This window comes from Cryobacterium zongtaii, from assembly GCF_002909375.1.
Taxonomy (GTDB): domain Bacteria; phylum Actinomycetota; class Actinomycetes; order Actinomycetales; family Microbacteriaceae; genus Cryobacterium; species Cryobacterium zongtaii.
The window spans coordinates 55841-170426 of record NZ_PPXD01000020.1 but is presented as its reverse complement, the minus strand read 5'-3'; the positions used below and the strand labels follow the sequence as shown (position 1 = coordinate 170426).

The 114586-nt window shown below is 67.1% G+C and carries 107 protein-coding genes and 2 pseudogenes (2 of these 109 cut by a window edge); 69 read left to right on the top strand and 40 right to left on the bottom strand.

What is annotated here, in order from left to right:
* The 4 genes in view from C3B61_RS13155 to C3B61_RS13140 are tightly spaced (at most 60 nt apart) and all read right to left on the bottom strand, a layout consistent with a single transcriptional unit that may run on beyond the window.
* Positions 1 to 321, bottom strand: partial view of a glycoside hydrolase family 2 protein gene (locus C3B61_RS13155; RefSeq protein WP_103461101.1) — the 5' portion only. It extends 1824 nt beyond the left edge of the window; the window shows 321 of its 2145 coding nt (coding positions 1-321); it begins with the start codon at positions 319 to 321; its stop codon lies beyond the left edge, outside the window.
* 5 nt (positions 322 to 326) lie between these two features.
* Positions 327 to 1241, bottom strand: coding sequence for a carbohydrate ABC transporter permease (locus C3B61_RS13150; RefSeq protein WP_103461100.1), 915 nt, complete (start codon positions 1239 to 1241; stop codon positions 327 to 329).
* A 4-nt stretch (positions 1242 to 1245) separates the two neighbouring features.
* Entirely contained in the window at positions 1246 to 2124 is an 879-nt protein-coding gene (locus C3B61_RS13145) for a carbohydrate ABC transporter permease (protein WP_103461099.1), read from the bottom strand.
* A 60-nt stretch (positions 2125 to 2184) separates the two neighbouring features.
* Positions 2185 to 3558, bottom strand: a complete 1374-nt coding sequence (locus C3B61_RS13140; RefSeq protein ID WP_241990274.1) for an ABC transporter substrate-binding protein — start codon at positions 3556 to 3558, stop codon at positions 2185 to 2187.
* Between the two features lie 146 nt (positions 3559 to 3704).
* On the opposite strand from C3B61_RS13140, the gene C3B61_RS13135 reads away from it, so the two are divergent.
* Entirely contained in the window at positions 3705 to 4724 is a 1020-nt protein-coding gene (locus C3B61_RS13135) for a LacI family DNA-binding transcriptional regulator (RefSeq protein WP_103461097.1), read from the top strand.
* Positions 4725 to 4809: 85 nt separating this feature from the next.
* Positions 4810 to 6483: a sialidase family protein gene (locus C3B61_RS20075; RefSeq protein WP_103461096.1), complete on the top strand. Its 1674-nt coding sequence runs from the start codon at positions 4810 to 4812 to the stop codon at positions 6481 to 6483.
* A 449-nt stretch (positions 6484 to 6932) separates the two neighbouring features.
* Here C3B61_RS20075 and C3B61_RS13125 read toward each other — a convergent pair whose 3' ends face one another.
* The 3 genes from C3B61_RS13125 to C3B61_RS13115 all read right to left on the bottom strand — a co-directional run bounded on the left by C3B61_RS13125 (position 6933) and on the right by C3B61_RS13115 (position 8885).
* On the bottom strand, positions 6933 to 7295 hold the full coding sequence (locus C3B61_RS13125) for a hypothetical protein (protein WP_103461095.1): 363 nt from the start codon (positions 7293 to 7295) through the stop codon (positions 6933 to 6935).
* Positions 7296 to 7479: 184 nt separating this feature from the next.
* The gene (locus C3B61_RS13120; RefSeq protein WP_208858818.1) at positions 7480 to 7971 is read right to left on the bottom strand and encodes a P-loop nucleotide/nucleoside kinase family protein; all 492 of its coding nucleotides are present in this window, start codon (positions 7969 to 7971) and stop codon (positions 7480 to 7482) included.
* A 56-nt stretch (positions 7972 to 8027) separates the two neighbouring features.
* Entirely contained in the window at positions 8028 to 8885 is an 858-nt protein-coding gene (locus C3B61_RS13115) for a pentapeptide repeat-containing protein (RefSeq protein ID WP_103461094.1), read from the bottom strand.
* 256 nt (positions 8886 to 9141) lie between these two features.
* On the opposite strand from C3B61_RS13115, the gene C3B61_RS13110 reads away from it, so the two are divergent.
* From C3B61_RS13110 to C3B61_RS13090, 5 genes are all read left to right on the top strand, one after another.
* Positions 9142 to 9387, top strand: a complete 246-nt coding sequence (locus C3B61_RS13110) for a helix-turn-helix transcriptional regulator (RefSeq protein WP_425266422.1) — start codon at positions 9142 to 9144, stop codon at positions 9385 to 9387.
* 4 nt (positions 9388 to 9391) lie between these two features.
* Positions 9392 to 9772 (top strand): hypothetical protein, encoded by a 381-nt coding sequence (locus tag C3B61_RS13105; protein ID WP_103461093.1) that lies wholly within the window; start codon positions 9392 to 9394, stop codon positions 9770 to 9772.
* Positions 9773 to 9901: 129 nt separating this feature from the next.
* Positions 9902 to 10423, top strand: a complete 522-nt coding sequence (locus C3B61_RS13100) for a ClbS/DfsB family four-helix bundle protein (protein ID WP_103461092.1) — start codon at positions 9902 to 9904, stop codon at positions 10421 to 10423.
* Between the two features lie 95 nt (positions 10424 to 10518).
* A complete protein-coding gene (locus tag C3B61_RS13095) occupies positions 10519 to 11175 on the top strand; it encodes a histidine phosphatase family protein (protein WP_103461091.1) in 657 nt (218 codons plus the stop codon).
* Between the two features lie 74 nt (positions 11176 to 11249).
* Positions 11250 to 12740 carry an alanine/glycine:cation symporter family protein gene (locus tag C3B61_RS13090; RefSeq protein ID WP_425266421.1) on the top strand — a complete coding sequence of 497 codons (1491 nt, stop codon included), beginning with the start codon at positions 11250 to 11252 and terminating at the stop codon, positions 12738 to 12740.
* A gap of 19 nt (positions 12741 to 12759) precedes the next feature.
* Here the strand turns inward: C3B61_RS13090 and pdxY are convergent, their stop codons facing one another.
* Positions 12760 to 13611, bottom strand: a complete 852-nt coding sequence (gene pdxY / locus C3B61_RS13085) for a pyridoxal kinase PdxY (protein ID WP_103461089.1) — start codon at positions 13609 to 13611, stop codon at positions 12760 to 12762.
* 85 nt (positions 13612 to 13696) lie between these two features.
* Between pdxY and C3B61_RS13080 the strand changes: the two genes are divergently transcribed.
* Positions 13697 to 14350 carry a DUF1801 domain-containing protein gene (locus tag C3B61_RS13080; RefSeq protein ID WP_165791169.1) on the top strand — a complete coding sequence of 218 codons (654 nt, stop codon included), beginning with the start codon at positions 13697 to 13699 and terminating at the stop codon, positions 14348 to 14350.
* A gap of 52 nt (positions 14351 to 14402) precedes the next feature.
* Here the strand turns inward: C3B61_RS13080 and C3B61_RS13075 are convergent, their stop codons facing one another.
* The 6 genes and pseudogenes from C3B61_RS13075 to C3B61_RS13050 all read right to left on the bottom strand — a co-directional run bounded on the left by C3B61_RS13075 (position 14403) and on the right by C3B61_RS13050 (position 21371).
* Positions 14403 to 15626 (bottom strand): DNA polymerase domain-containing protein, encoded by a 1224-nt coding sequence (locus C3B61_RS13075; protein ID WP_103461087.1) that lies wholly within the window; start codon positions 15624 to 15626, stop codon positions 14403 to 14405.
* A gap of 302 nt (positions 15627 to 15928) precedes the next feature.
* Complete coding sequence (locus C3B61_RS13070; protein WP_103461086.1) at positions 15929 to 16870, bottom strand: DMT family transporter; 942 nt, start codon at positions 16868 to 16870, stop codon at positions 15929 to 15931.
* A 62-nt stretch (positions 16871 to 16932) separates the two neighbouring features.
* The gene (locus C3B61_RS13065; protein WP_103461085.1) at positions 16933 to 17898 is read right to left on the bottom strand and encodes an N-acetylglucosamine kinase; all 966 of its coding nucleotides are present in this window, start codon (positions 17896 to 17898) and stop codon (positions 16933 to 16935) included.
* A 5-nt stretch (positions 17899 to 17903) separates the two neighbouring features.
* The gene (locus tag C3B61_RS13060) at positions 17904 to 19082 is read right to left on the bottom strand and encodes an SIS domain-containing protein (protein ID WP_165791168.1); all 1179 of its coding nucleotides are present in this window, start codon (positions 19080 to 19082) and stop codon (positions 17904 to 17906) included.
* A pseudogene (locus C3B61_RS13055) lies at positions 19075 to 20410 on the bottom strand (D-tagatose-bisphosphate aldolase, class II, non-catalytic subunit). Before C3B61_RS13055 ends, C3B61_RS13060 begins: the two are co-directional and overlap by 8 nt.
* A gap of 94 nt (positions 20411 to 20504) precedes the next feature.
* Positions 20505 to 21371, bottom strand: a complete 867-nt coding sequence (locus C3B61_RS13050) for a class II fructose-bisphosphate aldolase (RefSeq protein WP_103461084.1) — start codon at positions 21369 to 21371, stop codon at positions 20505 to 20507.
* A gap of 248 nt (positions 21372 to 21619) precedes the next feature.
* Here C3B61_RS13050 and C3B61_RS13045 point away from each other — a divergent pair, with 248 nt between their 5' ends.
* Positions 21620 to 22408, top strand: a complete 789-nt coding sequence (locus C3B61_RS13045) for a DeoR/GlpR family DNA-binding transcription regulator (RefSeq protein WP_244285932.1) — start codon at positions 21620 to 21622, stop codon at positions 22406 to 22408.
* A 96-nt stretch (positions 22409 to 22504) separates the two neighbouring features.
* On the opposite strand, the gene C3B61_RS13040 is transcribed toward C3B61_RS13045, so the two are convergent.
* Entirely contained in the window at positions 22505 to 23983 is a 1479-nt protein-coding gene (locus C3B61_RS13040; RefSeq protein WP_103461149.1) for a CitMHS family transporter, read from the bottom strand.
* Between the two features lie 216 nt (positions 23984 to 24199).
* On the opposite strand from C3B61_RS13040, the gene C3B61_RS13035 reads away from it, so the two are divergent.
* The 4 genes from C3B61_RS13035 (at position 24200) to C3B61_RS13020 (ending at position 28014) form a co-directional block, all read left to right on the top strand.
* Positions 24200 to 25870: a sensor histidine kinase gene (locus tag C3B61_RS13035; RefSeq protein WP_341866774.1), complete on the top strand. Its 1671-nt coding sequence runs from the start codon at positions 24200 to 24202 to the stop codon at positions 25868 to 25870.
* Complete coding sequence (locus tag C3B61_RS13030; RefSeq protein ID WP_103461082.1) at positions 25870 to 26526, top strand: response regulator; 657 nt, start codon at positions 25870 to 25872, stop codon at positions 26524 to 26526. The genes C3B61_RS13035 and C3B61_RS13030 overlap by 1 nt, the downstream gene beginning before the upstream one ends.
* A gap of 139 nt (positions 26527 to 26665) precedes the next feature.
* Complete coding sequence (locus C3B61_RS13025; protein WP_103461081.1) at positions 26666 to 27019, top strand: ArsR/SmtB family transcription factor; 354 nt, start codon at positions 26666 to 26668, stop codon at positions 27017 to 27019.
* Between the two features lie 14 nt (positions 27020 to 27033).
* On the top strand, positions 27034 to 28014 hold the full coding sequence (locus C3B61_RS13020; protein WP_103461080.1) for an SRPBCC family protein: 981 nt from the start codon (positions 27034 to 27036) through the stop codon (positions 28012 to 28014).
* 4 nt (positions 28015 to 28018) lie between these two features.
* On the opposite strand, the gene C3B61_RS13015 is transcribed toward C3B61_RS13020, so the two are convergent.
* Together C3B61_RS13015 and C3B61_RS13010 are read right to left on the bottom strand one after the other, a co-directional pair.
* Positions 28019 to 28786: an alpha/beta fold hydrolase gene (locus tag C3B61_RS13015; RefSeq protein ID WP_103461079.1), complete on the bottom strand. Its 768-nt coding sequence runs from the start codon at positions 28784 to 28786 to the stop codon at positions 28019 to 28021.
* Positions 28787 to 28926: 140 nt separating this feature from the next.
* A complete protein-coding gene (locus C3B61_RS13010) occupies positions 28927 to 30342 on the bottom strand; it encodes an MFS transporter (RefSeq protein ID WP_103461078.1) in 1416 nt (471 codons plus the stop codon).
* A 212-nt stretch (positions 30343 to 30554) separates the two neighbouring features.
* Between C3B61_RS13010 and C3B61_RS13005 the strand changes: the two genes are divergently transcribed.
* The 7 genes from C3B61_RS13005 to C3B61_RS12975 all read left to right on the top strand — a co-directional run bounded on the left by C3B61_RS13005 (position 30555) and on the right by C3B61_RS12975 (position 36107).
* Entirely contained in the window at positions 30555 to 31379 is an 825-nt protein-coding gene (locus tag C3B61_RS13005; protein ID WP_103461077.1) for an MBL fold metallo-hydrolase, read from the top strand.
* Positions 31380 to 31545: 166 nt separating this feature from the next.
* Positions 31546 to 31716, top strand: a complete 171-nt coding sequence (locus tag C3B61_RS20070; protein WP_244285931.1) for a hypothetical protein — start codon at positions 31546 to 31548, stop codon at positions 31714 to 31716.
* A gap of 159 nt (positions 31717 to 31875) precedes the next feature.
* On the top strand, positions 31876 to 32568 hold the full coding sequence (locus C3B61_RS12995; RefSeq protein ID WP_103461076.1) for an N-acetylmannosamine-6-phosphate 2-epimerase: 693 nt from the start codon (positions 31876 to 31878) through the stop codon (positions 32566 to 32568).
* A gap of 68 nt (positions 32569 to 32636) precedes the next feature.
* Positions 32637 to 34178: a PTS transporter subunit EIIC gene (locus C3B61_RS12990; protein WP_103461075.1), complete on the top strand. Its 1542-nt coding sequence runs from the start codon at positions 32637 to 32639 to the stop codon at positions 34176 to 34178.
* Between the two features lie 12 nt (positions 34179 to 34190).
* The gene (locus C3B61_RS12985; protein ID WP_103461074.1) at positions 34191 to 34661 is read left to right on the top strand and encodes a PTS sugar transporter subunit IIA; all 471 of its coding nucleotides are present in this window, start codon (positions 34191 to 34193) and stop codon (positions 34659 to 34661) included.
* 10 nt (positions 34662 to 34671) lie between these two features.
* A complete protein-coding gene (locus tag C3B61_RS12980) occupies positions 34672 to 35580 on the top strand; it encodes a PRD domain-containing protein (protein ID WP_103461073.1) in 909 nt (302 codons plus the stop codon).
* 95 nt (positions 35581 to 35675) lie between these two features.
* On the top strand, positions 35676 to 36107 hold the full coding sequence (locus C3B61_RS12975; RefSeq protein ID WP_103461072.1) for an SRPBCC family protein: 432 nt from the start codon (positions 35676 to 35678) through the stop codon (positions 36105 to 36107).
* A 10-nt stretch (positions 36108 to 36117) separates the two neighbouring features.
* Here the strand turns inward: C3B61_RS12975 and C3B61_RS12970 are convergent, their stop codons facing one another.
* Positions 36118 to 37011 (bottom strand): DUF808 domain-containing protein, encoded by an 894-nt coding sequence (locus C3B61_RS12970; RefSeq protein WP_088455829.1) that lies wholly within the window; start codon positions 37009 to 37011, stop codon positions 36118 to 36120.
* Positions 37012 to 37125: 114 nt separating this feature from the next.
* Here C3B61_RS12970 and C3B61_RS12965 point away from each other — a divergent pair, with 114 nt between their 5' ends.
* Entirely contained in the window at positions 37126 to 37479 is a 354-nt protein-coding gene (locus C3B61_RS12965; RefSeq protein WP_103461071.1) for a VOC family protein, read from the top strand.
* Between the two features lies 1 nt (position 37480).
* Here the strand turns inward: C3B61_RS12965 and C3B61_RS12960 are convergent, their stop codons facing one another.
* Together C3B61_RS12960 and C3B61_RS12955 are read right to left on the bottom strand one after the other, a co-directional pair.
* A complete protein-coding gene (locus tag C3B61_RS12960; protein ID WP_103461070.1) occupies positions 37481 to 38389 on the bottom strand; it encodes a methyltransferase family protein in 909 nt (302 codons plus the stop codon).
* 49 nt (positions 38390 to 38438) lie between these two features.
* The gene (locus C3B61_RS12955; protein ID WP_088455832.1) at positions 38439 to 39062 is read right to left on the bottom strand and encodes a LysE family transporter; all 624 of its coding nucleotides are present in this window, start codon (positions 39060 to 39062) and stop codon (positions 38439 to 38441) included.
* 131 nt (positions 39063 to 39193) lie between these two features.
* Between C3B61_RS12955 and C3B61_RS12950 the strand changes: the two genes are divergently transcribed.
* The 5 genes and pseudogenes from C3B61_RS12950 to C3B61_RS12930 all read left to right on the top strand — a co-directional run bounded on the left by C3B61_RS12950 (position 39194) and on the right by C3B61_RS12930 (position 44488).
* Positions 39194 to 39739: a PadR family transcriptional regulator gene (locus C3B61_RS12950; protein WP_088455833.1), complete on the top strand. Its 546-nt coding sequence runs from the start codon at positions 39194 to 39196 to the stop codon at positions 39737 to 39739.
* Positions 39740 to 39766: 27 nt separating this feature from the next.
* Positions 39767 to 41449, top strand: a complete 1683-nt coding sequence (locus C3B61_RS12945) for an ABC1 kinase family protein (RefSeq protein WP_103461069.1) — start codon at positions 39767 to 39769, stop codon at positions 41447 to 41449.
* Between the two features lie 49 nt (positions 41450 to 41498).
* Positions 41499 to 41603: pseudogene (locus C3B61_RS20065) on the top strand (VOC family protein); the annotation flags it as partial.
* A gap of 112 nt (positions 41604 to 41715) precedes the next feature.
* Entirely contained in the window at positions 41716 to 43098 is a 1383-nt protein-coding gene (locus C3B61_RS12935) for an alpha/beta fold hydrolase (RefSeq protein ID WP_208858816.1), read from the top strand.
* Positions 43099 to 43240: 142 nt separating this feature from the next.
* Positions 43241 to 44488, top strand: coding sequence for an amidohydrolase (locus C3B61_RS12930; protein WP_244285930.1), 1248 nt, complete (start codon positions 43241 to 43243; stop codon positions 44486 to 44488).
* 24 nt (positions 44489 to 44512) lie between these two features.
* On the opposite strand, the gene C3B61_RS12925 is transcribed toward C3B61_RS12930, so the two are convergent.
* A complete protein-coding gene (locus C3B61_RS12925) occupies positions 44513 to 45199 on the bottom strand; it encodes a DNA alkylation repair protein (RefSeq protein WP_103461067.1) in 687 nt (228 codons plus the stop codon).
* Between the two features lie 31 nt (positions 45200 to 45230).
* Positions 45231 to 46148: an RNA polymerase sigma-70 factor gene (locus C3B61_RS12920; RefSeq protein ID WP_103461066.1), complete on the bottom strand. Its 918-nt coding sequence runs from the start codon at positions 46146 to 46148 to the stop codon at positions 45231 to 45233.
* 170 nt (positions 46149 to 46318) lie between these two features.
* Between C3B61_RS12920 and C3B61_RS12915 the strand changes: the two genes are divergently transcribed.
* Positions 46319 to 47524 (top strand): NAD(P)/FAD-dependent oxidoreductase, encoded by a 1206-nt coding sequence (locus C3B61_RS12915; RefSeq protein WP_103461065.1) that lies wholly within the window; start codon positions 46319 to 46321, stop codon positions 47522 to 47524.
* Positions 47525 to 47833: 309 nt separating this feature from the next.
* Here C3B61_RS12915 and C3B61_RS12910 read toward each other — a convergent pair whose 3' ends face one another.
* A complete protein-coding gene (locus tag C3B61_RS12910; protein ID WP_103461064.1) occupies positions 47834 to 48703 on the bottom strand; it encodes an MmyB family transcriptional regulator in 870 nt (289 codons plus the stop codon).
* 101 nt (positions 48704 to 48804) lie between these two features.
* Here C3B61_RS12910 and C3B61_RS12905 point away from each other — a divergent pair, with 101 nt between their 5' ends.
* The gene (locus C3B61_RS12905; RefSeq protein ID WP_103461063.1) at positions 48805 to 49551 is read left to right on the top strand and encodes an SDR family oxidoreductase; all 747 of its coding nucleotides are present in this window, start codon (positions 48805 to 48807) and stop codon (positions 49549 to 49551) included.
* Between the two features lie 182 nt (positions 49552 to 49733).
* Here C3B61_RS12905 and C3B61_RS12900 read toward each other — a convergent pair whose 3' ends face one another.
* The gene (locus tag C3B61_RS12900) at positions 49734 to 50111 is read right to left on the bottom strand and encodes a hypothetical protein (protein ID WP_103461062.1); all 378 of its coding nucleotides are present in this window, start codon (positions 50109 to 50111) and stop codon (positions 49734 to 49736) included.
* Positions 50112 to 50245: 134 nt separating this feature from the next.
* On the opposite strand from C3B61_RS12900, the gene C3B61_RS12895 reads away from it, so the two are divergent.
* Complete coding sequence (locus C3B61_RS12895) at positions 50246 to 51037, top strand: hypothetical protein (RefSeq protein WP_103461061.1); 792 nt, start codon at positions 50246 to 50248, stop codon at positions 51035 to 51037.
* 107 nt (positions 51038 to 51144) lie between these two features.
* Here C3B61_RS12895 and C3B61_RS12890 read toward each other — a convergent pair whose 3' ends face one another.
* Positions 51145 to 52422 (bottom strand): cation:proton antiporter, encoded by a 1278-nt coding sequence (locus tag C3B61_RS12890; RefSeq protein WP_103461060.1) that lies wholly within the window; start codon positions 52420 to 52422, stop codon positions 51145 to 51147.
* Between the two features lie 269 nt (positions 52423 to 52691).
* Here C3B61_RS12890 and C3B61_RS12885 point away from each other — a divergent pair, with 269 nt between their 5' ends.
* From C3B61_RS12885 to arfB, 6 genes are all read left to right on the top strand, one after another.
* Positions 52692 to 53990 carry a DUF2254 domain-containing protein gene (locus C3B61_RS12885; protein WP_165791166.1) on the top strand — a complete coding sequence of 433 codons (1299 nt, stop codon included), beginning with the start codon at positions 52692 to 52694 and terminating at the stop codon, positions 53988 to 53990.
* Positions 53991 to 54108: 118 nt separating this feature from the next.
* Entirely contained in the window at positions 54109 to 54957 is an 849-nt protein-coding gene (locus C3B61_RS12880) for an endonuclease domain-containing protein (RefSeq protein WP_103461058.1), read from the top strand.
* 103 nt (positions 54958 to 55060) lie between these two features.
* Complete coding sequence (locus C3B61_RS12875) at positions 55061 to 55768, top strand: histidine phosphatase family protein (protein ID WP_103461057.1); 708 nt, start codon at positions 55061 to 55063, stop codon at positions 55766 to 55768.
* A 9-nt stretch (positions 55769 to 55777) separates the two neighbouring features.
* Complete coding sequence (locus tag C3B61_RS12870; protein ID WP_103432341.1) at positions 55778 to 56323, top strand: DUF3090 domain-containing protein; 546 nt, start codon at positions 55778 to 55780, stop codon at positions 56321 to 56323.
* 2 nt (positions 56324 to 56325) lie between these two features.
* Entirely contained in the window at positions 56326 to 57093 is a 768-nt protein-coding gene (locus C3B61_RS12865) for an SCO1664 family protein (RefSeq protein WP_103461056.1), read from the top strand.
* 65 nt (positions 57094 to 57158) lie between these two features.
* The gene (gene arfB / locus C3B61_RS12860) at positions 57159 to 57581 is read left to right on the top strand and encodes an alternative ribosome rescue aminoacyl-tRNA hydrolase ArfB (RefSeq protein ID WP_103432340.1); all 423 of its coding nucleotides are present in this window, start codon (positions 57159 to 57161) and stop codon (positions 57579 to 57581) included.
* A gap of 6 nt (positions 57582 to 57587) precedes the next feature.
* Here arfB and C3B61_RS12855 read toward each other — a convergent pair whose 3' ends face one another.
* Both C3B61_RS12855 and C3B61_RS12850 read right to left on the bottom strand, forming a co-directional pair.
* Positions 57588 to 58250, bottom strand: a complete 663-nt coding sequence (locus tag C3B61_RS12855; protein ID WP_103461055.1) for an alpha/beta hydrolase family protein — start codon at positions 58248 to 58250, stop codon at positions 57588 to 57590.
* A gap of 7 nt (positions 58251 to 58257) precedes the next feature.
* The gene (locus tag C3B61_RS12850) at positions 58258 to 59208 is read right to left on the bottom strand and encodes an NAD(P)-dependent alcohol dehydrogenase (RefSeq protein ID WP_103461054.1); all 951 of its coding nucleotides are present in this window, start codon (positions 59206 to 59208) and stop codon (positions 58258 to 58260) included.
* A gap of 98 nt (positions 59209 to 59306) precedes the next feature.
* Here C3B61_RS12850 and C3B61_RS12845 point away from each other — a divergent pair, with 98 nt between their 5' ends.
* A complete protein-coding gene (locus C3B61_RS12845) occupies positions 59307 to 59912 on the top strand; it encodes a DnaJ family domain-containing protein (RefSeq protein WP_103461053.1) in 606 nt (201 codons plus the stop codon).
* Between the two features lie 157 nt (positions 59913 to 60069).
* Entirely contained in the window at positions 60070 to 60771 is a 702-nt protein-coding gene (locus C3B61_RS12840; RefSeq protein ID WP_103461052.1) for a DNA alkylation repair protein, read from the top strand.
* A gap of 37 nt (positions 60772 to 60808) precedes the next feature.
* Here the strand turns inward: C3B61_RS12840 and C3B61_RS12835 are convergent, their stop codons facing one another.
* Complete coding sequence (locus tag C3B61_RS12835) at positions 60809 to 62245, bottom strand: ATP-binding protein (RefSeq protein ID WP_103461146.1); 1437 nt, start codon at positions 62243 to 62245, stop codon at positions 60809 to 60811.
* Between the two features lie 238 nt (positions 62246 to 62483).
* Here C3B61_RS12835 and C3B61_RS12830 point away from each other — a divergent pair, with 238 nt between their 5' ends.
* The 3 genes from C3B61_RS12830 (at position 62484) to C3B61_RS12820 (ending at position 65485) form a co-directional block, all read left to right on the top strand.
* Positions 62484 to 63593: a DUF998 domain-containing protein gene (locus C3B61_RS12830; protein ID WP_103461051.1), complete on the top strand. Its 1110-nt coding sequence runs from the start codon at positions 62484 to 62486 to the stop codon at positions 63591 to 63593.
* Positions 63594 to 63615: 22 nt separating this feature from the next.
* Positions 63616 to 64077 carry a hypothetical protein gene (locus C3B61_RS12825; protein ID WP_103461050.1) on the top strand — a complete coding sequence of 154 codons (462 nt, stop codon included), beginning with the start codon at positions 63616 to 63618 and terminating at the stop codon, positions 64075 to 64077.
* Between the two features lie 139 nt (positions 64078 to 64216).
* Positions 64217 to 65485: an MFS transporter gene (locus C3B61_RS12820; protein WP_103461049.1), complete on the top strand. Its 1269-nt coding sequence runs from the start codon at positions 64217 to 64219 to the stop codon at positions 65483 to 65485.
* Positions 65486 to 65497: 12 nt separating this feature from the next.
* Here C3B61_RS12820 and C3B61_RS12815 read toward each other — a convergent pair whose 3' ends face one another.
* On the bottom strand, positions 65498 to 66364 hold the full coding sequence (locus C3B61_RS12815; RefSeq protein ID WP_103461048.1) for a helix-turn-helix transcriptional regulator: 867 nt from the start codon (positions 66362 to 66364) through the stop codon (positions 65498 to 65500).
* A 131-nt stretch (positions 66365 to 66495) separates the two neighbouring features.
* On the opposite strand from C3B61_RS12815, the gene C3B61_RS12810 reads away from it, so the two are divergent.
* The 4 genes from C3B61_RS12810 (at position 66496) to C3B61_RS12795 (ending at position 70258) form a co-directional block, all read left to right on the top strand.
* Complete coding sequence (locus tag C3B61_RS12810) at positions 66496 to 67509, top strand: zinc-dependent alcohol dehydrogenase family protein (RefSeq protein WP_208858815.1); 1014 nt, start codon at positions 66496 to 66498, stop codon at positions 67507 to 67509.
* The gene (locus C3B61_RS12805) at positions 67509 to 68708 is read left to right on the top strand and encodes an MFS transporter (protein ID WP_165787907.1); all 1200 of its coding nucleotides are present in this window, start codon (positions 67509 to 67511) and stop codon (positions 68706 to 68708) included. Before C3B61_RS12810 ends, C3B61_RS12805 begins: the two co-directional genes overlap by 1 nt.
* Before the next feature lie 68 nt (positions 68709 to 68776).
* The gene (locus C3B61_RS12800; protein ID WP_088455855.1) at positions 68777 to 69259 is read left to right on the top strand and encodes a heme-degrading domain-containing protein; all 483 of its coding nucleotides are present in this window, start codon (positions 68777 to 68779) and stop codon (positions 69257 to 69259) included.
* A gap of 57 nt (positions 69260 to 69316) precedes the next feature.
* A complete protein-coding gene (locus C3B61_RS12795; protein ID WP_103461047.1) occupies positions 69317 to 70258 on the top strand; it encodes a pseudouridine synthase in 942 nt (313 codons plus the stop codon).
* Between the two features lie 18 nt (positions 70259 to 70276).
* Here C3B61_RS12795 and C3B61_RS12790 read toward each other — a convergent pair whose 3' ends face one another.
* From C3B61_RS12790 to C3B61_RS12775, 4 genes are all read right to left on the bottom strand, one after another.
* The gene (locus C3B61_RS12790; protein WP_198415061.1) at positions 70277 to 70780 is read right to left on the bottom strand and encodes a SixA phosphatase family protein; all 504 of its coding nucleotides are present in this window, start codon (positions 70778 to 70780) and stop codon (positions 70277 to 70279) included.
* A gap of 165 nt (positions 70781 to 70945) precedes the next feature.
* Positions 70946 to 73285 (bottom strand): arylsulfatase, encoded by a 2340-nt coding sequence (locus C3B61_RS12785; protein ID WP_103461143.1) that lies wholly within the window; start codon positions 73283 to 73285, stop codon positions 70946 to 70948.
* Positions 73286 to 73311: 26 nt separating this feature from the next.
* Positions 73312 to 73782, bottom strand: coding sequence for a nuclear transport factor 2 family protein (locus C3B61_RS12780; protein WP_103461142.1), 471 nt, complete (start codon positions 73780 to 73782; stop codon positions 73312 to 73314).
* Positions 73783 to 73883: 101 nt separating this feature from the next.
* Positions 73884 to 75746, bottom strand: coding sequence for a glycoside hydrolase family 15 protein (locus tag C3B61_RS12775; protein WP_103461046.1), 1863 nt, complete (start codon positions 75744 to 75746; stop codon positions 73884 to 73886).
* Positions 75747 to 76026: 280 nt separating this feature from the next.
* On the opposite strand from C3B61_RS12775, the gene C3B61_RS12770 reads away from it, so the two are divergent.
* The 4 genes from C3B61_RS12770 to C3B61_RS12755 all read left to right on the top strand — a co-directional run bounded on the left by C3B61_RS12770 (position 76027) and on the right by C3B61_RS12755 (position 78733).
* Positions 76027 to 77112 carry a sensor histidine kinase gene (locus tag C3B61_RS12770; protein ID WP_133160294.1) on the top strand — a complete coding sequence of 362 codons (1086 nt, stop codon included), beginning with the start codon at positions 76027 to 76029 and terminating at the stop codon, positions 77110 to 77112.
* Positions 77109 to 77711, top strand: a complete 603-nt coding sequence (locus tag C3B61_RS12765) for a response regulator transcription factor (RefSeq protein WP_103461044.1) — start codon at positions 77109 to 77111, stop codon at positions 77709 to 77711. The genes C3B61_RS12770 and C3B61_RS12765 overlap by 4 nt, the downstream gene beginning before the upstream one ends.
* Before the next feature lie 42 nt (positions 77712 to 77753).
* Positions 77754 to 78440, top strand: coding sequence for an NUDIX hydrolase (locus C3B61_RS12760; RefSeq protein ID WP_088455858.1), 687 nt, complete (start codon positions 77754 to 77756; stop codon positions 78438 to 78440).
* A 65-nt stretch (positions 78441 to 78505) separates the two neighbouring features.
* On the top strand, positions 78506 to 78733 hold the full coding sequence (locus C3B61_RS12755) for a hypothetical protein (RefSeq protein WP_133159747.1): 228 nt from the start codon (positions 78506 to 78508) through the stop codon (positions 78731 to 78733).
* Positions 78734 to 78855: 122 nt separating this feature from the next.
* Here the strand turns inward: C3B61_RS12755 and C3B61_RS12750 are convergent, their stop codons facing one another.
* From C3B61_RS12750 to C3B61_RS12735, 4 genes are all read right to left on the bottom strand, one after another.
* Positions 78856 to 79878 carry a TerC family protein gene (locus C3B61_RS12750; RefSeq protein WP_103461141.1) on the bottom strand — a complete coding sequence of 341 codons (1023 nt, stop codon included), beginning with the start codon at positions 79876 to 79878 and terminating at the stop codon, positions 78856 to 78858.
* 75 nt (positions 79879 to 79953) lie between these two features.
* On the bottom strand, positions 79954 to 80943 hold the full coding sequence (locus tag C3B61_RS12745; protein ID WP_103461042.1) for a serine hydrolase domain-containing protein: 990 nt from the start codon (positions 80941 to 80943) through the stop codon (positions 79954 to 79956).
* 114 nt (positions 80944 to 81057) lie between these two features.
* Positions 81058 to 82896 (bottom strand): DEAD/DEAH box helicase, encoded by a 1839-nt coding sequence (locus tag C3B61_RS12740; protein ID WP_088455861.1) that lies wholly within the window; start codon positions 82894 to 82896, stop codon positions 81058 to 81060.
* Between the two features lie 63 nt (positions 82897 to 82959).
* The gene (locus C3B61_RS12735; RefSeq protein WP_103461041.1) at positions 82960 to 83784 is read right to left on the bottom strand and encodes an alpha/beta fold hydrolase; all 825 of its coding nucleotides are present in this window, start codon (positions 83782 to 83784) and stop codon (positions 82960 to 82962) included.
* 189 nt (positions 83785 to 83973) lie between these two features.
* Here C3B61_RS12735 and C3B61_RS12730 point away from each other — a divergent pair, with 189 nt between their 5' ends.
* The 6 genes from C3B61_RS12730 to C3B61_RS12710 all read left to right on the top strand — a co-directional run bounded on the left by C3B61_RS12730 (position 83974) and on the right by C3B61_RS12710 (position 89442).
* Entirely contained in the window at positions 83974 to 85662 is a 1689-nt protein-coding gene (locus C3B61_RS12730; protein ID WP_103461040.1) for a long-chain-fatty-acid--CoA ligase, read from the top strand.
* Positions 85663 to 85806: 144 nt separating this feature from the next.
* Positions 85807 to 86253 (top strand): DUF6325 family protein, encoded by a 447-nt coding sequence (locus C3B61_RS12725; protein ID WP_088455864.1) that lies wholly within the window; start codon positions 85807 to 85809, stop codon positions 86251 to 86253.
* 1 nt (position 86254) lies between these two features.
* A complete protein-coding gene (locus tag C3B61_RS19725) occupies positions 86255 to 86413 on the top strand; it encodes a hypothetical protein (RefSeq protein WP_165787908.1) in 159 nt (52 codons plus the stop codon).
* Positions 86414 to 86532: 119 nt separating this feature from the next.
* Positions 86533 to 87174: a PadR family transcriptional regulator gene (locus C3B61_RS12720; RefSeq protein ID WP_103461039.1), complete on the top strand. Its 642-nt coding sequence runs from the start codon at positions 86533 to 86535 to the stop codon at positions 87172 to 87174.
* 19 nt (positions 87175 to 87193) lie between these two features.
* Entirely contained in the window at positions 87194 to 87772 is a 579-nt protein-coding gene (locus C3B61_RS12715) for an SRPBCC domain-containing protein (protein WP_103461038.1), read from the top strand.
* Positions 87769 to 89442, top strand: a complete 1674-nt coding sequence (locus C3B61_RS12710) for an alkaline phosphatase D family protein (protein WP_103461037.1) — start codon at positions 87769 to 87771, stop codon at positions 89440 to 89442. The genes C3B61_RS12715 and C3B61_RS12710 overlap by 4 nt, the downstream gene beginning before the upstream one ends.
* Here C3B61_RS12710 and C3B61_RS12705 read toward each other — a convergent pair.
* Positions 89439 to 90611: a globin domain-containing protein gene (locus C3B61_RS12705; protein WP_103461036.1), complete on the bottom strand. Its 1173-nt coding sequence runs from the start codon at positions 90609 to 90611 to the stop codon at positions 89439 to 89441. The two genes, C3B61_RS12710 and C3B61_RS12705, sit on opposite strands and share 4 nt — an antisense overlap.
* A 163-nt stretch (positions 90612 to 90774) precedes the next feature.
* Between C3B61_RS12705 and C3B61_RS12700 the strand changes: the two genes are divergently transcribed.
* The 5 genes from C3B61_RS12700 to C3B61_RS12680 all read left to right on the top strand — a co-directional run bounded on the left by C3B61_RS12700 (position 90775) and on the right by C3B61_RS12680 (position 94644).
* Positions 90775 to 91272, top strand: coding sequence for a nitroreductase family deazaflavin-dependent oxidoreductase (locus C3B61_RS12700; RefSeq protein ID WP_103461035.1), 498 nt, complete (start codon positions 90775 to 90777; stop codon positions 91270 to 91272).
* Positions 91273 to 91664: 392 nt separating this feature from the next.
* Positions 91665 to 92585 carry an aggregation-promoting factor C-terminal-like domain-containing protein gene (locus tag C3B61_RS19895; protein ID WP_174776301.1) on the top strand — a complete coding sequence of 307 codons (921 nt, stop codon included), beginning with the start codon at positions 91665 to 91667 and terminating at the stop codon, positions 92583 to 92585.
* 147 nt (positions 92586 to 92732) lie between these two features.
* Positions 92733 to 93194, top strand: a complete 462-nt coding sequence (locus C3B61_RS12690) for a methyltransferase family protein (RefSeq protein ID WP_103461034.1) — start codon at positions 92733 to 92735, stop codon at positions 93192 to 93194.
* A gap of 41 nt (positions 93195 to 93235) precedes the next feature.
* The gene (locus C3B61_RS12685) at positions 93236 to 94234 is read left to right on the top strand and encodes an LLM class flavin-dependent oxidoreductase (protein WP_103461033.1); all 999 of its coding nucleotides are present in this window, start codon (positions 93236 to 93238) and stop codon (positions 94232 to 94234) included.
* A gap of 50 nt (positions 94235 to 94284) precedes the next feature.
* Positions 94285 to 94644 carry an MmcQ/YjbR family DNA-binding protein gene (locus C3B61_RS12680; protein ID WP_103461032.1) on the top strand — a complete coding sequence of 120 codons (360 nt, stop codon included), beginning with the start codon at positions 94285 to 94287 and terminating at the stop codon, positions 94642 to 94644.
* A gap of 8 nt (positions 94645 to 94652) precedes the next feature.
* On the opposite strand, the gene C3B61_RS12675 is transcribed toward C3B61_RS12680, so the two are convergent.
* Positions 94653 to 95315: a histidine phosphatase family protein gene (locus C3B61_RS12675; protein WP_103461031.1), complete on the bottom strand. Its 663-nt coding sequence runs from the start codon at positions 95313 to 95315 to the stop codon at positions 94653 to 94655.
* A gap of 121 nt (positions 95316 to 95436) precedes the next feature.
* Here C3B61_RS12675 and C3B61_RS12670 point away from each other — a divergent pair, with 121 nt between their 5' ends.
* From C3B61_RS12670 to C3B61_RS12645, 3 genes are all read left to right on the top strand, one after another.
* Positions 95437 to 96030, top strand: coding sequence for a hypothetical protein (locus C3B61_RS12670; protein ID WP_103461030.1), 594 nt, complete (start codon positions 95437 to 95439; stop codon positions 96028 to 96030).
* A 99-nt stretch (positions 96031 to 96129) separates the two neighbouring features.
* Complete coding sequence (locus tag C3B61_RS19890; RefSeq protein WP_208858814.1) at positions 96130 to 99897, top strand: lamin tail domain-containing protein; 3768 nt, start codon at positions 96130 to 96132, stop codon at positions 99895 to 99897.
* 177 nt (positions 99898 to 100074) lie between these two features.
* Positions 100075 to 101748 (top strand): FAD-dependent oxidoreductase, encoded by a 1674-nt coding sequence (locus tag C3B61_RS12645; protein WP_103461029.1) that lies wholly within the window; start codon positions 100075 to 100077, stop codon positions 101746 to 101748.
* 73 nt (positions 101749 to 101821) lie between these two features.
* Here the strand turns inward: C3B61_RS12645 and C3B61_RS12640 are convergent, their stop codons facing one another.
* A complete protein-coding gene (locus tag C3B61_RS12640; protein ID WP_133160293.1) occupies positions 101822 to 105781 on the bottom strand; it encodes an SCO7613 C-terminal domain-containing membrane protein in 3960 nt (1319 codons plus the stop codon).
* Between the two features lie 40 nt (positions 105782 to 105821).
* Here C3B61_RS12640 and C3B61_RS12635 point away from each other — a divergent pair, with 40 nt between their 5' ends.
* The 7 genes from C3B61_RS12635 to C3B61_RS12605 all read left to right on the top strand — a co-directional run.
* Entirely contained in the window at positions 105822 to 106403 is a 582-nt protein-coding gene (locus C3B61_RS12635) for a hypothetical protein (RefSeq protein ID WP_133159749.1), read from the top strand.
* 121 nt (positions 106404 to 106524) lie between these two features.
* Positions 106525 to 108051 (top strand): DUF3375 domain-containing protein, encoded by a 1527-nt coding sequence (locus C3B61_RS12630; protein WP_165787909.1) that lies wholly within the window; start codon positions 106525 to 106527, stop codon positions 108049 to 108051.
* Positions 108044 to 108787, top strand: coding sequence for a DUF4194 domain-containing protein (locus C3B61_RS12625; RefSeq protein WP_165791165.1), 744 nt, complete (start codon positions 108044 to 108046; stop codon positions 108785 to 108787). Before C3B61_RS12630 ends, C3B61_RS12625 begins: the two co-directional genes overlap by 8 nt.
* Positions 108784 to 112236, top strand: coding sequence for an ATP-binding protein (locus tag C3B61_RS12620; RefSeq protein ID WP_103461024.1), 3453 nt, complete (start codon positions 108784 to 108786; stop codon positions 112234 to 112236). The genes C3B61_RS12625 and C3B61_RS12620 overlap by 4 nt, the downstream gene beginning before the upstream one ends.
* A gap of 61 nt (positions 112237 to 112297) precedes the next feature.
* Positions 112298 to 113206, top strand: coding sequence for an alpha/beta fold hydrolase (locus C3B61_RS12615; RefSeq protein WP_103461023.1), 909 nt, complete (start codon positions 112298 to 112300; stop codon positions 113204 to 113206).
* 35 nt (positions 113207 to 113241) lie between these two features.
* Positions 113242 to 114159 carry an alpha/beta hydrolase gene (locus C3B61_RS12610; RefSeq protein ID WP_103461022.1) on the top strand — a complete coding sequence of 306 codons (918 nt, stop codon included), beginning with the start codon at positions 113242 to 113244 and terminating at the stop codon, positions 114157 to 114159.
* A gap of 200 nt (positions 114160 to 114359) precedes the next feature.
* Positions 114360 to 114586, top strand: partial view of a hypothetical protein gene (locus tag C3B61_RS12605; RefSeq protein WP_103461021.1) — the 5' portion only. The gene runs 202 nt beyond the window's last position; only the first 227 of its 429 coding nucleotides appear in the window; it begins with the start codon at positions 114360 to 114362; the stop codon falls past the right edge of the window.

Here is a 114586-nt window from a genome sequence, read left to right as displayed (position 1 = left end):
GCGATGCCAGACCGCACCGAAGCAGAGGATGATGCGCGAGCCGTCCCAGTCCTGCGGTGCGGTGATGCGACGGCGGTACGTCGCCGATTCGAGCCAGGTGCGCCCAATTCCGGAATCCGTGGTTTCCCAGGCGAAGGGCACGGTGATCGTCGCTTTCCCGTCGATGCTCGTGAAATCCCATTCTCCGTTGAGGCAGAGCCATCTGGCTGACCGGTCGAGGTCGGGCCGCGGGTATTCGCTCCGCGGCACCGCGGCGCGCGCCGAGTCGATGAAGGAGGGGACTGTTGTGTGCCCTGGGGTGGTGTTGGTCAGGAGAGTCATGGATGTTAGCCCTTCACGCTTCCAGCGAGGATTCCGTTGATGAAATGGCGCTGCAGTGCGATGAAGAGCACGAGCAGCGGGATGAGTGCGACAGAACTGGCGGCGAGAAGCTCGCCGGTGACGGTTGCATAGTCAGCGCCGATTCGGTTGCCGGTGATGTTCTGCGCCAGGGTCGAGAGAACGACCTGCAGTGTCGCCATCTGGTCGGAGCTGGCGATCACTACCGGCCAGACGAAGTCGTTGTAGATGTTCATGATGGTCAGCACGGCGAGGCCCGCGAGGCCGGGTCGGATAACCGGGAGCACTACTCGCCAGAAGATCCCGAATTCGCCACACCCGTCGACACGGGCGGCGTCGAGCAGCTCGTCTGGGACCGCTGAGATGACCTGCCGCATCCAGAAGATGGCAAATGCGTCGATTGCGCCGGGGAGGATCAGCGCCTGGTAAGTATTCACCCAGCCGAGCTCTTTCATCTCAAGAAGCAGCGGGATGATCAGCACAATGGTCGGGAGCATCAGCGTGATGAGCACTGTCCCAAAGATCAGGTTCTTTGCGGCGAAGTTATACTTTGCGAAGGCAAAGGCGGCGAGCGGGGCGAAGAACAGGGTGATTGCCCCCTTGATCAGTAGCACGATCCCCGTGTTGAGAAAGCCGGAGCCGATCGGAACATCGTGGAACATGGCGAGGTAGTTGTCGAGGTTGAACGTCGACGGATCGAAGCTCAGCGGCGATCGAATGATCTCGTTGGCGGGCTTGAACGCCGACAGTAGCGCCCAGAAGACCGGTGCTAGGAACCCGATGGTCAGCAGCGCCAGAAACAGCTGGGAGGCGATCGCAGGTCGAGGCCGGGATCGCGTTGGGGGAGTGGGTGTCGCCGCAACGCTCTGAAATGTGGGCTGGGTGAGTGTGGATGTGCTCATTGATCTAGTCCTTCGCTCGCAGCAGTCGCACGAACACGAGCGAGAGCGCCATGACGATGATCACGAGCAGGAACGAGTTCGCGGCACCTGTGCCGAGGTCTGCCCGGGTGATGTGGTTGTAGAGGTAGTAGCCGGCCGTCGTCGTTGACCCGTATGGGCCACCTTGCGTGACGACGAACGGCTCGGCGAACATCTGGAAAACGGCGAGCGTTTGGAGGATCACGGCGAACATGATTGTTCGGCGTAGCAGGGGCACGGTCATGCTCCAGAGCTTCCGGGCTGGCGACGCGCCGTCGAGCGATGCCGCTTCGTACACGCTCGCGTCGATCGATTGCAGTCCGGAAAGCAGGATGAGGACGATGAAGCCGGTTGTTTTCCAGATGAAAAGCAGGGCCAGCGTGGGCTTAGACCATTCGCTCGTCGTGAGCCAGCCAACGTCGGGGAGCCCGATGATGTTGAGCAGGCCATTGACGGCGCCGTAGTTCTGGTCGAACACGACAACCCAAATCTGGGCGATGGCGACCAGCGGGGTGACGAACGGAACGATGAAAGCGACCCGGTAGAAGCCCCGGAGGCGTAGTTTGGAGTTGTTGAGCAAGACCGCCGCCAACAGGGCGAGGACAAGCTGCACCGGGATGATCAGCATCCACAGGACCGAGGAATTGCCGAGCGAGCTCCAGAATCCGGCGTTACCGAGGAGGTAGGTGTAGTTGTCCCACCCGACCCACTCCGCAGCCCCGAAGCCGCGCCAGTTCGTGAAGCTGAGCCGGGCGGTGAAGATCAACGGGTAGATGCTGAAGGCAAGGAACACGGCTACGAACGGCGCGACGAAGAGGTACGGCGCTATGCGGCGTTTCGTCCTCGCGCTGGTCAGTGCGGTCATGGTCGGCTCGCTTTCTATCTGCGGAGTGGGTTGGGTTGGACGAACATGGGTGCTCTGTCTCTACTGCCGGTCGATGAGGTTTGACGTGATGTCAGTGGACGAGGTCTTGAGGACCTCCTGCGGTGTCATTTCTCCGTCGAGCATCCGCTGCAGGTTGTTCCCGAGATAGTCGACGGCTCCCGCCCACCACGACGGCGTGGGCACGGCTGGAGGAATCTCGGAGCTGGCCGCGGTGGCGACTGCCCAGAGGTCCTGGTTTCCGAGCTCAGGCACCGGTCCGAAGAGTGGAGCGGCCGGATCTGCGGCGGGTCCGTAGCTCGGAATGGAGGTGTTCAGTCCGGCCGGGTACACGTCGTTTGGCCCCCAGACAGCGGTGTATCCCGCTTCATCGAACATGAGGAACTCGTAGAAGAGCCACGCCAGTTCAGAGTTCTCACCGTCACGGGGAAGGACGAAGGAGGATCCTCCCATGGCGCCGCTCTGTGCTCCGCCATCTTCCCAAGCGGGCAACGGCATGGCACGCCAATCACCCGCGGTTTCGGGGAGAAGCTGCTGGGTGGCGAAGCTGAACCAAATCGCCCAAGGATAGAACACCTGGCTGCCGGATTCGAGCTGGGCGATGTCGGTGGGGTTGAGGTATTCCGCACGAGTCCCGAGTCCGTCTTTCTGGACCGTGTCGAGAAATGTCAAAATCTGCTCGTACTCCGGGGAGTCCAGGCGAAGCTCGCCTTCGGCATCGGCGACGCTCGTTCCGAGCTGGCTGGCGTACATCTCCAGCTGCAACTGCCCGAGGTACGCCGACTGCTCGAGGTGGATCGGCTGCGAGCCAGGCACTGCGGCCTGGTATTCGCGGGCTGCTTCGAGTAGGTCGTCATAGGTCTCGATCTGAGTGGGGTCGACGCCGGCGGCTTCAAGCGCCGCGGCGTTGTAGTAGAGCAGGCCGGGGTTGGAGTCGTAGGGGACGCCGTAGACACCTCCATTGATCGAGTTGACGTCGATCTTCTGCTCGGCGATGTCATCGACGTAGGGTGCGAGAACGTCGCTGACATCCCACAGCGAGTCGGCGAGACCGGCGACCTTCGCATCGTCGAGGAAGACACCATCGGGCACATCGGTGCCGGTGATGAGGGTGTTTTGAAGTTTTGCGTCAATGTCGACTGCTTCGTGGTTCACCGTGATGTCGGGGTAGACCTCGTTGAAATCGGCGATCGCGGCGTCGAATACTTCAAACAGGTCGCCGGACCGGTCCCAGATCGTGATCTCACCTGACGGGGATTTGTCGGAGGGAGCTTGAAGTCGGGCGCCGTCCGCATCTGCGGATGGCTCGTTGATGCTGGGTCCGCAGGCGGTGACGCCGAGGACGAGGCTGGCCGCGAGGCCAAGGACAAGGACGCGCCTGATGGGGGCTGGGCGTCGGGGCTGATGCTGTTGCAAGTGACACTCCTTTGTGACGGGTTCCCTGGGCGGCTTCATTCTCGCCGGTCGGAACGTCTGCGTTTGCCAACGTATGCAAACCGTAGCGCAACTTTGCTATCGTTGCAAACAGTAGAATCGTTACGAACGTCGGAGGGAGCAAACACATGCCAGCGACACTTCGTGATGTTGCCGAATATGCGCAGGTGTCGATGCGCACCGTTTCCAATGTCGTCAGTGGTTACACCCACGTAAGTGAGCGGATGCGCAAACACGTCCTCCAAGCCATTGACGAGCTGGGCTACCGACCCAATCCCGTCGCGAGGACCCTACGCACCGGCCGTACTGGGATGCTGGCCTTTGTCGTTCCTGAGATCGATGTTCCATACTTCAGCGCTCTCGCCCGTGACGTTATCGACGCTGCGGCTGAGGTCGGCTACCGGGTGATGATTGACCAGACCGGACACGACCACGACCACGAGCGCGATCTGCTTACTGGCAATGACCGAACGATGCTCTTCGACGGCATCCTGTTCAGCCCGCTCGTGACCAAGGCGGAATTGCTCGAGATGAACTCACCGACGCAGATGCCTCTGGTATTGCTGGGCGAGCATGAGTTCGACGGCCGGTACGACCACGTCGCGATCGACAACGTGCGGGCCGCTTACGATGCCGTGCGCCATCTGCTTGATACTGGCCGCACGCGGGTCGCCGCGATCGGCGCGCAGCCGCTAGAAGAGTACGCGACCCCGCAGCAGCGCACCGTAGGGTACGAGTTGGCCCTGCGCGAGGTTGGGATCGAGCCCGAGCAGCGGTACGCGCGACCCGCAGCGCACTACAGCCGTGCTGACGGTTACGGCGCCGCCGTGGAACTTCTCGCACTGGATGTGCGCCCCGATGCCATATTCTGCTTTTCCGATCTCCTGGCGATGGGCGCGATGCGCGCCGTCTTCGACGCCGGCCTTAGCGTGCCGCAAGACGTGGCCATCATCGGGATCGACAATATCGAGGAAGGCCGGTTCTCTCGACCCTCGTTGAGCACTATCTCTCTCGATACGTCCTTCATTGCCGAGCAGGCGATCGCGCGCGTAACCGCCCGAATCGAAACGCCGGACCTTCGACCGCGGCAAATCGTCGCGCCGCACACTCTTCGCATCCGGGAGAGTACCGCAAGCATCGAGCGATAGGGAATTTCGCTGAGCGCTTGCAACGTTGGCAATTTCCGGGCATTGTTGGGCGTGCGTTGGCGCGTAGCTCAAGCAAAGGATCACGATGACGCCGTCCGCCCGCCAACACGACCGACCGCTAGCACGCTGGCTCCTCGCCGCGCTCTTCAGCTGTTTCCTCTTGATAGGTTCGCTCGCTAGCCCAGTCGCACCCGCGACTGCCGCCCAGCCCGGCCAGGTTCTCTACTCGCCTAACCTCGCGACCTACCCCAGCGGCACCGCCGGATATCCCCGCGCGATTCGCATCGACAATGATGGGTCTTCCAGCGCGCAGACTCTACTCGCGACGTTCGCGAAGAGCGGACATAACGCACCCGGCACTCTCCCCATCTATCGGAGCACCAACGGCGGGACGAGCTGGAGCCAAGTCTCCACGATTTCCTCCAACACTCCCGGCTGGGACATTGAAGCACCCACCCTGTTCGAGGTGCCGAGAACGATTCCAGGGCTGAACCAGGGCGACATTCTTGCAGCCGGTACCTCCTGGAGCGTCGGCAACTACACGACCCAGAAGGTCGAGGTGTTCAAAAGCACCGACAAAGGTCTGACTTGGCAGTACCTGTCCAACTGCACCCAGACATTCGGGTTGCCCAACAGCTGGGGTCACGGTATTTGGGAGCCGACTTTCCTCGTAGCCGACGACAACACTCTTGCTTGTTTCATTTCTGACGAACGCCCCGCAAACTCAGCCACGAGCAACCAGATCATCGGGCACTACACTTCCACCAACGGCGGTGTCTCATGGAACGGGACAATCACACAGGATGTCGCATTCCCGAGCGACAACCTGCGACGCCCGGGCATGCAAACATTCGCAGAATTGCCCAATGGTCAGTTCGTGATGTCCTACGAGATGTGCCGCGACGCCACGAACGCCGACCATACGTGTGAGGTGTACATCAAGTTCAGCGCCGACGGGCTGAACTGGGGTCCGCTCGACACGCCAGGCACACTGGTGACCACCTCGGACGGACGCGAACTCCTACACACCCCTTACATCTCGTGGATATCAGGCGGTGGGGCCAACGGCACCATACTCATCTCCGGGCAGCGAGTCGTCTCGGGCCCGACGGGGAACAAGACCGTCTTAGCGGAGTCGGGGTCGGTACTCTTCCAGAACACTAACCTTGGGGCCGGCCCTTGGACCGAGCTGGAAGCGCCTGTGACTGTTAATCCCACCGGCGGTTATGCCGCTGGTGTGCCCGCATGTCCTGGTTACTCGACACCCGCAATCCCGCGCGAAAACGGCACCAGCTTCGTTTACTTCGCCGCAACACTTCGACAAGGCACCACGCAATGCGAGCTCAAGGTGGGTATCGGCGCACTACCCGGCCCGACGGGTGCAATCAGCGGCCCCGGCGGAAAATGCGTCGACGTCGACACTAACACCGCCGATGCCGGGCGTGCCGTGCAGCTGTACACCTGCGGCGTCGCCACCGGGCAACGCTGGTCCGTCAGCGCTGACGGTACGATTCGCGCCTTCGGGAAATGCCTCGACGTAACCAACAACGGAACCGCGAACTTCAGCCCGGTACAGACCTGGGATTGCATCGCCGGAGCTGGAGCGCAGCAGTGGATCCCACAGACGAACGGAAGCTTCCGCAATCCGCAGTCAGGCAGATGTCTTGACCTGCCGCAGGGCAACCTCGCGGACGGTACCGATCTGCAGATCTACGACTGCAACGGACTCTGGACGCAGCGATGGACAGTGCCATCCTGACCTAAGAGCGGCGCGGGCTGTTGCCCGCGCCGCGCTCCTTTCATTTGAAACAAGGGAATTCGCGGGTTTTCGGGGACATCCGGTAACGACCAAATTTAGGCCAGAACCTTCGGGGGGTCACAGGTTCAGATCCTGTCAGCCCGACCAAAGGGCCGTTCGCGAGACTCTTCACGAAACGGTCCGGTCGTAACAAAAGAAGTCTCTCCTGAGGAATCTCGGGAGCGATTTTCTGTTTCTGGATCATTTTCGTGAAAGGTTCATGCGAGTCGCGCCTGTCTCGTGCAAGGTGCGTCTGAGATCATCTTCGAGTTGTTTAAGAAGAAGGGAAGGGTCGGGAGTGATCAGCTGTTTGAGCTGCTCAATTGTGTCCACCAACCAAAGTTTGCAATTACTTATCCCCTCGATCAATCACGTGGCTCACGCGGACGCACCCTCGATGCCAAAATCGCTCAGCCGCAACTCGACCCCATGAGCTCAACCCGGTTCTCCCCATCGGGGTATGTCAAGCCGTTGTAGCTTGACCCGTAGACCACCAACGCTTCCGCAGCGAGCCGCCTCGCCGTCGCCAGTTCCTCATCGCTGCCGAACCTGTACGACTTCACCTTCGTGCGCAATTCGACCGCCGCGCTGACACCGAAAGCCGTGAACTTGACCGAGTAATATGACTCGCCACCCACGGGGTCAGTCACTTGCGAAGAGAGCGATTCGAACGGGATCTGACGATCGCCCCAAGTCAGAATGAACCCGTCACCGGGTATGCGCCCCATTTTCGCGGCACGGTACAACGACACATCCCGCTCGTGGTCAACCACGATCTACTGCATCACACCCAGGTACGGGCTAAACCACGGCTCGACTCGAAACATAACTCCCCAACCGTGCCGATATTCGACAACACCTACTCTGAAAAACTCGGCCTAACTCTGACGTGAGCGATGTCGCGGTCGACGTAGAGGGACGGGCCTGCGGGCTAGTTTGGAACTCCAACACGGGTCCTCAACCGCCATCCGGGTGAAGGCATCGTGCGTATGTGATGACGGTCAAGGGGCCCTCATCAGGGGTGGGGATCTCGAAGTTATCGAAGTAGGCGGCCGCCAAATGATCGGGCAGCTGAACGTCATTCGCTTCTTGTCCCGCTCGAGCACAGATACGAGCCAGGACCACACTTCGTGGCGTCGCGAGATAGAACGTCTCCGGCTCGATACCCAACGGACGGATGACGGCACGGTATTCCTCGCGCATGCGCCGTGACCAAAAGGAATAGTCCAGCACCACATCTGAGTGGGTGCTCACGAGGTCGAGAAGCTTCTGCACCAGGTGGCTCTCGATCTCGCGCCTGACATCTTCGGCCAAGGGTTGGGAACGAATCCCCAGGCGCCAAGCCTCCTCGTCGAAGGACAGCCGTGACATGCCGCCGGACTCTAGTTGGCGAGCAACCGTGGACTTGCCCGACCCAGCCGGGCCACACATGAAGATGACACGGGTCATGCCGTCGATCCTATGTCGCCCGCCCCACTTCTTAGAGGCGCAATACGCCCGAGCGCCTAGGCGAGCCAGTGCCGCGGCCGACTGAGGGCAGCCGGCAGGACGGTTGTGTCGTCGCCCTGAGCTGCATCGACTTGTAATTGTGTGAGAAACAGAGCACCCGATAGATCCGCACCCTCGAGCCGCGCGTCCCGCAAATCTGCACCGAGCAAGTCGACCCCCGCCAGATCGCCTCGTCGAAGATCCGCGGCGATGAGGTAGGCACCGCGGAGATCAGCTCCGCACAGACGAATCGATCGCAAGTCGCGGCCGACCAGGTCCGCTGACGGATGCAGGTCGTCGCTCAGGTCGGCTTCGGCACCAGCGGCATAGCCGCCGCGCGCCTCCTCGCTCACATCGATCAACGTTTGCCGGACCTCTAAGCGAATCCGCTCGACATCAGTCGCGAGTATCTCTGACGCATCGCCGTCCAGGGCTCGCAGGATTTCGCGTCGAAATTGGGCCACCGGCCCTGAGAGCTCCGAGGCGGTTGCCCGTTCGGCGGCTTCGGCGAGGTACCAGAGCATCTCGTGCAGCTGCCGGACGACGGCAAAAGTACTGAACATCTCGGCGCTCGTGTCGGGGCGTTCCCTCCAGCTTGTTCCGCCAAACAGCTTCTGCGACACGTATTGGCCCGCACCGAAGCAATCGAATACGGTGCACCCGCGAAAGCCCCGTGCTCGCAAGGAGTGGTGGATGGAGCAGGAAAAATCGTCTGCCAAATTCAGGCACGGGGTGCCCGCCGGCTTGTTGATCGGAAAGTCGGCGGACCTTTGAAAGCCGAAAGCTGTGCAGCAGAGTGCGAAGCAGTCAGCGCAGTTCGCGCGGAGGGTTGAGCGGTCGTCAGTGCTCGCGTCGGAAGAGTCGGTGGACGTCATGAGTGAACGGTCTTTTCTAAGGTGGTTTCGAGAGGGGGCCAGGGTGCAGGGGAACTCCGCAAGGAGCTCCCCTTCCGGGCGCACGAAATCACCGTCCCTCGTTCGAGGAGCGAGCTGGTGTCGCTGAAAGGTCTCTGGGTCACAGAGAGGAAGTAAGTATCACTGATGGCAGGCTAACGCCTTGCGCCCTTGGCGGGGACGCGGACGCCGGTAAGCCCATCGTCTATGACGGGCTGCGGCATCGAATGGGGGACATATGACAAGCCCGCTTGACACGAGCCGGATTGTAAAGCACGCTTGTCATATGGAATCCCAGGTAAGAGCAAGGCGTCAAGCCGCTGGCCTCTCCCAGGCCGCCCTTGGCGAAGCCTTGGGGGTTTCTCGTCAGACCATCAACGCCATCGAAACAGGGCGTTACGATCCGTCGCTAAGTCTTGCCGTTCGCGTAGCCCGTTTCTTCGAGTCCACCGTTGAGGAAGTGTTCCACATTGAATCCCACTAAGCGCTTGCCCATCTCGACCGTCAATATCGCCTTGGCCGGCACGCTCTTGGCTGGCGCGATCGCGACCGCTCTCACACACAACTGGTTCGCCGCGTTTGTCTTCGTCGCCGGCGGTGCCGCGGGCCTCGGTGCTGCGCTTTACGCGCGCCGCCCGGACTCTCGCGACATCACCCGGCTGAACGCCATCGAGTACCGAGACGAACGAGACCGCCTCCTGGCCAAGCAAGGGTTTGCCGCTGTCGGTGCCGCTGCCTTGATGCTCTCCATCCTTGAGTTTGTGCTGGCCCTGGTTTTCAACCAGCTGGTTGCACTGGCCGCCGCACAGGTGGTCGCCTTGTGCATCGTGTGGGGCATGGCCAACTCGATCGCCGTGCGGCGCAGTTAGACGCTGCCGAGGCGGTCAAGTCGGCACGCAGCGGGTCCTTAGACCCTCTCGCCACGGCGAATTCTCGTGAAAGAGTGCAGTTGCAACTCTTTACCGTCTGACCACAGGCGTATCTGCGAGAGGGAATCCATGGCCGTCCCGAGCTCCAAGGCAGATCTTGTGGCCGCGATCGGCACCACGTTCGCCCAGCTCGAATCCGATCTCGATCGGGTCCCACCGTCGCTCGTCTACGACCAGGTCCTTCCGGGGCATGCGAAAAACACGATGATGAGTCCTGCAGAACTGGTTTCCTACCTGATCGGCTGGAACGAGCAGGTCGCCACCTGGCACGCACGCCGCGCAGCCGGGCTACCCGATGAATTGCCCGCCGCCGGCATTAAATGGAACGAGCTTGGCTTGCTCGCCCAGCGCTACTACGACGCCTACCGCGACGAGACGTGGGACGAGCTCAGGGCCCACCTGGTCGGTGCCAAGGACAATCTCCTGGCACTCATCGAGGACTACACCGACGCCGACCTGTACGGGCGCCAGTGGTACGGCAAATGGACCATGGGACGCATGATTTCGCTGAACTCATCCTCGCCCTATATGAACGCCCGCGGACGCCTTCGTGCTTGGCTCCGGGCTGCACCCCTCACGCCCCCGAACTAGGCGCCGGGCTCCTGCTTGAGCCCTTGAACCGCTTGTCCCAAGTCGTCACGCACCAGCTCGGCATCAAATCCGGGGAGCGATACTACTGTGGCCGTATGTCTACAATCGATCCGCTGCCCGACCACCCCGCTCCGGATAACCCGTCCGGGAAGCTGATTCTCTTGCGCCACGGGGAAACGGATTGGTCGAAGAGCGGCAAACACACTGGGCTCACGGATGTTCCGCTCACGGCCCGGGGAGAGGAACTTGCCCGCGGCGCAGGCAGGTTGGTGGCCGACTACGATTTCTCGCTCGTGCTGACGTCGCCGCTGCAGCGTGCGCGACGCACTGCCGAGCTCGCAGGCCTGCATGCCGACGTCGATCCGCTTCTCGTCGAATGGGACTACGGCGGGTACGAGGGGCGAACGACGCGCGACATCCGCAGCGAGCTCGGCTACAACTGGAGCGCATTCACCCACGGCGTGATTCGTGGTGACACGCCCGGTGAGACGGTCGAGGAGGTCGCCGCCCGCGCATCGCGGGTGCTCACGCGGGTGCTGCCTGCGATGGTGGAGGGAGATGTCGCCCTGATCGCGCACGGCCACTTCCTGCGCATCCTGACCGCCGTGTACCTGAGATTGGCCCCTCGATTCGGTGCTCAAATCACGCTGGATGCTGGATCGGTCTCCGTGCTCAGCTACTACCGTGAGCAGCCCGCCATCTTGTCGTGGAACTACGGAGCCGAACTGCCCATGGAGCCCTCCGAGTCTTAAGACACCAGAACCACCGGGTAGGACCTGGGTTTTCGTTTGCGGGGCCTGTTCGTCATACTTGCGAGGTGGATTCTGTGAATGAGTGGTTGCTGACGTGGGGCGACAATCTGTGGACGTGGATTGTGTTGCCGGTTGTTGTGGGTCTAGGGATCTACTTCACAGTCCGCTCAGGGGTGGTGCAGTTCCGTCTCATTCCGGAGATGTTCCGTACGCTGACCGATAAGACGCCTCAAACGGCGGCGGGTGAGCCGCAGTCGATCTCGGCATTCCAGGCCTTCACAATCTCGGCGGCGTCGCGAGTGGGAGTCGGCAATATCGCCGGTGTCGGCACGGCGATCGCGGTCGGAGGACCCGGGGCGGTGTTCTGGATGTGGATGATGGCGTTCGTCGGGGGAGCGTCGAGTTTCATCGAGTCCTCGCTGGCGCAACTCTTCAAGGTGCGGGACGCCGAGGGCTTTCGCGGTGGGCCCGCTTATTACATGGAACGTGGACTCAAGGCCCGCTGGCTGGGCGTGTGGTTCGCGGTCATCCTCATCGTCTGTTTCCCATTCGCGTTCAGCTCGTTGCAGGCCAACACGATCTCGGCGACGGTGACCGCGAGCATCGGCGGGGATGTGCCCTGGCTGCCGTGGGCGATCGGCGTGGGGATCGCGGTACTGACCGGCCTCGTCGTCTTCGGCGGAGTCAGGCGGATCGCCCACGTCACCCAGGTGCTCGTGCCCATCATGGCGCTCGCGTACCTCCTGCTCGGCCTCGTGGTCGTGGCTCTGCATCTCGACCGAGTCGGCCCGGTCTTCGCCGAGATCTTCACGTCGGCGTGGGGGTTCAACGAGGTCGTCGGTGCCGCGTTCGGGTACATCATCCTTACCGGTGTCAAGCGCGGCATGTTTTCCAACGAGGCGGGCCTGGGGTCTGCGCCGAACGCGGCGGCGAGTGCCGCGGTCACCCATCCTGTGAAGCAGGGACTCGTGCAGACCCTTGGGGTCTACTTCGATACCTTCCTGGTGTGCTCCATCACGGCGTTCATCATCCTCGTGTCGGTACCCGACCTGGCGGGAGCAGAACGAGGGATCGGTCTCACTCAGGGCGCGCTGGTGGGCACTCTGGGAGCGTGGTCGAACATCGCGCTGAGCGTGATCATCTTCATGCTGGCGTTCTCCTCGATCCTCGGCAATTACTACTACGGCCAGTCGAACATCCAGTTCATCACCAAGCGGCGCGGGGTGCTCACCGCGTACCGGGTGCTCGTCGTGGGCGCGGTGCTCGTGGGATCGGTATCGGGCGCCGACCTGATCTGGAACTTCGCGGACGGCGTCATGGGACTCATGGCACTCACGAATCTCATCGCCATCGGCCTGCTCTCCGGCATCGCGTTCCGGTTACTCAAGGACTACACCCGCCAACGACGAGAGGGCCGCGACCCGGTGTTCACCCGCGCGCTCTTTCCCGACGTGGCCGGCATTGAGTGCTGGGAGGACGAGTTCAGCGTCACCGGTCCGATCCGCGTGTACCCGACCGGCGGCCAGACCACCAAGCGCCGCGACGGCATCCGCACCCCGCGATAGAGCCTGCTCGTGTGCCTCGTCAGCGCACGCGCTGGGCGGAGAACTGCATGCGCGGATGAGCGTAGAAGCTTTGCGCCTGCACGAGCTGCAATTCTCGCTCGCCCGACTGATACGTCAGCTCGATGAGATCGAACACGCTGGACGCGGTGCGTTCCAGCGCCACAGCCGCATCACCTGTCGCGCGGTAGTGCGCCGAGAAGAGTGCCGCGGTGACGTCACCCGATCCGTTCGCTTTGAAAGGCAAATGGGGAGTCTGCACGACCCACGCGCCCGCAGCATCCACTGCGAGCATCTCGATGGTGCCGGCCTCGCGGTCGGGCCGCTCCACACTCGTCACGAGCACGGTGCTCGGTCCCATGGCCCGGGCGAGGTCGACGGAGTCGAGGGTCGAGTCCATCGTCGATGGCTCGGTGCCGGTGAGGAATCCCAACTCGAACTGGTTCGGAGTGATGATGTCGGCCACGGGGACCACACGATCCCGCAGTAGGTGGGGGATCTCGGGCGCCACGAAGCACCCGGACTTCGCGTTGCCCATCACGGGGTCACACGCGTAGATGGCCGAGGGGTTCGCCGCTTTCACCCGCTGCACCGCATCCACGATGACGTCGCCGATCCCGGTGCCGCCTTGGTATCCCGAGAGCACCACGTCGATCTGGGGGAGCACACCACGTTCCTCGATGCCGAGGATCACATCATGCACATCCTCGGGTGCGATGAGGGATCCGCGCCACGCGCCATACCCCGTGTGGTTGGAGAAGTTCACTGTGTTGACCGGGAGCACTTCGACCCCGATGCGCTGGAGGGGGAACACGGCCGCTGAGTTGCCAACGTGGCCGTGCGCGACGGCCGACTGAATCGAGAGAATCTTCACAACGTCAATCTTCCTCCCTCCGAACAGTCCGGGCCGCCGGGGAGCTCGTCGGTACGGCCGTTGATGGGAGGACTATCATCGCGCCATGGACAGTAAGGACTCTGGCAAGAGCGACGATCAACCGGCGAGGGGCACGTCGGCACACGACGAGTCCGCCTGGACACTCCCGGATGCCATGACAGGCCGGGCCAGCCCCGCCAAAGCGGCGGTCGGCGACAAACCGGTGTTCGCTTACATCGCCAGCTTGCCGCAGCCACAGCGCGGCATCGCCGAAGCAGTCGACGCACTGGCGGCCACGACGCTGCCCAACCTCCAGCGCTCCGTGAAGTGGGGCATGGCGTACTACGGCGTCGGCGACGGCTGGTGCTTCAGCTCCGGCGGCTTCGCCGGCCATGTGAAGCTCATGTTCATCAATGGCGCGGCGCTCGAGCCGGTACCGCCGGTGACGCCGGTGGGGATGGGCAAGTCAACGCGGGGTGTGGAGCTCGAGTCCGTGGACGACCTCGACGAACACCAGATCGCGGCCTGGATGACGCAAGTCACGTCGGTGCCGGGTCTGGGAGGCAAGAAGACTCACATTCCCAGCCCCGATGAGCCTTCCGTCCCGGAGCTCGAGGCCGACCAGACCATCGCGCCGCGTCCGGAGGAGGAGATCGCCGACGCTCTGCGGGCCGAGCCAGACTTTGAGGATCACAGCGAGCATCGAGTGAAGACACCCCCGGTTTCGGGAGCGAAATAACCTGGATTGAGAAGTCGCATCTGACAGCTGTTCCGGCCAGGGCCAGCCATTTTCAGCCGCGGCCGGCCCACGGGTCGTAGTCGACTTCGAGGGATCCCTGGTCGGGACGGAGTGCCTCTGGTACATGCTGGAGGTTGATGCGTACCCGGTACCAGAGTGAGCTCGCACCGCGCATGCCGTCGACCAGCACGTCCGCGGGCTCGAGCAACGCGACGACCTCCAGATGCCGTGATCGCCAGGCGTCAAGGCCAGCGATGGCTTCCTCCCTGGTCTTCGCCCGGGCGATCTCAACGAGCGGCATTCTCGAGCGGCGGCGGCCGGATCCGTCGGGTGCTGTCGGCGCCTTCTCGGCGGGCCCGAGCCGCTCGGCGAGAGCCAGCAGCGCATCGAGGCTGCCTGCGGCGTTGTCGATGCCGGCGGCGACATCGCCCTGATCGGCGAACCGCTGCAGCACGGTCGGCACCGTGAACTCCTCGGGGCGGCGGGTGCGCACCTCGTCCCATCCGAGCGGTGTCGAAACTCGGGCATCCGGACGGGCGCGCACCGAATACGCGGACGCGACAGTGCGGTCCTTGGCGTTCTGGTTGAAGTCGACGAACACGCTCTCGCCGCGCTCCTCCTTCCACCAGTGTGCGCTCGCCAGCCCCGGTGCCCGGTTCTCGACCTCCCGAGCGAGGGCCTCCGCGGCGAGCCGCACCGAGCGGTAGTCCCATCGGGGTTCGATCCGCACGTTGATGTGCAGGCCGCGTGAGCCGCTGGTCTTCGGCCAGCCGACGAGGCTGTGGTCGGTGAGTACGTCGCGCACGGCGAACGCGACGTCGACGATCTGCGCCCAGTCGACACCGGGCATGGGGTCGAGGTCCACGCGCAGCTTGTCGGGATGGTCAAGGTCCCACGCGCGAACGGGGTGCGGGTTGAGGTCGATGCAGCCGAGGTTGATGACCCAGGCCAGCGCGGCGGCATCCGTCACCACGATCTCTTCCGCCGAGGTGCCGGATGCGTAGTGCAGAGTGGTCGTCTCGATCCACGATGGACGCGACTCGGGCGCCCTCTTCTGGAAGAACGCCTCCCGGTCGATGCCCTTCACGAAACGTTTCAGCACCATGGGCCGGTCGCCCGCACCGCGCAGCGCGCCGCCGGCCACCGCGAGGTAGTAGCTGACGAGGTCGAGCTTGGTGAGCCCGGGCTCGGGGAAGACGAGCTTGCCGGGATGACTCACCCGCACCTCGCGTCCATCGATGTCGAGGGTGGTCGAGTCGTCCTTGGCCGCGTTCATGCCGGGGATGCTACGCGCGGGGCAGGCGACGGGGGAGGAAACTCTGCTCAAGAAGCGCCGTGGATCTCGTGAACGTCACCACCGAGTTCCAATGTGTCTCGCTCGTTACACCTAGGGTCTGGCGGTGACGTTGCGGTGGGGGTGTCCTGTTACCTCCACGACTTCGTCAACGGGCGCTTCACCGAGGTCGTTTCGTACACGATCGAGATCGACGTCTGACGCCGAAAGCCCGCCCGTGCTGATCTCTGATGGCGGAGATCCAGCCCAGGCGGGCCTTGCCGATTGTGAGCGAGGTGGCGTGGCTAGCCAGCCACGTTTGTTCGCTCAGGAGTCTTTTTTACCGCGGGACTCGCCTTCAGGAGAGCCTCCCCGCGACGCTCGTCGCTGTAGACCATGAGCGTCGAGCCGAGGAGTGCGAGGACAATCGCAATGGTTCCGAAGACCGACGGCAGTGTCTGATAGACGATGAGTGACACGACGATCGTGAGGACCGGAGCCAGGGCGTTCGTCGTGGGTGCCACCACGGAAGCCTTGCCGCGGCTGAGCGCCATCACGAGGAACAGGGCGCCAATCGCGTTCAGGAGCTGAGTTGCGGCGGTAAGTGCTGGAGCCTGCCAAGGAACGTCCATGGGGAGTCCGCCCATGGACAGGATTGCAAAAGGGGTCAGAACGAGTCCGCTGATGGCCATCCAGGCGAACGTGGTCGCGTCGTTCACTCCGATCGTCGCCGCTTTTCTCATGAAGAATGCCTGCACGCCCCACGCGATCGAGACGAAGATCGCGATGATCAGCCACGGCCCGGAGTCCGCCCCGCCCGAACCGCTCGAAACGCTGAAGAGGACAATCGCTGCGAGTGCCGCGATGAGGCCGATGACGGCGACCTTGGGAAGGCGTTCCCGCAGGAAGGCCATAGCCATGAGCACGGTGATGGCTGGAGAGATCGAGATGATCGGGAAGATCAGATAGGCAGGGCCCGAGGAGAGGGCGTTGAAGAGCAACAATTGCCCGCCGGCGCCGGTTAATCCGATGAGCAGGCCATACACGGCAGCTTTGGGGCGGCGGTCGAATTTCTGGCCCCTGAGGGCGAATGCGGCGGGGATTATCATCACGACCGCCCAGATGACGTAGACCATCTCATCGGGGTATCCGTACAGGGTGATGGGTAGTGCGGAGAACGCGCCCCACACTCCCCAGAACAACACCAAGAGCGCTGCGTAAAATATCCAACTCTGCGTTTTCTTCATTGTGATCTCCTCTTTGACATCTGATGTGGGCGGAACGGGTGGAGCGGTTGGAAAGGGTGTGCTTAGTTCGATCGAAGGTTGGCCAGTGCGGTGTCGGACAAGGGCGTACCGGCCTTCTTCGCGGCGTACAGTGCGGCTCCGATGGCCGGGCCGAACAGGGGAGTGCGCAATTCGTAGCTTGGGTGCAGAACGGTGAGGGCCTGTTCGAAGCCCTGTCGTACGGCGCTTGCGGTGAACATGCCGCCCGAATACGACACGGGGATGATTTCTTCAGCAGCGAATCCGAGTTCGGTGCGTGTTGTGTCGACGATCGTGGCCAGTTCTGTGCAGGCATCCGTGATGATCTGCACGGCAACGGGGTCGCCCAGACCGGCGGCTTCGACAACGGTCTTGGAGAGGTCCGCGATGGCTCCTCGCTGGCCTTTCCACCGGTTGACGACAACGTCGATCAGATCGAGATCGCCGGACACGTCGACCCGTTTCTTCACCACGTCGTACAGCGGCCCGCGAGGGAGTCGGCCGTCGCTCATACGGGAGTAGGCGTTGAGCCCGCGGATCGCGACCCAATAGGCAGAGCCTTCGTCGCCGAACAGTTCGCTCCAGCCTCCGACGCGGTGGCCCCGGCCGTCGCGTTCGCCATAGGTCATTGAACCGGTGCCGCTGATGACGTTGATGCCGTCGACGGCACCGAGAGAACCGGCCCAGCCGCACACCATGTCGTTGTCACAGGAGTAACGGCCGTGGCCGAGGATCTCGTGGGGTAGGGCATCCAAGCGCGCGATATCGGTGCTGACCTCCCCGTATCCCGGCAGGCCGAAAAAGGCGTAGTCGATGTCCGTCGTCTTAATGCCGGCCTGGGCGCTGATCGCGCCGATGCCGTCGGTGAGGACGCGGCCGACGAGGTCGATCCCGTCGCTGAAGTAATAACAGCTCGGCGACTGAGTCTCCGCGACGATCTGTCCGGAGCTGTTGAGGACGACGAAGGCGGTCTTGGACCCGCCCCCATCAACACCTAGGAAGAGCGACATGGCGGTCAGCTCTCTTTCGAGGCTGTGCTGGTCGAGGCCTGCAGCGGGTGGATGTGGACACCCTGGACGACTCGGTTGACGTCTCCGCGCGGGAAGGGGTTGTCGGGTGTAGCGCCCAGTTCGAGCGAGAAGGCGAGGCCGAGGAGTTGGGCGATGACAATGTAGCCCACGGCGAGGAAAGCGTCGTCGACGCCCGCTAAATCCCCGAGCAGCCAAGTGCGGCCACCGGCGGTGGGGAGCGGCTCCGAGGAGATGGTGATGACACGCTCGGGGCTCAGGGTGCTGCGCAGTTCGGCGACGATATCCCAGTCGTACTGACGGGTGTACGGGTCGGATGACACATAGACCAGGGCAAGCGTGCTGTCGTCCAGGACGGCCTTCGGGCCGTGCCGGAAGCCGAGGGCGGAGTCGTAGTAGGTGACGACTTGTCCTGCCGTCAACTCGAGCAGCTTGAGCGCTGATTCGCGGGCCAGACCGGTCAGCGGGCCGCTGCCGATGTACACGACACGTTCGAAGCCGGATGCCGCCAGGGCGGTGATCTCTTCCTGCCGGTGCTCGATGATGCGGGTTGCGGCGGCAGCGAGCGCGGCGACGGCGGAGTCATTTGAACCGCCCAGGATGAGAAGGCTTGTCAGCAGCATTGAGGTGAAACTCGAGGTCATCGCGAAGCCCTCGTCGTTCGAGCGTCGCGGCGTGAGCACGACCTTTGACTTAGCGCGTCCCTTGTGGTGGCTAGACAGGTCACCGGCTTCGTCGCAGGTGATGACGAGGTGACTCACATCCGTGAGGACTTGGTCGGCTAGGACCGTGGCCGCGCTGCTCTCGGGGCTGTTGCCCGAGCGAGCGAATGAGACGAGGAGGGTAGGAACGTCTTCGGCGAAACACTCCCTGGGATTGGAGACGATATCCGTCGTGGCGACCGCCTCAATTCGGCGGCTAAGCAGGCGGGCCAGGGCCGGGGCCGCGATGTCGCCGACGAAAGCGGATGATCCCGCGCCGGTCAGCACGATCCGTAGATCGGAGCGGCCGAGTAGCGGGGCCAGGAAGGCGTCAAGGTCTCCGCGCTGGGCGGTGACGTTCTCGGAGGCTTCGCGCCAGACATCCGGTTGCTGGGCGATCTCGCGGAATGTGGCCGACGACCCGGGAAGGCCCGTTCGGCCGATGGCGGTGGTGTGGTTAGACAAGGAGGGCTCCGTTGGATGTGGTGGATGTGGTGGTGGTGGTGTGTTCTCGGACCTCGGGGAAGCAGGCGTACGCGTACGGGCGCAGCGCGTCCCGGATCTTGTCGACGACGAGGGCGCGCGGTTCCGAGGCGAGGCTGCCCGCCCGGACCCGTGCGTACTGGTCCGGCAAAAACTGACTGATCAGCGGCAGCGGGATGTCCTGCTTCGACAGGTTTCGGTACAGAGCGTTCGTTGCCGCTTCGATCGACGCATCGGGCCAGTAGTAGCGCATCCTGTCGCTGTAGCTGAACCGGCGGGCGATTTGTTGGTCAGAGGCGGTTCCCTCGTAGTAACTCTGCCAATACTCCGGATGGGCGAGCATCTGGCGGTCGATGACGTCGATGAGGTTCGAGCGTTCGGTCGCCGGGAGGAGTTCGTCCTCGATCTTGGCGAGAGCGAAAAGTGCCTCGCGCATGGCGAAGGTCAGTCCAGGGCCGACCTTGAGAATTGCCCAGTGGTCTTCGACGAGCTCAGCGAGCCGGTCTTGGTCCTGGTAGTCGGTTGAGTGAGCTTCGAAGATCAGGCCGGGTTCGTCGTTCAACACGGTACGCAGTCGGGCGGTGCCGTCTCGACGGTAGTCGATGACCTGAAGGTGGTCGAACTCGACCGCCGGTTGCACAACGAGTGCGACGATGCGGGGCCAGATATCCGTCAGCCCCACTTCTGCGAACGCGGCGCGGTGCCGGTCAAGGGTCATTTTGGCCGCCTCCGGTGGGGTCGCAGTCAACTCGCCCAAGGTGTGCACCTCCGGGAACGGGAACTTCGGTGCCGATGACGTACAGCACATCGGTGGCGAGCCCGGCCCGCGCGATTGCGTCCTCGGCCACGCGGAGCAGCCGCGCCGTTCGGTCGGCGACGAGATCGTCGCCGAGGGGAACAGGGTCGCCGGCACAGGACATGCTGCAATCGAGATGGATCTTCGTGTAGCCGGCCTCGACGTATGTGGCGACCAACGTCTCGGCGTTGATCATGGCCTCCTCGGCGGACAGCTTTTGCCAACGGTTGGGGCCCAAGTGATCTCCACCGAGCACGACGCGGTCTCTGGCAAAGCCGGTCTCGTCGGCAATCGAGTAGACCAGTTCACGGAAGTCGGACGGGCGCATGCCGGTGTACCCGCCGAATTGGTCGACCTGGTTGGATGTCGCTTCGATGAGTACATAGGTGCCGTCGACGTCGGCCTGGCGGATTGCGGCTTCGAGAACAGTCGGGTGTGCGGAGCAAACCGAATAGATGCCGACTGGCTCACCGGCTTTGTGCCTCTGCACGGTGTTCCACAGGTGGTTTTGCATGGTGCTCCTTTGCATTCATCCGCCGGCGCCCGCTTAGTGGGTGTCGGTGGGCTGATTCGGTTGGCGTGTTGGTTGATAGATCGAGAGGTGGCGCTCAGCGGGCGGGGACGCATGCAGCGTCGACGAGCCTGCAGAGGTGGGTGACGGTGCGGGCCATCGAGTCAGATCCCTCGCGGATGTACATGCGTGGATCGGTGACCTCGAGGTTCTTGTCTAGAAAGCGCCGCACTTCGCGGGTGAAGGCGACGTTCAATGCCGTGCCCACATTGATCTTTCGTATCCCGGCGCCGATTGCGGCGACGAGAGTCTCATCTGCAACCCCTGAAGATCCGTGGAGGACAAGGGGCGCCGGCACGCTCAGGGCGAGAGCAGCTATGAGCGCCAGATCGATCCGTGCATCCTGCGAGGTCATCGCATGTGAGCTGCCCACAGCCACGGCAAGCCCGTCGACGCCGGTCTGTGCAACGAACTCGTGGGCCTCGGACGGGTTCGTGCGAACCAATGGCGAGTGAGCCCCGTCTTTTCCGCCGATTGCTCCGAGTTCAGCTTCGACCCAGAGGCCGCGAGTCTGGGCACGACAGGTCAGGTCGCGGGTCTGCTGCACATTCTGGCGGTAGGGGAGGTGGGCGGCATCGACCATGATCGAACTCACTCCAAGGTCGGCAGCCATGTCGATTGCGCGCTCGGTCAGAGCAAGGTCTTGGAAATGGTCGAGATGAATCGAAATGGGTACAGAGGCCTCGGCGGCGACCTTGGCGCAGGCCGCAATGATGGGGGAGAGCTTGCCGCCATGGAACCAGATCGCGTTCTCACTCACCTGCAGTATCGCGCTGCTCCCGGCGTGTTGGATGCCGGTAGCGATGGCCTCGGCATGCTCGAGCGTGATGACGTTGAAGGCGAGGACGGCGCGGTCACCGGCTACAGCATGGTCGACGAGATCGCGGGTCGTGGCGAGCGTCATGGAATCCTCCAGGCGTCACCGCGGAGCGGATCGGACTGTGTCGGGATGACACCCTCCGTGCTCGTTGACTTCACCGTTGTCATGACTCATAGTGCGCTTTGTTGCGCGAATCGCGCAGTTTTTGCTCAAAATACTGCTAAAGTGAACATAAAGACTGCGCATATTGACGCGAATCGAAGGCGGCCATGTCTCAACACAGCTCATACCAGTCCGTTCCCCGGGCCGTCTCCAGCAAACGTTCCGAACGCATGCGGGTTGTGCTGTCGCTTCTGCACGAGCAGAAAGACATGACGCTTGCGGGCCTCGTCGCGGAGGTGGGAACATCCGCTGCAACACTGCGCCGTGATCTCGCCGAATTAGATGAGCAAGGGTTGTTGGTGCGCACCCATGGTGGAGCTCGGGCGCTGGACGCTCGCAATGAAATCCCGGTCAGGCTTCGAAACAATCAGTACCGGGAGGCCAAGCAGCTCATTGCCCGTCGGGCTGTCGAGATGATTCCGACCGGGCCGCATGCTCTCGCTCTTAGTGGTGGAACAACGACTGCAGAGGTCGCTCGCGCGCTGCGGAACCGCACCGAGCTGACGATTGTGACCAATTCGCTCACCATCGCCATGGAGTGCGCCGCGCGCCCCCGTCTCAAGGTGATCATCACGGGCGGGGTCGTTCGGCAGAGTTCATTTGAGGCGGTGGGCTCTCTCTCGGAATACACCTTCAATGCCATTAATGTCGCGACCGCTGTACTCGGTACCGACGGCATCAGTGCGGCCGGCGGGGTAACGACACACGACGAGACCGAAGCGCGAACAAACCACGCAATGGTGGCCAAGGCTCAACGCGTGATAGTTGTTGCCGACGGTTCCAAGGTGGGGGTGGTGACCTTCGCGAAGATGGCCGATCTCAGCGAGATCAACGATCTTGTCACTGACACAAGTGCCGACCCTGAAGCCCTTGCCCTGATCGCCGCGACCGGAATCGCAGTACACGTCGTCGATCTCGCATTGGCCGAGGCGCGGCGCGACGGCCAGTCCGCCGAGTAGCACTGGGGCTTGCACCTCGCCCGCCAGCGCCGCGTACCTGTTCGGCTCCAACGCGATGGACCTGTCGCGACGCCCGCCCGCCGCAGGGAGGGGCCCCTAGCCGAACGGAACTGCGCCGACGAGCACGCCGACGAGCAGCATCACCAGCGACACCACGCACGCTCGCCAGAGCACCTTCTTGTGGTGGTCGCCGAGGTTGACGTTGGCGAGCGAGACGAGCAGCAGGATGGCCGGCACCAGCGGGCTCTGCAGGTGAACAGGCTGACCGATGATCGAGGCGCGGGCCATCTCCACGGGGTCGATGCCGTAGGTCGCCGCGCTCTCGGCGAGCACGGGGAGGATGCCGAAGTAGAACGCGTCATTGGACATGAAGAAGGTCATCGGAATGGAGAGCACTCCGGTGATGACCGCCAAGTACTCACCCATCGAGGCCGGCACGACCTGCACGACCCAGTCGGCCATGGCCGTCACCATTCCGGTGCCGTTCAGCACACCGACCAGGACGCCGGCGGCGAGCACCATCGAGACGACGCCGACGATGCTGGGGGCGTGCGCGACGATCTCGTCGGCCTGGCTGCGGAGCTTGGGAAAGTTGATCATCAGGGCCACGCCGGTGCCGACCATGAAGATGTAGGCCAGCGGCATGACATCGAGCACGAGCAGCACCATGACGGCGACGGTCAACGCGAAGTTCACCCAGATCAGCTTGGGCCGCAGCGTCGAGCGGTCCGCGCTCAGCATGGTGTCAGCCATCGCCGTGTCGCGCTCGTCCTCCATCGTCAGCTGCTTGGCCAGGGTCGCCCGGCCGGCCGGCATCCGCTGGCCCGGTCGCACCGTCAGGATGCCCGTGGTATCGAGTGTTGCGGCCGCTCCGGGCCGCACGTCTGTGCCGCGCACGAAGCGGTTGCCGCCGAAGAGACCGCGCAAAAAGGTCGGTGACGCCGTCGGTGCGGCATCCACCTGCGCTGCGGGGGAGTACTCGAGCGAGCCGATGCGCTTGCGCTCGGCTAGCCCCAGGAACCAGGCGAACGCCAGCGCGATGATGAGCCCCGTCGCGAGGGAGGGCAGCATCGGCACGAAGATGTCGGTCGGTGACACGCCGAGAGCCGACGCGGCCCGCACGGTGGGGCCACCCCACGGCACGATGTTTAGAGTGCCGTTCATCAGGCCGGCAACACAGGTGAGCACGACCGGGCTCATGCCCATCCGCAGGTAGATCGGCAGCATCGCCGAGGTGGTGATGATGAAGGTCGTCGAACCGTCGCCGTCGAGCGACACTGCGCCGGCCAGGATCGCCGTGCCCAGAACGACCTTGGCCGGGTCATTGCCGAGGAAGCGGGTGATGAACCGAATGAGGGGATCGAACAGCCCGACATCGATCATGATGCCGAAGAACATGATCGCGAACATGAGCAGCGCCGCCGTCGGAGCGAGATCCCCGATCGACTCGATGATCATGTCGCCGAGACCCAGACCGGCGCCGGCAAAGAGACCGAAAATCGTGGGGACGAGAATGAGGGCGACCATCGGCGTGAGCCGCCTGGTCATGATGAGCACCATGAAGGTGAGGATCATGGTGAATCCGAGGATGACGAGCACATCGACTCCTTTGTCTGAATTGTGCGGCCGAGTCGGGCGAATCCCACTCGGCGGTCATTGCCGAAGCGTATGACGATGAGTGTGAAGCTTAGGTAGGCCACCGGCGCCACGCGCCGTAAGTCGCTTTGCTGCACGTATTGCGCATATCGTTAGTTCTGCGCATTGTGCTCGATGCGCCGCAAGGAGGCGAAGGTGCGGTTCTCGACGCAGATGCTGCTGTGGCAGCTCGCCTGCGTGACCGTCATCGTCGCGATCTGCACCGGTGTCTTCGTCTCCATCGGCGTGCAACAGCTCCGGGCCGAGGCCGAGACCTCCGCGCTGTCGATCGCACGCACGGTCGCCGCCGACTCCGATGTGCGCGCCGATGTCGCCCGCGCGTCTGCCGACACCGGAACGCCGACGAACGCGAGCCTCCGCGGCGGACCGCTCTCCGTTCTGGCGGCAGCGGCGGAGGCCAATACCGGCGCGCTGTTCATCGTGATCACCGATGATCACGGAATCCGACTCGCACACCCCGATCCGCAGCTGCTCGGAGCGGAGGTCAGCACAAGCTTCGCCGAAGCTCTGGCCGGACGCGAGACGGTGTCCTGGGAAGCCGGCACCCTCGGCGAGTCCGCTCGCGCCAAAGTGCCGGTTCGCGACCCCGACACCGATGAACCGACCGGTGAGGTGAGCGTCGGGTTCGCCCCGAGCAGTGTCTTCAAAGAGCTTCCCCTCCTGCTTGGGGGCGTCGCGCTGGCCGCCGTCGTTGCCCTGGCACTGGGCGCTGTTGTGTCGTTCGTCCTCCGCCGCCGCCTCGAGCACCTCACCCTCGGCCTTCAGCCCGAAGAGATGTCCGCGCTGGTCCAGAACCAGGCTGCGGTGCTCGACGGCGTCGGGGACGGGGTGCTCGCGTGGGGCCCGGACGACGTCGTGACCGTCGCCAACACAACGGCCGCGCGATTGCTGGGCATCCCCGACCTGGTCGGACGCCGCATCCACGACCTCGCCCTGCCCGGGCCGGTAATCGCTGCCCTGGCCGGGGAGCGGAGGCTGTCGGCGACGGGTGGACGGGGACCGGATGCGGCCGAACCGGTCGTGCTCGCCGACCATGTGGTCTACATCGACACGCACCCGGTGTCGCACGCGAATCGGGACCTGGGCCTGATCGCGGTGATCCGCGACCGGACCGACGTCGTGACCCTCACGGATCGCCTCGAAACCGTGGCGTCGATGACGGATGCTCTTCGGGTGCAGCGCCACGAGTTCGCGAACCGGCTGCACGTGACGGCCGGTCTGATGGATGCGGGCCGCGTGCCCGACGCACGGGACTACCTCGACGACGTGTTGGAGGCGTCCCGCACCGCCGGCGGTCCGTCCACCGGTGAGCACCTGACCGAGCCCTTCCTGGTGTCGCTTCTGGAAGCGAAGGCCGCGCAAGCCGGTGAACGGGGCGTGCACCTGACCGTGGGGGCGGACTCGCTGGTGCGGGGAGTCGTCTCTCTGCCCGAGGATGTGGCCACCGTGCTCGCCAACCTCGTGGACAATGCGGTGAGCGCGGCTGTGTACGGTCAGCAGCCGCGCTGGGTAGACGTGGAGTTGCTCGACGACGCCGACACTCTCGTCATGACGGTGTCCGATTCCGGGCAGGGGGTGGCGAACGGGGCTCGCGTGTTCAGCGACGTTCCGCGAACCGACCTCGACCCGGACGCGGTGCATGGGCGGGGCATCGGTCTGCCGTTGGTCCGCGACATTGCCGCGCGTCTCGGCGGAGAGGTATGGCTTGCCGACGCCGGCGGTCGCGACGGAAGCGGTGCCGTGTTCTGCGCCCGACTGCCCGGGGTCATGCGGGCACCGACCCGCCCCCGACAAGGAGAAGACTGATGCCCGATACGATTCACGTGCTCGTCGTCGACGACGACTTCCATGTCGGTGGCCTTCATCGCGACATCGTCGCGGCGCGTCCCGGCTATGCCGCTCTTGAACCAGTGCGGGGAGTGCGCGCCGCTCGCGCGGCGATGCGCGATTTTCGGCCCGACCTCGTCCTCTGCGACGTTTACCTCCCCGACGGCGACGGCATCGCCTTCGTCGCCGAGATCGACGTCGACGCGGTCATGATCAGTGCGGCGTCCGATGGCGCCACCGTCCGCCGTGCGTTCCGTGCGGGGGCGTTGGACTACCTCATCAAACCGTTCGAGCCCGCCAGGCTGAACGAGCGGCTGGATGCCTATCGCCGGTTTCGCAACCTGGTGGCAGAAGACCGCCAACTTGACCAGGACGCCATCGAACGGGCTCAGCGGGTGCTGCATGGCCGGGACGGGGGAGTGGCCTCCACCTCGCGTTCCACCACCGAGAAGCTGATTATTGAAATGCTCCAGGACGGCGAATCGTCCTCCAGCGTGATCGCGGGTCGCGCCGGTCTGTCTCGCGCCACGGCGCAGAGGCATCTCGCGGCCCTGGCAACCCGCGGTGAAGTCGAAGTGACCCTCCGCTACGGGTCGACGGGTCGCCCCGAGCACCAATACAGCGTCCGACGCTGACCGCAGCGTTCTCAGGTCCGGTAGGAAATCCTCGCACAGGTCGTGGACCTTGCGGCCGAAATCGCAGCGGACCGTCCGATCCGGCTCAGCAGGCCCGAGTGGTTGCGGGATCCGTTTTCGGCGCATATCATACAATCAAATGGTTGTATTAGAGTATTCCGATCAGGACGTAAACCGCCTGTTCCGCGCCCTCGCGGACGCGACGCGGCGGGATATCGTGCGGCGCACGCTGGTTGCCGATGTCTCTGTATCGCAGTTGGCGGATTCCTACGAAATGTCGTTCGCGGCAGTTCAGAAGCACGTTGCAGTGTTGGAGGAGGCCAGGCTCGTGACCAAAGAACCACATGGTCGTGAGCGGATGGTGCGGGGAAACCCCGACCGCATCCGCGAGGCGCAGCGCCTGCTCGACCGCTTCGAAGACCTCTGGCGGTCGCGCATCGACCGCCTCGACATCCTGCTCGCTGAAGACGACCCGGCTCCACCCGACACCTAACCGAAGGGAACATCATGCCCGTCACCACTGTCGAGAAAGACCTCGACCAGCTCACCATCACAATCGTCGCCGACTTCACGGCCCCACTCCGCCGGCTCTGGGATGCCTACACCGACCCGCGCCAGATCGAGCGGTTCTGGGGTCCACCGACCTATCCGGCCACGTTCCTCCGGCACGACGCCGTGGCCGGCGGACGCAGCGTCTATGCCATGACCGGGCCAGAAGGCGACGTGCACTACGGCTGCTGGGAGTGGACCTCGGCCGACGCTCCGCACACGTTCGAGGTGCTCGACAGGTTCTCGGATGCGGCAGGAGTGCCGAACCCCGACCTCCCGACCACCCGGATGGACTTCGCGTTCGAGGAGACCAGCAGCGGCAGCCGCCTAACGACGACGTCGCGCTTCGACTCGCTCGAGCAGATGCAGCAGCTCATCGAAATGGGCATGCTCGAGGGCACCCGCGAGGCCATGGCCCAGATCGACCAGGTGCTGGCCGACCTGGCATCCTTCGCCGCCGAGCGCGGGGCGCAGGCGCAGATACTCAGCGACACCCAGGTGCGGGTGGCTCGGGTCATCCGCGGCACCGTCGACCAGGTGTGGCGGGCCCACAACGATGCCGCCCTCATGCAGCAATGGCTGCTCGGTCCGGACGGTTGGTCGATGCCCGTGTGCGAGATCGCGACCACCGTCGGCGACAGCTACCGCTACGAGTGGCAGCGGGATGGTGGCGACGAGCGATTCGGCTTCACCGGCGAGCTGCTCGAGTCGGAGGCGCCGCACCGCGCGGTCACGACCGAAGCGATGATCGGGATGGACTTCCCGGCAACGCTCAACGAGCTGACCCTCACGGAAGTGGAGGGCGGAACTCTGCTCGCACTCGTCATCACCTACGCCAACGCTGAGCAGCGTGACGCGGTTCTGGCGACCGGCATGACCGACGGCATGGAGACCAGCTACCGGCGCCTCGAGGGGATGTTGCAGCCGACGCTGGCCTAGCCGGCTAGCGTGCCCGGCCGGCTTCGACTCCGGCCGGGGCGACGCTGTTTTCCACCGCCGCGTGGATCGCGGCGAGAGTGGCCTCGGGATGCGAAACCATCGAGACGTGGGAGGCGTCGACCTCGGTGATCGTCGAGTTGGCACGCTCCGCCATCCGGCGTTGCGTGGCGATCGGAATCACCCTGTCGTCGGTGCCCAGGACCGCCCAGCTGGGGATCGTCTTCCACGCCGCAGGTCCCGACGGGGTCACGTTCGCGACGAACGAGGCCGGCCGTTGGGTGGCCACAATCGTCCACCGATCTGCTTCGGGCAGGTCTTGAGCAAAGGCGTTGTGCACGGTTTCGGGCTTGAGAAACGCCTCGGCGGCGCCTTCAGGGGCACCCGGATAGCCCGCGACATCGAACACCGTCGTCGGGTCGGCGACCGCCAGCGCGGAGCCCGAGCCTTCGAGGATTTGGACAACGGTCTCACCCTCGTCCGGAATGAAGGCGTCGACGAAGACGAGCGCCCGCACGTCGCCGCCCTGGGCGGCGGCGTTGGTGATCACCGCGCCGCCGTACGAGTGCCCGACGAGCACCACCGGCCCGCTGGTGCGCTGGGCGAGGAAGGACGCGATGTATGCCGCATCCGATGTCAGTCCCCGCAGCTCATTGGGCGGGGCCAGCACCGTGAACCCCTCGGCTTGAAGGGGTGCGCTCACGGCATTCCAGCTGGACGCATCCGCCCAGGCACCGTGAACAAGGACAATGGTCGGCTTGCTGCTTTCTGGCATTTGACTTCCAATCCGTAACGTCGCGAAAGCGACTTCATCTGTTTGGGGTCACGTCTTGTGCTGCGCCAGACGCTGGACGCCACGATAGCCGGGGGCAGCGGATTCCGGCTAGGTGCCCCCGACTCGGGACTTGGTGTGGATCAGTGCCGCAGCTGCGCCTCCGCCGTCGGATCCTGAGCGCCCTCGGCCGATACCGACTCGGACTGGTCGAGGTACTGCGCCGAAATGCGGCGGTACGACCTCGTGAAGAACGCCCCGATGGCCGCGAGCACCATCACGATCCCAGCGATGAGGAATACCAGCGCGATACCCCGGGCCTGGCCGTCGCCCAGCAGCGCACCGAAGCTGGAGCGCCCGGCATCCGAGTTCATGAACGGGATGATGATGAACTCGGCGATCGGCGCGATGAGGAATGCGGTGATCGGGGCCGACGCCGACTCGAACGCCGTAGCGAACCCGAACACCCGCCCCTGCACGTGGAACGGCACCACCTTCTGGATGACCGTCTGCTCGGACGCCTCGACGGCGGGGATGAGCGTCATGTAGAGCCAGATGCCCGCGGCGTACAGCCACCACCAGTCGCGGATCGTGAACAGCGCCCCGAGCACGCCCATGAGGATCACGATCAGCAGCATCGTGCGGACCGGGTTACGCCCGAGCCCGAACTTCGCGATCAGCAGCCCACCGATGATGAACCCGGTCGACGAGACGCCGAGCACGATTCCCCACACCTCGACGGGGAAGAGCTCGAGTCCGTATGGGTCCATGAGCGCCATGTAGACGCCGCCGATGAAGTTGTTGAACGTCGAGAAGATGATGAGCGCGAAGAGTCCCGTCGCCGCCCGCACCGCCGTGATGCTGCCGCGTAGGTCGATCAGCGGACGCCGCTCGCCATCCTGCTTCGGTTGGTCTTCCGGGATGCGGAGGAACAGCAGGTGCAGGAGGGCCGCCGCCGACAGAATGATCGCGATGAGGAGCGTCCAGCCCATGCCCAACAACCCGATCGCGAGCCCGCTGAAGACGCTGGTGACCATGAAGGCGAGCCCCTGCACCGTGCCCACCATCCCGTTCGCGTTCGCGTGCCGCTCGGTCGGGATCAGCAGCGTGACGACCGTCGACAGTGCGATGTTTCGCATGTTCTCGATGACCGCACCGAAGAGGATGATTCCGCTGAACAGCCAGAACATCGGCCCGTTGATGTCGAGCAGCGTGGACTCCGGGAACACGAGATACAGCCCGCCGCCGATGCCGAACGCAATGAGGGTGACCAGGCCCGCGAACACCATCACCAGGTGCTTGCGATGCCGGTCCACGATCGTGCCGAACGCCATGGAGAACACGGCGACGAGCAGCATGTACGCTCCGCCGATGATTCCGGTGGCGAGCACCGACCGTGTCTCCAGATAGACCCAGAAGGTGAGGGCGAACCAGAGGAAACTCGTCGTGACGTTCGCGACCGCCGTGTTCACCAGCACCTGCGCGAACGTGCGCGCGCCACCCGGTGGTGGTTCGGTGTGAGCCTGGGATGCGGTTGGTGCGTCGTCCGTGCTGCCCATGCGATCGTCCTCCCCGGTGCGCTCAGAGTCGCGTCGCGAGTTCGAACGGCCGCCGCTCGAATCGACAGTCTCAGCCGAATAGAGACTGTTGAACCCCATTGTAGGGAGGCCCCGTGGACATGTCACGGCTCACCCGCTTCGCCCGTGGTGCTCCACTTCCGCCAGTAGTACCGTTTCGACAATTGATCGCAAACTCAAGCGGAAGGACTCCCATGCTGACGGAGGTCGCGGAGGGTGTGCTGGTTCACGTGAGCGAGTTCATCCAGAGCAATTCCGTTGTTGTGCACGGCCGGGCCGGCGTTTTGCTCATCGACCCCGGCATCACGGCGAACGAAATGACAGACCTTGCGAACGACCTTCGCGCGTTGGGTCAGCCCGTGGTGGCCGGCTTCTCGACGCATCCGGATTGGGACCACGTGCTCTGGCACCCGAGCTTCGGTGTGGTGCCCCGGTATGGCACAGCCCGCTGCGCGGCCGCCATCCGGGGTGTGCTGTCGAACGCGGATTGGAAGGACCAGATCGCCGAGGGGCTGCCGCCGGAGTACGCCGACGAGATCCCGATGGATCTACTCGGCTTCATCACCGGTCTGCCCGCCCAAGCCGCGCAGATTCCCTGGGACGGCCCCCGAATTCGCATCATCGAGCATCAGGCGCATGCGTCGGGCCATGCGGCGCTCGTGATCGAGGAGCGCGGTGTTCTTATTGCCGGCGACATGCTCTCGGACATCCTGATGCCGTTCCTCGACCTGCAGGCCACGAATCCGATCGAAGACTACCTCGCAGCGCTGCGGCTGTTCGAGGGGGTGGCGGACGACATGGCTGTCGTCATCCCCGGTCACGGCTCGATCGGCGGGGCTGTTCAGCTTCGAACGCGCATCACCCAGGATCGCGCGTACGTGCAGGCCTTGCGTGACGGCGGTGTTCCCGACGACCCGCGGGTCGGTCCGGCGGCCCCGTTGGAGTGGTTGCCCGACGTGCACAACTGGCAACTCCAGCAGCTCGCCCAGCACCGAGCGCACGACGGCACACCCGGCTAGAAAGCCGCCGACACCTCGCCGGCCACGAAGTCGTGGTGATGCGGTGCGCCATCGGGCTACAGTCTCGCCATGCGAAAGCTCGTAGTCCAGCAGTGGGGGACTGTCGACAATCTCGCCGCGGAGGAAGAAGGTGGGCTCAGCTTCGTGTCGGGGGAGTCTGCGGTTCATGCACTCCCTGCTGGTGGCCGGTGTCGTCGATGAAGTGCAGATGCGGGTGTGCCCGGCGTCACGTAGCAAGGAAACGCGCATCTTCGAGGATCAGCGCGAGCTGAAGCTGGTCGAGGCGGCGTCGTTCGAGAACGGCGTGGTCCTTTTGCGCTACGAGATCGCAAACTGATGGGGAATTCTCGACGAACCGGCGAAAAACATGTACGTTATACGAGCGCGATCATTTCGCCAGAGTCATCGGGATTGTAACTTACGGCAAAACCTGAGACGAAAGTTATGCACTGCTCTGTGCATGACTATCCCGTCTTTCAGTGACCGAGGTACGTCCATGACCAGCCCCCTTCTTCTGAACCGCCTGCGTGGCGGTCTTATCGTGTCCTGCCAGGCGCTGCCGGGCGAGCCGCTGTTCGTCGCCGATGGCGGCGTGATGCCGCTTCTGGCCACAGCGGCTGCCCAAGCAGGTGCGGTGGCGATTCGCAGCAACTCCACCCGCGATGTCCGTGAGATCAAGGCCGCCGTCGAGCTTCCGGTGATCGGGCTCATCAAGAAGCAGTACCCGCCGTTCGAGCCATACATCACCGCGACGATGGCCGAGGTGGATGCCCTCGTCGGTGCGGGCGCGGACATCGTGGCTGTGGATCTCACCGACCGTGAGCGCGTCGACGGCCTGAGCCCCGCCGCCTTCGTCGAGCAGATCCGGGCCGCACACGCGGGACTGGCCCTGATGGCGGACATCGCCACCCTCGCTGAGGGCCTGGCCGCGGCTGAGGCCGGGGTCGACTTCGTCGGCACCACCCTCAGCGGCTACACGCCGCAATCCCTGGCGGCACCGGCGCCGAACTTCGGCCTGGTCGAACAGCTGGTCGCCCAGACCGCGGTGCCGATCATCGCCGAGGGCCGGATCCGTACCCCGGAGCAGGCACGCCAGATGATCGACCTCGGCGCCTTCTGCGTCGTGGTCGGCGGTGCGATCACCAGGCCCCTGGAAATCGCCACCGAGTTCGTCGACGCCCTCGCCTAACAACTTCTCCGTCACCCCCTTCCTTCCTGCGCGCCTCTGTTGCCGCGCCTGAAATGAGAGCAGTCATCATGTTCAAGCAGTTCCAGAAGATCGGCAAAGCGTTCATGCTGCCGATCGCGATCCTTCCAGCCGCCGGGCTCCTGCTCGGCATTGGTGGCGCGCTGTCCAATCCCAACACTGTCCAGGCCTTCCCGGCGTTGGACAACACGATTCTGCAGGGAATCTTCGGCGTCATGTCCGCCGCCGGATCGACTATCTTCACCAACCTGGCCCTGCTGCTGTCGATCGGTCTCTGCATCGGCCTGGCGAAGCGGGACAAGGGCACCGCTGCCCTGGCCGGAATAGTCGGCTACCTGGTCATGACGGCCACCATCACCGCGATGCTGGACATCTTCAAGCCCGACGCCGAACCCGTCGACACCGGCGTCGTCGGCGCACTGGTCATCGGCGCCACGGCCGTGTTCTTGCACAACCGCTACCGCAACATCGAACTGCCGGCGGTTCTCGGCTTCTTCGGCGGATCCCGTTTTGTACCGATCGTGACGGCCTTCGCCGCGATCTTCGTGGGTATCTTCTTCTTCCTCACCTGGCCGCCCATCCAGCAGGGCATGCTCTCCGCCGGCACCTGGATGGCCGGCCTCGGGCCGGTGGGGACGTTCTTCTACGGGTTCGGGATGCGCCTGAGCGGCGCCGTCGGCCTGCACCACATGATCTACCCGCTGTTCTGGTACACCCCGCTGGGCGGAACCGAGCTGGTCAACGGAACAATGGTCGAGGGCGCCCAGAAGATCTTCTTCGCACAACTGGCCGACCCCAACCACGTCGGTCTGTACACCGAAGGCACCCGCTACTTCTCCGGCCGCTTCGCCACCATGATGTTCGGCCTTCCCGCCGCCTGCCTCGCCATGTGGCACTGCATCCCCAAGGGCCGCCGCGCCAAGTACACGGGCCTGTTCCTCTCCGTTGCGCTGACCTCGTTCATCACGGGTATCACCGAACCGATCGAGTTCATGTTCCTGTTCGTCGCACCCCTGCTGTACGTGTTCCACGCCTTCCTTGACGGTGTCTCGTTCTTCCTCGCCGACATTCTGGACATCCGTCTCGGCAACACCTTCTCCGGAGGCGCGATCGACTTCACGCTCTTCGGCATCCTGCAAGGCAATGATCAGACCAACTGGCTGCTCGTGCTACCGATCGGCGCGGTCTGGTTCGCCCTGTACTACTTCTCCTTCCGCTTCGCGATCAAGCGGTTCAAGATCGGCACTCCCGGTCACCTCGAAGACACCATCGGCGTGGCCGAGCCCGAAACCCAGGACGAATCCGCCCTCGTGCCGGTCACGGTCGGCGGACGCGGCGAAAGCACGATTGAGAAAGAAGCCGCACAGATCCTGCAAGCCCTCGGTGGAGCGACCAACCTCGAAGAGGTGGACGCCTGCATCACCCGGTTGCGCGTCTCGGTGAAGGACCCCAGCAAAGTCGACAAGCCCGCCCTGCGGAAGCTGGGAGCCACGGACGTGTTCGAAGTCCGGGGCGGCGTTCAGGCGGTCTACGGCGGCAAAGCCATTTTGTACAAGAGCGCAATTAATGAGAGCCTCGGCCTCGACGACTAAAGGAACACGCACATGCTCAACCCATTCAAGAAAAAGAGCGAGTCCGTCTACAGCCCCGTGTCGGGGCGCATCGTCTCACTCGACGAGGTTCCGGACCCCGTCTTCGCACAGCGCTCGGTCGGCGACGGATTTGCCGTCATGCCAACGAGCGGATTCTTCCGCAGCCCGGTGGACGGCGAACTGGTCCTGGTCGCAAAAACGCTGCACGCGTTCGCCGTCCGCACCCACGACGGGGCGGAGATCCTGGTCCACATCGGCATCGACACCGTGACCCTCAAGGGCAAGGGATTCACCGGTCACCGGCAGGCCGGCGAGACGGTCTCCCGCGGTGACGTCATCATCAGTTGCGACTTGCTCGACATCAAGACCAAGGTGCCATCCATGGTCACCCCCGTCCTGCTGACCAATGGAGCCAAATTCTCCATGAGTGCGCCGGATCTGCAGGCCAACGGCGCATCCGTGATCACGGTCCGTCAGAAATAAGGCGCTGTCCATGGCGGTAACCGTAGGGAGCGGACACTCCGAGGAGTCCGACCTGATCTCCTCGAAGCAGGCCAGCATCAAACGCGTCTACAACAACAACGTGGTGCTCGCCATCGAAGCAGACAGCACCGAGGTGGTGTTGCTGGGTAAAGGAATCGGTTTCCAACGCCGCCCGGGAGAAACCGTTGATATCACCTTGGCCGATCAACGCTTCGTGGCTGAGGGGCTCTACCGGGCCCCTCAGCTGGCGGGACTGCTGAGCGATGCACCCTCCGACCACATCGCCTTGGCCCAAACGATCACCGAGTTGGGCCATGCGGCGTTGGGCCTGGAGCCGCGACAGTCGCTGATGATCCCGGTACTCGACCACCTCACCTTCGCGGTGCACCGGGCGCGAGAAGGCACCCTCATCGACTTCCCGCTGCGGTGGGAGGTGGCCCAGCTCTATCCCGCCGAAGCAGCCTTGGGGCGGCAGGTTCTGATCCTGGTGAACGAACGGCTCGGGGTGCGGCTGCAGGATGACGAATGGGTCGCGTTCGCACTGCACTTCGTCAACCAGCAGTGGACGAAGGGTGACTTCTCGAAGACCGTCGCCATGACCGAGACCATCAGCCGGGTCTTCCTGCGCCTGGCGCAGCGCTGGGGCCGACCTATTGATGAGAACGCGAGCAGTGCCACGCGTTTCGTGACGCATCTTCGCTATGTGTTCGCCCGGGCCGCCAGCGACAAACAACTGAAGACATCCCGCCTGGACGTGCTCAGTGCGGTGCAGCAGGCCTATCCCGAAGCCGCCGAGGCCGCCGTGGATATCGCCGAGCTGATCGGCACGGCGATCAACCGGGTCATCACCACCGACGAAATCTCCTATCTCGCCCTGCACACCACGCGGCTCTACGCCGAATTAGACGAATCACACTGACCGCGGCCGGCACGGGTCCTGCCCGTACACGTCAGCCCTCGTGACCTGGCGGCCATCCGTCCAGCTCACTACGATCGACCCGACGGAGGAGAAAAATGGCCGGATTCAAGATGAGCGAATGGATTTCTCGGCCCCCGCGCGACGTCTTCGACTTTGTTACCGCACCGGAGAACGCGCCCAAGGTCGTTCACTCGGTGACGAGCATGGTCAAGCTCACCGACGGGCCCATCCGCGTCGGGACGCTCCTGCGTGAGACCCGCGTGATGAGGGGCAAGGACGAACAGGCCGACCTCGAGGTCGTGGCCTATGAACCGAGTCAGGCCTACGCCGTGAAGAACCTGACCGAGGGAATCGAAACCGTGTATCGGTATGCGTTCCACCCCGAAGCGGCGGGCACACGCGTGGAGCTGGTCTGTGATCTCACGGCTAGCAGAGCGAAGAGGCTAATGCTCCCACTGGTCGCTGCCGTGTTGAAGAAGGAAGACGGCGACCACCTGCAGCGGCTGAAGGCAGCGCTGGAGACCTGAACGGATCGCCTCAGTGCGCGGCGCTCTCCGGCTGGTTTCGCTTGAGCAGGCGCGACACGCCGAGAACGATTCCGACAACGATCATGCCCAGAATGACCCCGAACACGGCCGACATCGCCGTGTCGGTGACCCAGACGATGACGGGTCCAGCGGCTTCGACAGCGTGCGTCACGGCGTGCAGCACGTCGTAGGGGCCGTGCCAGAAGGTTTCGGCCAGGTTGGTGATCACCAGGTGACCACCCACCCACAGCATGGCGACGGTTCCGATAATGCTGATCACCTTGAACACGGCGGGCATCGCTGCCACGATGCGGGCGCCGGTGCGGCGCACCTGGCGTGCGGAGTTCTTCATCATGGACAGCCCGATGTCGTCGATCTTCACCAACAGTGCGACAGCACCGTAGACGAGCAGCGTCATGCCAAGGCCGATGACCACCAGAGCGCCTAGCGTCATCCAGATGCCGAAGTCGGGGTCGAGACTGGCCAGGGCGATGAGCATGATCTCGGTGCTGAGGATGAGGTCGGTACGGATGGCGCCGAAGACCAGCTTCTTCTCGTCCCGCGATTCGGTCTCGGCGACGGCGTGATGCACGCCGAACCACTCGGTGACCTTCTCCGCACCCTCGAAGCACAGGTAGGTGCCGCCGAGGATCAACAGGAACGGCAACACCCAGGGCGCGAATGCGGAGAGCAGAAGCGCGAGGGGGATGATGATGACGAACTTGTTGAACAGGCTGCCCAGGGCGATCCGCCAGACAACGTGCAGCTCGCGCGCCGGCGTCAGCCCTTGAACGTACTGCGGGGTGACGGCCGCGTCGTCGATGACGACGCCGGCGGTCTTAGCGCTCGCCTTGAGGGCGGCGGTAAGAATGTCATCGACTACGGCGAGCAAGCCGACCGACATCTGGTTCTCCTTGGATCGGGGTGTCGTCCTGGTGCAGGGCGACGGCAATGGAGTCCACATTACTGCGCAGCGGGGCGCTGGTGGGTCGAGTAGTCGCCCGGGTACTCTGTGGGCATGTCATTGATGTGGGAAGAAGTCGTCATCGACAGCCGCGACCCGAAGGCGCTCGGGCTGTGGTGGCGAGACGCCTTGGGCTGGGTTGTGGTGGGCGAGAACGACGATGAGTTGGAGATCGCACCCGCGGAGGGAGCCCATCCGACGCTGCTGTTCGCCGCCGTTCCCGAAGAGAAGAGCGTGAAGAACCGCCTGCACCTGGACTTTGTGCCCGACCACCAGACCACCGAGGTCGAGCGGCTGATCGCGCTGGGTGCGAGCCGTACTGACGTCGGCCAGGATGGTGCTTCCTGGGTAGTCCTCGCCGACCCCGAGGGTAACGAATTCTGCGTACTCGCCGCCCGCCCTTCCTAACTCACGGGCGGGACGGCGACACCGGCGCTCCGGGAAGCCAGCACCGCACCGCATCACGATACCGGCGGAATTCGGCGCCGAAGCGCTGTTCGAGGTCGGCCTCTTCGTGCGGCCTGATGGCGTAGTTCCAGAGCAGCGAGCCGGCGACCGCATAGACAAGGACCAGCCACGACGAGAGGATGAGGCCGACCGCAACACCCTGCACGATGCCGGAGACCGCCATCGGGTTGCGCACCCAGCGGTACGGTCCGGCGATGACCAGGCTGTTCGGCATCGCCGAGGGCAACGGTGTGCCGTCTCCCAGCGTCGACATCACGATGGCCGACCAGATGCCCAGAGCACTAGCGGCCATCAACACGGCTACGCCGAGGGGAACGGTGAACGCCGGGAACTGCAGGGCGATTGCCCAGCGGCGCTCGAGGACCGCGGCGATGAGCGGGATCACCACGAGGAACAGGCCCCAGAAGACCGCTATCTGCGAGAAGGTCGAGACCACGTGGGACGCCGCGGCAGAGCGCGCGGCGGCGGGCCGGAAGGCGAACGGGCCCCGAATCATCCACTCGGTGGGGATGCGCCCGAGCGCCACGAGGCACAGCGCGAACGCGGACCCGGCGGTGGCCGCCGCCATGATGACCACGCCCCAGCCGGCTTCGGTGGTGACCGTGGCATACCCCGCCAGCGTGATGGCGACGATGCCGGTCCACGCAGTGCTCACCACTGCGGCGCCCCGCACGCCCAGCGCCGCCAGCGCCGAGGCTCCGACGAAGAGGGGGATGTCGACGGCGGCGACAAGGATCGGGTTGAGGCCGCCGAGGGTCACGTCGCGCACCGGGGGAGACGCGAACACGGCGAACCACCACGCGGCACCGGCAATCGCCTGCACGGCGAAATATGTTCGACCCCATCGCATGTGCTCACCCTAACGGCGGGCCGGCATCAACCGCCGACGGCCCGAGACCTCAGTGGATGACCGCGAGCAGCACGCCGACGGCCACGAAGAGCACGCCGAAGACCCGGTTCACCACCAGCTGACCCCGAGCGTCGCGGGTGAATCGCTGGAATGAGCGTGCCGCAACGGCGAAGAAGAACCACATCACCAGAATGTCGATCACAACGACGGTGGCGGCCACGATCAGGTACTGGGCCGGCAACGGCCGGTCGACCCGGATGAACTGGGGCAGGAACGCCAAGAAGAACACGATCGCCTTGGGGTTGAGCATGTTCACCCACAGCCCGCGTCGGAACATCGACGAACGCGGCTCATCGCTCAAAGCTCTGGTCTGTTCGGAATCGAGCTCCGGCTTCGCCAGAAACTGCCGGACGCCCAGGTAAACCAGGTAGGCGGCACCGGCGTAACGAATGACGTTGAACGCGAGCGGCGAACTGGCCACGAGCAGACCCACACCGAGTGCCACGATCACGATGTGGATGAGCAACGCGGCTTGCTGGCCGAGGATGCCCCAGATCGAACGGCGAAAGCCCGCATTCAGGGCGTTGCTCATGGTGTTGATGGCCCCCGCGCCAGGCGTGAAGCTGATCAAGGCGCCCGCGCCGACAAGGGCCACCCACAGGGAGAACTGCATCCGACCATCCTAGATTCTGCGCTTATGCGAGAGTTCGCTGAGAGTCGAGTCTGACTCCCTCCGATCCCTATCGGTTGCCCGCGCCTGACTATATCGTTGAGTATCGTTAGCGATTCACTGAGGAGGTCATCATGGGCAATTCATTCCCCACTGGCGGGTTCGGCGGCGGCAATCCCGTCGACGGCATGTGGCAAGCGATGGAGCAGCTGCGCTCCAAATTCGAGAAGCGCGCGGGCACCCGCATGGGCCGCGGTGACGTGCGTGCTGCGGTTCTCGCTCTGCTCGTCGAACAGCCGATGCACGGCTACCAGATCATCCACGAAATCGAGGAACGCAGCGGCGGCTCCTGGAAGCCCAGCGCCGGTTCGGTGTACCCGACGCTGCAGCTGTTGGCCGACGAGGGGCTCATCAGCGCCGAGGAGTCGAACGGTCGCAAGACCTACTCGCTCACCGACGCGGGCCGCGCCGAGGCCACCACCTCTGCCGGCCAGGCGCCGTGGGCGCCGGAGACCGAGGCGGAGGACGCCAAGTTCACCGCTCTGCCCAAGGCCGGATTCGAGCTCGCGCAGGCCGCCGCCCAGGTCGGTCGCACCGGCACCCCGGAGCAGATCCAGCAGGCTGTTGCGGCCATCGACGAGGCACGTCGCCGGATTTACTCAATCCTCGCCCAGGACTAGCGGGTGACGCCGGGTCGCCGGGTCCGAATGCGCGTGAACCCCGGCGCGGGGGACACCCGTGCGCGGTACCGCCGCATCCTTCGATTCGCCGGCTGGAACCTCGCCGTCACGTGGTTCTACGAGCTGCTGCTGCCGCGCATCGGGCTCGCGCGGGTCGCCGAGCGCACCCGCGCCAAGCGGATGCGCCGCTTCGCGCAACGCTTCCACGTGCTCGCCGTGGACCTGGGCGGGCTGATGATCAAGGTCGGCCAGTTCCTGTCGTCCCGGCTGGACGTGTTGCCGCCCGAGATCACGACCGAACTCGAGGGACTGCAGGACGAGGTGCCGCCGGTTGCCTTCCCGGCGATCCGGGCGCTCGCCGAGGCTGAGCTGGGCATGCCGTTGGAACGGGCGTTCGCGTGGGTCGACGAGACGCCGGTGGCGGCAGCATCCCTCGGTCAGGCTCATCCTGCGCGGCTCGCCCCGCTCGATGCCGCCGACACCGGCCTGCACGGTGTGGTGATCAAGGTTCAACGGCCCGGCATCGACGCCATCGTCGACGTCGACCTGGCGGCGTTACGCAGGGTGAGCGGCTGGCTCAGCCACGTGCGCCTCGTCTCCGACCGGGTGGATGCGCCGGCGCTGATCGAGGAATTCGCGCTGACCTGCCTCGAGGAGATCGACTACCTGCACGAGGCCACCAGCGCCGTGCGGTTCGCGGAGGACTTCGCCGACGACGAGCGGGTGAGCGTGCCCGAGATCGTCTGGGAGCGCACCACCCGACGCGTGCTCACTCTCGAAGACGTGACGGCGATCAAGATCACCGACACGGATGCGCTGGACGCTGCGGGCATCGACCCGGCGCAGGTGGCTCCGGTCTTCGCCGCCGTGATGTTCGACCAGCTGTTCACCAACGGGTTCTTCCACGCCGACCCGCACCCGGGCAACATCTTCGTCACCCCGATGCCGGACGATCCGAGCGGCCGCGGCTGGAGACTGACGTTCATCGACTTCGGCATGATGGGTGAGGTCCCCACGAGCACCCGCCGCGGACTGCGGAAGATGCTCATCGCGGCCGCCTCGCGGGACGGCACGGGCCTCGTGGAAGCGGCGCGCGATGTGGGCGTGCTGCTTCCCTCCTCCGACACGACCGAGCTGGAGCGGGCGATGACCCAGCTCTTCGCCCGCTTCGGCGGCATGGGCTTCGCCGAGCTGCGGGAGGTGGACCCGCGGGAGTTCCGCGACTTCGCCGTGCAGTTCGGCGATGTGGTGCGGTCGTTGCCGTTCCAGCTGCCGGAGAACTTCCTGCTCATCATCCGGGCGATGTCGCTCACCTCCGGGGTCTGCAGTTCGCTGGATCCCGCGTTCAACCTCTGGGACTCCATCGAGCCGTATGCGTCGCAACTGTTGCGCGACGAGCGCGGCAACGTGGCCCAGGACCTCGGCAAGCAGGCGCTGGAGAACGCCGGCATCGCCTGGGGACTGCCGAAGCGGTTGGACGCGATCGTCACCCGCCTCGGGGACGGCACTGTGGCGGTGACGAGCCCGGGCCTCGAGCGGCGGGTCGCGCGGCTGGAGCGCACCGCGGGTCGAGTGGTGTCGGCGGTGCTGTTCGGTGCCCTGCTCATCGCCGGCGCGGTGCTCCGCGGTGACGATGCGGTTCTCGGCGCAGTCCTGATGATCGGGTCGGTCATTCCGCTGCTGCACGCCCTGTTCGCGGGGCGTAGATAGGATCTGCGCAAGTCGGCGCCGCTGCTCTATCTGAGTTTCCCCGGTACTCGGCGGCAGAATCGGTGATCTCCTCGCCCCGAAGCCGTGGGGCGCGTCCGACGGTCAGGTCGTCGACCGTCACGGACCGCACTGGCTGATCGGGTACGAACCCTGAACCCGACCCCAGCGGCTCAGCTGTGGTGGTAGCTTCCAGGTAACGGCAGGTGCCACGCGTGCAGAGCGGCTGCACTCGCACCACGCCAGCAGCGCATGGAATCGAGTCCATCGTGACCACCATCCCCACCACGCCCTCGAGTCAGGACACGGACCGACCCGGTCCCGGCCTGCGGCGCCATGTGGGCTTGATCGTCCTCGGGTCGCTGGCCTTCGGACTCGTCGCCGCTCTGCTTCTGGCCGCCGCCCCGTTCATCCGGCCAGGGGAAGGCGAAGTCACCGGGGCCGTCCTCCTCGGTTTCGGACTGGGCTGGGCGGTGTTGGCCGTGCTCACCATCCGATTCACCGATCAGCCGCAGCGGTGGGCTGCGGTCCCCGCAGTAGTCCTGGGCCTGGGCGGTCTTCTTCTGGTGGTCTTCGGCTCCCCACTGCAGGAGGTGCTCAACTGGGTGTGGCCGCCCGTCGTGCTGGTGACGGCAATCTGGATGGCCATTCGGGTGCACGCGCAGCTTCGGAGCCGGAGCGGACGCTGGCTGCTGTACCCGGTGATCGCCCTGCTGGCCGTTGCCTCGATCGGCGGCGGCTACGAAACCGTGATGGAGGCGGTGGACACCCGCGCACACCCGATGGCGGGTCAGCTGGTCGACGTCGGCGGACATCGTCTGCACCTGAGCTGCACCGGCACTGGAAGCCCGACGGTCGTTCTGGAGCCGGGCGGAGGCGAAATGTCCGCCGTGCTCGGGTGGATCGAGCCGGCCGTGGCCGCGGACACGCGCGTCTGCGTCTACGACCGGGCCGGACGTGGGTGGAGCGAACCCGCGGGTGCTCCGCAGGACGCGACCCAGATCGCGACCGACCTGCACACGTTGCTGCAGCGAGGAGGGGCTGACGGACCCTACGTGCTGGCCGGCCATTCGTTTGGGGGGCTCTATGCGCAAACTTTCGCAGCCCTGTACCCCGACGAGGTGGCTGGAATGGTGTTGATCGACTCCACCGCCCCGAGTTCGACGACGGAACCGAGCGCAGCCTTCGCGGCTGCGGGGGACTCGTACAACCCGATGGGTCGCGTGTCCGCGCTGGTGTCGGCGTCGGCCCGTCTTGGCGTTGGTCGCCTGTACGGTCAGTTCGATTACGACACCCTCCCGCCGGATTCTCAGGCTCAGGCGCGCGCCAGCGTTGCGAAAGGCGGCCAACTGGGGAGCACGGTTGAGGAGTATCTCCTGGCCAATTCCTCGATGGAGCAGGCCGGCACCCTGGTGAGCTTCGCCGACAAGCCTCTGGTCGTTCTGGAAGCAGGTAGCGGTAGCGCTTCCGACTGGCCCGCAAAACAGGCGGCCATGGCCTCCTTGTCGACGAACAGCTCACACCGCGTCGTCGACGGTGCCACCCACGCATCCCTGGTCTCGGACGAAGCCGATGCTGCCGCGACGACCCAGGCGATCCTCGACGTGGTCACGGCGGTCCGAACCACAGCACCGCTGCCCGGTGCTGGCTAGGCCCGTCGCTTGGGGCCGGGATTGACAGTCCGGGGCGGTGAACGGCGCGATCGCTTGGGCCGCGGCGGTGTTGCGCGTGGCCTTTCGATCGGTGTCGAGCGGCGCTAAATTGAACGCGAAATCCGCGACGAAAGAAGCAGACGTGATTACCGTGAATGAGAATCTGACCGCCGATTCGGCCCTCGCCGACTTCTACAAAGATCTGCACTCTCACCCCGAACTCGGTTTCCAGGAACATCGCACCGCCGAGATCGTCGCGAAACGCCTGACAACACTCGGGTTCGAGGTCGCCACCGGCATCGGTGGCACCGGAGTGGCCGGTGTCCTGGAAAACGGCGCGGGCCCCACCGCGCTGTTGCGCGCCGACATGGACGCGTTGCCGGTCCGGGAAGACACCGGGCTCGACTATGCCAGTACCGTGACCGCACCCAACGCGAACGGCACGCTTGTCCCCGTGGCCCACGCCTGCGGGCACGACCTCCACACGACCTGCCTGGTCGGTGCAGCCGAGGTCCTGTCCTCCGACCGGTCGAGCTGGTCGGGCACGCTGGTCGTGGTCTTCCAACCCGCCGAGGAACTCGGCGCGGGCGCCCAGGCCATGGTCGACGACGGACTCTACGAGAAGGTTCCCAAGCCCGACATCGTGCTGGGACAGCATGTGGCCCCGTTGCCGGCCGGCAAGATAGCCGGGCACGCCGGTGCGTCGTATGCGGGGTCGGACTCCCTGCGCGTTCGTCTTGTCGGCGAGGGAGCACACGGCTCGATGCCTCAGAACTCGATCGACCCGGTGGTGATGGCGGCGGCGACCGTGCTTCGCCTGCAGACCATCGTCTCGCGGGAGATTCCGAGCACCGACACTGCGGTGCTCACCGTCGGTTCGATCCATGCCGGCGATGCGGCCAATGTGATTCCCGGCGAGGCCGAGCTGCAGTTGAACATCCGCAGCTACACCAACGGGGTGCGTCAACACATCCTCGACAGCGTTGACCGCATCGCCAAGGGCGAGGCGCAGGCGGCAGGCGCTCCGGAAGAACCGACGATCACCGAGATCGAGCGATTCCCCATCGTGGTCAACGATGCGGATGCGCTGGGGAAGACACTTCACGCCTTCGCCGAGTGGCTCGGACCTGACCAGATTCTTGACCCGGGTGCCGGCGCCGGCAGCGAGGATGTCGGAATCCTCGCGACCAGCGCGGATGCCCCGTTGTCGTACTGGCTCCTCGGCGGCACCGACCCCAAGCTGTTCACCACCGGGGACATGACCGACCCGGCCCTGCGCACAGTTCCGTCGAATCATTCCCCGCATTACGCTCCGGTCATCGACCCGACTCTCGCGATCGGGGTGACGGCGCTGGTCACCGCAGCGCGAACCTGGCTGCCGACGGGTTGACTCGTGGCTCGAAGCCGACTGTCGTCAGGCCTTCTGGCGGCTGACCATCTCGGTGATCCAGACGGGTGCGAACGGTGAGGTGCAGCCAGGGGGAGTCGGGTAGTCCTTGAGTACCTCCAGGCGCTCGCCGATGGCCAGGGCGCGAGCGCGGTGCTCGGGATGCTCGATCCCGATCTGCGCCAGGCAGTGGTTCATCGCCCACTGCAGGCGCTCCGGCGCATCCTTCATCTCGGCCTCGATGAGCTCGAGCAGCCCATCCAGGTCGAGGCCCTCGGGGGACTTGGCCACCCGCTCGGTGGTCAGCGCCCAACCGGCGCTGGCGACCACGGGGTCGGTGTCGGCGAACCAAAGCACGCGCAGCTCCTCGACGTGCGAGTTCTTCTTCACCACATAGTTCACGAGCCAGTCCTGCACCTTGGGTGTGCCGGCTTCGCGCAGCATGGCATCCAACTCATCCCGCTCGAACGCCTTCGGCCGGCAGATCAGCAGGGCGAGCAGCCGCGCCGCGGTGTCCCCGGTCGCCCACAGGTCCCGTGAAAACTCCGGCTGGGTCTTGATCCGTTTGGCGACCGCGCGCAGTTTGGTGAGGTTCACGCCGTGGTCGTCACCGTGGTTGGCGTTCACCGCGCGGATCTGCGGATCCTCAAGGGCGGCCAACTCTGCCATCACTTCGGCCACTGCCGGCGTCACTGCCGATGTCGTCTGGGCCATGGCGGTCTCCTTTCCATCGCGTGCTGTCAGCCTACGACGGGTGCCTCTCGAGTGGGACGTCGCGCACGGCGCCGAGCTTCACCGGGTTCATGATGAAGAAGATCCGGTCGATACCGCGGGTGCTGACCCCAATGGCCCCGACGAGGAACGGCTCGCCATCCATTCGAAGCACGAAGGCGTCGGAGCCGTTGACTGCGGCGACATGGAGCTCGACATGCATCTGTAGTTTCTGAACCGTGCCGAGAAGGAACCGTGCCACGTGGTCGCGACCTTCGACCGGCCGGCGCGCGGCGGTGACGTTCCCACCACCGTCCGAGTACAGGACGATGTCGTCGGCGAGCAGAGTCTGCAGGCCCTCCAGGTCGCCGGCTTGAGCGGCGGCGAGGAAGGAGCGGAGCAGACGGTTCTTCTGCGCGACGGTTACGCGGTTGTCGCTGTGCTCCTTGAGGTGCAGGCGGGCACGCCGGGCGAGCTGGCGGGCGTTGGCCTCCGTGGTCTCAACGACCGCGGCGATCTCACCGAACGTGTAGCCGAAGGCCTCGTGGAGCAGATAGACGGCGCGCTCCTGTGGCGTCAGTCGTTCCATCAGCAACAGGAGCCCGACTTCGAGGGCCTCCGTGTTCTCCGCTCCCAGTTCCGGATCGGCGCCGGTGAACACCGGTTCCGGCAGCCACGGGCCGATGTAGGTCTCCCGACGCATGCGCGACGACGCCGCCACGTTGATCGTGAGGCGGGTCGTCATCGTCGTCAAAAATGCAGGATGGCTGCGGATGCCCGAGCGGTCGGTCGTCTGCCACTTGACCCAGGCGTCCTGCACGACATCCTCTGCTTCCACTGCGCTGCCGAGCATGCGGTAGGCGATGCCGAAAAGCCGGGGGCGCATCGACTCAAACCCGGCCGCCAGCTCATCCATTTCTGCTGCGGTAACGTCGCGACTGGGAACTCCCATCGGCATCCTCTGTTCGGTTCTGCTCGGTGTGCGATCCGGCATCAACTTACCGCTACACCGTTTCCAATGCTGATTCGTGACAGGCCCCGCGCGAGTGCCGCCAGGTGTCACGTTTCGGCGGAGGTGGCGGTCATTACTTGTGACCCGCCCGTTTTCGAGAAAGAGACCGCATGAGCACACGTTCCGAGCACAGGGTTGTCGTCATCGGGGCCGGCTATGCCGGAATCCTCGCGGCAAACCGGGTGCAAGCGTCCTTGACGGCTGCCGAGGGCCGCCGGGTGCGCGTCGCAGTGGTGAATCCCCGCACCGACTTCATCGAACGCGTGCGCCTGCACGAAGTGGCCGCAGGGGTGCGCATGAGCGCCGCGATTCCACTGGACGACATGCTGCACGACCGCATCGAGATCGTCCTGGGCACGGTGCTCCGGATCGACGCTCCTGCCCGGGTGCTCTCCGTCGCTACGAGCAGTGGGATCACGAGCGAACCCTATGACACCCTGGTCTACGCCGTGGGGAGCACGGCCGCGCTCGGAGTACCCGGTGCGGACGAGTTCGCTCACCTGCTCAGCAACGCTGACGGGGCGGAGACCGCGCGCCTTGCGCTTGCCACCGGCCCGGACAGCCAGCGCATTGTCGTGGTCGGGGGCGGGGCGACGGGTGTGGAGGCCGCCGCTGAGTTCGCGGAACAGCACCCGACAGCGTCGGTCACCCTGGTGTCGAGAGGCGCCGTGCTCGCCCATCTCCCCGCGGCCTCCCGCAAGTCCGTCCTCCGTTCACTGAAGAAGCTCGGAGTCAACGTGATGGAGGGGAGCGGCGCCAGCCGGGTCCAGGCCGACGCCGTTGAACTCCTTGACGGCACGCTTCTTCCCAGCGACGTCACCGTCTGGACCGCCTCTTTCGCTGTCCCCGACCTTGCCCGACGCAGCGGGCTCGACGTCGACCCGATCGGCCGGTTGCTGGTCGACGAGGAACTCCGTTCGCTTGCGTACCCTGAAATCTTCGGTGCCGGCGACGCCGTGCACCCGCCGTCCTCCGTGGGTTCTCACCTGCGGATGGGGTGCGCCATCGCCATGCCCCTTGGCGGCCACGCGGCAGACAACGTTCTGGCAGTTCTGCGCGGTGGGGGCCTGACGAAGCTCGATGTCGGTTTCAGCGCTCAGTGCATCAGCATCGGGCGGAAGAGGGCGATCATCCAGCTCCTCACTAAGGCGGACCGGCCTCGGGCGATTCGCATCACCGGCCGGGCCGGAGCGATGGTGAAGGAATTCGTCTGCGCATACCTCGCGACCGGTTCGCCCCGACGAGAGCGGACCCGACCCGGATCGTTGATGCTGGCCTCTGGCCCGAAGAGGATGCCCGTCGACCTCAGGAACTAGTCCCGTGCGTAAGGTTGGTCCGCCGTCGGGCCAACCGGGGACTCGGCGGCGGGCGGGACCAGTCGCGGTCTGCTTGGCGCAACCTCGGACAAAGCCGCCTGAAACCCTGTGCTTCCGCTCTTACCTCACGACTCGACCGGGCCTCCTGTTGGCGATGACGGTACGCGCGGTGGCGGGGTTTTGACACCGGCCGGTCCATGTCGGCGTCGGCAGAGAGCACGACTGCATCTCCTATGGCCCCTTGCGCCCTCCACATCGGGTGCACCCGGCCATACAGGGCGCAGTAGCACCAACGAGCTCACGAAACCACTACTCGGGGGCTGGCCCGCGGGTCACGGGAGCCGGCGCGAAGCGCTGATGGCCGAGCACGGCCAGGAGCGCCAGCTTCTCGGCGGCCTCGCTCCGCGGCGCCGCGGTGAGGATGAGCAACGCCTGACCACGGTCCTCGGTGAGGAGCGTCTGGCAGTCGAGTTCAATCGGACCCAGTTCCGGGTGGATCAGCGTCTTGTGGTCCTGGAAGCGGGTGGCCACATCCTGCAGTTCCCAGATTTCGGTGAATTCTGCGCTCACCCGGCTCAGCTCTCGCACCAACGCACCCGCTCGCGAGCGCTGACCCGCCGCGCCGAAGGCCGCACGGAGGCCGGCCACCTGGGCCCGGCTCTGCCGCTGCCGGTCGGCAAACGGGTAGATCTCCCGATCGGTGGGGTCGGTGAACCACCGGTAGACGCTGCTGCGAGCCAGCCCGGTGTGCCGGGAGTGGTCGCCGAGAAGCGCCGCGCCCAGCCAGTTCTGCGCCAGAGTCTCACCGAGGCTGGAAAGGATCAACGCCGGGGTCTCCTCGAGCCGGTCGAAGACCCGCATCAGGGAGGGGGCAACGTGCGTGTCCAGTGGCGTGCGCGCCGGCACGTTGTGGTCGGCGAGGCGGTACAGGTAATCCCGCTCGTCGTTGCTCAGGCGCAGCGCCCGGGCCAGGGCCGCCAACATCTGTTCGGATGGTTGCGGGCTGCGGGCCTGCTCCATCCGCACGTAGTAGTCCGCGGACATCCCGGCCAACGCGGCGACCTCCTCGCGGCGTAACCCGGGGACCAATCGACGCGGTCCAGCGGGGAGGCCGACGTCCTCAGGGCGGAGCCCGCTCCGGCGGGAGCGGAGAAAATCGGCGAGAGCAGGTTGGTCCATGCGTCCATCATCCGCCACCGACGCGCCGCTCTCCAGGGACCGGCAGTCCTACGACAACGGCTCCTCTCCCGCATCCGGTCGCCGCCGCACACACTCGAGTCATGAACATCACCGGAAACACCATTTTCATCCCCGGCGCCACCTCGGGTATCGGACTCGCCCTGGCCCTGCGATTGCGGGCCGCCGGCAATACCGTCGTGATCGGCGGGCGCCGCGCCGACGTGTTGCAGCGCCTCGCCGCCGAGCACGGGCTGTCCGGCGTCACCATCGACACCACCGACCCCGCCTCCGTGCTGGCCGCCCGCGACCAGATTCTGGCCGAGCACAGCGACCTGAACGTACTCATCGCCATGGCCGGGGTGATGAACGCCGAGGATGTGCGCGGTGCTGGTTTCCTGGCCGTAGCTGAACGCATCGTCGAGACCAACATCAACGGGCCGCTGCGGCTGGTCGCCGCATTCATCGAGCACCTGCAGACCCGCCCAGACGCCACCCTGATGACGGTCTCGTCAGGGCTCGCCTTCACCCCGCTGGCCTTTACCCCCACCTACAACGGCACCAAGGCCTTCATCCACCAGTACAGCGAGACCATTCGGATGCAGCTGGCCGGAACATCCGTGCAGGTCATTGAGCTCGTTCCGCCGGCCGTGCAGACCGAACTGATGGCCGGCAACTCGGTGAACGAGCACTTCATGCCTCTGGACGCCTTCGCCGACGAGGTTATGGCTCTTCTGGAAGCGCAGCCCGACGCGCAGGAGATTCTCGTTGATACCGTGAAGTTCCTGCGGTTCGCGGAGGTCGAGGGGCGCTACGCCGCCACCATTGCGGCGCTGAACCCCGCCGCGTGACAGGGCAGCGCTCACTGCACCTCCTACGGGCGGCCGCGCCCGCTATAGCGGTAGCGGTCGCCGACAGGGGGCGCAGTGAGCGCCGCGCACGCCCCGCACAAGGCCCAGCGATGGATGCGCCGGGTCAGGCGGAGATCGCGAGATCTTGAGTGATGCTCGGCGAATCGCCGGCGTAGACCGGCTCAACTCGGGGCGGCACCTCTGAGCGCGCGGATGATCTGCGCGAGCGCCAACCCGGCGGCCGCCACCACGGGCACGGTTACCACCATCAGGGCGATTCGGTTGGGCCGGAATTCCAGCCCGTCGGGTCCGCCGACATAGGCGCCGATCGGCACCGCGTAGCCGCCACCGCCGCCGCCGCTGCCTTCCCCGACGCCCATGCCGCCTGGGCCGAAGCCGCCGTCGGGCATCTCGCTGGAGCCCTCGCCGCCGCCGAAGCCGAAGCCGACGAGCGCGACGGGGATCAGGTCGTGCCCGCCCAGCGTGGTCTTCTCGCCGTACGCCAGTTTCGCGCCCCAGGAGGGCACCGATTCCGCTAGTTTCTCGATGAGGTTCGCCATGGAGCGACCGTACGCGGGTTTGCGCCGATCGGATAGCTGCCACCTGCCGGTAGGCTGCGAATGCCCAGGCAGGGCGGAGCGGGCCGTGACGAGTACAGATGAGAAAAGAGCCGACGTTGGGGGAGAAAACGGCAGTGAAGGGTGGGGCATTCCGGCGCGAGAACTGGTTTCTCATCGCGGCAATCGGGTTGCTGCTGAGCCCGGCCCTCTTCGACCTGCGCTGGCTGCGAGACGCGACCGCGGACTTCGGCAATTCCCGGGACGCGCTGTACGGCGTTGTCGGTGCGTTCGTGACGGCCGGCCTCGTCAATTCGTGGAGCAAGAGACGTGCCGAGACGCGGGACAGGCTGCGCTACGACGGGATGTCGAAGGTGGCGTTTCGCAGTCTCGCCCAGACCGTGAACGATGTGGGACGGATGCTCCTCGCCCCTGTCGTCGGAGCCGATCTCTATGCCGCTGGAATTCCCGGGTTCACCCCGGAGCATCATGAGGAGAATCTGGCGAATCTCCGCGCCCTGTCGATACAGCCCGACTTCGCGCCGAAAAGCGGCGTCTGGGACGACGCCGTGAGTCGTGACAAGGTGACGGCGAACCTGATGGCGCTCTGTGCGCAACACGGGTTCCCGCAACACATGTTTCGCACCACATCGGCTGCCCGGCGGCGCCTGCAAACGGCCATGGCTGATTGGGCGCCCGTGATGGTGGCCGTGCCGGGAGCGAACGAACACCTGGCCCGTGGCTGGCCGCTGGCGGACCAGATCGTTCTGTTGCTCGAGTCCTGGCGCCACCTGATGACGGCAGACGCAGCGGCTACCGTCTCCCAGAGCGACCTCGACCGGGTGGCAGAGGACTACGCCGAGACAATTCGCCAGTACCAAGCCTGGATTCAGGAGCTGATTCCGTTGGCCGGCCTGCCCGCTCGCTGACGGCCCACCGCTCGCCGATACTCGTTGACAAGCCGGTGAGGTTTCATCGGCGACCGCATCGCCGACCTCCTCGGCCGCATGACGGTGGAGGAAAAAGTGGGGCCCTGCTAGGCGTCGTGGGCACCGGGGAGGTGGCGTCGGCGGCGGGACATCGTCGCCTGCACCGCCTCCGCTGCGCCCGGATGTTGCGCACTGTGCGCCGTGTACCAGCGGTGGTAGGCGGCGACCAGCGGAACCGACGTGAGGCCGTGCAGGATCACGCTCAGCGCGACGGTGACAAAAACCGTCGTGAGCACGACGTCCCCCTCGGGCACACCACGCTCGAAGGCGAGAAGCGCGAACACCAGCGAAGCCAGCCCGCGCGGACCGAACCAGCCGATGAACGCCACCGTGGGCCGTTTCAGCCCCTGACCGGCGAGGGCGATCGTGACCGGGATCATCCGTACCAGCGTCAGGCTGAGCGCGGCGTAGAGGACGACCTGCCAGGTGATGTACGGGAGGGCCAGGGTGAGGGCCAGCGCGCCGAACCCGATCCAGGTGACGGCGGCGAGGAAGCCGCCAGAGTCCTCGGCCAGCAAGGTGACGGCCGACCCGCGCGTGCCGGAGAACCTGCCGAACACGAGGCCGCCCACGAAGGCGGCGATGAATCCGCTGCCACCGAGTGTCACGGCGATGGTGAACGCCAGCAGCGCCGCCGCCAGGGGAACGATCTGGCGCCACTCCCGGCCGATCCAGTCCCGGTGGTCGGCGGCGCGGAACAGCAGCCCGCCCAGCAAACCGGCGACCAAGCCCCCGATGAGCCCCCAACCGATCTGGGCGGCCATGCTGCTGATCACCGCCGAGGGCACGTCGGTCTCCAGCTCAGCGTTGGCGATCGCGAGTGTGACCAGGAAGAACGGCACGGCGAGGCCGTCGTTGAGTCCGCTCTCCACGTCGAGGGACTGCCTCACCCGCCCGGGGACGGCCGGGTCGGACACGACCTTCTGGCCCAACGCCGCATCCGTGGAGGCCAGCATCGTGGCCAGCAGCACCACGGAGGCCAGCGCCATGTCGGGGAAGACGAGCGCACCGACCACAGATCCGGCGATCATGGTGAGCGGCAGCCCGATCAGCAGCAGGCGGGTCGGCACGGAGAGCTCTCGCCGGAGCGCCCGCAGGTCGATGCGGGAGGCGTCGCTGAAGAGGAGCAGCACCAATGCGATCTCGGCCACAAGCTCGGCGACCTCGGATTCCACGGCAATGTCGAGCCAGCCGAGCGCCGACGTGCCGACGAGGAAACCCACGACGGTGAAGAAGAGGGCCGACGTGATGCCCCGTCGATCCAACGGCCTCGAGAACACACTCCAGATGACGATGATCGCCAGCACCGTTGTGGCCGCAACCATCCGAACCCTGCTCTCGATCGTGGCGCCTGCATCTGGCTGCCCTGCACCACGTCTACACCCGAATGCGCCTGGTTCCTAGATATTGGGCGGGCACCGAGACCGCCCGTTTCGGGCTTACGACGGCCGGAATCCCGATCAGACCTGGTTGCTATGCTGACCGGACGTGCACCGAAGAACCGACCCGGCGGGAGTGTTTTGTGGCTGAGATGCGGGGTTCAGGCGGTGGTCGAGCCCGGTGGGCGCGCCTGACCGAGTCGGTGGAATCACGGTTGTGGCCGCTTCCGGTGGCGGCGGTTCTACTGGCCGTGGTGCTGGGGCTCGTGCTTCCGCGCCTTGACCTGCTCATCGACGCGGAACTGCCCACCGCCGTGGACTCGGTGATATTCAACGGGGGAGCAGAGACGGCCCGGTCGGTGCTGTCGTCGATCGCCGGCTCGTTGATCACGGCGACGTCGCTGACGTTCTCTCTCACGGTGGTGGCGTTGCAGCTGGCCAGCAGCCAGGCGTCGCCCCGCGTGTTGCGGTTGTTCGCCAGGGACCGGCAGGTGCACGCGACGCTGGCTGTTTTCCTCGGCACCTTCGCATACTCGATCACGGTGCTGCGGTCGGTGCGAGCGACGACGGATGACGCCGCCGAGTTCGTTCCCCGGGTCGCCGTGACGACGGCGTTCGTGCTCACCCTGGTGAGCGTCATCATGCTGGTCTTCTTCCTCGCCCACCTAGCCGCCCAGCTGCGGGTGGAGACGATGCTGAAGGACATCCACGCCGAAACGAACCGCACCATCGACCTCGTCGGTGCCGGCAATGAGGCCGCTCAGGCGTATACCTCGCCGATGCAGATCCCGGTCGGGACGCACACCGTCACGGCGGCGGTGAGCGGTTTCATCACCGGCCGCGACCACGCGGCGCTGGTGGCCTACGCCGCCCCGCACTCGCTCGTCTTCCAGGAGGTCAGGCGGGTCGGGGAAAACGTCGTCGCCGGCACGCCACTGATGGTGTGGTGGCCGGTCGGGGACGGTACGGACCCGCCGGACGCGGACGACGTGGCGGATGCGGTGCGCGGCGCGTACTCAATTGCCTACGAACGCACCGCGGCGCAGGACATCGACTACGGGGTGCAGCAGATCGTGGACATCGGCGTGCGCGCGCTGTCGCCGGGCATCAACGACCCGACCACCGCCGTGAACGCCCTCGGGCACCTCAGCGCGATCGTCGCCAGCACGCTCCAGATGCCGGCGCTTCCCAGCGCCCTCGCCGATGCGGACGGGAACCTGCGGGTGGTGACGGCTACCCGCACAGCGGCAGACACTATCCATGATGCGCTGTCCCCGATGCGGCATTACGGCGCCAACGACCCCTCGGTGGTGAGAAGGTTTCTGCAACTGGTCAGCGATCTGGCTTACACCTGCTCGGCCGGGGAGGTGCAGACGGCCCTTCAGCAGCAGCTGGCCGCTCTGGACCTGCAACTGCAGGCACAGGGCGACGATCCCGCCTCGGTCAGAGAGATGCGCGCCGCTGTCGCCGAGGTCACGGCGCGCATCGCCGACTCGCCCGTCCGCGCGACCTAGACGGAACACCGCATCCTTCGGCGCCATGCCGTGTTGTGCACAGGGGCGCGACGGGGCGAGTTCTCGACAGCCGAGATCGTTTCTGCGTGGGAGCTGATGCCGCCACGACACTATACGGATGGACCTCGGCATCTGGCTCGCCCGGCACCACGGCGTTGCGCACTCAGCTCAGGCACTGCGTGCGGGGTTCACTCGATACTCGATCAGGCAGAGCATCGCCGGCGGCGAGTGCGAACGCATCCGCCGTGATTGGCTCGCTCTGCCGACGGCTCCAGCCGATCTGCGCGCCGCGGCTGCGCTCGGCGGGCGGGTGGCGTGCCTCAGCGTTGCCCGGCAGCTTGAGCTGTGGCACCTCTCTGACGGGATGAACCACGTCAGCATGCCGAGAAACACGGCGGTGCCGGCATCCGAAACCCTGCGGGTGCACTGGAGTATCGGACCGGTACCGGTTGCCCGATTCGCACTTGTGGAACCTATCGAGAACGCCCTCGTGCACATCGCCGAGTGCCAACCGTTCGAGAACGCTCTCGTCGTCTGGGACTCCGCTTTGAACAAGAAGCTCGTGACCCAGGCCTCGCTCGCGAGGCTGCACCTGCGCAGTGCCGCGGCCCGTGCCGTGCGGGAGGTCGCGTCGGGGTTGGCCGATTCGGCCCTGGAGACGCTGCCCGTTTCCCGGCTCGCGGCCATCGGCATCCGGGTCAGCCAGCAGGTCATGCTGGCGGGGCACCGCGTCGATGGTCTGATCGGGCAGCGGCTCGTGCTGCAGAGCGATGGCTTCAGCTTTCACTCATCTGCCGAGCAGCGGCGGGCAGACATCGCGCACGATCGGAGGCTCGCCCTCCTCGGTTTCACGGTTCTGCGCTACGACTACCGGCAGATCCTCTTCGACTGGCCACGGGTCGAGGCGGAGATCCTCCACGCCATGGCCCAGGGTCTTCACCTCGCCCCGACGCAAGTTAGGAAATAGTGAGATCAATAGGATGCTTTGGGCTATTGCGTCCTATAAACCTCACGAAGTCCTCATAAGCGTGCGATCACTCGGGGCCCGGCTGGCTGTCTAGGCTGTAGCCATGGCCACAGTCATCCTCGTGCGGCACGGCCGCACCACCGCAAACGCCACCGGGCTGCTGGCCGGACGCACCGCCGGCGTTCTGCTCGACCAGATCGGCCGAGACCAAGCGGTCGTCACGGGGGAGCGGCTCGCCGCGGTGCCGCTGGTCGGGGTGGTCTCCAGCCCCCTGGAACGCTGCCGCGAAACCGCGCAGCACATCATCGACCGCCAGAGCGGCACGCTGCTGACGCCGATCGAAGACGAACTCTCCGAGTGCGACTACGGCGACTGGCAGGGCCGCACCCTCCAGGACCTGTCGGCCGAGAAGCTCTGGTCGGTGGTGCAGACCCAGCCGTCCGCCGTGACCTTCCCGAACGGGGAAGCGATGGCAGCGATGCAGGCCAGGTCGGTCGCCGCGATCCGCCGCCTGGACGCCGCATTCGAGGCGGAACACGGACCCGGCGCGGTCTGGGTGGCGGTGAGCCACGGTGACATCATCAAGTCGATCCTGGCCGACGCCTTCGGCATGCACCTGGACCTGTTCCAGCGGATCAACGTGGGTCCGGCATCCGTCTCGATCGTGCGGTACGGCAGCAGCCGGCCGACCGTGCACGCCACCAATACCGACGCCGGGGACCTGTCCTGGCTCGCGGCGAGCGCCCCCACGGCGGACGCCCCGGTCGGCGGTGGGGCGGGTCATCAGGCTCCGCACGCATCGCGCGCCTAAAATACTCGCATGCCTACAATCGTCCATGAGTTCGCCTGGCCGGATCGGGTCGTCGTCGGCACCGTCGGTCTGCCCGGCTCCCGCACCTTCTACCTGCAGGTGCGCACCGGCGCCCAGATCGTCAGCATCGCCCTGGAGAAACAACAATCCGCGCTGCTCGCCGAGAAGATCGACGAGATACTCGACCAGCTGATCGCCTACGAGGGCAACCCGTTCAGCATCCCCACCGGCACCCCCATCGAACTGGTCGACAACGACCCGTTGGAGCCCGTCGACGAGGAATTCCGCACCGGCTCGATGAGCCTGGGCTGGGACCCGACGACGGTGCAGATCGTGCTCGAGGCCTTCCCGATCGTGGACGAAGACGACGACGAGCTGCTCGATGTCGCTGCCGTCGAACCGGCCGAAATGCTGCTGGTGCGGATGCCCGTCGGCACCGCACGGGCGTTCGCCACACGTACCCGCGAGGTGGTGGGCGCCGGCCGACCCATCTGCCCGCTGTGCGGCTATCCCATCGACGCAGACGGGCACACCTGCACCCTCCCCGGCGCGTGAACATGCCGGACGCCGACCTCGTCGACGGTGACCTCGAACTCACCGGGCGGATCACGACGGCGTCCAACGCGACGTTCCTAGGCAGCATCGACGGCGTCACGGTGGTTTACAAGCCGATCGCGGGGGAGAACCCGCTGTGGGACTTCCCCGACGGCAACCTGGCCAGCCGGGAGGCGGCGGCGTACCTGGTCTCGGAGGCGTTCGGTTGGAACGTCGTGCCCCGCACCTGGCTGCGCGACGGCCCGATGGGCCCCGGCATGGCGCAGCTCTGGCAGGAACGGGACCCCGGCCAGGACGCCGTGGACCTGATCCCGGCCGAGACCATGCCTGAGCAGGGCTGGCGGCACGTGCTCGACGGCCAGGACGAGCGGGACCGGCTGGTGTCACTCATCCATGAGGACTCCGTGGCGCTGCGCCGGATGGCCGTGTTCGACATCATCGTGAACAATGCCGACCGCAAGGGAGACCACATCCTGGCCATGCCCGACGGGCACCGGCACGGCGTCGACCACGGGCTCACCTTCCACGCCGACCACAAGCTGCGCACCGTGCTCTGGGGCTGGCTGGGCGAGGAGCTCAGCATCGACGAGCTGGCCGGGATCGACAGGGTCAGCGCCGATCTCACCGTCGGGCTCGGGCACGAACTCGCCGGCCTGCTCACTCCCGCCGAGATCGTCGCCCTCGCTGCCCGCTGCGACCGGCTGCGCACCGAAGGCCGCTTCCCGGCCCCTGAGGGCCGGATGCCCGCGGTGCCCTGGCCGCTGTTCTGACGGTCCCGGCCACCGATTCCCGCAGAACGGCGCCGACCGCGCCCACATCGTGGGACCCTTGAAGCATGGATCTCGAGGTATCGCCCACGCTCACGATTCCGGCGACGGAACTCGGGTGGCGGTTCTCCCGGTCGTCCGGCCCCGGCGGGCAACACGTGAACACCTCGGACAGCCGCGTGCAGGTGTCCTGGAGCGTCGTCGAGTCTGCGGTTCTCACCGACGAGCAGCGGATGCTGCTGCTCACCCGACTCGACCGGCGTCTGATCAACGGGGTGGTCACCATGGCCGCCTCCGAACAGCGTTCCCAACTGCGCAATCGTGAGATCGCGCTGACGAAGCTCGCGGAACTCGTGGCCGCGGGCCTGGCACCCGACGGGCCCAGCCGCCGGGCGACCAAACCCACCCGGGGTTCCGGCCGCCGGCACCTCGCCGCCAAGCAGCAGCGCTCGGCGACGAAAGCGCAACGGCAGCGGCCGTCCGCTGAGTAACGCAGCCTAGGCCACGCTGGCGCGCACGAACTCGGCGACCATAGGAGCAAGCCCTGCACCCACATCAACGGCCGGGCGCTTGGATCCCCGAACCTCGAAAGAGTGGTTCGCCGCGTCGATCAACTCGAGTGTCGCCGTGCCGATTCGCCCGACCACCGGGGTGAGTTCGTCCGGGGCGGCGAATGGGTCACGCGTGCCCTGCACGAACAGCATCGGCCGGTCGATCCCGTACAGGTGCTCATCGCGCAGCTTCTCCGGCTTGCCCGGCGGATGCAGCGGGTAGCCGAGAAAGACCAGGCCCGCTGCCGGCATGCCGGCGGCCACCGCCATGGAGGCCATCCGCCCGCCGAAGGACTTACCGGACGCCCAGACGGGCTGACCCGCCGACCGGGCAGCCGCAGCGTCCATCGCCGCCCGCCAGGCGGCGATCGCCCGGGGCGCCCGGTCGGGGAGCCGGCGGCCGGCCTCCCGGTACGGGAAATTGAACCGCAGGGTCGCCAACCCGGCGGCGTTCAGCGCCTCGCTGAACCCGACGAGGAACGGATGGTCGAAGCTGGACCCCGCTCCCGGTGCCACCACAAGCGTGGCGAACGCGTCCGCCGGTCGGGCGAAGGCGGCCGACACCGTCCCGTCCTCCACCTCGATGCGCATATTCTCCGTCGACTGCATTCGTCCCCTAGCCCGTGACGACGATCTTGCCGAGAGCACGTCCCTCGCCGAGGTAGGCGAGCGCCCGCGCCGCCTCGTCGAGCGGATAGGTGCGGTCGATGTTGATGCTCAGCTCGCCGGCGACGCACCGCTCGGCGACGGGCGTGAAGTAGGCCGGGCCCTCCCTGGCGATGAGTAGTCCCAGACGGCGCCCGGTGACCAGGCCGAGCGCCGCGCCGACGGTCACGACCCGCAGCACGCTGCGCACGGTGCCGCCGACGCAGAGGTAACGACCGCCGCGGGCCAATGCCCGCTGGTAGGCGAACACCGACCGGTGCGCCACGAGGTCGAGGATCAGGTCGAACGGTTCCAGTCGGGTGAAGTCCGAGGTGGTGTAATCGACGACCTCGTCGGCGCCGAGCCCGCGCATGAAGTCGAGCTTTCGCGCGTTGTCGACGCCGGTCACGTGCGCTCCGGAGTGTTTGGCCAGCTGAATCGCGAACGACCCCGACCCGCCGCCCGCCCCGTTGATCAGTACGCGCTGCCCGCGGCGAACACGGGCGGTTCCCTGCAGCGCGATCGCTCCGGCCTGGGGCAGGGTCGACGCCTCGGCGAAGGTCAACTCCGCAGGTTTGTGGGCGAGGGCCGCGACCGGCGCCACAGCGAACTCGGCGAAACCGCCCAACAGACCCATGTTGTCGCCGTACACGTCATCATTCACGCGGAACCGGGTCACGCCGGAGCCGACCGCGGCGACCCGACCGGCGATGTCGGAGCCCAACACCCGGCGCCTGGGGGCGCGCAACCCGCCGATCCGGGCGTACCCCGGGGATCCGGTCAGGCCCTCCCAGTCGGACAGATTGAGGGACGTCGCGGCGACCTCGATGAGCACCTGGTTCGGGCCCGGCGAGGGCTTCGGGATCTCGTCGACCCTCAGCACGTCGGGCTGCCCGTACCGGTCGTAGACAACGGCCTTCACAGGGGTCCGCCTTCGAGCGCGCGGCGCGGGTGTCGGAACATGCCGGTCAGTGTACGCGGAGCGGCCCGTCAGCGTGTGGGTGAACCTAGGCTGGTGGCATGACTGGTCCACGCGAACCCAGCGATACGCCGCTCAATGTGGCGCGGTACAAGATCAACCGCGAGATTCCTGCATCCGAGCGACCCGAGGTCGCCGAGCCGGACACCAACGAGGCCGGCCAGGCCATGATGGATGCCCGCGCCCAGTACGTGGAGATCGCGATCCAGCAGGCGATGCGTCGCGGCGACTTCGACAACCTGCCCGGCACGGGCAAGCCGATCCCGGGGCTCACCGCCCCGTACGACCCGGACTGGTGGATCCGCCAGAAGATCGAGCGTGAGCAGATCACCGGACTGGGCCCGGCTGCCCTCACCCTGCGCTCCGAAGACGCCGGACTCGACGCCCGCATCGACGCCGTGGTCGCCGAGCGAGCGGTGCGGGAGATCCTCGACGACTTCAACCGTCGCGTGATCGACGCCCGCCGGCAGCTGCGCGGCGGCCCGCCCGTCGTCACGGCGCTTCGCGAGGTCGATGCGGAGGTTGCCCGCTGGCAGGAACGCCGCACCGCCGCACGCATCGACCGGGACGCGGCGCGGGAACGCCAGGAGGCGGCGCTGGCCGCAATGACCTGGCGGGAACGCCGCCGGGCCAAACGCGAGCGTTGAGGCCGGCCGACGTCTGCCCGCTGGCCGACGCCACGGAACAACACAGCAGACCGCCCCACACACACACACTGGGCTGCCGAACGCGACACACAGGGCCGGGTCTGTCAATAGGCACCGCGACCCTCCAATCTGCCGAGACCGGTGGCATCCTGACTGCATGACGGATGAGACCACCGCTGCCCACTTTCAGAAGAGCCTGGTGGCCCTGGCCACCCCGGAGCAGCGGCAGAAGTACACCCGGTACTTCCCGGGCGACGACTCGTTCATCGGCGTGCGGATGGGCGACGTGTTCGCCCTGGCCGGCCGGGCGCTCGCCATGCCGGTGCCGGACATCGAGACGCTGCTGGAGAGCCCGACCCACGAGGTGCGGGTCGGCGCGTGCTCGATTATGGGCAAGGCGGCGACGAACCGTAAGACCGGCGGCGAACGGCGTGAGGAGCTCTACGAGCTGTACCTGCGCCGCCACGACAGGATCGACACCTGGGATCTTGTGGACCTGGTCGCGTATCAGGTGGTCGGCGGCTGGCTCGTCGACAAGCCACGTGAGCCGCTCTACTCCCTCGCGGCGTCGTCGTTCTGGCCGGAGCGCCGCACCGCCATGGTCGCGACAGCCGCATTCCTGCGCCGGGGCGACATCACCGACACCCTGCAGCTGGCGCGGATGCTCAGCAGCGACGGGAACGACTACGTGCAGAAGGCCACCGGCTGGATGCTGCGCTACCTCGGCGACGTCGACCGGGACGCGCTCCTCGGTTTCCTCGACGAAAACGCGGCCGGCCTGCCGAGGTTGACCCTGCGCGCCGCCACCGAGAAGCTCGACAAGCCGGTGCGAGCCGGCTATCTGGCCCGCAAACTGTGAGAAGAGCCCCAGAGTTTTCGGTTTTTCGGGGCTTTCCTCACAGTTCGCGGGCTTGGCGCAGGGGCACGGCCACGTCGGCGCCTCCCTCCCGGGTGAGACGCGGTCCCATGGTGACCATGGTGGGAGCGGGCACAAAACCGCCGGCGAAGAGGGCCTCGCCCTGTCGGAACCGTGACGCCCGGGCGAGCATGGCCGGCGGCACGAAACCGAAGATGGTGGCGAGCTCGTCGAGGTCCACCGGAGACGTCATCTTCATCAGCGCCAAGTTGTCGCACTGCGAGATGATGCTGGGGTGCACCCGAGACGGTCGCTGGGTCGACAGCAGCAGCCAAAGGCCGAATTTGCGTCCTTCCGCCGCGATCTGCACGATTCTCTCCCGCACCGCCACGTGTAACGGGCTGGTCTGGTCGGGCGAGCAGAAGTTGTGCGCCTCGTCGATCACGATCAGGAGCGGACGGCGTTGCTCCCGTTTGTCCCACAGGTCGTCGAGCACCGCCAACGCCACCACCAGCGACTCCTCCGGGTAGGCGAATCCGCCGAGGTCGAGCACTGTGGCGTCGGGGCGGGTCTCCAGGATGTCGGTCACGGCAGCCAGGCCCTGCGCCCAGATGCTCCAGTCGGTCACCCGGAGATTCTCGGTGCGTGCCGCCAGTTCGCGCGCAGCCGGGGTGCCCCGGTCCAGCAGGCCGGGGACGACCCTCGTCGGCTCGATCAGACCCACGGTGTCCTCGATGTGCATCAGCTCGTTGTGTTCGGCACGATCATCGAGCGGGTCGAGCCGAAAGACGGCTGCCTTCGCCCGCAACGACAGGTCCAGGAACCGCACCCGGAGAGCATCGGGAGACGCAGCCGATGGGCGCAGCACCCGGATGTCCCGCTCGGCCAACGCCCGTTGCGCATCCGTCGTTTCACCCGCCGGATGGGCCTGCCGGATGTGCACGAAGTCCGCGTTCGGATCGAAGATCACCATGGGCAGGGCCGTGTGGATCAGTAGCTGTTCCAGCACCACGCCCAGGGCGTAGGTCTTGCCCGATCCGCTCTGCCCACACCAGAAGGTGTGCCGGTTGAAGCGTTGGGCAAGGAGCCGGGCCGGGATGTGCTGGGAGGCCAGGAAGGAGCCGATGGGCAAAGACGCCGTGGCATCCCCGTAGAGCAGTTCGGTCGTGCGGGCATCCGCCGGTCGGAGCGTGGCCGATCCGAACGCGACGGAGCGCCGGACATCGAGGTGGCGGCCATCTCCATTGAGCAGACCCAGGATGCGACCGGAGCCGTGCGGGGCCCCGCCGATCGTGACGGTGACCTCCTCAACCTGGCCCAGCTGGTCCGTCTCCTCCTCGCCCTCATCCGTGGACCGGAGGATCACCAAACCGCCCGGCTCGAATCGGGAGCCGGTGGCGCCGACGAACTGGAAATGCCGGCCGTCGATCGACACCGCGGCGGCCTTCTCGAGTGTTGCGCTCTCAACTTCACTCATCGTGTGGCCCTTCATCGGGGTTTCCGGCCGGTGAATGTCCCGGCGTTCAGCGGCAGCGTAGTGCCGTTTTGGATCTGTGGGAGATCGCCGGTGCATCGTCCTGGCGATTGTCGATGGAACAACCGGTGCGCTGGCCAGGGTTCGGCCCTGCGGACGTTTCGGGATCGGTGCAGACGAGATATTGTCGCTGCCACCGCCTCGACCACCGGTCCGGTGACGCAGCGACAGGAGGTCTTGGATGAGCCGGCCCGCACCCATCAGTTGGTTACTGCGGCACCCGGTCGCCAACGCCCAGTCGCGGGAATCGGCCGCGCTCCTGGTGGGCGCGGCCGTCTTCCTGGTCGGCGCGCTGGCGTCGGCAATCACCTTTTGGGGTCACGACGTGCCTATCGCGGGTCCCGGCTCTGTCGGGCAGTTCGTCGCTTTGGCGAGCGCGGCGGCGGCGGTGGTGATCTTCGTCACCACGCGTGCCGTGATGCACGCCAGTCGGGCGGCAGGCACCCTGCTGGACCCCGGGCCACCCGGCCACGGCGGGCAGCTCCGGTGGTACGACATCGGTGCGATTGCGCTGGCGCACGGAGTGATCTCGCTGTTGGCGTGGCTCGCGGTTGCGGGCCTGCTGAGCCGCAGCTTCATCGGTGCCGTCGTCTTCCCCACCTCCGCGACACTGCTGGCCGCGGTCGCCATCGCAGTCACGGCCTACAGTGTTTTCCTCTCCGCCGTTGGCTTGACCCCGATTCTGATGTCGGTGATCCTCGCCGTGTTCGTGGTGGTGGGCACTTTCGCGAGCATGTTGAGCGCCAGCGACCCATTGTGGTGGCAGGAGAATCTCAGCACCCTCGGCATTTCCGACGACATCTCGGCGCTGGCCTTCAACCTCACGGTCCTGATCGCGGGGATCATCGTCACCACCCTGGCTCATTACGCGACCGCGGCCATCCCGGCTGCCACGCCAGAAGAAGTGCGAGGACGCGCGCTCGTGCGGGGGGCGCTGGTTCTCATCGGCGTGCTTTTGGCCGGCGTGGGAATCTTCCCGCTCGATCAAAACATGGCAGCGCACAATGTGTCCGCGACCGGAATGATCGTGGTTTTCATCACTGTCGTCGTCCGCCTCCGATCGTGGATCCCCGCCATGTCAAGAGTGTTCCTTCTCCTCGGGTATCTCTACGTGGGAGTTCTTGTCGTGCTGGCCGTGTGGTTCCTGACCGGGTATTACACGCTCACCGCCGTCGAACTGGTGGCATTCGTGATGATCTTCAGCTGGCTGATCGTGTTCCTTCGTCAAACTGGAGCGATGCTGCTGGCCGAGAACGGAAATCGAGGCGATAGTGCACTCCTCCACGACTAACCGGCGGTTTCCGGGCGGCTTCGTGACCGAGGCTTCGGTCTATGGAACCATCCTGGTCAGCGGCATGATCGTGGTCGCCGGCGGCTATGGGGCAACCTCCTGGCAGACCTTTCTAGGCGTGATCGGCACGGTTTTCGTGTTCTGGGCCGCGCACGTGTACGCCGGTGCGGTGGTCGAATACGGCCTGAACCAGGCCCAGGATTCGACGATGGCGACCGCCGTGCGCCTCTCGCTGCGGCACTCGCTGGGCTTCCTCACGTCCGCGATCCCACCGTCCATCGTGCTGTTGCTCGGCGCGTTGCGGGCTGTGCCCGACGACGTTGCGGTGTGGGCCGCCCTGTGGCTCGGCGTAGTCATCCTCGGAGCCATCGGCTACAGCGCGTTCGCATTTCGAGGAAGCCCGTGGGTGATTCGCATCCTGGGCTGTCTGGGGACTTCGACGCTGGGCATCGCCATGATCCTGCTGAAGGTGCTCGTGCACTAGCGATACGGGCAACCAGCACGTGAGGCCCGTCGACCGAGTGTCTGCCGGCTCGGTCGATGGGTCCCGACCTAGCCATCCGCACCAGTCGGGTCGATGATTGCTTCGTGACGGAACGCTATGCGCCGATCGGACCCTGGTCGTGAACCCGGCGTCTGCGCGCGTCCAGCGCATCTACCTGATCCTGCTGCTCGGCAACACCCTCGCGGCCTCGTTCATCTGGGGCATCAACACGCTGTTCCTGCTCGACGCCGGGCTGAGTAACTTCGAGGCGTTCGCTGCGAACGCGTTCTTCACAGCCGGCATGGTGATTTTTGAGATCCCGACCGGCGTGGTCGCCGACACCGTGGGACGCAAAGCCTCCTACCTGCTGGGCACCATCACCCTGTCGGTCACCACCGCGCTGTACTGGATGCTCTGGGTCTGGCAGTCGCCGTTCGTCTGGTGGGCCATCGTGTCGGTGCTGCTCGGCCTCGGCTTCACCTTCTTCTCCGGTGCGGTGGAAGCCTGGCTGGTCGACGCGCTCACGTCGACCGGGTACACCGGCAGCCTGGAGGCGGTATTCGGTCGCGGGCTCGTGGTGACCGGTATCGCGATGTTCACCGGCTCGGTGCTCGGCGGAGTGATCGCCCAGGCCACCAACCTCGGTGTGCCGTTCCTCGTGCGCGCCGGGGTGCTCGTGATTATGTTCATCTACGCGTTCATCGTGATGAGAGACCTCGGCTTCACCCCGGACCGCTCGCGGGGCCCGCTGAAGGCGACCCGGCTGGTGCTCACGGAGTCGGTCGAGCACGGGCTGAAACGGCGGTCGGTGCGCTACATGATCCTCTCCGCCCCGTTCGCCTCCGGCGTCGGCTTCTACGCCTTCTACGCGCTGCAGCCCTACCTGCTCGAGCTGTACGGCGACCCGTCGGCGTACTCCATCGCGGGCCTGGCCGCCGCGATCCTCTCGCTGGCACAGGTAGCCGGCGGCGTGCTCGCTCCCCGGATCCGCACCCTCTTCGCCAAACGCACCAGCACCGTGATCGCGGCGTCCCTGCTCAGCGTGGTCTCACTCGTGGTGCTCGGCCTGAACAGCCTGTTCTGGCTGGCGGTGGTGTTCCTGATGGTCTGGGGGTTCGTGTTCGCGGTCGCCGAACCGGTGCGGCAGGCCTACCTCAACGACATGATCCCGTCGAAGCAGCGCGCCACCGTGCTCTCGTTTGACTCTCTGTTCGGCAGCCTCGGCGGCGTGTTCATCCAGCCGGCGCTGGGCCGCTCCGCCGACCTCTGGGGTTACGGCGCTTCCCTGATGATCGGCGGCCTGGTGGAACTCATCGGTGTTCCGATCATGCTCGCCAGCCGGCGCCAGAACGATCCCGCCGACACCAGAACGGTGCAAACGGATGCCCCGGCGCCCGAGGCGCCGTGACCCCGAGCCTGGTCAATCGGCGGCGACGCTGGTGGCCGCCCAACTGGCCAGCAGGCGCAGGCGCTCGGCGCTGGACGAGCCGGGCTCGGCGGTGTAGATCATCAGCACCGAGCCGGGATCGGCGGTGATGGCGAGTTCCTCATAGGCCAGGGTGAGCTCGCCGACCACCGGGTGGTTGAACCGCTTCGTGCCGGCACCGTGCGTGCGCACGTCGTGGGCGCCCCAGAGCGTGCGGAACGTGTCGCTCTTGGTGGAAAGCTCGCCGACGAGGTCCTGCAACCCCTTGTCGTTCGGGTCCCGGCCGGCCTCCGCGCGCATGATCGACACGCACATCTCCGCGAACACCTGCCAGTCCGGGTAGAAATCGCGCGAGGCGGGGTCGAGGAACTGGAACCGGGCCAGGTTGGGGGTGCGCCCGGCGTCGCCGATGACGGGGGAGTAGAAGGCCCGGCCCAGGTCGTTGGTCGCCAGGAGGTCCTGATGCTGGTCGCGCACAAACGCGATGCCTTCGGTAATCGTGCCGAGCGCCCATTGCAGGCTCGGTCGACTCACCGGGTTCCGCGTCGCGCGCCGGCGGATGCGTCCGGACAGTGGGATGCCGTCGGCGGCCCGCGCGAGATTGAACAGGTGGCTGCGTTCGGTGTCATCGAGCTGCAGCGCCCGGGCGATGGCGTCGAGCACCGACGAGGACGCTCCCGCGATCGCACCGCGTTCGAGCTTGGCGTAGTACTCCACGCTGACGCCGGCCAGGGTGGCAACCTCGGTGCGACGCAGCCCGGACACCCGCCGATTGGTGCCGGCGGGCAGGCAGGCCAGTTCGGGGGTGATCTTCGCGCGCCGCGACATGAGGAATTCGCGCACCTCGGCTTGATTGTCCATAGCCACGACAGTACGTCCCCCTGACGCGGCGTGGGGTGCTCTGCTGGTACACCCCTGCGCAGGGACTCCCGCCCACAGACCGTCGACGGTTCACTTGAGGACGTACCAACAGCGACCAAAGGAGCATCCACATGCGTGGAGTCATCATGTACGCGCCCGGCGACGTCCGGGTCGAAGACCGCCAGGACCCGACCATTCTTGAACCGACCGATGCGATCATCCGTCTCACGGCCACCTGCATCTGCGGGTCGGACCTGTGGCCGTACCGGGGTGTCGAGCCCGTCGACCACACCGCGATGGGCCACGAGTACGTCGGCATCGTCGAAGAGATCGGTGACGCCGTGCAGACCGTCAAGGTGGGTGACTTCGTCGTTGGATCCTTCGTGCTCTCCGACAACACCTGCGAGATCTGCCGGGCCGGCTTCCAGTCGCGGTGCGAGCACGCCGAATTCGCCTCCGGAATGCAGGCCGAGAAGGCGCGGATCCCGCTCGCGGACGGCACCCTCGTCGCGACCCCCGGCCAGCCCGACGCCGACCTGATCCCGTCGCTGCTGGCCGCCTCCGATGTGCTCGGCACCGGCTGGTTCGCCGCCGTGGCCGCCGAGACCGGGCCGGGCAAGACCGTCGCCGTCGTCGGAGACGGCGCCGTGGGCCTGATGGCGATCCTCGCCGCCAAACAGCTCGGCGCCGAACGCATCATCGCCATGTCGCGCCACCCCGAACGGCAGAAGCTCGCCAGGTTCTACGGGGCGACCGACATCGTCGAGGAACGCGGCGACGAAGGTGTGGCCAGGATCAAGGAACTCACCGGTGGGCTCGGTGCGCACTCCGTGGTCGAAGCCGTCGGCACGCAGGAATCGTTCATGCAGGCCGTCGGCGCGACCCGCGGCGGCGGACACCTGGGCTACGTCGGGGTCAACTACGACGTGCAGATCCCCGGCATCCAGCTGTTCTTCGCCGGCATCCACACCCTCGGCGGACCTGCCCCGGTGCGCCGGTTCCTGCCCAACCTGATCCAGTTGATCTGGGACCGCGCCATCGACCCGGGCAAGGTTTTCGACCTCACCCTCCCCATCGAGGAAGCCGCCGAAGGCTACCGGGCCATGGACGAGCGCCGCGCCACCAAGGTCCTGCTCACCTTCTGATGGAGAGCGTGACAACAGTGCCGGCCCCGGCGGCTGCCGAGAAAACGCAGCGCCTGCCGATCTTCACCCTGCTGATGCTGGCCGCCATCGGCTTCGTCCTCGTGGCGATGGAGACCATGCCGGCCGGCCTGTTGCCGGTGATCGCCGGCGGACTGGGCACCAGTGAGGGCACTGTCGGCCTGTTCGTCAGCGCGTACGCGCTCGGCACGGTCGTTGTGACGATTCCCGCGATCACGCTGACCAGGGGGATGCGCCGGAAGCCGCTGCTGCTCGGTGCCATCCTCGGGCTCATCGTGGCCAACACCGTGACGGCGGTCTCCAGCGACGTCACCCTGTCGCTCGGGTCACGATTTGTCGCCGGGGCGTTCTCGGGGATCGTCTGGGGGATGCTCGCCGCCTACGGGCGGAAGATCAGCCCGCCCCGGCAGGCAGGTCTGTCCTTGGCGATAGTGTCCGCCGGGGCGCCCGTCGGGTTCGCGCTCGGCACCCCGCTGGGATCGTGGCTGGGGTCCGCGTTCGACTGGCGCTGGGCCTTCGTCGGTCTGAGCGTGGTGGCGGTCATCGCCGGCCTCCTGATCGCGCTGTGCGCCCCGGATGCCGACGGCCAGCCGGGAACCGCCAGACTGCCCCTGGTGCGGGTGCTCCGGATCCCCGGCATCACCGTGATCCTGGCGGTGATCTTCACCTGGATGATCGCCCACAACACCATCTACACCTACATCGCCCCCTACCTGCGGGCCACTGGCAGCGACCTCGCGGTGGACGTGCAGCTGTTCCTCTTCGGTGTCGCCTCGATCGTCGGCATCGTTCTCACCGGCGCGCTCCTCGACCGGCATCCGCGCCCGCTGCTCCACGGCAGCGTCCTGCTGTTCATCGTGGCCGCCGTGATCCTCTGGGCCGGCCACGCGTCGGCGCCCGCGATCATCGCCGCCACCGTGCTCTGGGGGCTCTCCTTCGGCGGAGCATCCGCTCAGCTCCAGGCCGCTTTGACCAGCACGGGCGGAGCCGACTCGGATGTCGCGAACGCGTTCCTGCCCGTGGCGTTCAACCTCGCGATTTTCGCCGCCGGGATCCTCGGTGCCGCGCTGCTGACCCCGTTCGACGGCCTCGCGCTGCCCGTCGTCATGGTCGTCTTCGGCCTGGCCGCACTGCTGCTGACGGTGTACGGGCGCCGGTCCGCGTTTCCCGCGCGTCTGTGATCGCTAACCGGTATCGTGCTCGGTAGTGCGGCGCCGCTGTCGACACCCCAACGAAACCGGACTCTGCCATGTCGCTCACTCCTGATCCCGCCGCCCAGGGTCTCCTGCCCCTGCTGGAGGCACAGAACTCCAGCATCGGGTTCACCTCCTTCGATCATGACGATGCCTTCAGGCTCGGCAGCGCGATCATGGCCCGGGCGGTCGCCGATGACCTGAGTATCACGGTGGCGATGTCCTTCGGCCAGCAGCGCGTCTTCCACGCGGCACGGCCGGGCACGACAGCAGACAACGACTACTGGCTCGACAGGAAGTTCCGCGTGGTGGCCCTGTATAACGCGCCGTCCTTCCTGATCAGCACCAAATACCGCGCCAGGGGCCAGGACTTCAACGAGGTCACCGGTCTGCCCGTTGCCGAGTACGTGGCCGCCGGAGGTGCCTTCCCGCTGCGGGTGAACGGTTCCCTCATCGGCGCCGTCGGGGTGTCCGGCCTGGCCGAAAACCTCGACCACGACCTGGTCGTCTGGGCGCTCGAGGCCGCCAGGGCGCTCTGACGGGCGCCATCCGCCATCCGCCCGGCGGCGGCGGCGGTCAGCACGTACGATCGGGGGATGCCCCCGCGCTCGCCCCTTCCCGAACGACACGGGCTCGCTGCGGCGTGGCTGTGCACCCCGGAGCGCGACCGGCCCGGTTTTCCGAAGCCGACCTGGCCGAACATGAGCGCCTGGCTCGAGGACCGGCTGGCCGAGTCCGTGAACGTGGCCGAGTTCCTCGCCGACGGCCGGTTCGTCTATGGAGACGGCGCGCCGGTTGCCGGCGCGGACCGTTACCGGCCCACCACCTTCGTCTGGTTTCACCGCGATCTGGCCGACGAACCGGTGGTCCCGGGCCCTCTGCACCTGGTCTATCGGGATGAGCGGATCGTGGTGATCGACAAGCCGCCCTTCCTTTCCAGCATCCCGCGGGGACGGCACGTGGTTCAGAGCGTCGTGGTTCGCCTGCGTGCCCAACTGGAGTTGCCCGAACTCTCCCCGTTGCACCGCTTGGACCGGGTGACCAGCGGCCTGCTGGTCCTGGCCACCGAACGCCGCTGGCGAGGGGCCTACCAGACTCTCTTTCAGCGCGGCGAGGTGAAGAAGGTGTACCGGGCGTTGGCACCGATACGGCCGGACCTCGAGCTACCTGTCATCGTGCGGAACCACCTCCGTACCCGGCCGGGCCACTGGCAGGGCGAAGTGGTGCCCGGCGCCCCGGTCAACGCCGAGTCACTGATCGAACTGGAGGACGCCCACGGGCCTGCGGGACGGTACCGGCTGACACCCCGCACCGGGCGCACCCACCAGCTGCGTCTGCACATGCTGGGCCTGGGCATCCCGATCATCGACGACCCGCTCTACCCCGTTGTGCAGGGTGTCGAGGTGTTCGATTTCAGGCGGCCGCTCCAGCTCCTGGCCAGCGAGCTGGCGTTCACCGATCCGATCGACGGCGGGGCGCATCGGTTCGAGAGTGTGCGCCGTCTCCCGCTGACGGCGGAGGATGCCGGAACGGACTGACTCTGGTTGGGCGTGTGCCTAGGCCAGTCCCGCCCGGCTGGCACGGCCGCTGGTCACGAGAACGGCCGTCGAGGCAACAAGATCCGACCAGGGACCCGGCACACCCAGCACGGCCAAGGCCGACGTCGACAGCGTGACGCTCTCGCCGGTGAGTACGTAGACGAGGTCTTCGAGTCCGGGATTGTGAGCCACCAGAATCACGTTCTGAAGCTCGTCGGGCAGTTCCCGCACAATCTGAAGCAGATCGTTGACGGATGCGGCATACGCACGGTCATCGATGCGCGCCTCGGGGCTGTCGTTGAGTTCTGCCGAGGCCAGCGCCCAGGTGGCGCGAGCCCGGGTCGCGGGGGAGACGATGGCCAGGTCGATGGCTGGAACATTCTCGGCCAGCCAGCTGCCGGCATCCGGCGCCTGGCTCTGCCCGCGGGGGTTGAGGGTGCGGTCGATGTCGGCCTCGCCGCCCGACCAGTCGGACTTGGCGTGCCGGAGCACGATGAGGGTTCGCTCACTGCGTGGGGTCATTCCCATAGTCTGCACCGCAGAGGTCAGATCAGTGAGCTCCCGGATGGCGCTCGCTGCACCCCTCACGGCGCGCCGCGCCCGCTATAGCGGGCGCGGTAGACCACAGCAGGTGCGGTGACGACCTGCTGGAAGGTCGAGGCGGCGTTCCCCGCCGCGGCGGCCCGTTCACTGCCGGGCCATGATGATGCGGAACCGCTCCTCCGGGTCGATGAAGTGGTCGTTGTTGTCGTCGCCCAGGTCGATCTGCACCCAGTTGATCCGACCGCTGAACCGGCTGCTCGCTGTGGTGTAGTCGGCCGTGACGGGGGTGCCGGATTCGTAGCCCACATCGGTGGTCTCGTCGGCGGAGAAGATCATCGCCTGGGTGGCGCCCACCCGGCCGGTGCCCACGGGCTTGCCGTCGTAGTAGAGCGTCACGTCGCCGCCCTTGCCGAGCCCACCGCCGTCGTAGGCGAACTCCATCCGCACCTGGCACTGTCCCGCGGGGATCGGCAGCTCGGCCTCGGTCTTGAACTCCTGGATGCCGAGGACGTTGTACACGAACGTGGCCCGGCCGGCCTGGGCGTAGAGGCTCCAACCCCCGAACCGGCCGCCCTGGGCGATGATCACGCCATCCGCCCCGCCCTCGGCTATGACCAGTTCGGCCGTCACCGAGAACGACTTGTTCTTGATGCTGACCACGCTGTTCTCCGACAACCGGCCCATGCCGGCGAACAGGAGTTGGCTGTTCCCCCTGATCAGGGTCGGCCGGCCGGCCACCTCCGGGGTGGCCCGTTCAACGCCGCGGTCGTCGATCGGCAGCACGTTGTACTTGGTGGCCTCGATCAGCCAGAGCCTCTGCAGTTTGGCGAGTAGCTCCGGATTCTCGGCGGCCAGGTTCCGGGCCTGGCTGTAATCGGTGTGGCCGTCGTAGAGCTCCCAGACATCGTCGTCGAAGGCGGGAATCTCGCCGCCGATCATGATCCAGGGGGTGCGGTGCTTGGTGACCGCGCTCCAGCCCTTGTAGTACAGGCCACGGTTGCCGAACATCTCGAAGTACTGCAGGTCGTGACGTTCCGCGGCGGCCGGCTCGTCGAAGGTGTACAGCATGCTGACACCTTCCATGGGTGACTGCTGCACGCCGTTGACCATCGTCGGCTCGGGCAGGCCGGCGGCCTCGAGAATTGTCGGGGCGATGTCGATGCAGTGGGTGAACTGCTCGCGCAGCCCGCCCTTCTCGGCGATCCCGGTGGGCCAGTGCACGATCGTGCCGTTGCGGGTGCCGCCCCAGTGCGAGGCAACCTGCTTGGTCCACTGGAAGGGGGTGTCCATCGCCCACGCCCATCCCACCGCATAGTGGTTGTAGGAGCTTGGGCTGCCGAACTCGTCGATTTTGGCGGCCATGAATTCCGGCGTCTCGAGCGCCGCCATCCCGTTGAAGTTCGCCATCTCGTTGAAGGCCCCGTTGACCGTGCCCTCCGCGGATGCTCCGTTGTCACCGATGATGTAGTAGATGATGGTGTCGTCGAGGATGCCGAGCTCGGCGACGGTATCGATCACCCGGCCGACGTGGTGATCGGTGTGTTCCATGAACCCGGCGTAGACCTCCATTTCCCGCTCAAGCGCGGGCTTGAGCTCGGCGGGCATGTCGTCCCAGGCGGGAATCTCGGCGTGCCGTGGGGTGAGGAGCGCGTCGGCGGGGATCACTCCGAGTTCCTTCTGCTTGGCGAAGGTGCGTTCGCGCTGCACATCCCAGCCGTCGGCGAATCTCCCGGCGTACTTGTCCGCCCATTCCTTGGGCACGTGGTGGGGCGCGTGGGTGGCGCCGGGCGCGAAGTACACGAAGAACGGTTTGTCGGGCATCAGGGCCTTCTGCGAACGGATCCAGTTGCTGGCGTGATCGGCCAGGTCTTCGGTGAGGTGGTAACCCTCCTCAGGGGTCGCCGGAGGTTCCACCGGGGTCGTGCCGTTGTAGAGCGCGGGATCCCACTGATTGTTCTCACCGCCGATGAAGCCGTAGAAGGTCTCGAATCCGCCACCGGCCGACGGCCAGGCATCGAACGGGCCCATCGGTGAGGACTGCCACACGGGCACCTCGTGGCACTTGCCGAACTGGGCGGTGGAGTAACCGTTCAATTTGAGGGTCATCGCCAGCGGCGCCTTGGTGTTCGGCCGCAACGAGCTGTTGCCCGGCGCCGAGGTGGCCGTCTCGGTGATGCTGCCCATCCCCACCGAGTGGTGGTTGCGTCCGGTCAGCAGCGCCTGCCGGGTGGGTGCGCACAGTGCCGTGGTGTGGAATCGGTTGTAGATGAGCCCGTTCGCGGCGAGTTTCTCGGCGTTGGGTGTGGCGCAGGGGCCGCCGAAGACGCTCGACGCGCCATAACCGGCATCGTCGATCAGGATGACGAGCACGTTCGGTGCGCCCGCCGGTGGCCGCAAGGGCTCGATCGGCGGGTATTGCGTGTCAGGGTCCTTCGCGTCGTAGGTGGTGAGTCCGGGTGCAGGGCGGTCGGGAATTGGCAACATCGAGCGGGCATGGCGGTCGGGATTCGTCACGGGGGCCTCCTGGGTCTCTCGGGTGAAAGTAGCCCGGCGGAGGTGGCGGCGACATCACCCCTTAGTGATGAGGTCGGGCCGAGCGCCCGGTCATCCGCGCGGCTGTAGTGGCTGACCGCGCATCGCCAGCGGCCGTCCCGGCGAACGAACACATCGGTGGTCCACTCGTCGGCGTCGAACCGGCGGCCCCGGTAGTGCGCGGTATTGGTGATGCGGGCCGTGAGCACGGCGGTGTCGCCCCAGACCCGGACCCGGGTTTCACCGACGGCCGTCATGGCCGAATGGGTCAGCTCCGCGGACCCGACCATGGCGAGGAACTCGTGCCCGGGGGAGACACCGGACTCCGAGACCAGCACCCAATCCTCCGTCACGAAGGCGGCGATGCGGGCGGCGTCGTTGGCCACTATGGCCTCCGCCCACGCTGCGGCGAGAGCGATCAGCTCAGCCTCGGTCCCGTCATCGGCCATGACCGAAGCGTAGGTCGGCTTCGCCGAATCGGACAGGCCCTGGTGCACCCTTTGCCCGGGGTGATCGACGAGGTACGCCGAGCCCTCACGCTGAATCGCTCCTAGCCGAGGCCGTTCGTCGCCTCGTCCGTCCGCCGCTCGGCCTTGATCAGCCGGGTGGCGGCATCGATCAGGGACAGGTGGGTGAAGGCCTGCGGGAAGTTGCCCAGGTGTTGCCCGGTGGTGGCGTCGATTTCTTCGGCGTAGAGCAGCATCGGTCCGGCAAAGGAGAGCAGCTTCTCGAACAACGCTTCCGCGGCGTCGTGCTCGCCGATCATCACCAGCGCCGACACCAGCCAGAACGAGCAGATGCTGAAGGTGCCCTCATCACCGCTGAGACCGTCGTCGGTGCTGGCGACCCTGTAGCGCAGCACCAGCCCGTTCTCGGTGAGTTCGTCGGCGATCGCGAGCACTGTCGCGCGCACGCGTTCATCGTCGGGTGGCAGGAACCCCATGATCGGCAGCAACAGCAGCGACGCATCCAGATCGGTGCTGTCGTAGTGCTGCGTGAACACCCCGCGTTCGCTCACCCCGCGTTCGCAGATCTCGGCCTTCAGCCGTTTGGCGGCGAGGCGCCATTTCTCGACGCGACCGGCATCCCCGCGGCTCTCGGCGATGCGCGCCCCACGGTCGGCGGCGACCCAGCACATCACCTTCGACGCCACGAAGTGCTGCGGTGCGCAGCGCATCTCCCAGATGCCCTGGTCGGGTTCGGCGCTTCGCCTGATGGCGGTGTCGACCAGGTCGGCCAACCGCTCCCAGACCACGGGTGCGATCTGGCCGCCGCCGCGCAGATGTTCCTCGACCGAGTCGAGCAGCATGCCCCAGACGTCGTGCTGGTGCTGGTTGAAGGCACCGTTGCCGATGCGCACGGGCCGGGATCCGCGGTACCCGGACAGGTGATCGAGGGTCTGCTCGGAGAGGTCCAGTTCGCCGCCGATGCCGTACATGATCTGCAGGTCCCACGGCCCCTTCGGTTTGCCGGCCACGACGGCATCCATGATGAACGCGAAGTAGTCATAGGCCTCTCCGTTGAAGCCGAGGCCGTGCAGCGCGCGCAGCATGAAAGCGGTGTCCCGGATCCAGCTGTACCGGCAGTCCCAGTTGCGTTCACCGCCCGGCGTCTCGGGCAGCGACGTGGTGGCGGCGGCCATGATCGCCCCGGTCGGCGCGTAGCTGAGGCCTTTGAGGGCCAGGGCGCTGCGCTCGATGTAGGGGCGGAACCGGTGATCGGGGAAGGTGGCCATGCTCATCCAGTTGCGCCAATACTTCTCGGTCTGCTCAAGCTGGCGGTTAGCCTCGGCGAGGTCGTGCGGAACCGTGTCGTCCCAGCTCAGGGCCACGAACGCGGATTCACCCGTCTCCAGGGTGGTGCGTCCGGTGCACCGTCCGCCGACCACCCCGAGGGGCACACTGCCGCTGAGGACGAGCGAGATGTCCCCGTTGACGACCTTCGCCCTGGTGTAGCCAGGACCGTCGATATTCCAGACGCCCTGCTGCCTGGCGTAGTCGAACAGGGGGAAACAGTTCACCTGGAGTTCTACACGGCCGTCGAAACAGGTGGCGATGCGCAAGAGGGTGCGCTGGGCAATGGAGTCTCCGGGGGAGCGACGGAAGCCCTCGCGGCGGTGCTCGGCCAGCGGACCCATCACCAACACGTCCTTGACCGTCATCCAGCCGGTGGGTGTGTGCCAGGTGGTCTCCAGCACCGTCGTGCCGGGAAGATAGCGTCTTTGTTCGGGCACCGCGGTGTTGGTGGGAGAGAAGTTGAACAGGCCGGCGGTGCGGTCGAGCAGCGCGCCGAAGACGCTCGGGCTGTCCGGCCGGGGCAGGCACAACCACTCCACGGCACCGTTCGGGGCGATCAGGGTGCTTACTTCGCAGTCGGAGAGGAACGCGTATTCGGCGATCGGTGGGAATCTCATGAGCGGGTGACCTCCGGGTCTGGGCGACGGTGCCGAGGTGCGGGGTGCCGGGGTGCGGGGGTGGCTCTGCACCACAGTTGCCCCCGATGGCGGCACTATCAACGTCGATCCCGGGTATGTGTCCTTCGACACATTGTTGGTGGCCCGTCCGCGCCGTACCGTCGACAGTGGGGGAACTGCCGGGCAACGCGGGGGGCGTTGTGTGCGCAGGGGCCGACTGGCTCCTGCGCCGGTAGCGGCGCGTGGGAGGCTGGGGACCTACCGAACGAAATGGACGACTGTGCCCGCTGCAACACAACCACCCGGACCGTCGGACGCCGGATTCAGCACCGTCCTGATGCGGGTGGTCGAGGAGCTGAAGGCCAAGCTCTCCAGCCAGGCCAGTCCCTTGGTCTCGGACCGCACGGTGGGCGACGAACTGATGGTGCAGGTCGAGGGCATTCTGGTGCGCGTTTTCAGCAGCCTGGCGGCCGCCGACGTGCCCGGCCGCTCGCCCGGCCGAGGGCCGGTGATCACCGCGACCGCGGGCGCCGACATCGGACGACGCCGGGCCGACCAGCACATTCACCCGGCTGAGAGCCTTGCCGCCGCGAATGTGCTCTTCGACGTGTCGCTGACGGTCATCACCGAGGTGTTGCCCGGCCGATGGGAGACCGCCGCCGTGGCGCTGAGCCTGCACCACGCCATCATGGAAAATGTCGTGCCCGCCGCCACCAGCTATGTCAACGTTCTCCTCGGGCGCCTGTCCGGAGCCCACACCGAAGAGAGGCTTCGCATTTCCAGGGACCTGCATGACAGGGTCGCCCACGGCATCGCCGTCGCCCACCAGCGCCTGCAACTTTCCGGCTTCGCGGACACCGAGCGTGACGACGACGGTTCGGCGGACATCCGTGCCGCGCTGGAGGCCCTGCAGCTGGCGTTGCACGAAACGCAGGCCATCGCGACCGAACTGCGCTACCAGGTGGGATCGAAACAGCTGCACGAGGCCCTCATCGACTTCGCGGACGACGCCGCCGACGGAGTGGCGCCGGTCATCGTCTCCAACGCCGGGAGCCCGCGACGACTGACCACGGGTGTGCAGGAGGAGGCCTTCATTGTGGTTCGGGAACTCGTGCACAATGCTCGACGCCATGCCAGGGCATCCTCCATTCGCATCGACCTGGCCTGGACGCCCACGTCGGTGACCGTCTCCGTGCGGGACGACGGCATCGGATTCGTGCGGGCGAACGTGCGCCCGGGAGCTCTCGGGCTCATCGGCGCGCGCGAACGAGCGGAGGCCATCGGCGCCGAGCTCGTGATTGTCACCACGGTCGGCTCGGGAACCGTGGTGACCCTGGACCTGCCCATCGTCGAGGAAAGAGCGTGACCGCGCCACGGACCGTCGTCATCATCGACGACCACGGTTTGTTCCGCGAGGGCCTGCACAGCATCCTCGCCAGGGATGGGGCGCTCAACGTGGTGGGAGAGGGAGCGACGAGTGCGGATGCGACAGAGCTGGTCGCGACGCTGCGCCCCGATGTGCTGCTGCTGGACGTGGAGATCCCCGGAGCGCCGGCCGAAACGACGGTGCGCTGGGTGACCCGGATGCACCCGGGCACGGCCATCGTTATCCTGACAATGCATGCGGACCGGATCCTCGAGGCACAGCTGAAGGCGGCCGGGGCAGCCAGATACCTCCAGAAGACCGTTGCGTCACGTGATCTCCTCTCCGTCGTGAGGACGGTGCAGGCGGCGCGTCCGGTGGCTGACCCCACGACCGAATCCGCAGCGCTGATCCTCACGTCGCGGGAGCTCGAGGTGCTGCGCATGGTGGCCCTGGCCTATTCGAACCGGGAGGTCGGGTTGCAGCTCTCGCTGGCCGAGGGGACCGTGAAACGGCATGTGTCCAACATCTTCACGAAGCTTGATGCGACCTCCCGCATGGGTGCCGTGCGCCGCGCGGTCACCCTCGGCCTGCTGGGTTAGGGCCGAAGCCCCGGTGCCGACCGGGCTGCGTATGGTGGAAGCATGCTCGTCATCTCGAACGACCCGCGCGCCGAACTCGCGGCGCTTTGCGAGCGCGGGCTGGACTGGGGGACCGGCCGAAGCCGCGACCTCCCCGATCTGGGCAGCGCTCGCCGGGCCGCGGTTCTCGTGCTGTTCGGTGTGCTGGATGCGGTGCCGGCGCAGGCGCCCGCCGGCACAGACCGGGTTCCGAGGGATCTCGACGTGCTGTTGCTGCGCCGTGCCTCCACCCTGGGCAGTCACCCGGGTCAGATCGCCTTCCCGGGCGGCCGGCTCGAAGCATCCGATGCGGGCCCGATCGCGGCGGCGCTGCGGGAAGCCGTCGAGGAGACCGGGTTGGACGCAGCCGGCCTCGAACCCCTCGGCACGCTGCCAGCAATGCCGGTGCCGGTGAGCAACCATCTCGTCACCCCGGTGCCGGCCTGGTGGACCCGACCCTCCCAGGTGGCCGCGATGGACCATGCCGAAACCGTGGATGTCTTCAGGGTGCCCGTGGCGGATCTGCTCGACCCGGCCAACCGGGCGAACACCGAGCACACCGTGGGCGACGCCGTCTATCGGGCGCCGGCGTTCACCGTGGGTGACCGGCTCGTCTGGGGTTTCACCGCGATCGTGCTCTCGCGCATGTTCGACGAACTCGGCTGGGCCGACCCGTGGGATCACGATCGGATCGTACTTCCCGGCCGGTAACCGGCGCGCTTGTGTCCGGGCGCTCGGTGCTGCTCCTCGGCGCCAGGTGGTGCTCGGTGCACCACGTGTGGCCCACCGCGCCCGCTAGAGCGGGCGCGCTCGGCCACAAGGGGTGCAGAAACGGCGAGACCGGGTACGCCTTCCGCAGCGATCTTCGCGCGGCGAAGCTCGTCCTCCTCGGCGCCACCGCCGATGCTGTCGAATCCTCGGGCGCTGATGGGCGGGTGCCGATCTATCGCGCCGACGGCGTGACCGTGCTCGGATACCTCGATCCGGCCGGGTCGACCCGGTGAGGCGCTCCCGGGCCAGGGCGGCGATGCTGCTCGTGGCCTGCATGATCTTCGGGTCTGGCTGTGCGTCGAGGCCGACGCAGTACCGGCGAGAGCGTGGACAACCTCGACGCGATCATGCTCGGCTAGTGCGAGTCCTCGGCCTTGGCGATCGGCTCGCCGTCGACCCGGCCACGATCGGCCTTGGCGGCGTCCCCTCGGGTCTTGGCCAGGCTCGCGACGGTCGCGACGGTGACCGTGGCGGCGATGAAGACCAGCGAGAACCAGATCGGGATCTCGGGCACCCACAGCACCGGCTCGCCGCCGTTGATGAACGGCACCTCGTTGACGTGCAGGGCGTGGAAGACGAGCTTGAGGCCGATGAAGGCGAGGATCACGGCCAGGCCCTGGGACAGGTAGACCAGGCGCTCGAGCAGTCCGCCGATGAGGAAGAACAGTTGGCGCAGGCCCATCAGCGCGAAGGCGTTGGCGGTGAAGACGATGTAGGCCTCCGAGGTGAGCCCGTAGATCGCGGGGATCGAGTCGATCGCGAAGACCAGGTCGATGAAGCCGATCGCGATGATGGTGAGCAGCATCGGGGTGACGTAGCGTTTGCCGTTGATCTTGGTGGTGAGCTTGTCGCGGTCGTACTCCTCGGTGACCGGCAGAACCCGGCGGGCCAGCCGCACAAAGAGGTTGTCGGCCGGATTGCTGTCGTGGCCGCGCACCTGCATGTATGCCAGCACGAACAGCAGCGCACCGAAGAGATAGAACACCCAGGAGAAGTTCTCGATCAGGGCCGCGCCCACGGCGATGAACCCGCCACGCATGATCAGGGCGATGATGATGCCGAACATCAGCACCTTCTGCTGGTACGCCTTGGGCACCGAGAACGCGGCCATCACGATGAGGAACACGAAGAGGTTGTCGATCGACAGCGCCTTCTCGGTGAGGTAGCCCGCGAAGTACTCGCCGCCGTACCGCCATCCGGACACCACGCCGATGCCGACCCCGAACAGCAGGGCAAGGCCGATGTAGAAGGCCGACCAGCGGGCGGACTCGCCCACCGTGGGCTCGTGCGGCTTCCGCACGTGCGCGAAGAACTCGTAGGCGAAGAAGGCGATCGTCACGCCGATGGTGATGATCCAGGTCAGGGGAGTGATATTCAAGGAAGGCTCCATGACAGGGGGTTCGCTTGGTGCTCCCCGTGCACCTTCCAGACTAAAGCATTGCTCACTAACCCGCTAAGAGTGCGCGTCGGTGAGCTCCGTCAGCAGCGCGAAGCCGTGGCGGTCGACCGAGCGTGAGGTGGCGGTGAGCACAACCACCCCCGTGCCGGCGGCCCGGTCCAGGCCGAGCCAGGAACGGAAGCCGCCTGTGGCGCCGTCGTGCCAGGTGATCGATCGGCCCCTGACCGACAGGGTGATCCAGGCCGCCCCGATGTTCACCCCACGGCGGGCGATCGGCGCCACCGGATCGAGAGCCGAGATCCCGGGCGCAGATCCCTCCAGCAACGCCTGGGTGAGCCGGGCGAGATCGGTGATCGACGAACGGATGCCGCCGGCCGGTGCCACCGCCTCTCCAGTCCAGGCCGGCCGCGGGCGGCCCGACCGGCTTGTGCCCTGCAGCGCGCTGGGTCGCAGCTCGGCCGGTGTCGCGGGTGCGTACATCGACGTGAGACCCAGCGGCTCGGTCAGTCGCTCCCGCAGCAGGGTTGCGTAGTCGAGGCCCGCGCTGCGGGCGACGGCATGGCCAAGCAGTTCGAAGCCGAAATTGGAGTAGCGCCGGCGCGTGGAGGAGAGCCGCACGGTGCGCGCCTGTGTCAGCAGTTCGGTGAGATCTTCGCCGTAGGGGTTCTCCCCGGTGCGCAGGAACCGCAGGGCGCGACGTAGCGGCTGCGCCGAGCGCGGCAGGCGGGGTAGTCCAGACTCGTGCCTGCTCACGGCCGCGAGCCGGAGAGGCCCGGCCGGGCCCTGCGGCAGTGGGAGCAGATCACCCAGAGTGGACTCTGCGCCGATCTCGCCGAGTTCACAGGCCTGACGGTAGAGCAGACCGGTGAGGCCCTTCGAGATGGAGCCGATTTCGAAGTCGGCGTCGAGCCCGGCGCCCACGCTCGCCAGCACCACTCCGCCGGGCGAGACCTGGGCGACGGCGGCCACCGGATGCCTGGGGCCCAAATGTTGCCGCAGCCGTGCGGCCAGCCCGGCGTCACCATCCGTCGCAGCCCTCGTCATGGGTTGATGATAGGGCGGCTACGGCGAAAGGCGGGGATTCTCGCGACACACCGTCAATCCGGCGAGCGGATGAGGGGTGTCGGGAGAATCCCCGCCCGTGTGAGCTGGTGTGACCTAGTAGCGGCGCGGCGGGCGCTCGGAGCGGTCGCCCTGCTGCGGCCGGTCGTTGCGGCCGGCCGAGGCGCCGTTGTCGGCGTGGATCTCGATGAGCTTGCCGCTGATGCGGGTCGCCGATAGGCGGCCCAGCACATCGCTGGTCAGGTCGGCGGGCAGGTCCACCAAGGAGTACTCGGGCAGGATCTGGATCGCGCCGAAGTCTTCCCGGCTCAGGCCACCCTCGTTGGCGAGAGCGCCGACGATCTGGCGTGGTTCCACCTTGTGACGCTTGCCAACCTCGATGCGGTACGAGGCCATGGCCCGGCTGCTGTCGCGTGAGCGGCGTTCGGGGCGTTCGCTGCGCAGCGGGCGGTCATCCCGGCTGCCGCGGTCATCGCGGCTGCCCCGGTCGTCCCGACGGTCGTTGCGTGCGGGCCGGTCGCGGTCACGGTGCTCGGTGCGCTCCCGGTCGAAACGCGCCGCAGCACGCACGTCGTCGGCGTTGAGCAGCAGCGGGGTCTCTCCCTGGGCGACCACGGCGAGTGCGGCGGCGACGTCGGCCTCGGGCACGTCGTGGTGCTCCACGTAGTGGCCCACGATGTCGCGGAACGCGGCGATGCGAGCGGTCTCCTCCAGCGCAGCGGTGATCGCGTCGTCGAACCGGGCGAGCCTGGTGACGTTGACGTCTTCGACGCTGGGCAGCTGCATCTGGGTGAGCGGCTGGCGGGTGGCCCGCTCGATGGCGTTGAGTAGGTGACGCTCACGAGGGGTGACGAAGCTGATCGCGGCGCCGCTGCGGCCGGCGCGGCCGGTGCGGCCGATGCGGTGGACGTACGACTCGGTGTCGATCGGGATGTCGTAGTTGATGACGTGGCTGATGCGCTCCACGTCGAGGCCGCGGGCGGCGACATCCGTGGCGACGAGGATGTCCAGCTTGCCGCTCTTGAGCTGCTCCACGGTGCGCTCACGCTGCACCTGGGGCACGTCGCCGTTGATGGCGGTGGCGGAGTAGCCGCGTGCACGCAGCTTCTCGGCGAGTGTCTCGGTCTCGTTCTTGGTGCGGGTGAAGACGATCATGCCCTCGAAGTTCTCCACCTCGAGGATGCGGGTGAGCGCGTCCACCTTCTGCGGGTAGGAGACCAGCAGGTAACGCTGGGTGGTGTTGACCGAGGTCGTGGTCTTGTTCTTGACCGTGATCTCTTCGGGGTCATTGAGGTACTGCTTGGAGATGCGACGGATCTGCGCGGGCATGGTGGCGGAGAACAGGGCCACCTGCTTGTCGTCCGGGGTGTCGGCGAGGATCGTCTCGACGTCTTCGGCGAAGCCCATCTTGAGCATCTCGTCGGCCTCGTCGAGCACCAGGTACTTGAGCTGGGTGAGGTCGAGGGTGCCCTTTTCGAGGTGGTCCATGATGCGGCCGGGAGTACCGACGACAACATGAACGCCCCGGCGCAGCGCCGACAGCTGGATGCCGTAACCCTGTCCGCCGTAGACGGGCAGCACGTGCACGCCCTTCATGTGGGCGGCGTACTTCTCGAAGGCCTCACAGACCTGCAGGGCGAGTTCGCGGGTGGGGGCGAGCACCAGGGCCTGCGGGCTCTTCTGGGACATGTCGAGGCGGGAGAGGATCGGCAACGCGAAGGCGGCCGTCTTGCCGGTGCCGGTCTGGGCGAGTCCGACGACGTCGCGGCCGTCGAGGAGCGGGGGAATGGTGGCAGCCTGGATGGCCGACGGAGTCTCGTAGCCTACGTCTTTGAGGGCTTTGAGTACGGAGTCACTGAGCCCAAGCTCGGAGAACGTGATGGTCGGGCGGGCAGTGGCTGCCTCGGTCGGTGCAGTTGAATCAGGAGGCGTCATAGTACTACGGTAGCCGGTCGAAGTGCTCACCCCGTTCGGGAGCGAGAAATCCGTGCCGTGTGATCATGTCGTCGACGGCATGTCGGGCTCATTGACGGTCCGCCTGGCTTGAGAGTTCAGGCTCTCGTGCAGTGCGGCGGCGAGAACGGCGATGTCCACGTCGTGGGATTGGCCGGGGAGTTCCACGTGCCTGCCGTTCGGCAGGGCGGTGGCGAGGGCCCTGGCCGATTCGCGGATGAACTCCGGTGCGAATTCGCCGCTGAGCACCACCGCGGGGACCTGGACGGCTTCGATCCGGTCGTAGGGGAGTAGGCCGTCGCCGAGAACAGCATCGTCGTAGGCGAGCGTCGGGGCGATCGCCTCGAACCCGGCCCACATCGGCGTCTGCCGCATCCCCTCGATCTGCTCGGCGGGCATGCCCACCCGGGCCAGGAAGAGGGCCATGGCGTCTCCGCGGCGCCCGGCGGCCAGCGCGGCGGCGAGCTTCCGGGAGTAGGTGGTGACGACGGGGTCCAGGTCGATGCTCACCGGCACCTCGTAGACGGCCAGCTCGCTGACCGCCGCACCGAGCTGGGCGGCGGTCGCGAGGGCCAGGGCGCCGCCACTGGACATGCCGAAGAGGGCCGCGTGACCGCCGGCCGACCGGATCAAAGCGGCGATGTCGTCGATCTCCCGGTCGACCGAGAACGGCAAGGTGTCGCCGCTGGCGCCGCGGCCGCGTCGGTCGTAGACGTACACGGTGAAGCTGTCGGCCATCAGGGCGGCCAGAGGGCGCATCGGCCCGGCGTCGCGGTAGCAGGTGGCGCCGTCCACCAGGATGAGGGCGGGCCCGGTACCGAGACTGTCGAAGGCGATCGTGGTGCCATCGCGCGACCTGACTGTGGGCATGGTGTCTCCTTCGATGTCTCGACGGGTCCGCTGTCACTGACCGCGCCGCTGCTCGCTCACACCGTGCCACCGGGTGAGGGCGGCGGTCAACCGCTGGCGCCGGAATATCTGTCGGGTCTGCACGGACGTGCTCAGCCTTGGGCCGTGTTGTGCCCACACCTCTGAAGCGGATCGCGGGAGGATGTCTGCATGGCCACTACTGAGCAACAGCCCTGGGTTAAGCACTATCAGCCGGGCGTGCCCGCCGAGATCGATTACCCCACCACCTCGCTCGTGGAGATGCTCGAGCACGCGGTCGCGGAGGCCGGCGACCATCCGGCGCTCGAGTTCTTCGGACGCCGCACCAGTTACGCGGAACTCGGCGCCCAGATCGACAAGGCTGCCGAGGGTCTGCGCCTGCTCGGGGTGCGGGCCGGCGACAGGGTCGCGCTGATCCTGCCGAACTGCCCGCAGCACGTCGTGGCGTTCTACGCCGTCCTGCGCCTGGGCGGCGTGGTCGTGGAACACAACCCGCTCTATACGTCACCGGAGCTGCGGCACCAATTCGAAGACCACCAGGCCCGCATCGTGATCGCCTGGGACAAGGTCGCCCCGACAGTGCGCGCGTTCCCGGCCGACATCGAGATCGATCACATCGTCTCGGTCAACCTGCTGCAGGCTTTCCCCACCGTGAAACGGCTGGCCCTCTACCTTCCCGTGAAGAGTCTGCGCGAGTCCCGGGCGGCTCTCACGGGCTCGGCGGCCGGTACGACCCCGTGGAAGGACCTGTTCAGCCACGGCCGCATCGACCCGACCCACCCCCGTCCGGCGCTGCACGACCTGGCGGCCATCCAGTACACCTCCGGCACCACCGGTCGCCCCAAGGGTGCGATGCTGACCCACTACAACCTGCACTGCAACGCGCTGCAGGGCGAGGCCTGGATGCACGGCGCCGAGTACCGCAAGGAGGTCTTCTACGCGATCCTGCCGATGTTCCACTCGTTCGGCCTCACGTTGTATCTGACCTACGGCATCCACAAGCAGGCCCTGATCGTGTTGTTCCCCAAGTTCGATCCGAAGACCGTGCTCGACACCATGAAGAAGACCCCCGCAACTGTGTACTGCGCGGTGCCGCCGATCTACGAGCGCACCGCGCTCGCCGCGAAGGAACGTGGCATCTCGCTGCGCTCCTGCCGCTTCTGCATCTCGGGAGCGATGAACCTGCCCGACCATGTCGTGGAGCTGTGGGAATCGGTGTCGGGCGGACTGCTGGTGGAGGGCTTCGGCATGACCGAGGCATCGCCGGTGGCGATGGGCAACCCGTTCCACCCGACCCGCCGCCCCGGTACCGTCGGCATCCCGTTCTCCTCGACCCTGATGAAGGTCACCGACCCCGATGACCCGACCGTTGAGGTGGAGCAGGGCCAGCCCGGAGAGTTGCTGCTCAAGGGTCCGCAGGTGTTCAAGGGCTACTGGAACAACCCTGAGGAGACCGCCAAGACCCTGACGCCGGACGGCTGGCTGCGGACCGGGGACATCGTGACCGTGGACGAAGACGGGTTCTCCACCATCGTCGACCGGGCCAAGGACCTGATCATCACCGGCGGCTTCAACGTGGCGCCCACCGAGGTAGAGACTGTACTGCGCTTGCACGCGTCGGTGACGGATGCCGCCGTGTTCGGCAAGCCGCTGGAACGTGGCGGTGAAATGGTCGTCGCCGCGGTCGAGCTCGAACCCGGCGCGACGCTGGACGAAAAGGCCCTGCAGGACCACTGCCGAGAGCACCTGGCCGCATACAAGATTCCCCGCCGGATCGTGCAGATCACCGACACCCCGCGCACGATGCTCGGCAAGGTGCTGCGCCGCAAGGTGCGCGAGCAGGTGCTGCCCACCCTCTGACCCACCTTCACCCATCGCGGGTGACGCGAGCGCTGCCGGAGGGCTGGACACTGACACCTCCGGCAGCCGGAGACGACGGCGCACACCGGTTCCTTGCCCGGCTGTGCTCATCGTTCGCATCATCCAAGCGAAATGGAGTGGGTTATGACTGACACCATCGATGAACTCGGGCCGGTGGACTGGATCGTCGTGGAGTTTCCGGGCAGCACCTTCAACGGGTCGATTGCGCCGGAGATCACGTCGCTCGTGGACCGGGGCCTGGTGAAGATCCTGGACCTGCTGATCCTGACGAAGGACGCGGACGGCGCACTGGAAATCGCTGAACTCTCGGATCTCGAGGACGGCCAACTCGGTGAACTCCGCGCCTTCGAAACAGAACTGGCCACCCTCCTCAGCGAGGAGGACGTGATCTCCGCGGCCGAGGCCATTGAGCCAGGCAGCACCGCGGCGCTCCTGGTTTGGGAGAACCTCTGGGCCGCCCCGTTCGGCGCGTCGGTGCGTCACGCCGGCGGTCAGCTGGTGGCCAGCGGGCGCATTCCGGTGCAGGCTCTGCTCGCCGCCATTGAAGCCGATGACACGGAAGGAGCCTGACATGCCACTCGCACGCAGACGGGTCGGTCGCCCAGGGGTGATCGGGGCACCCGTGGCCCGCACCGCAGCCACAGTGGGAACGGCGGCCGTCGTCGCCCACGGAGTACGCCGCCGCGGCGATCGTCGGGATGACCGGCGCGACGACAGGCGCGACCGTTGATCCGCTGAGTTCCTTGATTCCGCGACACTCAGCGATATATCGTTGAGTGTCGTGGAAGTTCCGCGACGCGTGCTCGCGACACCCGCGAAGCACGACCTCGCGAAAGGACGAAAACGATCATGAAGCGCTTTCACCACAACCACCAGCCGGAGTCCGGCAGCCCCGAGTTCGGTGCCCCTGATTGCGGCCCGGGGATGAGCCGCGCCCACCACGACTCGCCCCAGGGCCACGGTCGTGGTTTCGGCCGGGGATTCGGGCCCGGCGGGCCCGGCTTCGGCGGTTTCGGCCCGGGTTTCGGCCCCGGCGGTCCCCGTGGCTCACGTCGCGCCAACAAGGGCGACGTCCGCTCCGCGATCCTCTCGCTGCTGGCCGACGGTCCCTCCAACGGCTACGGGCTCATCAGGGCCATCGAGGAGAAGACCGGCGGCGCCTGGCGCCCCAGCCCAGGCTCCATCTACCCGACCCTCCAGCAGCTCGTCGACGAGGAGCTCATCTCACCGACCGGCACCGAGCGCCGCACGGACTATGAGCTCACTGAAGCCGGCCGGGCCTACCTGGCCGAACACGCCGACGACCTCAAGAAGGCGTGGGAGGCCACCCCCGGGCAGTCGGATTCCGACGCCGCCTTCCACGAGAGCGTCGGCAAGCTCTTCGGTGTTGTGCACCAGTTCCGCTCCTCGGCGACCGACACCCAGCGTGCCGCCGCCACCGAGAAGCTCGATGAGGTGCGCCGCGCGCTGTACCTGATCCTCGCCGACTGAATGAGGAAGGCCTGACGACATGACAACCGACGACGTGGACAGGGCGCAGGCGGGCCCGGACGATCCGCGTTTGGTGCGCGGGGACAGCGGCCCGGATCTCGTCTTGAGCCGCAGCTTCGCGGTCGACATCGATGGCGTCTGGGCGACCCTGACCGACCCCGCCCGAACGACGGAGTGGTACGGCCCCTGGGAGGGGAAGGGTGCCGCAGGCCACACCATCCGCGTGCAGATGCGCTTCGAAGACGGCGAACCGTGGTTACCGATGCGCGTCGATGCGTGCGAGCGGCCCACCCGCCTGGCCCTGTCGATGCTCGAGGACCAGGGTGACTGGCGGCTGGAACTGGTCCTCGCCGAGAAGGCCGGGTCGACCCGCCTGAGCCTGATCCACCATCTCAGTGGGGTGGACAGCTTGGGTGAGATCGGGCCGGGCTGGGAGTACTACTTGGACCTCTTCGCTGCGGCTGTGCGGGGTACGGCTGTGCAGGCGGCTGCAGGGCCCCGCACCGCGCCCGCGTTCGCGGACTACTACCCGGCGCGATCGGCCTTCTTCACCGCTCTGGCCGAGAGCTACACTCGGCGATTTACGCCTCTGCCATGACGACCTCGGCGCTGATCCTCGGTCCGATGCTGCGCTACGTCGATACCGACTCCGCCAGTGTGTGGGTCGAGACCGCGCGGGCCGGGCAGGTCACGGTGCGGGCCGATGCCAGGATGTGGTCGGCGCGAACCTTCGCTGTGCACGGGCATCACTACGCTCTGGTGCAGGTCGACGACCTGGCACCGGGCACAACCTCTCCATATGCGGTCGACATCGACGGCGTGCAGGTCTGGCCGCCGTTGCCATCACGTTTTCCTGCATCCGTCATCAGCACGCTCACGCCAGGCGCGCCCCTGAAGCTGGCATTCGGCTCCTGCCGCACCAGCGTGCCGCACGACGAGAAAGGCAATCGCAGCCACGGTGTGGATGCCCTTCGCAGCTACGCGCTGCAGATGGCCGCGCTGCCCGGCCAATTCTCCTGGCCCGACCTCGTGCTCTTCCTGGGCGACCAGGTCTACGCCGACACCACGAGCGAGCAGATGCAGGAGTTCATCCGCGCCCGGCGAGACCTCACCGAGCCGCCTGGCGAGGAGCTGGCCGACTTCGAGGAGTACGCGCACCTCTACGGCCTGGCCTGGTCCGACCCGGCGAACCGGTGGCTGCTGTCGACGGTGCCCACAGCGATGATCTTCGACGACCACGATATCCGCGACGACTGGAACGCGTCGCTCAGTTGGAAGCGCGAGATGGAACAGACCTCCTGGTGGCACGGGAGGCTGGTTTCCGGGCTGGCCTCGTATTGGGTGTACCAGCACCTGGGCAACCTGTCGCCCGCCGACCGGGAGGTCGACGAGATCTGGCGGTTCCTCGCCAGCCACGACGGCGACGCCGAGCTCGACCTCAGTGAGAGGCTCGACGCTTTTGTCGAGCGCGCCGCCGCCGAGCCGGCCTGCTATCGCTGGAGCTACTGCCGGGACTACGGCGACAGCCGCCTGATCGTGATCGATTCCCGCATTGCGCGGCGGCTCGACCCCGCAGACCGGGCCCTGATCGACGACGACGAATCCGGCTGGCTAGACGAGCGGATGCGCGGCGGGTTCCGCCATCTGCTGGTGGGCACGTCGTTGCCCTTCCTGCTGCCGACGGGGCTGCACCATCTGGAGGCCTGGAACGAGGCGACCGCCGAGGGCGCCTGGGGTGCTCCGATGGCCGCCGTCAGCGAGAAGCTCCGCCAGGCCCTCGACCTCGAACACTGGGCGGCCTTCCAGTCGAGCTTTCGCCGGGTGGCGCAGATGGCCACCGACCTGGCCGACGGCAAACGTGGCCCGGCCCCCGACACCATCACGTTCCTCTCCGGCGACGTGCACTACTTCTATGTCGCCGAGGTGGAGCGCAGCTCGGGCAGCCGCATCATCCAGGCCGTCTGTTCGCCGATCCGCAACCCGTTGGCCCTGCCACTCCGGTCGTTCTCGGCCGTGCTGTCCTACGCCATCGCGAACCGGCCCAGTGAGATGCTTGCCCGGTCGGCCGGGGTGCCCGTGTCGCCGCTTCGGTGGCGGGGGATCCGGGGACCGTGGTTCGAGAACTGCCTCGCCAGCGTCTCCGCGACGCCGGCGGGGCTGCGGTTCCGCTGGATCACGGGCGTCGTTCGGGGAGACGGCCGGGCGCGGCCCCGGGTGAAGGAGATTGCTGCCCTCACCATGGCGCCGCGCCGGCACAACGGTGGCTAGGCGCTCGCGAGCCAGAGGTCGGGGCCGAAGACCTCGTAGTGGATGCGGGCGGCCGGGACCCCGGACGCCAGTGCCTGGGCGCGTATCGCCCGCATGAACGGCAGCGGGCCGCACAGGTAGACCGAGGCGTCGTCCGGGATGGTCACCGAATCCAGCGACATGAAGCCGTCGTGAGCGGTGTCCAGGGCGCTCGGCGCTTCGAGCCAGAGCTCGAGCTCGGCCGTTTCCAGGATGGCGACGTCGGCGCGCATCTGTTCGCGCAGAGCCCAGCGTTCGATGGTGCTCTCGGCGTGCAGCACCAGCACCTTCCGGTCCGACCCGGTCTCCACCAGCGAGCGCAGGATCGACGCCAGCGGGGTGCAGCCGATGCCGGCCGACGCCAGCACCAGGGGGCCGTTGCCCGTGCTCAGGGTGATGTCGCCGCACGGGTTGGAGAGGGTCAGCTGGTCGCCGACTCGCACGTCACGGTGCAGGACGGGGGAGACCTCCCCGTCGTTGTCCAGCTTCACCGTGAACACCCGGGTCGTGGTGCCGGTGCCGGCCGAGAGCGAGTACTGGCGCACCTGGCGGATCCCGTCGGGCATCCGCACCGTGACCCCCACGTACTGGCCGGGCCGGGAGGCGGACGCCGGGGTGTCATCGGATGGCACGAGCGTGAACGTCACGGCGTCGCTGCCGGCGGGCTCCCGGTGTGTGACCGTCCACGGCGCCAGCGGCTTGTCACTGGCCGCGGCGGCGTACAGGCCGGTCTCCTGTTTGATCAGGGCGTGCGCCATCAGCCAGTAGACCTCGGTCCAGGCATCCGCGATCTCGGCCGTGATGACGTCGCTGAGCTCGGCGGCGATGGACTCGAAGAGGTAGGTGTAGACCACGTCATACTGCTCGGGCAGGATGCCGAGGGAGACGTGCTTGTGCGCGATGCGGGAGAGCATGATCTCCGGCGCACTGGTGGGGTCCTTCACGAGATGCGCGGCGAACGCGGCGATGCTGCCCGCGAGGGCCTGCTGCTGCACACCGCTCTTCTGATTCGAGCGGCTGAACAAGCCGTCGAAGAGTTCGGGATGCGCGGTGAACATTCGGGCATAGAACCCGGTGGCGATGGCGGGCAGCCGTTCGCCGACCAGGGGGAGCGTTGCTTCGATGAGGGGGTGGGACTGGGGGGACAGCATGCAGGCTCCTGGTGGGTGGGGACGTAGTACGGGGTGGACGGGGAGTCTCACGCTAACAATCGCTACCCCCGTTCGGGGGAGTCCAAAGCCTCTAGTGACGCCGATGACCGATACCGGACGCGGGTCGCCGGCGGCTCAGGAGCAACAGGGCCAGACTGGCCGCATGTCCACCGTCGTGCACCTGGTTCGCTCGCTCGCCGCGCCGCTCACCCGTACCCGACTATTCAGGGTCCTCGCGCCGTCGGTCCTGCCGCCGATCGAACGAGTCCTGCACAGGCTCAGCGGCGGACGGGTGCAGCTGAGCGCGCTGCTCGTCCCTTCGCTCGTATTGCACTCCACCGGCGCAAAATCCGGCCTTCCGCGCGAGTCAGCCCTGATGTACACGCCGGACGGCCACGGCCGGGCCATCGTGGCCGGCACGAGCTTCGCGCGCGATCGACATCCGGCCTGGACACACAATCTGCTTGCGCATCCCGAGGCCGACATCGTCGTCCGCGGTCGCCGGCTTCGCGTGCGGGCCACCCTCATCGGCCCCCAGTCCCGCGACGCGGCTTGGCGCCGCATCGAAGCGGTCTGGCCGGGCTACCGCGCCTATGAGCGCGAGTCCCCACGAGTGGTGCGTCTGTTCGTGCTGCGGCCTGTTTTCTCCCACGAATCGTGACTTTTATCCACCTAGCGGCTGATATTTCAAGGGGGTTGCGAAAAATCTTTAACGGGTTTCTGGGTCGCGGTGGGCCCCTCCTTCGACCGGATTGACCGGCTTTCTGAGGCCCGAATCGGGTCCTCATCAGGTATCGAGAAGTGATCCAGTGCACCGCCCGGGACACAATAGGGGTACCCGGATTGGGGGGAACTTCCCGGCAAAAGGTGAGGATCCATGCAGAAACATATTGCAGGGTAGTGACTTCGCCCGGGCGGGCCCCCGCCTGTGGAACGTCGAATAAGAACCGCTTTGCGCCCTCGTACATGCGATTCGCTCAGTGAGAGACATACATAACTGTGACTTCCAGCACTCCAGCAACACCCGAGACACCCGCTACATCCGCAACAGCCGTGATCCCCGCAACGCCCCTTGAGACCCGCGCGTCGAAGACCCATCGCACGCGCGTCACCCGTCGCTCCGCCGCCGCGCTCGCGGTGCTCTCCATCGGTGCGATGGTCGGCACGGGATTTGTGCTGGAGCCGGCGATGGCCGCCCAGAACGATCGTGCAGTCAAAACCGCGGCCGTCTCGGCCGCGCACGTGGAGCAGCTCGAGGCCTACAGCGAGATCAAGCAGGCCCGGGCCGAGAAGGCCGCCACCGACACCATCACCGGCGCGAGCACCGTGATCACCGCGGCCGAGAACAAGGCCGATGCCACACAGGTGGCGACTCCGGTGGCGATGCTCACCAACTTCAAGTACCTCGCACCAGAGCGCATCTACGAGCTCGTCGAGCAAACTAACGCAGAGCTGCCGCCCCTGCAGGCCGCAACAGCAGAGTTCGACCGTATCGCCGCCGAGCAGGCTGCCGCTGAGGCCGCCGCTGCCGCTGCCGCGGAGGCCGCTGCCGCCGCTGCCGCCCAGGAGGCCGCCGACGCTGAGGCCGCCGCCGCCGCAAAGGCTGCCCAGGCCGCCAAGGCCGCCCCGAAGGCCAACACCGCTCCCGCTCCGTCGGCGCCGACCAACCCGAGCGGCGCTCAGGCCGTCGCCCGCGACATGATGAGCGCCAAGTACGGCTGGGGCGCCGACCAGTTCGGCTGCCTCGTCAGCCTGTGGGACAAGGAGTCCGGCTGGAACGTGAACGCGTACAACGCCTCGAGCGGTGCCACCGGCATTCCGCAGGCGCTGCCCGGCAGCAAGATGGCCTCGGCCGGATCGGACTGGGCGACGAACGCCTCCACCCAGATCTCCTGGGGCCTGGGCTACATCTCAGGTACCTACGGCACGCCGTGCGCGGCCTGGTCCAAGTCCGAGTCTGTGGGCTGGTACTAACCGACCAAGCTCAATCATCACGTGAACGGCCCGCGGGCCAGGTTGGGGAGCACTGCTCCCTGAATCTGATCCGCGGGCCGTTTCTCGTGCGGGCGGGATGCGTCGGGTGCCCTGCCCAGCACGGGTCGGCGGGCGTACTCTCGGTGCATGAAACGTGCGCTCGCCTCCGGCCTCGTCTTTGTGCAGATCGTGCTGCTGGTAGGCCTTCTCGTCCTGCCGCATGGCACAGTGTGGCCGGTGAACGGGTTTGTCGTCGCCACAGCGATCGCGCTTATCGCGGTGGGGGTGGCTCTCGCGGTGCAGGGATCCACAACGCTCGGCCCCGCCATGACGGCCAGCCCGATACCGCGCGACGACGCCCCGCTGGCCACCAACGGGGTCTACGCGGTGGTGCGCAATCCCATCTACACAGGGCTGATGTCGGGAGGGTTGGGACTGGTCGTGATCGGCTCTTCCCTCATGCACGTCGTGGTGTGGGTGGCGCTGATCGGGCTCCTGGCCGGAAAGACCCGATGGGAGGAGCAAATGCTCTTCGAAGAGCATCCCGCCTACTCGGACTACGCGGCCAGGGTCGGTCGGTTCCTGCCGGGTGTCGGTCGGATTCGGTGAATGCGGGTATCGATTCGGCCCCGAAAACCGTTACCCCCAACATGACGACACCGCTCTCCATACTTGACCTCGCCCCTATCGCCCCCGGGCAGACCGTCAGGGAAAGCTTCGCCGCCAGTGTCGCGCTCGCCCAGACCGCCGAAAAGCACGGGTACCAGCGGGTCTGGTACGCCGAGCACCACAACATGCCAACGATCGCGTCGTCGGCCACCAGCGTGCTCGTCGGTCACGTTGCCTCCCAGACCTCCACCATCCGGCTCGGATCCGGCGGCGTGATGCTGCCCAACCACTCGCCGCTCACCATCGCGGAGCAGTACGGCACCCTCGCGGAGCTGTACCCCGGCCGCATCGACCTGGGCCTGGGCCGGGCTCCCGGCAGCGACCAGACCACCGCCAGGGCGATGCGCCGCGACCCGCGCGCCTCCGACCAGTTTCCGCAGGACGTGATGGAGCTGGCCGCGTACCTGCGCGATGAATCGATCATCCCCGGGGTGCGGGCGGTGCCGGGAGCCGGTACCAATGTTCCGCTCTACATCCTGGGGTCCTCCCTCTTCGGCGCCGGCCTCGCGGCCGCGCTGGGCCTGCCGTACGCGTTCGCATCGCACTTCGCACCCGACTCGCTGTTTGAGGCCGTCGCCACCTACCGGCGCGACTTCAGGCCGTCGGCGCAGCTCGCCGAGCCCTACCTGATGGTGGCCGCCAACGTGATCGCGGCAGACGACGGGGCGGATGCCACGCAGCAGTTCGAGATCATGCGTCGCTCCAGGGTGCGCAGCATGATCGCCCGCGGACCGGCATCGCCGGAGTACTCCGACGACCAGATCGATGCTTTCCTCACCACCACGGAGGGGCGCCGCCTGGCCGACATGATGCGGTACACGGCCGTGGGTACCCCCACGGACGTGCGCACGTTCCTCGAGGAGCTGACCACCTCCACCCAGGCCGACGAACTGATCCTCGCCCACGCGTCGCAGCAGATCGGTGACCGGCTGCGGTCGGTGGAGCTGACCGCCGGCGCGATGGTCGGCGTTCCGGCCTGAGGCCTCGCCGAGTGCTGACTAGTCCGGGAGAAGTCGCTAGTGTCACAGACATGACCCCGGACGCCCTCGTTGAGTTCTGCCTCAGCCTGCCCCAGGCCACCGAGACGTTTCCGTTCGGCGACGAGATCAGCGTCTTCAAGACCAGCGGCAACGGCAAGATCTTCGCCCTCAGCGCGCTGGCCGGTGATCCGTTCAGCGTGTCGCTGAAGTGCGACCCCGAAGAAGGGCGCGCGCTGCGGGAGGAATTTCCCGGGCACATCCACCCCGGCTACCACCTCAATAAGAAGCACTGGATCACCATCGTGCTCGACGGGTTCGTGGAGGACGAGCTCGTGGAGCAGCTTCTGCGCGACAGCCATGCTCTCGTGCGGCCAAAGGTTCCCAAGGCTCCCCGGGATAGCGCGGAGTAGGGCGCCCGCTAGGAGGCGTCGAGCGCTTCGCCGGTCGGATCCACGGCGGTCGTGTCGACCAGCGGCATCCCGCCCAGCGGCACCCCCGCCCAGGAAAGCAGCGTCCAGCCCTCGTCGGGTGAGCCGATCAGCTCGACCACGCCGGTGTTGTCCAGGTCGTGCAGCCCGGCGAACATCGGCGGCACGTTGGTGGCCCGAGCCGCCGCCCAGACCCGGATCGCGGCGCCGTGGCTGAACACCGCCGCCGTCGCTCCGCTGGCGGCCGCCACGGCGATGTCGGCGTCGAACCGGGCGAAGAACGCGTGGCCATCCGGCCCGCCGGGCATGCCCACATCGAGGTTGCCGGCTCCCCAGGCGAACACTGTCTCCATGTAGGTGCGGATGGAGGCGTGATCGCTGCGTCGCTCGAGCGCGCCGGCTTCGATCTCGTGCAAGCCGTCGGCCACCTGGATGTCCAGGCCGCGGTCGAACGCGAGGGGACGGGCGGTGAGCTGGGTGCGATGCAGTGTCGACGCAAATATGGTGTCAATGGAATCGAACCTGAGGGCCTCGGGGATGACGGCCGCCTGTCGTTCGCCGAGCTCGGTCAGGCCCGGGCCCGGGTGAGCGGTGTCGAGTTGGCCGAGCACATTGGCGGGCGTCTGGCCGTGACGGATCAGGAGGAGTCGCATGGTCGTTCCAGCATAGGCACGAGGCGCACGGAGCAATAGCCGGTCGGCCTTGCCGATTGCCCGGAAGCCTCTTAGAGTCGGCGGCGAACACCTGACCGGGGCAACCTGGGTGGAGGCGAGCGTGGACGACAAGAGCGCCGAACCGGCGGCCGCGTCCCTCATCGTGATCGGTGCGATCTGCGGGATCGCGTGGGCGGCAGGGTTCCGCGCCTACATGGTCGAGCTGGTCGGGATCGCCTCGACCTTCGAATGGGACGGCACCTTCGGCGCCATCCTGCTGCCCGGCGCCATCGCCGGCGCGCTGCTCGGCTGGGCGGAAGCGCTGCGGCGGTCCGGGGGAGTCCGAGGCTGGCGGTGGCTCGCCCTGGCGCCGCTCGCGTTCGCGGTGGCGCCATTGCTGAGGCCGGGAGCGGTCGTGGAGCTGGTGACGACGGGGATCGGCGGTGCTGCGGTGGGCGTGGCCCTGATCGGCATCGGCGGTGGCTACGCCATCTCCGGACGCGGGCGGCTGTGGGGCCGGATCGTAGCCGGTGTGCTCAGCGGTGCGTCGCTGGCGGCGATAGCGCTCATGCCGGCCGCGATCGGCGGCGCCAGGCTGACCGTCACCGAGCCACGCGGCGCCTGGGTGTCCGTGCTCGCCGGTTCGCTGCTTCTCGTGCTGGTCCTCGCATCGTCGATCCCGTTCCGCCGGGTGCTCCGGCAGAGTGCCGGGTAGGAGCGTTCGCTCGCCGTTCACCGGAAGTTTTCCTGGCATCGCCACAGTGGATCGGGCCCATCCGAGGCTCGTCACCCACAGCCTCGAAGGGGCATTCCTGTGCGCACTCACTGGCGTCGGCCAAGCCTGGCCGCCATCCTCACCCTCGCCTTGGCGGTTCCACTCGCCGCCACCCTGAGCCCGGCCATGGCGGCCCCGGCACCATCGGTTCGTATCAACGAAGTCGAGTCCGACGGCGGCACGCCCGGCGACTGGATCGAACTGACCAACATCGGCCAGGTGGCGGCGGATGTCTCCGGCTGGGTCGTCAAGGACGACAAGGACGAGCGCACCTTCGCGCTGCCGGCGAACACGGTTCTCGAACCCGGCGCGTTCCTGGCCGTTGATGTGGACGGCGCCGGCGCCACCAGCTTCGGCCTCGGAAAGGCCGACATCGCCCGCCTGTTCCTGGCTGACGGCACCACCCTGGTCGACTCCTATGCCTGGGCCGCCCACGCGACCACCAGCTGGGGCCGATGCCCCGACGGCACCGGAGAGTTCCGTGAGACCACGGCAGCCACCCGCGGTGCGGCGAACGACTGCGACGTGTCCGTCGCCGACAACGTGCGCCTCAACGAGGTCGAGTCCAACGGTGGCACCCCCGGTGACTGGATCGAGCTCGTCAACCTGGGCACGGCTCCCGTCGACGCCTCCGGGCTGGTGCTCAAGGACAGTGACGACACGCACGCGGCCGTGCTGCCCGTCGGCTCGACCATCGCCGGCGGCGGCTACCTCGTCGTCGAGGCACCCACCATGGACTACGGCCTCGGCGGGGGAGACGCCGCCCGACTGTTCGACACCGACGGGGTCACCGTGATCGACTCCTACGCGTGGACCGCGCACGCCGCATCCAGCTACGGCCGCTGCCCCGACGGCGTCGGCGAATTCGCCGACACGGCCACCGCAACGAAGGGAGCGGCCAACGACTGCGTCGTGCCCGAGACAGCGGATGTGCGCATCACCGAGACCGAGTCCACCGGCGGCACGCCCGGCGACTGGGTTGAGCTGTTCAACCCCGGCGCGAATGATGTCGACCTCACCGGCTGGATCGTGCGCGACAACGACGACACCCACACGGCCGTGCTGCCGTCCGGCTCCGTGATTGTCGCCGGCGGCTACTTCGTGGTCGAGGAGGGTCTGCTCGGCTTCGGCCTGGGCTCGGCCGACTCCGCCCGCCTGTTCGCCCCGAACGGCTTCACCCTGGTCAGCTCGGTGAGCTGGACCAGCCACGCGGTCACGACCTGGGGCATCTGCCCCGGCGGCACCGAGTTGACCCAGATGACCTCCTCGACCAAGGGCGCCGCGAACGACTGTGGCTCGCCCGTGCGCCTCAACGAGATCGAGTCGAACGGCGGCACGCCTGGCGACTGGCTCGAGCTGATCAACAATGGTTCGACCGCCGCGGATGTCTCCGGCTTCGTCCTGAAGGACAACGACGACACGCACTCGGTCATCCTCCCGACCGGCACGAGCATTGCGGCCGGGGGATACCTCGCCATCGACGTCGACGCGGCCGGCGGATTCGGACTGGGCGGCGCCGACACCGCCCGCCTCTTCGCCGCCGACGGCAGCACCCTGCTGGACAGCTACGCGTGGACCGCGCACGCTGCGACCAGCTACGGCCGCTGCGCCGACGGCACGGGCGACTTCGCCGCGACGACCGCCAGCACCAAGGGCGCCGCGAACAGCTGCGCCGGCGACCTGATCACCGCGGCCTGGCCCGGCTCGGCCGAGGTTCGCACCGTGGACCCGGCCGGCGTGCTCGGCGGCAACATGAGCGGGCTGGCCTACGAGGCTGCCGGCGCTGCCGGCGCTGCCGGCACCGCCGGTGACGTGCTCTGGGCCGCCAAGAACGGCACCGGAGCGCTCTACAAGCTCGTCGCCGACGGCGCCGGCTGGGTGCCGGACACCACCGCCGGCTGGGGCGCGGGCAAGCCGCTGCACTACACCGACGGCACCGGCGACGTGGACGCCGAGGGCGTCACTCTGACCTCGGCAGGCGCCGACGGCGGGCTGTTCATCGCCAGCGAGCGCAACAACGCCGTGAGCGGCGTCAGCCGGCCCGCGGTGCTGCGCTATGACGCATCCGCCACCGGAACCCAGCTCACCGCGAGCATGGAATGGAACCTCACCGCCGACCTGCCCGTTGTGGGCGCCAACGCCGGCCTCGAGGCCATCGCCTGGGTGCCGGACAGCTTTCTGGTGGCCCAGGGGATGCTCGACGAGCGCACCAACGCCGCCTACGACCCGGCTCTCTACGCCGGTCACGGCACCGGCCTGTTCTTCGTCGGACTGGAAGCCAACGGAGCCATCTACGCCTACGCGCTGGACCAGGCCAGCGGCGGATACACCCGCGTCGCCACCATCGCGAGCGGATTCTCCGGTGTGATGGACCTGGAGTTCGAGGCCTCGACCGGCCGGTTCTGGGCCGTCTGCGATGACACCTGCACGGGCCGTTCCGCGGTCCTGGAGATCGCGCAGTCCGGCGCCTCCGACGGGCGATTCGGAGTCACGACGGTGTACGAGCGACCGGCGTCGATGCCCAACCTCAACAACGAGGGCTTCGCCCTGGCCCCGCAGAGTGCCTGCGTCGCCGGAGCCAAGCCCGTCTTCTGGGCCGACGACTCCAACACCGGCGGCCACGCGATCCGGGTGGGCAGCATCGAGTGCACCCCGCTGACACCGACCGTGCCGACTCCGGTTCCGACGGTCGAGCCGACTCCGGTTCCGACGGTCGAGCCGACTCCGGTTCCGACGGTTGAGCCGACTCCGGTTCCGACGGTTGAGCCGACTCCGGTTCCGACGGTTGAGCCGACTCCGGTTCCGACGGTTGAGCCGACTCCGGTTCCGACGGTTGAGCCGACTCCGGTTCCGACGGTTGAGCCGACTCCGGTTCCGACGGTTGAGCCGACTCCGGTTCCGACGGTTGAGCCGACTCCGGTTCCGACGGTTGAGCCGACTCCGGTTCCGACGGTTGAGCCGACTCCGGTTCCGACGGTTGAGCCGACTCCGGTTCCGACGGTTGAGCCGACTCCGGTTCCGACGGTTGAGCCGACTCCGGTTCCGACGGTTGAGCCGACTCCGGTTCCGACGGTTGAGCCGACTCCGGTTCCGACGGTTGAGCCGACTCCGGTTCCGACGGTTGAGCCGACTCCGGTTCCGACGGTTGAGCCGACTCCGGTTCCGACGGTTGAGCCGACTCCGGTTCCGACGGTTGAGCCGACTCCGGTTCCGACGGTTGAGCCGACTCCGGTTCCGACGGTTGAGCCGACTCCGGTTCCGACGGTTGAGCCGACTCCGGTTCCGACGGTTGAGCCGACTCCGGTTCCGACGGTTGAGCCGACTCCGGTTCCGACGACCCAGCCCACCGCGGCCCCGACCGGGCCGGCCGCACCGGCTCCGGTGGCGACGGCCGCTTTGGTCGAGTCCGCGCGCGGACCGGTATCGGTGCCCACCACCGCGAAGCCGGGGGACACCATCACGGTCTCCGTCGGCCGCGCGTTCGCGGGTGACGCGGTGAACGTTTGGCTGCACTCGACTCCGACGCTGCTGGCATCCACGACGGTCACCGCCGCGGGCACCGTGCAGGTCGTCATCCCGAACGGCACGGAGCCCGGCGTGCACCGCGTGGTTGTGGTGGCCGAGGACGGCACGCTGATCGGTTGGGACGACATCCTCGTCAGCGCTGCGGCGACGTCGTCGCAGGCCGCGCCGGGCGCCCTGGCGAGCACGGGCGTGAACCCCGCCCTGCCGGGACTTCTCGCGCTACTCCTCGTGCTTGCCGGCGGCGCCGTTCTGGTGCTGCGCCGGCGCGGTGTGGCGGCGTAACGACGGTGCGCGGAGCGAACCTCCGCTGACGGCGGCCGGTCAGACCGGGCAGAGCAGAGACATCCGTCCGGCGGCCGCACCCATGAGGTGCGGCCGCCGGACGCTTTCGTGCCGGCGGCGGCGCGACCCTCAACCCCTAACTTGCACATACCCCATGGGGTATAGCACACTGGAATCATGACCCAGAACCGATATCTCATCATCGGCGGCGTCGCCGGCGGCATGTCCGCTGCCACCCGCCTCCGTCGCCTCGACGAGAACGCCCAGATCACGGTGTTCGAACGGGGCGGCCATGTCTCGTTCGCCAACTGCGGCCTGCCGTACTATCTCGGCGGTATCATCGAAGAGCGCGCCAGCCTGCTGTTGCAGACGCCGGCCTCGCTCGCCAGCCGCTTCAACCTTGACGTGCGCGTGCGCACGGAGGTCATCGGCATCGACAGCGCGGCCAAGACCGTCACCGTACGCGACCTCGCCACCGGCCGGGAGTCGACCGAGGGCTACGACGCCCTCGTGCTCTCGCCCGGCGCTTCGCCCGTGCGCCCGCCGCTGCCCGGTGGCGAGCGGATGCTGACCCTGCGCGACATCGACGACGTCGACGCGGCCATGTCGGCCCTGTCCGTGGTGCCGCGAAGCGCCCTCGTCATCGGCGCCGGCTTCATCGGCCTCGAGATGGTGGAGAACCTCGTGCACCGGGGCCTGGACGTCACCCTGGTGGAGCTCGGTGACCAGGTTCTGCCGCCGCTGGACCCCGAGATGGCCGGCCCGGTGGCCGAGCGGCTGCGCGCCGCGGGTGTCAGCGTGCGTCTGGGCACCCAGGTCGCCGAGATCGGCGCGGACACCGCCACTCTCGACGACGGCAGCGTCGTGGCGGCCGAGTTCGTGCTCGCTGCCATCGGTGTGCGGCCGGACACCGCGCTGGCCCAGGCCGCCGGCCTCACGATCGGCGAACGTGGCGGCATCGCGGTGGACGACCAGTTGCGCACCAGCGACCCCGACATCTACGCCATCGGCGACGCCGTGGAGAAGACCGACGCGATCTCGGGCGAGCAGCGCCTGGTGGCCCTCGCCGGCCTGGCCAACCGCCACGGCCGCCTGGTCGCCGACGTGATCACCGGCAAGAGAATCCGGGTGCGCCCGGCCCTCGGTACCGCCGTCGTGGGCATGATGGGACTCACCATCGCCGCCACCGGCTGGAACGAGAAGCTGCTCGCGGCCCGCGGCCGGAACATCCGGGTGATGCACACCCACCCGGCCTCGCACACCGGCTACTACCCCGGGGCGAAGCCGATGGCGCTCAAGCTCGTCGTCGACGCCGACACCGACGCGATCCTCGGCGCCCAGGGTGTGGGCGGCGACGGTGTTGACAAGCGCATTGACGTGATCGCGACCGCCATGGCCGGCGGCATCACGGCATCCGAACTCGCCGACCTCGAACTGGCCTACGCACCGCAGTTCTCCTCGGCCAAGGATCCGGTGAACATGCTCGGCTACGTGGCCCTCAACGCCGCAGAAGGGCTGACCACGTCGGTGCAGTGGCACGAACTCGACGCGGCCCGCGCGGCCGGTGCCACCCTGATCGACGTGCGCACGGCGGGGGAGTACGCCGAGGCCGCCATCCCCGGCTCGGTCAACATCCCGCTCGACGACATCCGCGCCCGCCAGGCGGAGCTGCCCGAGGGTCGGCTGATCGTGCACTGCAAGGTTGGCCAGCGCGGACACACCGCCGTGCGGCTGCTCGCCCAGCTGGGCCGAGACGCCGTGAATCTCGACGGCGGCTACCTCACCTGGGCCGCGGGCACGGATGCGGCGCGCACCGCCCGCGACAGCGCCGTCGCCATACTCAAGGCCTGACCACCCCCACCGCCGGCAATAAAGGCCCCAAAAACCCGAAGTTCCTGGTGCTTGAGTCACAGTTCGCGGGGAGTTAGGTGAGGTCGCGCAGGCGCGCCGAGAGGCCGCCTCCCGCGGCACCCTTCCGCTCGGAAGTGATCGCGATCACGAGCATCACCGCACCGATGGTGGCCAGGGTGATCCACCACAGCAGCGGGTTGATCGTCTGCCCGATCTGCACCGTGAACACCACGATGACCTCGATGGGCAGCACGGCCAGGCTGATCACGAACGGGGCGGCCAGGCGCCGGGTCGAGCCGATCAGGATCGCGGTGAGCGCGAGGGACATCACCAGGATGGCGCGCCAGGTCTGCGGGTCGGTGCCGGTGGCCAGGACCGACGGTAGGAACGTGACGATGATGCCCGGAGCGAGCAGCCGCCACGAGCCGGCAAAACCGGCCGGCCAGGAGCCGAGGGTGGCCGGCACGGCGCGTGCGCCCGAGCGCATCCCGATGACGCCGGCACCGAGCAGGGCCAGGCCCAGGGGGATCGAGAATGCCTCGACGCGCAGCTCCCGTTCGCTCCAGCCCGCCACGGCGGTGCACCAGGCCAGCACGAACAGGAACCACACCGGCGGCAACGACACCGCACGGGTGCGGGCCCTGGCCGACACCACGAGCATGAAGCCCAGCATCATCACCATGAGCAGCACCAGGGTGCCGATCGAGAAGGCGTCCGGCCGGATGGCCGTGATCGGGCCGGCGACCAGGAACGCCGTGGCCGCGGCGTAGCGCCACCGCGACGGGGCGTTCGGGCGCGGTGCCGCGTCTCCCTGGGCCAGGAGTCCGGCGAAGACCGCGAGCAGGGTGGCCGTGGCACTGGCCAACAGCACGGGCACCATGACACCGGTCTGGGCGGTGGCGGTGAGGTCGTCGAGACCGAGGCCCCAGCGCATGGCCTGCACGGCGCCCGCCGCCGCGGCCAGGGTGGCCACCACCGCAGTGGCGCCGATGAGGCTGCGGAGCCCGATCAGACCTGTCGGGGCCGGGCCTGTCTGTGCCTGGCCAGCGGGAGTCGTTGCGGTCGAAGCCGCTCCGCTCACTGCGGTGGCGCGGACAATCGTGTACCCGATCACCACGAGTACCAGGGCAGCGGCCAGCAGGCCGTATGCCCGCCACGGCGTGACCGGCCCGAACGCGGCGGCCCCGAAACCGGCCGCCCCGAAACCCTCGGACCCGTTGGTGCTGAGCACCAGCAGGCTCGGCACCACGGCCAGGGCCAGACCGGTGGTGGCCAGCGTCTGGCCGGCCCGCCCCCTGGTCACGAGGATCGCGCCGACGATCACCAGCGCGAGCGCCGGCGGCAGCACGTACGGTTCGATCACCTCGATGCCACGGATGGCCCAGATGCACCAGAGGGCGCCGGTCCAGCTGGCGCCGGCCGCCCACCAGGCGGACCGGCGGCCGGTCTGCAGCGCATTGACGGCCGCCCCAATGCCGAGGATCACGAGCACGAGCACCGTGGTGGACAGGCCCGCAGCGGTGCGCACGAGGGCGAGCAGCACGGCCAGCACACCGGTGACCGCGGCGGAGGCCTCGATCCAGCGGCGGCAGGCATCCGCTTCGAGGGTCGCCAGGCCGCGCCTCTCGAGCGCCTGCGTGATCGGGCCGGTGGCCGCGAAGGTGCCGGCGACGATCAGTGCGATCAGCGGCAGGACCACCGGTGAACCGCTGGTGGCCAACAGCTGCGCGCCGAGACAGACCACGACGACCGCGAGCGAGGGCACCAGCAGGCCGGCCGCGAAGGATCGCAGCGGCAACGTCAGACCCGGCCGCCGGCTGGTCATCAGGGTCAGGGCCAGGGCGAAGGCCACGCCGGTCGACAGCGCCGTCCAGCCGCTGCGCACCAGCAGCACTCCCACCACCCCGGCGACGAACGGCACCGCGCTCACCAGGAGGACCGCGTACCAGCTGCGCGGGGTGAGCCAGGTGGTGACGGTGGCGGCGAGGGCGCAGAGCAGGCCGAGGGTGGCGGTGAGGCAGAGCACCGCGATGCCGTCGACGCGGGCGAGAGTGAGCGCGGTGGCCACGATCACCAACGCGTACGCGTAGCCGAGACCGAGGTACACCGGGCGCCACCGTGCGGGCAGGGTGTGGGCGAGCGCGGCCAGGGTGAGCACGGCGGCCGCGCCGACCCACACGGTGGTCGACTCCTGCAGCCAGCCGGTGACCGCCGACAGCAGCAACAGCAGATGGGCGCCGATGACCGGCACACTCCTGATCGTCGCCGGTGCCGCGGCGAGCGCGGGGACGAACAGCAGACCTGCGATGAGCAGGCCGGCGAGAACGAGGCCGACGACGGCCTGGCCGGTCAGCGAGAAGCCGGCCCAGCCGGCGACGGTGAGCAGGGTGAAAACGCCCATCCACAGTGCCAGGCGGATCGGCGTCGACGGCGCACTTGTGGGCGCGGGCGCCGGCGTCTGGGCCGCTGCGGGCACGGACGCCTCGGCTGCGACGCTCTCGTGGCTCACCAGCGCGACCGCCCAGGCCGTCAGCGTGAGGGCGGCCAGCGCGGCAATCGAGGCCAGGCCGAGGTTCTGGGCGACGAGGCCCGCCCCGTATCCAGAGGGGGTGGCCGAGCCTGCGACGAAGGCGAAGTCACCGCTGGCCGGGTAGGGCGACGCGTTGCCCGGGTAGCCGCCGGTGCGGTAGCCGGCCCAGCGCAGGGGCGCGAACAGCGCGCCGGACAGCTGCGTGACCGCGGTCACCAGGGCGGGGCTCGCGCCCAACGCCAGCACCGTGACGGCGCCGGACGTCAGAGCGCTGCGGCGGGCGACCGGGCTCGAGCGCAACGCGGCCAGCCCCACCAGGGCGACCCCGGCCGCCACCGGGATCAACGCCAGGTACCAGGCGGAATCGCCGAAGGGCACGGCCAGCGGCAAGATCGCCACCGCGGCCACCGCGAAGGCGCCCGCCGCGAAGCTCCAGAGCCGGGGCAGCCCATTGCGGCTGCCCAGCGCCGCCACCACGGCCAGCACCGCCAGGACGCCCGCATAACCCAGGATCTGCGAGGTGATCGTGGTCAGCGACAGCAGCAGTAACTGCAGCAAGGCGGCGAGCACCGCCACCGCCTGCAGAGTGGTCATCGTGTTGCGTTCGAACCCCAGCGCGGAGCCCAGCCCGGAGGAAAGGCGCGCGAGCACGGGGTGCAGGCCGAGCGCCACGACGGCCACGCCCAGGCTGCCGAGGATCGCGCTCCAGGTGCCGCCGCCGCTGCCCAACAGCCCGGGGGACAGGGCCAGGCCCACGACCGCCGCCCACAGCCATACCCGCACGCCGGAGCGGGCGCCCAGCCCGAACAGCAGCGCGGAGCCGAGCAGGGTGCCGAGCGCGGCGAAGGTCCAGCCGCTCGCGGACACCGGCGCCAGCTGCACGAAAGCCCAGACATCGAGGGCGATGAACACCACGCCAAGGGCCGCCACGGACTCGGCCGAGAAGCGCAGGCCCCGCCGGGCGAACAGCCAGGCGCCGCCGAGGAAGACCACCGTGATGACGGCGACGATACTCGTGCGCACGGCGAAGCTCGTGAGGTCGGGATTGAAGAAGGTGAAGACCAGGGCGGCCACGGCGAGCAGGGCCGCTCCGGCGAAGGCGAGCACCGACTGCACGCTCACCTGGGCGCCCGCATCCGGGACGGCCGTGGCACGGGCCGGGTCCGCGGGGACCCGTGGCGAGTCTGTCGGTTTCGGTTGTGACGGAGCAACAGCCGACGCCGTACTTGCCGGAGCTGTACGTGCCGGAGCTGTACGTGCCGGCGCGGTGCCATCCGTCGTGCCCGCCGGCCACACCGTCGGTATCCGCTCGATCAGGCGGTCCCGCGCCTGCAACGCCTTGACCACCCGTCCGGTGGCCGAGACCATCTCACCGCCGAGCGGACCGCTCAGGTCCGCCCCGCAGCCCGGGCACCATTCGCCGGTCAGTCGCGCGTCACATCGGGGGCAAATCCGCCGGTCCTGCAGATATCGAACGGCAGCATCGTTCCAGATTTTCCCCATGGCCGCAGTCTAAGTGGCTCTCACTTACTAAAATGGGCCTGTGACGGATGCGACGCAGCACGCCAGGGTGCCGATATCCCGCATCGTCGATGAGGGGCTGCTCATCGCGCTGTCCTCGGTCCGGATGGCCGTCAAGAACGACATCATCGTCGCGGGCCTGGCCGAGCATGCCGACTACGACCTGGCCAGGTTCGCCGATTCGGCCCGCCGGGAGATGCTCGCCCTCTCCCGGGAGAACCAGGAGTCCGGCGAGAGGGTGCGAGCGCAGCGCAAGGAACTGACCTCGTCGACCTGGCGGTACGACCTCACCCAGGACCAGCTGATGGACCTCCACAAGCTCAAGCTGCGCCGGAAGGTGCACAAACTCCTCGCCCTCGCCCTGGTCGCCGTGGCCGACGATGAGGACCAGGTGGCCCGCCTCGTGCGCGACGCCCAGCACGCGGCCAGTGATGAGCTCCAGGACGCCATGCACACCCGCCTGATGCGCCTGTCGATCGACGCACTCGACCCGGAGTATCAGCTCCGCCGGGCCGAACGCACCGAAATGTTCGTTCTCGTCGATCTGGCCCTGCTCAAGCTCAAGGCCGACGAAGCAGCCGGTCAGGGCCTCAGCGACTACTGAGCGTGTCGGCCGGCCGGGCCAGGCGACCGCACGGCACACCTACGCCGCCGATTCGCGGTCGCCGGGGCGACTACGGTTGAGGAGGTCCGGGGACGGACCGGTGAGAAAGGATCGGGCACGAGTGAGCGACATAGCGGCCGAATTAGCGCGGGTGCACAGCGCCTTCGACCGACCCACCCTGCGGCTGCTCGACCGCAAGTGGGCGCCGTTTGTGCTCGCGGTGTTCAAGTCCTCGTTCAGCCGGGACCGCCGCAGCGTTCAGGCCGACAGGCTGCACACCCAGGTGGATGCCTACCTCGCCGACCTCCGCTCCGTGGGCAGCGATGTACCCGGCAAAAACGGTCGCGCCCTGTGCGTGCAGTGGATGAACGACCAGTGGCTCTACCGCGAGACCGGGGAGGACGGTGAGGAGCAGTACTCGCTCACCTCACACGCCCTCGAGGCCCTGCTACTCGTGGACGGGCTCTCCCGCGACCGGGCGCTGATCAGCGAATCCCGCCTCACCACCATCGTCGACACCGTGCGGCACCGCGCCACCCAGGCGAATCCGGACCGGGACGAACGCATCCGCCGGCTCGACCTGGAGATCGCCCAGAAGACCGCCGAGCGTGACCGACTCGCCACCGGCGGAGAGATCGCCGCGGCCTCGAACGATGCGATGCACGAGGGCTACGCCAACCTGATCGACCTGATCACTCAGCTGCCCAGTGATTTCAAGCGTGTCGAGGAGTCCGTCGCCGGCATGCACCGGCAGATCGTGAACGACTTCCGCGCCGAGGAGCGGCCGATCAGCGAGGTGCTCGACGAGTATCTTTCCAAGACCGACACACTGATGTCGTCGACCGCGGAGGGCCGCGCATTCGAGGGCGCGTTCGTGCTGTTGCGCAACGACGCCCTGCTTGCCGAACTCAAGAACGACCTCGAGTCGATCATGCTGCACCCGTTCGCCCTCCAGCTCAGCGCCGCCGACCGGCGCAGCTTCATGGGCACCGTCAGCCTGATCCGCAAGGGTGTGGACGACGTGCTCACCCAGCGTAACGGCCTGACCACCACCCTGCGCGAGCACATCGTGAACCACGACGTTGTCAAGGACCGCGAACTGGAACGGTTGCTGCGGGAGATCAACAAGGAACTCGCGATCTGGATGGAGACCGCCGGGCCCCGCTCCACGGTGACCGCCGAGCTGATGCCCGGCACCCTGGAGCTCGAGCACCTGCGCGAACGGTTCTACGACCCCGGCGCCCACAAGGCGCCGCCGCCGCTGGAGGACGTCTCGGCGTTCGCTCCGGAGCCGCCTACCCTCGATGCGATGCGCACCCAGGGCGGCCCGCTGCTGGCCGAGCTTCGCGATGCCATGGTGACGGCCTTCAGCATCGACGGCGCCGCCTCCGTCGGTGACGCGTTCAACAACCTCGACCCGGCGATGCGCCGGCCTGTCGAGATCCTCGGGCTGCTGCAGATCGCCACCCAGGTCGACGCCATCGACCGCACGGATGCCGCGGCCGCGACAGCGGGGTCAGACACCGAGGCCTTCGAAACCGTGCGGCCCGACGGCTCCCGCCGCACCTTCAGGGTGCCGCGCATCATCTTGACCGACGACGACACCGCGGCCCTGGCTGCCCTGAACTATGGATCTGATCATGACTGACAACGTGACCGCTGACGTGACCGACGACCTGACCGACGACACTGTCGAAGGCGCCGAGACCACCGAGGAACAGGACGGCGCCCAGAGCTTCTCTTTGTTCGAGGGGGACGAGGGCGGCCTGACCGTTGAGCAGCGCCGCACCCTGGTGCTGCTGCTCAAGCACCGCTACATCTCCGCCGCCCTGCAGCCGGCCGAGTGGCGCACCCTGCTCGCCTCGCAGAGCCTGCTCAAGTCGCGGCTCAACGATCTGTTCCTCGATCTGCACGTCGACCTGCACTACGAGGTGGCCTTCAAACGCCAGGCCGTCGGCGAGGGCGGCGACAGATTCCCGACCCTGCTGCACGACGTGGCGTACACCCGGGAGGAGACCATCCTGCTGGTGCTGTTGCGCCAGCGGTTCCGCAGCGAACGCGCCAGCGGCGTCGACATCGTCATCGTCGACCGGGACAACCTGGTCGAGAACGTTGCGCACTTCCGGCCGGAGCACGCCACCGACAGGTTCGGTGACGCTCGTCGCGCCGCCGCGGCCGTGGACAGCCTGGCGAAGGCGCGGGTGTTGCTCAAGACCAGCGATCCGGACCGGTTCCGCATCTCGGCCGTGATCGAGGTGCTGCTGCCCATCGAGCGACTCGGCGAGCTGTGGGAATGGCTGGTGGAGCAGAACGGCCAGGAATTCCGTGAGCCCGAACCCGGGACATCCGACCCTGCCGACCCCGCCCTGGAGGCCGTCTCATGACCGATTCCCCGCTGTTCCACATGGACGGTGCCACCGAGGGAACCACCCAGTGGCGTGCCGAGTCCTTCCAGATGGTCAACTGGGGTGGCTTCCAGGGTCACCACGAGGTGGACTTCGCCGCCAGCGCCACCCTGGTCTCCGGCGCATCCGGCACCGGCAAGTCGAGCCTGCTCGACGCCTACCTGGCGTTGATGATGCCCTCGGACACCCCGTTCAACGGTGCGTCCAACGACGCCGGTTCCGGGCGGGCCCGCAGCGTCGACCAGCGCAACCTGATGACGTACCTGCGCGGCAAGACCGACTCCAGTCGCGAGGCCGAAACCGGGCAGATGCACGATCAGGTGCTGCGCGGCGCCGACTCGGCCACCTGGGGTGCGATAGCGATGACCTTCATCGACGACAACCAGCGCCGGTTCACGGTGCTGCGCGCCTACTTCGTGCCGCGCGGCGCCACCAAGTTCGCCGACGTGACCATGAAGATGGCCACCCGTGACGGCCGGCTCGACCTGCGCGACCTCGCCGACGTCACCGAGGCCCGCTTCGACAAGCGCGCCCTGAAAAACCGGTTCGCCGACCTCGACGTGTTCGACACCTATGCCGCGTTCTCGCAGACCCTGTACACGCGGCTCGGCATCGGCGCCAACGGTGAGGGCGGCAAGGCGCTGCGACTGCTGGCCCGCATCCAGGCCGGCCAGCAGGTGAAGACCGTCGACGGCCTGTACAAGTCGATGGTGCTCGAAGAGCCCGCCACCTACGCCGCCGCCGACAAAGCCGTCGACCACTTCGAAGACCTCGAACGCTCCTACGGCGCCATGGTCACCGAGGCGCAGAAGGCCAAGGTCCTCGAACGCCTCCCCGAACTGCACCGCGACTACGAGACCGCGACCGAGAAGGCCGACCTCATCGACCGTTTCGGCGTGCACCGCGACGGTGACACCCCCTTCGTGCTCTGGCAGCTGCTCACCGAGCACGGTCTGCTCGATACCGCCGCCGACACCAACCGCGCCCGCCGGCGCGACAACCAGGCCAAGCACAGTGCCGCCCGGGATGCCGAGACCGACCTGAAGGTGCGGATCGCCGACCTGGTGCACCAGCAGCGAGACAACGGCGGCGACGCCCTCGCCGGCCTGCAGAACGACCTCGACGTGCTCGCCAGCAAGCGCGACGACGTGGCCGCCGAACGCGCCAGGTTCGATGAGCGCATCGCGCTGATCGACACGCCCATCGAGTCGGCGGATGCCTTCTCCGCCGCGCAAGAACAGGCTGAGTCGTTCCTCGCCGGGTTCACCGCCACCGAGCAGGAACTCGACCTGCAGAGGGTCGGCCTGCAGCGCACCGCCTACCCCCTCGAAGAACAGATCCGCACCCTCAAGCAGGAGCACAGCTTTCTCAAGGGCCGGGCCAGCCTGGTTCCCCAGCACCTGCACAACGCCCGCCTGATGATCGCCGAGGCCGCCGGGATCCCCGCCGAGGAGCTGCCGTTCGTGGCCGAGCTCATCGACATCGCTCCCGGCGAGGACGCCTGGCGACAGGCCGCCGAGGTCACCCTCGCCTCTGTCGTCCGGGTGCTGCTCGTTGATGAGACGCGCCTCGCCGCCCTCGGCGCAGCCATCGACCCTTTGCACATTCCCGTGCGCATCCACTTCGAAGGCGTACCGCTGCACCCGCACCAGCAGGTACACCCCGACCCCCGCTACGTCTCCGGCAAGCTGGTCTTCAAGGACTCCCTGTTCAGCCGCTGGGTGCAGGACCGCGTGCAGACACCGAGCCTGGACGCACTCTGCGTCACCGGCCCCGCCGACCTAGCCGGTGAGGGGTCCAGGGTCACCCAGAGCGGACAGACCCGCAACGGCAAGCGCGGCGCACACGGTTGGAACAAGGACCAGCGCTCGATCATCGGCTTCTCCAGCGGGGTGCGCCTGGCCGAGATCGCCGACGAGCTCGCCGCGCTCAAGGAACGTGCCGACGACCTGGCGGGGCAGGCCTCCGCCATGGCCGGCCGGATCATCGCCCTGCGGCGCCTCAAGGATGCCCACCAGCACGTGCTCGACACCGTGTGGGCGGCCATCGACGTGGCCGGCGCCCAGGCACGCATCGGCGCCAAGGAGGCCGAGCGGGAACGTCTGCTCGCCGGCAGCGACGTGCTGCGCGGGCTCCAGGACGAAGAGGCGCGGCTGTCCGCCGAACTGGAGACCGCCCAGAAGCACAAGCACGAGACCGAGCGGGAGGCCGCGGTGCTCGGTGAGGAGCACGCCGCGATCGTGGACCGCCAGGACATCGTGAACGACAGGCTCGAGCGCATCACCGCCGACGAGTCGGTCAGTCTGCCGGACGAACACGCCGCCGTCCTCGACGCGCAGTTCGCCGCCGTGAGCGACAGTGCCGAGCTGGCCACCTTCGCCAACGGCGTGAAGCGCCTCCGCGAGCGGCTCACCGAGCAGTCCAGCCAGGACCGTGACACCGCCCGCAGTGCCAGGGACACCCTGATCGGTATCTTCGAGACCTTCCAGAGTCGCTGGCCCGACCCCAACATCGGCGTGGCGATGGAGTCATACTCCAGCTACAGCGACATCCTCGACGCCGTCTACACGCTCGGCCTCTACGAGCGCCGACAGGAATGGAAGCGGCGCCTCTCCGCGTGGAGCGGACAGGACCTCGTTCCTCTCGTCGGCGCCTTCACCACCTCGATCGAGGAGATCGAAGACCGGTTGCGGCCGATCAACGACATCCTGCGGACGCTGCCGTTCGGCGCCGGCCGCGACCGGCTGCAGATCTCACTGCGCCGGCTGCACCGTGACGATGCCTCGGCGTTCCGCAAGGAGCTCAAGCTGCTCTCATCGGGGTCGACCGAGGAATTCACCGACGAGCAGACCGAGAGCCGGTTCACCAGGCTGCAGGCGTTCATGAATCTCATCCGCCGGCCGGACGAGCTCGACATCGCCGGCCCGGGGCGTGCCGGCGCCGCCCGCCACGCCGCCAGGGCCGACTCGGACCGCGACCTGCTCCTGGACGTGCGCAGGCACGTGGAGATCACCGCCGTGCGCACCACACCGGACGGGGTGGAAGTGAGCACCTATTCGTCGCTCGGCGGCAAGAGCGGTGGCGAATCTCAGGAGCTCGTCGCGTTCGTCGTCGGCGCCGCCCTGCGGTTCCAGCTCGGCGATGAAAGCCGCACCCGGCCACGGTTCGCCCCGGTCTTCCTCGACGAGGGCTTCGTGAAGTCGGACTCCGAGTTCGCCGGCCGGGCCGTCGCGGCCTGGAAGGGCCTCGGCTTCCAGCTCATCGTGGGATCGCCGCTCGACAAGGTCACCGCGCTCGAACCGTACATGGACCTCGTCCTGTCGATGACCAAGAACACCGCGACGGGCTTCTCCTACATCACCCCGCTGATGTCGCCGGAACCGAGGGACGCCGAGCACGCCGAACCGGACCAGGCGGTATCTGACTGAAGCGTGGCCTGACCCGCGCGCCGTGCCGGCCGGGCGCATGAATCCGGCTTACGCTGGCCCGATGGTGTCAGTGCAGGATCTGCGGCGCTCCGACGGACGTGTGCTCAGGGTGCACGACAGCGCTGGGAGTACCGGCGTCGCCGGGGAGTCCGCTGGGACGGCTGAATACGGCGGTCTGGACGGTTACGACCCCGTCGGCGAACCTGGCCCGGCCCGGCTCACCGTGCTGTGGCACCACGGTTCGCCACAGACCGGGGCCCTGCTCGAACCGTTGCTCGCGGCGGCGGCCCAGCGGCGCATCCGGCTGATCTCGTACGGACGGCCCAGCTACGGCGGGTCGACGCCGCTGCCCGGCCGCTCCGTCGGGTCGGCGGCGACGGATGTGGCGGCCATCGCCGACGCCCTGCAGCTGGACCGGTTCGCGGTGATGGGCGCCTCCGGAGGCGGCCCGCACGCTCTGGCCTGCGCAGCACTGCTGCCCGAGCGGGTGACCGCCGCCGCGTGCCTGGCCGCGATCGCGCCCTTCGACGCCGACGGCCTCGACTTCTTCGCCGGCATGGCGTCGGATGGCGCGTTGCGCGCCGCCTGCTCAGGCCGGCCCGCCCGCGAGCACTACCAGGCGACCGCTGAGTTCGATCCGGCGAGCTTCGTCGAGCGGGACTACGCCGCCCTGAAGGGTGACTGGGCGCCGCTGGGAGCGGACGTGGGGGAGGCCTCGGCGGCCGGCCCCGACGGGCTCATCGACGACGATATGGCGTTCGTGGTGCCGTGGGGATTCGACGTGACGGCGATCTCGGTGCCCGTGCTCATCGCGCAGGGCGGCCGCGACCGGGTGGTGCCGCCCGCGCACGGGGCCTGGCTGGCCCACGCCATCCCGAACGCCGAGCTATGGGATTGTGCCGATGACGGCCACATCTCGATCCTCACCGAGTGCGCGCCGGCGCTGGACTGGCTGCTCGCGCACTCCTGAGCCCGGCGCGGGTCCACAGGCCGTAGCCTGTGCAGATGATCGGGAGAACTCGCGGTGCATCTGAGACCGAGAACGCGGATGTCGGTGTTGACGCTGTCATTCAGGGTCCGCACGGCCCCGTTCCGGTGCGCCGGTATGCCCCGCCGGTCGGCGCGGCGCCGGTCGGCGCGGCGCTGGTCGGATCGGTGTCGCTCGAGCCGGCGCCGATCGTCTGGGTGCATGGTGGCGCCTTCGTCAAGGGCGGCCTCGACCTGCCGGAAACCCACGAGGTGGCCCTGGCGCTGGCCGCAGCCGGATTCACCGTGATCACCGTCGACTACAGGCTGACGTCGATCCCGGGGCTGCGCAGATTCGGGCGGACGGCAGCGTCGACCGGACGCATCCACTTTCCGGTGCCGGTCGATGACGTTGTCGCGGTGGTGCGGGCGGTGCAGGGCGAGTTCGGCGACGGGGTGATCCTGGGCGGAGCGAGTGCGGGCGCCTGCCTGTCGGCGGGAGCCGTGCTCCGGCTGGCCCACGGTGGCGCCGAGCCCCTGCGCGGGGTCTTCTTCGCCTACGGCCTCTTCCACGCGAGCCTGCCCGAGCGCTCGCGCGAGCTGCGCAGCCGACTGCGCGGCCGGCGCAGATTCACGCACACCCCCCTGCTGCTCAACGGGGTGAACCGCATCTACGCCGGGAGCCGGGCCGCACTGGCCGATCCGTCCGCGTTCCCCGGCGGCCACTCGCTGCCCGATTTTCCCCCCGCGCTACTCATCGACGCGGACAGCGATTCGATGCGGTCCTCCGGCGAGCAGTTCGCCAAGGAACTCGCCGCGGCCCGGGTGCCCGTCGAGTACCACGTACTGACGGATGCCGCCCACGCCTTTCTCAACCGGCCGAAGTCACCGGACTTCGCCGCGGGCATCCGCCTGATCGTCGACTGGGCCCGCCGGCTCCAGCGCGGCTCGCCGTAGCCGCCGGCACCATCACCAGCCGCTCAGCTCGCCGACTTGCCGCACAAGTCTCCTTCACGACCCGACAAGGGGCATTTCTCGGCAAGTCGCGAAAAGGTAAGTAAAAAATACTTGACACGATGTCTGGTCGGGCATACATTCATCGTGTCAACAATCTTTTACACGCCGGCACGGACCGGCATCGAGGCAGGGAGCCGCAGATGGCACGCGAAGAACAACGCGCCTGGATCATGGTCGTCGTCGCGATAGTGGCGTACGGCATCTATCTGGTTCTGGTGCTGGGTGGCGCAGGCGGCGCCCCCCTCGAGCAGGCGGCTTACATTCCCGCGATGCTGTGGACCATCGTCGGCTCGATCGTCGCGGGGATCCTGCTGAACATCATCGCGGCCATCCTGTCGCCCCACGAGGCCGGCCGGAAGGACCAGCG

Coding starts and splice junctions, on each gene's coding strand:
- C3B61_RS12880 (WP_103461058.1), top strand. CDS start 54,109: ATGGACCTCGGCATCTGGCTCGCCCGGCACCACGGCGTTGCGCACTCA.
- C3B61_RS12790 (WP_198415061.1), bottom strand. CDS start 70,780: ATGACCCCACGCAGTGAGCGAACCCTCATCGTGCTCCGGCACGCCAAG.
- C3B61_RS12830 (WP_103461051.1), top strand. CDS start 62,484: ATGAGCCGGCCCGCACCCATCAGTTGGTTACTGCGGCACCCGGTCGCC.
- C3B61_RS13065 (WP_103461085.1), bottom strand. CDS start 17,898: ATGTCGCTCTTCCTAGGTGTTGATGGGGGCGGGTCCAAGACCGCCTTC.
- C3B61_RS12915 (WP_103461065.1), top strand. CDS start 46,319: ATGAGCACACGTTCCGAGCACAGGGTTGTCGTCATCGGGGCCGGCTAT.
- C3B61_RS12620 (WP_103461024.1), top strand. CDS start 108,784: ATGACCGATTCCCCGCTGTTCCACATGGACGGTGCCACCGAGGGAACC.
- C3B61_RS12905 (WP_103461063.1), top strand. CDS start 48,805: ATGAACATCACCGGAAACACCATTTTCATCCCCGGCGCCACCTCGGGT.
- C3B61_RS13120 (WP_208858818.1), bottom strand. CDS start 7,971: ATGACCCGTGTCATCTTCATGTGTGGCCCGGCTGGGTCGGGCAAGTCC.
- C3B61_RS12615 (WP_103461023.1), top strand. CDS start 112,298: ATGGTGTCAGTGCAGGATCTGCGGCGCTCCGACGGACGTGTGCTCAGG.
- C3B61_RS13135 (WP_103461097.1), top strand. CDS start 3,705: ATGCCAGCGACACTTCGTGATGTTGCCGAATATGCGCAGGTGTCGATG.
- C3B61_RS12960 (WP_103461070.1), bottom strand. CDS start 38,389: ATGCGATGGGGTCGAACATATTTCGCCGTGCAGGCGATTGCCGGTGCC.
- C3B61_RS13080 (WP_165791169.1), top strand. CDS start 13,697: ATGGACAGTAAGGACTCTGGCAAGAGCGACGATCAACCGGCGAGGGGC.
- C3B61_RS12990 (WP_103461075.1), top strand. CDS start 32,637: ATGTTCAAGCAGTTCCAGAAGATCGGCAAAGCGTTCATGCTGCCGATC.
- C3B61_RS12950 (WP_088455833.1), top strand. CDS start 39,194: ATGGGCAATTCATTCCCCACTGGCGGGTTCGGCGGCGGCAATCCCGTC.
- C3B61_RS12980 (WP_103461073.1), top strand. CDS start 34,672: ATGGCGGTAACCGTAGGGAGCGGACACTCCGAGGAGTCCGACCTGATC.
- C3B61_RS12845 (WP_103461053.1), top strand. CDS start 59,307: ATGACTGGTCCACGCGAACCCAGCGATACGCCGCTCAATGTGGCGCGG.
- C3B61_RS13015 (WP_103461079.1), bottom strand. CDS start 28,786: ATGCCAGAAAGCAGCAAGCCGACCATTGTCCTTGTTCACGGTGCCTGG.
- C3B61_RS13110 (WP_425266422.1), top strand. CDS start 9,142: ATGACAAGCCCGCTTGACACGAGCCGGATTGTAAAGCACGCTTGTCAT.
- C3B61_RS20075 (WP_103461096.1), top strand. CDS start 4,810: ATGACGCCGTCCGCCCGCCAACACGACCGACCGCTAGCACGCTGGCTC.
- C3B61_RS12800 (WP_088455855.1), top strand. CDS start 68,777: ATGTCGCTCACTCCTGATCCCGCCGCCCAGGGTCTCCTGCCCCTGCTG.
- C3B61_RS12775 (WP_103461046.1), bottom strand. CDS start 75,746: ATGAGATTCCCACCGATCGCCGAATACGCGTTCCTCTCCGACTGCGAA.
- C3B61_RS12920 (WP_103461066.1), bottom strand. CDS start 46,148: ATGGGAGTTCCCAGTCGCGACGTTACCGCAGCAGAAATGGATGAGCTG.
- C3B61_RS13040 (WP_103461149.1), bottom strand. CDS start 23,983: ATGATCCTCACCTTCATGGTGCTCATCATGACCAGGCGGCTCACGCCG.
- C3B61_RS13045 (WP_244285932.1), top strand. CDS start 21,620: ATGCGGGTTGTGCTGTCGCTTCTGCACGAGCAGAAAGACATGACGCTT.
- C3B61_RS12760 (WP_088455858.1), top strand. CDS start 77,754: ATGCTCGTCATCTCGAACGACCCGCGCGCCGAACTCGCGGCGCTTTGC.
- C3B61_RS12685 (WP_103461033.1), top strand. CDS start 93,236: ATGACGACACCGCTCTCCATACTTGACCTCGCCCCTATCGCCCCCGGG.
- C3B61_RS12865 (WP_103461056.1), top strand. CDS start 56,326: ATGCCGGACGCCGACCTCGTCGACGGTGACCTCGAACTCACCGGGCGG.
- C3B61_RS12785 (WP_103461143.1), bottom strand. CDS start 73,285: ATGTTGCCAATTCCCGACCGCCCTGCACCCGGACTCACCACCTACGAC.
- C3B61_RS12975 (WP_103461072.1), top strand. CDS start 35,676: ATGGCCGGATTCAAGATGAGCGAATGGATTTCTCGGCCCCCGCGCGAC.
- C3B61_RS12645 (WP_103461029.1), top strand. CDS start 100,075: ATGACCCAGAACCGATATCTCATCATCGGCGGCGTCGCCGGCGGCATG.
- C3B61_RS12715 (WP_103461038.1), top strand. CDS start 87,194: ATGACAACCGACGACGTGGACAGGGCGCAGGCGGGCCCGGACGATCCG.
- C3B61_RS13050 (WP_103461084.1), bottom strand. CDS start 21,371: ATGACGCTCGCCACGACCCGCGATCTCGTCGACCATGCTGTAGCCGGT.
- C3B61_RS12855 (WP_103461055.1), bottom strand. CDS start 58,250: ATGCAGTCGACGGAGAATATGCGCATCGAGGTGGAGGACGGGACGGTG.
- C3B61_RS12720 (WP_103461039.1), top strand. CDS start 86,533: ATGAAGCGCTTTCACCACAACCACCAGCCGGAGTCCGGCAGCCCCGAG.
- C3B61_RS12925 (WP_103461067.1), bottom strand. CDS start 45,199: ATGGCCCAGACGACATCGGCAGTGACGCCGGCAGTGGCCGAAGTGATG.
- C3B61_RS12810 (WP_208858815.1), top strand. CDS start 66,496: ATGCGTGGAGTCATCATGTACGCGCCCGGCGACGTCCGGGTCGAAGAC.
- C3B61_RS12900 (WP_103461062.1), bottom strand. CDS start 50,111: ATGGCGAACCTCATCGAGAAACTAGCGGAATCGGTGCCCTCCTGGGGC.
- C3B61_RS12610 (WP_103461022.1), top strand. CDS start 113,242: ATGATCGGGAGAACTCGCGGTGCATCTGAGACCGAGAACGCGGATGTC.
- C3B61_RS12995 (WP_103461076.1), top strand. CDS start 31,876: ATGACCAGCCCCCTTCTTCTGAACCGCCTGCGTGGCGGTCTTATCGTG.
- C3B61_RS12675 (WP_103461031.1), bottom strand. CDS start 95,315: ATGCGACTCCTCCTGATCCGTCACGGCCAGACGCCCGCCAATGTGCTC.
- C3B61_RS12985 (WP_103461074.1), top strand. CDS start 34,191: ATGCTCAACCCATTCAAGAAAAAGAGCGAGTCCGTCTACAGCCCCGTG.
- C3B61_RS12835 (WP_103461146.1), bottom strand. CDS start 62,245: ATGAGTGAAGTTGAGAGCGCAACACTCGAGAAGGCCGCCGCGGTGTCG.
- C3B61_RS12730 (WP_103461040.1), top strand. CDS start 83,974: ATGGCCACTACTGAGCAACAGCCCTGGGTTAAGCACTATCAGCCGGGC.
- C3B61_RS12955 (WP_088455832.1), bottom strand. CDS start 39,062: ATGCAGTTCTCCCTGTGGGTGGCCCTTGTCGGCGCGGGCGCCTTGATC.
- C3B61_RS12745 (WP_103461042.1), bottom strand. CDS start 80,943: ATGACGAGGGCTGCGACGGATGGTGACGCCGGGCTGGCCGCACGGCTG.
- C3B61_RS12690 (WP_103461034.1), top strand. CDS start 92,733: ATGAAACGTGCGCTCGCCTCCGGCCTCGTCTTTGTGCAGATCGTGCTG.
- C3B61_RS12910 (WP_103461064.1), bottom strand. CDS start 48,703: ATGGACCAACCTGCTCTCGCCGATTTTCTCCGCTCCCGCCGGAGCGGG.
- C3B61_RS12625 (WP_165791165.1), top strand. CDS start 108,044: ATGACTGACAACGTGACCGCTGACGTGACCGACGACCTGACCGACGAC.
- C3B61_RS12740 (WP_088455861.1), bottom strand. CDS start 82,896: ATGACGCCTCCTGATTCAACTGCACCGACCGAGGCAGCCACTGCCCGC.
- C3B61_RS13115 (WP_103461094.1), bottom strand. CDS start 8,885: ATGACGTCCACCGACTCTTCCGACGCGAGCACTGACGACCGCTCAACC.
- C3B61_RS12795 (WP_103461047.1), top strand. CDS start 69,317: ATGCCCCCGCGCTCGCCCCTTCCCGAACGACACGGGCTCGCTGCGGCG.
- C3B61_RS13070 (WP_103461086.1), bottom strand. CDS start 16,870: ATGAAGAAAACGCAGAGTTGGATATTTTACGCAGCGCTCTTGGTGTTG.
- C3B61_RS13030 (WP_103461082.1), top strand. CDS start 25,870: ATGCCCGATACGATTCACGTGCTCGTCGTCGACGACGACTTCCATGTC.
- C3B61_RS12680 (WP_103461032.1), top strand. CDS start 94,285: ATGACCCCGGACGCCCTCGTTGAGTTCTGCCTCAGCCTGCCCCAGGCC.
- C3B61_RS12700 (WP_103461035.1), top strand. CDS start 90,775: ATGTCCACCGTCGTGCACCTGGTTCGCTCGCTCGCCGCGCCGCTCACC.
- C3B61_RS12890 (WP_103461060.1), bottom strand. CDS start 52,422: ATGGTTGCGGCCACAACGGTGCTGGCGATCATCGTCATCTGGAGTGTG.
- C3B61_RS12780 (WP_103461142.1), bottom strand. CDS start 73,782: ATGGCCGATGACGGGACCGAGGCTGAGCTGATCGCTCTCGCCGCAGCG.
- C3B61_RS12945 (WP_103461069.1), top strand. CDS start 39,767: ATGCGCGTGAACCCCGGCGCGGGGGACACCCGTGCGCGGTACCGCCGC.
- C3B61_RS20070 (WP_244285931.1), top strand. CDS start 31,546: ATGCACTCCCTGCTGGTGGCCGGTGTCGTCGATGAAGTGCAGATGCGG.
- C3B61_RS13020 (WP_103461080.1), top strand. CDS start 27,034: ATGCCCGTCACCACTGTCGAGAAAGACCTCGACCAGCTCACCATCACA.
- C3B61_RS12970 (WP_088455829.1), bottom strand. CDS start 37,011: ATGTCGGTCGGCTTGCTCGCCGTAGTCGATGACATTCTTACCGCCGCC.
- arfB (WP_103432340.1), top strand. CDS start 57,159: ATGGATCTCGAGGTATCGCCCACGCTCACGATTCCGGCGACGGAACTC.
- C3B61_RS12735 (WP_103461041.1), bottom strand. CDS start 83,784: ATGCCCACAGTCAGGTCGCGCGATGGCACCACGATCGCCTTCGACAGT.
- C3B61_RS12875 (WP_103461057.1), top strand. CDS start 55,061: ATGGCCACAGTCATCCTCGTGCGGCACGGCCGCACCACCGCAAACGCC.
- C3B61_RS13005 (WP_103461077.1), top strand. CDS start 30,555: ATGCTGACGGAGGTCGCGGAGGGTGTGCTGGTTCACGTGAGCGAGTTC.
- C3B61_RS12965 (WP_103461071.1), top strand. CDS start 37,126: ATGTCATTGATGTGGGAAGAAGTCGTCATCGACAGCCGCGACCCGAAG.
- C3B61_RS13025 (WP_103461081.1), top strand. CDS start 26,666: ATGGTTGTATTAGAGTATTCCGATCAGGACGTAAACCGCCTGTTCCGC.
- C3B61_RS13150 (WP_103461100.1), bottom strand. CDS start 1,241: ATGAGCACATCCACACTCACCCAGCCCACATTTCAGAGCGTTGCGGCG.
- C3B61_RS13075 (WP_103461087.1), bottom strand. CDS start 15,626: ATGAACGCGGCCAAGGACGACTCGACCACCCTCGACATCGATGGACGC.
- C3B61_RS12815 (WP_103461048.1), bottom strand. CDS start 66,364: ATGGACAATCAAGCCGAGGTGCGCGAATTCCTCATGTCGCGGCGCGCG.
- C3B61_RS12870 (WP_103432341.1), top strand. CDS start 55,778: ATGCCTACAATCGTCCATGAGTTCGCCTGGCCGGATCGGGTCGTCGTC.
- C3B61_RS13145 (WP_103461099.1), bottom strand. CDS start 2,124: ATGACCGCACTGACCAGCGCGAGGACGAAACGCCGCATAGCGCCGTAC.
- C3B61_RS13095 (WP_103461091.1), top strand. CDS start 10,519: ATGTCTACAATCGATCCGCTGCCCGACCACCCCGCTCCGGATAACCCG.
- C3B61_RS13100 (WP_103461092.1), top strand. CDS start 9,902: ATGGCCGTCCCGAGCTCCAAGGCAGATCTTGTGGCCGCGATCGGCACC.
- C3B61_RS12840 (WP_103461052.1), top strand. CDS start 60,070: ATGACGGATGAGACCACCGCTGCCCACTTTCAGAAGAGCCTGGTGGCC.
- C3B61_RS12640 (WP_133160293.1), bottom strand. CDS start 105,781: ATGGGGAAAATCTGGAACGATGCTGCCGTTCGATATCTGCAGGACCGG.
- C3B61_RS19725 (WP_165787908.1), top strand. CDS start 86,255: ATGCCACTCGCACGCAGACGGGTCGGTCGCCCAGGGGTGATCGGGGCA.
- C3B61_RS12725 (WP_088455864.1), top strand. CDS start 85,807: ATGACTGACACCATCGATGAACTCGGGCCGGTGGACTGGATCGTCGTG.
- C3B61_RS12705 (WP_103461036.1), bottom strand. CDS start 90,611: ATGCTGTCCCCCCAGTCCCACCCCCTCATCGAAGCAACGCTCCCCCTG.
- C3B61_RS12805 (WP_165787907.1), top strand. CDS start 67,509: ATGGAGAGCGTGACAACAGTGCCGGCCCCGGCGGCTGCCGAGAAAACG.
- C3B61_RS12710 (WP_103461037.1), top strand. CDS start 87,769: ATGACGACCTCGGCGCTGATCCTCGGTCCGATGCTGCGCTACGTCGAT.
- C3B61_RS13010 (WP_103461078.1), bottom strand. CDS start 30,342: ATGGGCAGCACGGACGACGCACCAACCGCATCCCAGGCTCACACCGAA.